99 protein-coding genes, 11 tRNA genes, 1 other RNA gene and 1 riboswitch (1 of these 112 running past the window's edge) are annotated in these 112,334 nt (G+C 73.3%); of the genes, 53 read left to right on the forward strand and 58 right to left on the reverse strand.

The window, feature by feature from the left end:
- Positions 1-338 precede the first annotated feature (338 nt).
- Positions 339-887, reverse strand: a complete 549-nt coding sequence (locus Q5694_RS07280) for a MarR family winged helix-turn-helix transcriptional regulator (RefSeq protein ID WP_333931312.1) — start codon at positions 885-887, stop codon at positions 339-341.
- A gap of 123 nt (positions 888-1,010) precedes the next feature.
- Here Q5694_RS07280 and Q5694_RS07285 point away from each other — a divergent pair, with 123 nt between their 5' ends.
- The gene (locus Q5694_RS07285; protein ID WP_333932294.1) at positions 1,011-2,273 is read left to right on the forward strand and encodes an MFS transporter; all 1,263 of its coding nucleotides are present in this window, start codon (positions 1,011-1,013) and stop codon (positions 2,271-2,273) included.
- Positions 2,274-2,314: 41 nt separating this feature from the next.
- Here the strand turns inward: Q5694_RS07285 and Q5694_RS07290 are convergent, their stop codons facing one another.
- Both Q5694_RS07290 and Q5694_RS07295 read right to left on the reverse strand, forming a co-directional pair.
- Positions 2,315-3,979 (reverse strand): ATP-binding SpoIIE family protein phosphatase, encoded by a 1,665-nt coding sequence (locus tag Q5694_RS07290; RefSeq protein ID WP_333931314.1) that lies wholly within the window; start codon positions 3,977-3,979, stop codon positions 2,315-2,317.
- 172 nt (positions 3,980-4,151) lie between these two features.
- On the reverse strand, positions 4,152-5,531 hold the full coding sequence (locus Q5694_RS07295) for an NAD(P)/FAD-dependent oxidoreductase (protein ID WP_333931316.1): 1,380 nt from the start codon (positions 5,529-5,531) through the stop codon (positions 4,152-4,154).
- Positions 5,532-5,905: 374 nt separating this feature from the next.
- Here Q5694_RS07295 and Q5694_RS07300 point away from each other — a divergent pair, with 374 nt between their 5' ends.
- Positions 5,906-6,673: a TetR/AcrR family transcriptional regulator gene (locus Q5694_RS07300; protein WP_333931318.1), complete on the forward strand. Its 768-nt coding sequence runs from the start codon at positions 5,906-5,908 to the stop codon at positions 6,671-6,673.
- 441 nt (positions 6,674-7,114) lie between these two features.
- Positions 7,115-9,076 (forward strand): sigma-70 family RNA polymerase sigma factor, encoded by a 1,962-nt coding sequence (locus tag Q5694_RS07305; protein WP_333931319.1) that lies wholly within the window; start codon positions 7,115-7,117, stop codon positions 9,074-9,076.
- On the opposite strand, the gene Q5694_RS07310 is transcribed toward Q5694_RS07305, so the two are convergent.
- Together Q5694_RS07310 and Q5694_RS07315 are read right to left on the reverse strand one after the other, a co-directional pair.
- Positions 9,073-12,363 (reverse strand): BTAD domain-containing putative transcriptional regulator, encoded by a 3,291-nt coding sequence (locus tag Q5694_RS07310; protein WP_333931320.1) that lies wholly within the window; start codon positions 12,361-12,363, stop codon positions 9,073-9,075. The two genes, Q5694_RS07305 and Q5694_RS07310, sit on opposite strands and share 4 nt — an antisense overlap.
- A gap of 304 nt (positions 12,364-12,667) precedes the next feature.
- A complete protein-coding gene (locus tag Q5694_RS07315) occupies positions 12,668-14,782 on the reverse strand; it encodes an asparagine synthase-related protein (protein ID WP_333931322.1) in 2,115 nt (704 codons plus the stop codon).
- An 891-nt stretch (positions 14,783-15,673) separates the two neighbouring features.
- Between Q5694_RS07315 and Q5694_RS07320 the strand changes: the two genes are divergently transcribed.
- The 4 genes from Q5694_RS07320 (at position 15,674) to Q5694_RS07335 (ending at position 20,715) form a co-directional block, all read left to right on the forward strand.
- A complete protein-coding gene (locus tag Q5694_RS07320) occupies positions 15,674-17,098 on the forward strand; it encodes an MFS transporter (RefSeq protein WP_333931323.1) in 1,425 nt (474 codons plus the stop codon).
- A 62-nt stretch (positions 17,099-17,160) separates the two neighbouring features.
- A complete protein-coding gene (gene lhgO, locus Q5694_RS07325; RefSeq protein WP_333931324.1) occupies positions 17,161-18,366 on the forward strand; it encodes an L-2-hydroxyglutarate oxidase in 1,206 nt (401 codons plus the stop codon).
- 99 nt (positions 18,367-18,465) lie between these two features.
- A complete protein-coding gene (gene trmB, locus Q5694_RS07330) occupies positions 18,466-19,320 on the forward strand; it encodes a tRNA (guanosine(46)-N7)-methyltransferase TrmB (RefSeq protein ID WP_333931325.1) in 855 nt (284 codons plus the stop codon).
- 57 nt (positions 19,321-19,377) lie between these two features.
- A complete protein-coding gene (locus tag Q5694_RS07335) occupies positions 19,378-20,715 on the forward strand; it encodes a PrsW family intramembrane metalloprotease (RefSeq protein WP_333931326.1) in 1,338 nt (445 codons plus the stop codon).
- Between the two features lie 22 nt (positions 20,716-20,737).
- Here Q5694_RS07335 and Q5694_RS07340 read toward each other — a convergent pair whose 3' ends face one another.
- From Q5694_RS07340 to Q5694_RS07355, 4 genes are all read right to left on the reverse strand, one after another.
- Positions 20,738-21,691, reverse strand: a complete 954-nt coding sequence (locus tag Q5694_RS07340) for an aldo/keto reductase (RefSeq protein WP_333931328.1) — start codon at positions 21,689-21,691, stop codon at positions 20,738-20,740.
- Positions 21,692-21,830: 139 nt separating this feature from the next.
- Positions 21,831-22,862, reverse strand: coding sequence for a M23 family metallopeptidase (locus tag Q5694_RS07345; RefSeq protein WP_333931329.1), 1,032 nt, complete (start codon positions 22,860-22,862; stop codon positions 21,831-21,833).
- Between the two features lie 12 nt (positions 22,863-22,874).
- A riboswitch (cyclic di-AMP (ydaO/yuaA leader) is annotated at positions 22,875-23,030 on the reverse strand.
- 301 nt (positions 23,031-23,331) lie between these two features.
- Positions 23,332-23,405: transfer RNA gene (locus tag Q5694_RS07350), tRNA-Met, on the reverse strand.
- 105 nt (positions 23,406-23,510) lie between these two features.
- Entirely contained in the window at positions 23,511-24,641 is a 1,131-nt protein-coding gene (locus Q5694_RS07355) for a dihydrofolate reductase family protein (protein WP_333931330.1), read from the reverse strand.
- Between the two features lie 183 nt (positions 24,642-24,824).
- Here Q5694_RS07355 and Q5694_RS07360 point away from each other — a divergent pair, with 183 nt between their 5' ends.
- From Q5694_RS07360 to Q5694_RS07370, 3 genes are all read left to right on the forward strand, one after another.
- The gene (locus tag Q5694_RS07360; protein ID WP_333931331.1) at positions 24,825-25,340 is read left to right on the forward strand and encodes a MarR family winged helix-turn-helix transcriptional regulator; all 516 of its coding nucleotides are present in this window, start codon (positions 24,825-24,827) and stop codon (positions 25,338-25,340) included.
- A 132-nt stretch (positions 25,341-25,472) separates the two neighbouring features.
- On the forward strand, positions 25,473-26,114 hold the full coding sequence (locus Q5694_RS07365) for a GTP cyclohydrolase II (RefSeq protein ID WP_333931332.1): 642 nt from the start codon (positions 25,473-25,475) through the stop codon (positions 26,112-26,114).
- Positions 26,115-26,233: 119 nt separating this feature from the next.
- A complete protein-coding gene (locus Q5694_RS07370) occupies positions 26,234-26,776 on the forward strand; it encodes a MarR family winged helix-turn-helix transcriptional regulator (protein WP_443040827.1) in 543 nt (180 codons plus the stop codon).
- An 8-nt stretch (positions 26,777-26,784) separates the two neighbouring features.
- On the opposite strand, the gene Q5694_RS07375 is transcribed toward Q5694_RS07370, so the two are convergent.
- The 5 genes from Q5694_RS07375 to Q5694_RS07395 all read right to left on the reverse strand — a co-directional run bounded on the left by Q5694_RS07375 (position 26,785) and on the right by Q5694_RS07395 (position 30,935).
- Positions 26,785-27,840 (reverse strand): ATP-binding SpoIIE family protein phosphatase, encoded by a 1,056-nt coding sequence (locus Q5694_RS07375; protein ID WP_333931335.1) that lies wholly within the window; start codon positions 27,838-27,840, stop codon positions 26,785-26,787.
- Positions 27,840-28,283: an anti-sigma regulatory factor gene (locus Q5694_RS07380; RefSeq protein ID WP_333931336.1), complete on the reverse strand. Its 444-nt coding sequence runs from the start codon at positions 28,281-28,283 to the stop codon at positions 27,840-27,842. The genes Q5694_RS07375 and Q5694_RS07380 overlap by 1 nt, the downstream gene beginning before the upstream one ends.
- The gene (locus Q5694_RS07385) at positions 28,283-28,705 is read right to left on the reverse strand and encodes an STAS domain-containing protein (protein WP_333932295.1); all 423 of its coding nucleotides are present in this window, start codon (positions 28,703-28,705) and stop codon (positions 28,283-28,285) included. The genes Q5694_RS07380 and Q5694_RS07385 overlap by 1 nt, the downstream gene beginning before the upstream one ends.
- A 2-nt stretch (positions 28,706-28,707) precedes the next feature.
- A complete protein-coding gene (locus Q5694_RS07390; protein WP_333931338.1) occupies positions 28,708-29,622 on the reverse strand; it encodes an STAS domain-containing protein in 915 nt (304 codons plus the stop codon).
- Between the two features lie 140 nt (positions 29,623-29,762).
- Entirely contained in the window at positions 29,763-30,935 is a 1,173-nt protein-coding gene (locus Q5694_RS07395; RefSeq protein ID WP_333931339.1) for a PP2C family protein-serine/threonine phosphatase, read from the reverse strand.
- A gap of 313 nt (positions 30,936-31,248) precedes the next feature.
- On the opposite strand from Q5694_RS07395, the gene Q5694_RS07400 reads away from it, so the two are divergent.
- Positions 31,249-31,743, forward strand: a complete 495-nt coding sequence (locus Q5694_RS07400) for a MarR family transcriptional regulator (RefSeq protein WP_333931340.1) — start codon at positions 31,249-31,251, stop codon at positions 31,741-31,743.
- A 356-nt stretch (positions 31,744-32,099) separates the two neighbouring features.
- Positions 32,100-32,948, forward strand: coding sequence for an RNA polymerase sigma factor SigF (locus Q5694_RS07405; RefSeq protein ID WP_333932296.1), 849 nt, complete (start codon positions 32,100-32,102; stop codon positions 32,946-32,948).
- Positions 32,949-33,192: 244 nt separating this feature from the next.
- Here Q5694_RS07405 and Q5694_RS07410 read toward each other — a convergent pair whose 3' ends face one another.
- From Q5694_RS07410 to Q5694_RS07420, 3 genes are all read right to left on the reverse strand, one after another.
- Complete coding sequence (locus Q5694_RS07410; protein WP_333931341.1) at positions 33,193-33,327, reverse strand: hypothetical protein; 135 nt, start codon at positions 33,325-33,327, stop codon at positions 33,193-33,195.
- Between the two features lie 22 nt (positions 33,328-33,349).
- Positions 33,350-33,799, reverse strand: a complete 450-nt coding sequence (locus Q5694_RS07415; protein ID WP_333932298.1) for a glycine-rich domain-containing protein — start codon at positions 33,797-33,799, stop codon at positions 33,350-33,352.
- A 155-nt stretch (positions 33,800-33,954) separates the two neighbouring features.
- The gene (locus Q5694_RS07420; RefSeq protein ID WP_333931342.1) at positions 33,955-34,326 is read right to left on the reverse strand and encodes a hypothetical protein; all 372 of its coding nucleotides are present in this window, start codon (positions 34,324-34,326) and stop codon (positions 33,955-33,957) included.
- A 178-nt stretch (positions 34,327-34,504) separates the two neighbouring features.
- Here Q5694_RS07420 and Q5694_RS07425 point away from each other — a divergent pair, with 178 nt between their 5' ends.
- The gene (locus Q5694_RS07425; protein ID WP_333931343.1) at positions 34,505-35,269 is read left to right on the forward strand and encodes a helix-turn-helix domain-containing protein; all 765 of its coding nucleotides are present in this window, start codon (positions 34,505-34,507) and stop codon (positions 35,267-35,269) included.
- 396 nt (positions 35,270-35,665) lie between these two features.
- Here Q5694_RS07425 and Q5694_RS07430 read toward each other — a convergent pair.
- The 4 genes from Q5694_RS07430 to Q5694_RS07445 all read right to left on the reverse strand — a co-directional run bounded on the left by Q5694_RS07430 (position 35,666) and on the right by Q5694_RS07445 (position 39,529).
- Positions 35,666-35,741: transfer RNA gene (locus Q5694_RS07430), tRNA-Lys, on the reverse strand.
- 238 nt (positions 35,742-35,979) lie between these two features.
- Positions 35,980-38,109, reverse strand: coding sequence for a DEAD/DEAH box helicase (locus tag Q5694_RS07435; protein ID WP_333931344.1), 2,130 nt, complete (start codon positions 38,107-38,109; stop codon positions 35,980-35,982).
- A 442-nt stretch (positions 38,110-38,551) separates the two neighbouring features.
- The gene (locus tag Q5694_RS07440) at positions 38,552-39,091 is read right to left on the reverse strand and encodes a hypothetical protein (protein ID WP_333931345.1); all 540 of its coding nucleotides are present in this window, start codon (positions 39,089-39,091) and stop codon (positions 38,552-38,554) included.
- 87 nt (positions 39,092-39,178) lie between these two features.
- Positions 39,179-39,529, reverse strand: coding sequence for a metallopeptidase family protein (locus Q5694_RS07445; RefSeq protein WP_190199398.1), 351 nt, complete (start codon positions 39,527-39,529; stop codon positions 39,179-39,181).
- 83 nt (positions 39,530-39,612) lie between these two features.
- On the opposite strand from Q5694_RS07445, the gene Q5694_RS07450 reads away from it, so the two are divergent.
- The 8 genes from Q5694_RS07450 to Q5694_RS07485 all read left to right on the forward strand — a co-directional run bounded on the left by Q5694_RS07450 (position 39,613) and on the right by Q5694_RS07485 (position 46,862).
- The gene (locus tag Q5694_RS07450) at positions 39,613-41,232 is read left to right on the forward strand and encodes a metallophosphoesterase family protein (RefSeq protein WP_333931346.1); all 1,620 of its coding nucleotides are present in this window, start codon (positions 39,613-39,615) and stop codon (positions 41,230-41,232) included.
- An 80-nt stretch (positions 41,233-41,312) separates the two neighbouring features.
- Positions 41,313-41,385 (forward strand) — tRNA-Glu (locus tag Q5694_RS07455).
- A gap of 36 nt (positions 41,386-41,421) precedes the next feature.
- Positions 41,422-41,496, forward strand: a tRNA-Asp gene (locus tag Q5694_RS07460).
- A gap of 24 nt (positions 41,497-41,520) precedes the next feature.
- Positions 41,521-41,594: transfer RNA gene (locus tag Q5694_RS07465), tRNA-Phe, on the forward strand.
- A gap of 112 nt (positions 41,595-41,706) precedes the next feature.
- The gene (locus Q5694_RS07470) at positions 41,707-42,054 is read left to right on the forward strand and encodes a DUF6233 domain-containing protein (protein ID WP_333931347.1); all 348 of its coding nucleotides are present in this window, start codon (positions 41,707-41,709) and stop codon (positions 42,052-42,054) included.
- Positions 42,055-42,123: 69 nt separating this feature from the next.
- Positions 42,124-46,068, forward strand: coding sequence for an ATP-dependent RNA helicase HrpA (gene hrpA / locus Q5694_RS07475; RefSeq protein ID WP_333931348.1), 3,945 nt, complete (start codon positions 42,124-42,126; stop codon positions 46,066-46,068).
- A gap of 126 nt (positions 46,069-46,194) precedes the next feature.
- Positions 46,195-46,269, forward strand: a tRNA-Asp gene (locus Q5694_RS07480).
- 398 nt (positions 46,270-46,667) lie between these two features.
- Positions 46,668-46,862: a DUF6274 family protein gene (locus tag Q5694_RS07485; RefSeq protein ID WP_333931349.1), complete on the forward strand. Its 195-nt coding sequence runs from the start codon at positions 46,668-46,670 to the stop codon at positions 46,860-46,862.
- 471 nt (positions 46,863-47,333) lie between these two features.
- Here Q5694_RS07485 and bldC read toward each other — a convergent pair whose 3' ends face one another.
- A complete protein-coding gene (gene bldC / locus Q5694_RS07490; protein ID WP_003949541.1) occupies positions 47,334-47,540 on the reverse strand; it encodes a developmental transcriptional regulator BldC in 207 nt (68 codons plus the stop codon).
- Between the two features lie 599 nt (positions 47,541-48,139).
- Positions 48,140-48,985 (reverse strand): hypothetical protein, encoded by an 846-nt coding sequence (locus Q5694_RS07495; protein WP_333931571.1) that lies wholly within the window; start codon positions 48,983-48,985, stop codon positions 48,140-48,142.
- Positions 48,986-49,206: 221 nt separating this feature from the next.
- On the opposite strand from Q5694_RS07495, the gene Q5694_RS07500 reads away from it, so the two are divergent.
- Positions 49,207-50,313, forward strand: coding sequence for a Leu/Phe/Val dehydrogenase (locus tag Q5694_RS07500; RefSeq protein WP_333931572.1), 1,107 nt, complete (start codon positions 49,207-49,209; stop codon positions 50,311-50,313).
- A 307-nt stretch (positions 50,314-50,620) separates the two neighbouring features.
- The gene (locus Q5694_RS07505) at positions 50,621-50,869 is read left to right on the forward strand and encodes a DUF3073 domain-containing protein (RefSeq protein WP_333931574.1); all 249 of its coding nucleotides are present in this window, start codon (positions 50,621-50,623) and stop codon (positions 50,867-50,869) included.
- Between the two features lie 82 nt (positions 50,870-50,951).
- Here Q5694_RS07505 and purM read toward each other — a convergent pair whose 3' ends face one another.
- The 9 genes from purM to purS form a co-directional block, all read right to left on the reverse strand.
- Positions 50,952-52,031: a phosphoribosylformylglycinamidine cyclo-ligase gene (gene purM, locus Q5694_RS07510; RefSeq protein WP_333931576.1), complete on the reverse strand. Its 1,080-nt coding sequence runs from the start codon at positions 52,029-52,031 to the stop codon at positions 50,952-50,954.
- 45 nt (positions 52,032-52,076) lie between these two features.
- Entirely contained in the window at positions 52,077-53,606 is a 1,530-nt protein-coding gene (gene purF, locus Q5694_RS07515) for an amidophosphoribosyltransferase (protein WP_333931577.1), read from the reverse strand.
- 63 nt (positions 53,607-53,669) lie between these two features.
- Positions 53,670-54,443 carry an META domain-containing protein gene (locus Q5694_RS07520; protein WP_333931579.1) on the reverse strand — a complete coding sequence of 258 codons (774 nt, stop codon included), beginning with the start codon at positions 54,441-54,443 and terminating at the stop codon, positions 53,670-53,672.
- A gap of 69 nt (positions 54,444-54,512) precedes the next feature.
- Positions 54,513-55,310, reverse strand: coding sequence for a maleylpyruvate isomerase family mycothiol-dependent enzyme (locus tag Q5694_RS07525; RefSeq protein WP_333931580.1), 798 nt, complete (start codon positions 55,308-55,310; stop codon positions 54,513-54,515).
- A 5-nt stretch (positions 55,311-55,315) separates the two neighbouring features.
- Positions 55,316-56,152, reverse strand: coding sequence for a M23 family metallopeptidase (locus tag Q5694_RS07530; protein WP_333931582.1), 837 nt, complete (start codon positions 56,150-56,152; stop codon positions 55,316-55,318).
- Positions 56,153-56,170: 18 nt separating this feature from the next.
- On the reverse strand, positions 56,171-56,671 hold the full coding sequence (locus Q5694_RS07535) for an ArsR/SmtB family transcription factor (RefSeq protein ID WP_333931584.1): 501 nt from the start codon (positions 56,669-56,671) through the stop codon (positions 56,171-56,173).
- A gap of 101 nt (positions 56,672-56,772) precedes the next feature.
- Positions 56,773-59,031: a phosphoribosylformylglycinamidine synthase subunit PurL gene (purL, locus tag Q5694_RS07540; RefSeq protein ID WP_333931585.1), complete on the reverse strand. Its 2,259-nt coding sequence runs from the start codon at positions 59,029-59,031 to the stop codon at positions 56,773-56,775.
- Positions 59,028-59,708, reverse strand: a complete 681-nt coding sequence (purQ, locus tag Q5694_RS07545; protein WP_333931586.1) for a phosphoribosylformylglycinamidine synthase subunit PurQ — start codon at positions 59,706-59,708, stop codon at positions 59,028-59,030. Before purQ ends, purL begins: the two co-directional genes overlap by 4 nt.
- On the reverse strand, positions 59,705-59,968 hold the full coding sequence (gene purS / locus Q5694_RS07550; RefSeq protein WP_010045045.1) for a phosphoribosylformylglycinamidine synthase subunit PurS: 264 nt from the start codon (positions 59,966-59,968) through the stop codon (positions 59,705-59,707). Before purS ends, purQ begins: the two co-directional genes overlap by 4 nt.
- Before the next feature lie 267 nt (positions 59,969-60,235).
- Here purS and Q5694_RS07555 point away from each other — a divergent pair, with 267 nt between their 5' ends.
- From Q5694_RS07555 to Q5694_RS07590, 8 genes are all read left to right on the forward strand, one after another.
- The gene (locus Q5694_RS07555; protein WP_333931588.1) at positions 60,236-60,553 is read left to right on the forward strand and encodes a histone-like nucleoid-structuring protein Lsr2; all 318 of its coding nucleotides are present in this window, start codon (positions 60,236-60,238) and stop codon (positions 60,551-60,553) included.
- Positions 60,554-60,687: 134 nt separating this feature from the next.
- Positions 60,688-60,759, forward strand: a tRNA-Gly gene (locus tag Q5694_RS07560).
- Between the two features lie 81 nt (positions 60,760-60,840).
- Positions 60,841-60,913, forward strand: a tRNA-Gly gene (locus Q5694_RS07565).
- Between the two features lie 127 nt (positions 60,914-61,040).
- On the forward strand, positions 61,041-62,012 hold the full coding sequence (locus tag Q5694_RS07570; RefSeq protein ID WP_333931589.1) for an ABC transporter ATP-binding protein: 972 nt from the start codon (positions 61,041-61,043) through the stop codon (positions 62,010-62,012).
- On the forward strand, positions 62,009-62,806 hold the full coding sequence (locus tag Q5694_RS07575; protein WP_333931590.1) for an ABC transporter permease: 798 nt from the start codon (positions 62,009-62,011) through the stop codon (positions 62,804-62,806). The genes Q5694_RS07570 and Q5694_RS07575 overlap by 4 nt, the downstream gene beginning before the upstream one ends.
- Positions 62,807-62,828: 22 nt before the next feature.
- On the forward strand, positions 62,829-64,088 hold the full coding sequence (locus Q5694_RS07580; RefSeq protein WP_333931591.1) for a sensor histidine kinase: 1,260 nt from the start codon (positions 62,829-62,831) through the stop codon (positions 64,086-64,088).
- The gene (locus tag Q5694_RS07585; RefSeq protein ID WP_333931593.1) at positions 64,085-64,708 is read left to right on the forward strand and encodes a response regulator transcription factor; all 624 of its coding nucleotides are present in this window, start codon (positions 64,085-64,087) and stop codon (positions 64,706-64,708) included. Before Q5694_RS07580 ends, Q5694_RS07585 begins: the two co-directional genes overlap by 4 nt.
- Before the next feature lie 22 nt (positions 64,709-64,730).
- Positions 64,731-64,806: transfer RNA gene (locus Q5694_RS07590), tRNA-Gly, on the forward strand.
- 42 nt (positions 64,807-64,848) lie between these two features.
- Here the strand turns inward: Q5694_RS07590 and Q5694_RS07595 are convergent.
- The 6 genes from Q5694_RS07595 to ffs all read right to left on the reverse strand — a co-directional run bounded on the left by Q5694_RS07595 (position 64,849) and on the right by ffs (position 73,921).
- Positions 64,849-65,748, reverse strand: coding sequence for a phosphoribosylaminoimidazolesuccinocarboxamide synthase (locus tag Q5694_RS07595; protein WP_333931594.1), 900 nt, complete (start codon positions 65,746-65,748; stop codon positions 64,849-64,851).
- A 69-nt stretch (positions 65,749-65,817) separates the two neighbouring features.
- The gene (locus Q5694_RS07600; RefSeq protein WP_333931596.1) at positions 65,818-67,296 is read right to left on the reverse strand and encodes a N,N-dimethylformamidase beta subunit family domain-containing protein; all 1,479 of its coding nucleotides are present in this window, start codon (positions 67,294-67,296) and stop codon (positions 65,818-65,820) included.
- Positions 67,297-67,691: 395 nt separating this feature from the next.
- On the reverse strand, positions 67,692-69,650 hold the full coding sequence (locus Q5694_RS07605; RefSeq protein WP_333932299.1) for a hypothetical protein: 1,959 nt from the start codon (positions 69,648-69,650) through the stop codon (positions 67,692-67,694).
- Between the two features lie 337 nt (positions 69,651-69,987).
- Positions 69,988-71,238 carry a phosphoribosylamine--glycine ligase gene (purD, locus tag Q5694_RS07610; RefSeq protein ID WP_333931597.1) on the reverse strand — a complete coding sequence of 417 codons (1,251 nt, stop codon included), beginning with the start codon at positions 71,236-71,238 and terminating at the stop codon, positions 69,988-69,990.
- A 122-nt stretch (positions 71,239-71,360) separates the two neighbouring features.
- Positions 71,361-73,739, reverse strand: coding sequence for a DNA polymerase III subunit gamma and tau (locus Q5694_RS07615; protein ID WP_333931598.1), 2,379 nt, complete (start codon positions 73,737-73,739; stop codon positions 71,361-71,363).
- Between the two features lie 87 nt (positions 73,740-73,826).
- Positions 73,827-73,921: signal recognition particle sRNA small type (ffs, locus tag Q5694_RS07620), an RNA gene on the reverse strand.
- A gap of 73 nt (positions 73,922-73,994) precedes the next feature.
- Here ffs and Q5694_RS07625 point away from each other — a divergent pair.
- Positions 73,995-74,079, forward strand: a tRNA-Ser gene (locus tag Q5694_RS07625).
- Between the two features lie 149 nt (positions 74,080-74,228).
- Positions 74,229-74,450, forward strand: coding sequence for a hypothetical protein (locus tag Q5694_RS07630; protein WP_333931599.1), 222 nt, complete (start codon positions 74,229-74,231; stop codon positions 74,448-74,450).
- A 378-nt stretch (positions 74,451-74,828) separates the two neighbouring features.
- Here Q5694_RS07630 and Q5694_RS07635 read toward each other — a convergent pair whose 3' ends face one another.
- Positions 74,829-75,296: an MSMEG_6728 family protein gene (locus Q5694_RS07635; protein WP_333931601.1), complete on the reverse strand. Its 468-nt coding sequence runs from the start codon at positions 75,294-75,296 to the stop codon at positions 74,829-74,831.
- A 64-nt stretch (positions 75,297-75,360) separates the two neighbouring features.
- On the reverse strand, positions 75,361-77,874 hold the full coding sequence (locus Q5694_RS07640) for an ATP-binding SpoIIE family protein phosphatase (RefSeq protein ID WP_333931603.1): 2,514 nt from the start codon (positions 77,872-77,874) through the stop codon (positions 75,361-75,363).
- Between the two features lie 147 nt (positions 77,875-78,021).
- On the opposite strand from Q5694_RS07640, the gene Q5694_RS07645 reads away from it, so the two are divergent.
- Positions 78,022-78,990, forward strand: coding sequence for a DUF72 domain-containing protein (locus Q5694_RS07645; RefSeq protein WP_333931605.1), 969 nt, complete (start codon positions 78,022-78,024; stop codon positions 78,988-78,990).
- On the opposite strand, the gene Q5694_RS07650 is transcribed toward Q5694_RS07645, so the two are convergent.
- The 4 genes from Q5694_RS07650 to Q5694_RS07665 all read right to left on the reverse strand — a co-directional run bounded on the left by Q5694_RS07650 (position 78,890) and on the right by Q5694_RS07665 (position 84,270).
- Positions 78,890-80,857 (reverse strand): copper resistance CopC/CopD family protein, encoded by a 1,968-nt coding sequence (locus Q5694_RS07650; protein ID WP_333932300.1) that lies wholly within the window; start codon positions 80,855-80,857, stop codon positions 78,890-78,892. The genes Q5694_RS07645 and Q5694_RS07650 overlap by 101 nt on opposite strands.
- Before the next feature lie 248 nt (positions 80,858-81,105).
- A complete protein-coding gene (locus Q5694_RS07655) occupies positions 81,106-81,582 on the reverse strand; it encodes a cupin domain-containing protein (protein WP_333931606.1) in 477 nt (158 codons plus the stop codon).
- Positions 81,579-82,187: a GNAT family N-acetyltransferase gene (locus Q5694_RS07660; protein WP_333931607.1), complete on the reverse strand. Its 609-nt coding sequence runs from the start codon at positions 82,185-82,187 to the stop codon at positions 81,579-81,581. Before Q5694_RS07660 ends, Q5694_RS07655 begins: the two co-directional genes overlap by 4 nt.
- On the reverse strand, positions 82,180-84,270 hold the full coding sequence (locus Q5694_RS07665; RefSeq protein ID WP_333931608.1) for a penicillin acylase family protein: 2,091 nt from the start codon (positions 84,268-84,270) through the stop codon (positions 82,180-82,182). Before Q5694_RS07665 ends, Q5694_RS07660 begins: the two co-directional genes overlap by 8 nt.
- 77 nt (positions 84,271-84,347) lie before the next feature.
- Between Q5694_RS07665 and Q5694_RS07670 the strand changes: the two genes are divergently transcribed.
- From Q5694_RS07670 to Q5694_RS07685, 4 genes are all read left to right on the forward strand, one after another.
- Positions 84,348-85,067: a siderophore-interacting protein gene (locus Q5694_RS07670; RefSeq protein ID WP_333931609.1), complete on the forward strand. Its 720-nt coding sequence runs from the start codon at positions 84,348-84,350 to the stop codon at positions 85,065-85,067.
- 47 nt (positions 85,068-85,114) lie between these two features.
- Positions 85,115-85,708: an HhH-GPD-type base excision DNA repair protein gene (locus tag Q5694_RS07675; protein ID WP_333931610.1), complete on the forward strand. Its 594-nt coding sequence runs from the start codon at positions 85,115-85,117 to the stop codon at positions 85,706-85,708.
- Between the two features lie 699 nt (positions 85,709-86,407).
- Positions 86,408-86,749, forward strand: coding sequence for a hypothetical protein (locus tag Q5694_RS07680; RefSeq protein WP_333931611.1), 342 nt, complete (start codon positions 86,408-86,410; stop codon positions 86,747-86,749).
- 55 nt (positions 86,750-86,804) lie between these two features.
- Complete coding sequence (locus Q5694_RS07685) at positions 86,805-86,948, forward strand: hypothetical protein (RefSeq protein WP_333931612.1); 144 nt, start codon at positions 86,805-86,807, stop codon at positions 86,946-86,948.
- Positions 86,949-87,090: 142 nt separating this feature from the next.
- Here Q5694_RS07685 and Q5694_RS07690 read toward each other — a convergent pair whose 3' ends face one another.
- Positions 87,091-88,749 carry a helicase HerA-like domain-containing protein gene (locus tag Q5694_RS07690; protein ID WP_333931613.1) on the reverse strand — a complete coding sequence of 553 codons (1,659 nt, stop codon included), beginning with the start codon at positions 88,747-88,749 and terminating at the stop codon, positions 87,091-87,093.
- Positions 88,750-88,855: 106 nt separating this feature from the next.
- Between Q5694_RS07690 and Q5694_RS07695 the strand changes: the two genes are divergently transcribed.
- Positions 88,856-89,152 carry a type II toxin-antitoxin system VapB family antitoxin gene (locus Q5694_RS07695; RefSeq protein WP_004943146.1) on the forward strand — a complete coding sequence of 99 codons (297 nt, stop codon included), beginning with the start codon at positions 88,856-88,858 and terminating at the stop codon, positions 89,150-89,152.
- A 146-nt stretch (positions 89,153-89,298) separates the two neighbouring features.
- Complete coding sequence (locus tag Q5694_RS07700; RefSeq protein ID WP_333932301.1) at positions 89,299-89,916, forward strand: LytR C-terminal domain-containing protein; 618 nt, start codon at positions 89,299-89,301, stop codon at positions 89,914-89,916.
- Positions 89,917-89,968: 52 nt separating this feature from the next.
- Here Q5694_RS07700 and upp read toward each other — a convergent pair whose 3' ends face one another.
- Positions 89,969-90,604, reverse strand: a complete 636-nt coding sequence (upp, locus tag Q5694_RS07705; RefSeq protein WP_333931627.1) for a uracil phosphoribosyltransferase — start codon at positions 90,602-90,604, stop codon at positions 89,969-89,971.
- A 222-nt stretch (positions 90,605-90,826) separates the two neighbouring features.
- Here upp and Q5694_RS07710 point away from each other — a divergent pair, with 222 nt between their 5' ends.
- The 8 genes from Q5694_RS07710 to Q5694_RS07745 all read left to right on the forward strand — a co-directional run bounded on the left by Q5694_RS07710 (position 90,827) and on the right by Q5694_RS07745 (position 95,387).
- On the forward strand, positions 90,827-91,006 hold the full coding sequence (locus Q5694_RS07710) for a hypothetical protein (RefSeq protein WP_333931628.1): 180 nt from the start codon (positions 90,827-90,829) through the stop codon (positions 91,004-91,006).
- Positions 91,007-91,283: 277 nt separating this feature from the next.
- On the forward strand, positions 91,284-91,820 hold the full coding sequence (locus Q5694_RS07715) for a tRNA adenosine deaminase-associated protein (protein ID WP_333931629.1): 537 nt from the start codon (positions 91,284-91,286) through the stop codon (positions 91,818-91,820).
- A gap of 68 nt (positions 91,821-91,888) precedes the next feature.
- Positions 91,889-92,320 (forward strand): tRNA adenosine(34) deaminase TadA, encoded by a 432-nt coding sequence (gene tadA, locus Q5694_RS07720; RefSeq protein WP_333931631.1) that lies wholly within the window; start codon positions 91,889-91,891, stop codon positions 92,318-92,320.
- A 56-nt stretch (positions 92,321-92,376) separates the two neighbouring features.
- Positions 92,377-92,461: transfer RNA gene (locus Q5694_RS07725), tRNA-Ser, on the forward strand.
- Between the two features lie 116 nt (positions 92,462-92,577).
- Positions 92,578-92,754 carry a hypothetical protein gene (locus Q5694_RS07730; RefSeq protein ID WP_333931632.1) on the forward strand — a complete coding sequence of 59 codons (177 nt, stop codon included), beginning with the start codon at positions 92,578-92,580 and terminating at the stop codon, positions 92,752-92,754.
- Positions 92,754-93,047 (forward strand): Dabb family protein, encoded by a 294-nt coding sequence (locus Q5694_RS07735; RefSeq protein WP_333931633.1) that lies wholly within the window; start codon positions 92,754-92,756, stop codon positions 93,045-93,047. The genes Q5694_RS07730 and Q5694_RS07735 overlap by 1 nt, the downstream gene beginning before the upstream one ends.
- 188 nt (positions 93,048-93,235) lie before the next feature.
- The gene (locus tag Q5694_RS07740) at positions 93,236-94,216 is read left to right on the forward strand and encodes an RNA polymerase sigma factor SigF (protein ID WP_443040828.1); all 981 of its coding nucleotides are present in this window, start codon (positions 93,236-93,238) and stop codon (positions 94,214-94,216) included.
- 268 nt (positions 94,217-94,484) lie between these two features.
- Positions 94,485-95,387, forward strand: a complete 903-nt coding sequence (locus Q5694_RS07745; protein ID WP_333931634.1) for an RNA polymerase sigma factor SigF — start codon at positions 94,485-94,487, stop codon at positions 95,385-95,387.
- 169 nt (positions 95,388-95,556) lie between these two features.
- On the opposite strand, the gene Q5694_RS07750 is transcribed toward Q5694_RS07745, so the two are convergent.
- Positions 95,557-95,751 (reverse strand): hypothetical protein, encoded by a 195-nt coding sequence (locus tag Q5694_RS07750; protein WP_333931635.1) that lies wholly within the window; start codon positions 95,749-95,751, stop codon positions 95,557-95,559.
- A gap of 217 nt (positions 95,752-95,968) precedes the next feature.
- Here Q5694_RS07750 and Q5694_RS07755 point away from each other — a divergent pair, with 217 nt between their 5' ends.
- The 3 genes from Q5694_RS07755 to Q5694_RS07765 all read left to right on the forward strand — a co-directional run bounded on the left by Q5694_RS07755 (position 95,969) and on the right by Q5694_RS07765 (position 99,924).
- Entirely contained in the window at positions 95,969-96,457 is a 489-nt protein-coding gene (locus Q5694_RS07755) for a MarR family winged helix-turn-helix transcriptional regulator (RefSeq protein ID WP_333931636.1), read from the forward strand.
- A gap of 13 nt (positions 96,458-96,470) precedes the next feature.
- Positions 96,471-99,014, forward strand: a complete 2,544-nt coding sequence (locus Q5694_RS07760; protein ID WP_333931638.1) for an MFS transporter — start codon at positions 96,471-96,473, stop codon at positions 99,012-99,014.
- A gap of 88 nt (positions 99,015-99,102) precedes the next feature.
- The gene (locus tag Q5694_RS07765; RefSeq protein WP_333931640.1) at positions 99,103-99,924 is read left to right on the forward strand and encodes a YceI family protein; all 822 of its coding nucleotides are present in this window, start codon (positions 99,103-99,105) and stop codon (positions 99,922-99,924) included.
- Here the strand turns inward: Q5694_RS07765 and Q5694_RS07770 are convergent.
- Positions 99,907-100,608, reverse strand: coding sequence for a GAF and ANTAR domain-containing protein (locus tag Q5694_RS07770; RefSeq protein WP_333931641.1), 702 nt, complete (start codon positions 100,606-100,608; stop codon positions 99,907-99,909). The genes Q5694_RS07765 and Q5694_RS07770 overlap by 18 nt on opposite strands.
- Before the next feature lie 57 nt (positions 100,609-100,665).
- Entirely contained in the window at positions 100,666-101,388 is a 723-nt protein-coding gene (locus tag Q5694_RS07775; RefSeq protein ID WP_333931642.1) for an ANTAR domain-containing protein, read from the reverse strand.
- 219 nt (positions 101,389-101,607) lie between these two features.
- Here Q5694_RS07775 and Q5694_RS07780 point away from each other — a divergent pair, with 219 nt between their 5' ends.
- Positions 101,608-101,961 carry an STAS domain-containing protein gene (locus tag Q5694_RS07780; protein WP_443040829.1) on the forward strand — a complete coding sequence of 118 codons (354 nt, stop codon included), beginning with the start codon at positions 101,608-101,610 and terminating at the stop codon, positions 101,959-101,961.
- 10 nt (positions 101,962-101,971) lie between these two features.
- Positions 101,972-102,442: a PPOX class F420-dependent oxidoreductase gene (locus Q5694_RS07785; RefSeq protein WP_333931644.1), complete on the forward strand. Its 471-nt coding sequence runs from the start codon at positions 101,972-101,974 to the stop codon at positions 102,440-102,442.
- A gap of 12 nt (positions 102,443-102,454) precedes the next feature.
- On the opposite strand, the gene Q5694_RS07790 is transcribed toward Q5694_RS07785, so the two are convergent.
- From Q5694_RS07790 to Q5694_RS07830, 9 genes are all read right to left on the reverse strand, one after another.
- Positions 102,455-103,213: a TetR/AcrR family transcriptional regulator gene (locus tag Q5694_RS07790; RefSeq protein ID WP_333931645.1), complete on the reverse strand. Its 759-nt coding sequence runs from the start codon at positions 103,211-103,213 to the stop codon at positions 102,455-102,457.
- Between the two features lie 100 nt (positions 103,214-103,313).
- Complete coding sequence (locus tag Q5694_RS07795; RefSeq protein WP_333931646.1) at positions 103,314-103,499, reverse strand: hypothetical protein; 186 nt, start codon at positions 103,497-103,499, stop codon at positions 103,314-103,316.
- Between the two features lie 59 nt (positions 103,500-103,558).
- A complete protein-coding gene (locus Q5694_RS07800) occupies positions 103,559-105,055 on the reverse strand; it encodes an MFS transporter (RefSeq protein ID WP_333931647.1) in 1,497 nt (498 codons plus the stop codon).
- 107 nt (positions 105,056-105,162) lie between these two features.
- The gene (locus Q5694_RS07805) at positions 105,163-107,286 is read right to left on the reverse strand and encodes an ArnT family glycosyltransferase (protein WP_333931648.1); all 2,124 of its coding nucleotides are present in this window, start codon (positions 107,284-107,286) and stop codon (positions 105,163-105,165) included.
- Positions 107,283-108,683, reverse strand: coding sequence for a bifunctional glycosyltransferase family 2/GtrA family protein (locus Q5694_RS07810; protein ID WP_333931649.1), 1,401 nt, complete (start codon positions 108,681-108,683; stop codon positions 107,283-107,285). The genes Q5694_RS07805 and Q5694_RS07810 overlap by 4 nt, the downstream gene beginning before the upstream one ends.
- A 14-nt stretch (positions 108,684-108,697) precedes the next feature.
- Positions 108,698-110,281 (reverse strand): sensor histidine kinase, encoded by a 1,584-nt coding sequence (locus tag Q5694_RS07815; protein WP_333931650.1) that lies wholly within the window; start codon positions 110,279-110,281, stop codon positions 108,698-108,700.
- 58 nt (positions 110,282-110,339) lie between these two features.
- Positions 110,340-111,080: a response regulator transcription factor gene (locus Q5694_RS07820; protein WP_333931651.1), complete on the reverse strand. Its 741-nt coding sequence runs from the start codon at positions 111,078-111,080 to the stop codon at positions 110,340-110,342.
- 107 nt (positions 111,081-111,187) lie between these two features.
- Positions 111,188-112,060, reverse strand: coding sequence for a DUF2797 domain-containing protein (locus Q5694_RS07825; RefSeq protein WP_333931652.1), 873 nt, complete (start codon positions 112,058-112,060; stop codon positions 111,188-111,190).
- 91 nt (positions 112,061-112,151) lie between these two features.
- Positions 112,152-112,334, reverse strand: the end of a protein-coding gene (locus tag Q5694_RS07830; RefSeq protein ID WP_333931653.1) for an HGxxPAAW family protein. Its footprint extends 228 nt past the window's final position; the window shows 183 of its 411 coding nt (coding positions 229-411); its start codon lies off the right edge, out of view — the gene reads right to left on this strand; its stop codon occupies positions 112,152-112,154.

A 112,334-nucleotide genomic window follows, 5' to 3' on the forward strand; every position in this document is an offset into this window, starting at 1 on the left:
CCGACTCTATCAGATCCTTTCGGGCCTGATTCCCAGTCAGAGTGGGCTGTCGTCACGGCTGTTGGGCCGTTCCGACGTCTCCAACCTTAGCGCGGTCCCTCGGCGATCCCAAAATCGAAGCCGCTGTGGATTCGATCAAGGCGTCGAGTCCCATTCGAATTGAATTCGGGCACACCGAATACAACCCGGCTGGGATCGATCTTGCTGGTGGTTGGTTGCCGCTGCTGCGGCGGAAGCGCTGCCGAAGAACCGTTACGGCTCCGTGGCAACCCGAAGAACCTTACGGACCCGACCAGGGGCTGTCAAGCACCCTCTGTCAAGATCTTTTCTGCGGCCCGTCAGTCCAGGTCAGTGAGGCGTCCGCCGGCGTCTGGCTGGGCGTGCTCGACCCGGCGCAGCAGGCGGGTGAGCACCTCGCCCAGTGCCGTCCGCTCCTGCGGGGACAGGTCCTGGAGCAGGTCCTCCTCGAAGACCGACGCCAGGCGCATCGCCTCCAGCCACTTCTCTCGCCCCTCCGGTGTCAGCTCCACGATGACGCGGACGCGGTTGGTCTCGTCCCGTTCCCGGGTCACCAATGCTTCGGCGACCATGCGGTCGATCCGGTGGGTCATCGCGGCCGGCGTGAGACCGAGGCGCTTGGCGAGGTCGCTGGGGCCCAGGCGGTAGGGGGCGCCGGACAGGACGAGGGCCTTGAGTACCTCCCACTCGGCGTTGCTGATGCCGAGGGCCGCGGTCTGGCGGCCGTAGGCGACGTTCATGCGGCGGTTCAGGCGGGACAGGGCGGAGACGATCTGCTCCACCTGGGGGTCGAGGTCCTGGAACTCGCGCTGGTACGCGGCGATCTGCTCTTCGAGGGTCGGCTCGCTGGGGCCGGGGGTGTCGCCCATGGGCCGCAGTATGGCACGCCCCTCCTTTGCCTTGAAGTCCTTGAGTATGTACTCTTTAGCCTCGAACTTTAGCTTCGAAGTCTTCACTCCTAACTTGTGAGAGAGGTGAACGTGACCAGGGCGATGGGCGCTGCGATGCGCCGGATCCACGTGGGCAACGCACTCAGCGCTTTCGGGCTCGGCTTCACGGTCCCGTACCTGTACGTCTATGTGGCGCAGGTGCGGGGGCTGGGGGCCATGACGGCGGGTCTGGTACTCGCCGTCTTCGCCGTGGCCGCGCTGATCGTGCTGCCGTTCGCCGGGCGGGCCATCGTCCGGCGTGGTCCCCTGCCGGTGCTGCTCACCGCCCTCGTCACCGCCGCTCTGGGGGCGCTGAGCCTGGGGATCTCGAGCAGCGCGGTGGCCGTGCTGGTCTCGGCGTCCCTGCTGGGCGCGGGCCAGGCCGTGATGCAGCCGGCGCTGGCGACCATGATCGTGGACTGTTCCAGCGCCGACACGCGCTCCCGGGCGTTCGCCATGCAGTTCTTCCTGCAGAACCTCGGGCTCGGCGTCGGCGGGCTCATCGGCGGTCATCTGGTCGACACCACCAGCGCCGCGTCCTTCACGCTGCTCTTCGCGATCGAGGCGGCCATGTTCCTGCTGCTGGTCGTGGTGATGGCGACCGTGCGGATGCCGCACGCGCCGCGGATGGACGCGCCCGTGCACTCGGGCCGGGGCAGCTGGCGGCAGCTGCTGGGCAACCGCGCCATGGTGCAGCTGTGCGTGCTGGGCTTCGTGCTGTTCTTCGCCTGCTACGGGCAGTTCGAGTCGGGGCTGAGCGCGTACGGGGTCGAGGCCGCCGGTATCTCGACGTCGGCCCTGGGAACCGCCCTGGCGGCCAACACGCTGGTGATCGTCGTGGCGCAGTTCGCCGTGCTGCGGTTCGTGGAGCGGCGCCGGCGGTCGCGGGTGATCGCCGCCGTGGGGCTGATCTGGGCCGTGGCCTGGGCCGTCGCGGGGTACGCGGGGCTCGGGAACGGGAGCCAGGAGATGGCGACGGCCGCGTTCGTGTCGACGTACGCGCTCTTCGGGCTGGGGGAGGCGATGCTCTCGCCGACCGTGGCGCCGCTGGTGGCCGACCTCGCGCCGGAGGGCATGGCCGGTCAGTACAACTCGGCGTTCGCCCTGGTCAAGCAGCTGGCGCTGGCCGTCGGGCCGGCCGTGGGCGGGCCGCTCGGGGCGTCGCTGCACGCGCCCTACATCGTGGCGTTCCTGGTGTTCTCGCTCGGGATCACCTTCCTCGCCGTGCGATTGGGGCGGCAGCTGACGGACGCGCAGGACCAGCCGTGGCGCGCGAAGAGCCGGGTCGTGGCACGGGGCGGGGCGCCCGTTTCGGCGGACGTCTGATCCGTCCCGTCCTTCTGGATCCGCCTTCCGGACCGTCAGCGTCAGGGGAGCGCGGCGCGGGGCAGGACGAACTCGCACCACACCGCCTTGCCGCCGCCCGGGGTGCGGCGGCAGCCCCAGTTCGAGGCGATCGTGGCGACGATGGCGATGCCGCGGCCCGACTCGTCGCCCGGTTCCGCGCGGCGGCGTCTGGGGAGGTGGTCGTCGCCGTCGGTGACCTCGATGATCAGGCGGCGGTCGGTGCGGCGCAGCCGCAGCCGCATCGGCGGGGTGCCGTGCTGCAGGGAGTTGGCGACCAGTTCGCTGGCCGCCAGCACGCCCAGGTCGTGCAGGTCCACGGGGAAGCGCCAGCTGGTCAGGACGCCGGAGGCGAAGGCACGTGCGCGGGGGGCCGCTTCGACACCACCCAGCAGTTCCAGGGCGGCGTTGCGGAACAGCTCGCCGTCCGGGCCCGTGCGGGCGGGGTGCTGCAGGACCAGGACGGCCACGTCGTCGTCGTGGTCGGGGGTGACGCCGGCCGAGCGGATCAGGCGGTCGCAGACCACCTGGGGCGTGCCGGTCGCGCCGGACAGGGCGCGTTCCAGGGCGGCGATGCCCTCGTCGAGGTCGGCGTCGCGGCGCTCCACCAGGCCGTCCGTGTAGAGGACGGCCGTGGAGCCGGGGCCGAGCGGGATCGAGCCCGAGGTGTGCATCCAGCCGCCGGTGCCGAGCGGCGGGCCGGTGGGTTCGTCGGCGCGCAGGACCGTGCCGTTCTCGTCGCGGACGAGGATCGGGAGGTGCCCCGCCGAGGAGTAGACGAGCTTGCCCTCGTTCGGGTCGTGGATGGCGTACGCGCACGTGGCGATCTGGTGGGCGTCGATCTCCGCCGCGAGGCCGTCCAGGAGCTGGAGGATTTCGTGCGGGGGCAGGTCGAGGCGGGCGTAGGCGCGCACGGCCGTGCGGAGCTGGCCCATGACCGCCGCCGCTCGGACGCCGCGCCCCATGACGTCGCCGATGACCAGGGCCGTGCGGCCGCCGCCGAGGGTGATCACGTCGTACCAGTCGCCGCCGACCGCCGCCTCGGTGCCGCCGGGGTGGTAGGTGGCGGCGATGCGCAGGTCGTCGGGCTGTTCCAGCTCCTGGGGGAGCAGGGAGCGCTGGAGGGTGACGGCCGTCTCGCGCTGGCGGCGCTCGCTGGCGCGCAGGCGTTCGGCCGCTTCGGCGTGGTCGGTGACGTCCGTGGCGAAGACGAGGACCCCGCGGCCGTCGCCGCCTTTGCCGTCGCCCCGGGCGACGGGGGTGCAGGTGAAGGTGTAGCAGCGGCCGTCGGGAGCCTTGCGGGACTTGACGGTGCGGGACTTGCCGCTGCGCTGGACCTGGTCCAGCAGGGGGAAGAGGCCGAGCCCGTCCAGCTCCGGGAGGGCCTCGCGGGCGCGTTCACCCAGGGGGCGCACGCCGAAGGCGGTCGTGTAGGCGTCGTTGACGTAGGCGATGCGGTGGTCGGGGCCGTGGACCAGGGCGACGAGGGAGGGGACGCGGTCGAGGACCTCGCGCACGCGCAGTTCGTCCACGGCGGGGACGGGCGGTGCCTCGTCGGTCAGTTGTTCGGCGCGGGCGGCGGGGACGGAGCCGTCCCCCCGCCGGTCCGGGGAGGCCGTCTGCTCGGTCCGCGCTGCGGCGCGGCGCTGCGTTCCGGGGAGCCGGGCGCTCCAGCGCGTGAAGTTCACGAATCCTTGCCTCGTGTAGTGGTCGGCGGCCGGCACCGGAACCGGCCGGGGCCCGGGGGCCCGCACCGGGACGTGGGGTGGCACGCCCGCGGTGGTGGACCAGTCTGGCAGGGCGCGGACCGGACCGACATCCGTCAGACGCCGGGCCGGCCGCTGGAGTTCCTGGGTCCGGTCAGGACGACCCCTTCGGGTTGTGCGGGGGGTCGTGGGAAGGCTTTCCACCGGCCGCGAGTTCGAACTCGGCCCTCGGGTGTTCGAGGGAACCCAGGGAGACGATCTCCCGTTTGAACAGCCCGGCGAGGGTCCATTCGGCGAGCACGCGCGCCTTGCGGTTGAAGGTGGGCACCCGGCTGAGGTGGTAGGCGCGGTGCATGAACCACGCCGGGTAGCCCTTGACCTTGCGCCCGTAGACGTGCGCGACGCCCTTGTGCAGACCGAGGGAGGCGACGGATCCGGCGTAGGTGTGCTCGTAGGTCGTCAGGGGTTCGCCGCGCAGGGTGTGCACGATGTTGTCGGCGAGGACGGCGGCCTGGCGGACGGCGTGCTGCGCGTTGGGCGCGCACTCGCGGCCGGGCTCCTTCGCGGTGACGTCGGGGACGGCGGCGGCGTCTCCCGCGGCCCACGCGTGCGTGGTGCCCTCGACCGACAGGTGCGGGGTGCACCTGAGGCGGCCGCGCTCGTTGCGGGGCAGGTCGGTGGCGGCGAGCACCGGGTGCGGTTTCACGCCGGCCGTCCAGACGACCGTACGGGTGGGGAAGCGGGCGCCGTCGCTGAGGACGGCGACCCGGTCGGCGCACGACTCCAGCCGGGTCTCCAGGCGCACGTCGATGTTGCGCCGGCGCAGCTCGGTGACGGTGTAGCGGCCCATCTCCTCGCCGACCTCGGGCAGGATGCGGTCCGAGGCCTCGACGAGGATCCACTTCATGTCCTCGGGCCGGACGTTGTGGTAGTGGCGTGCGGCGTAGCGCGCCATGTCCTCCAGTTCCCCCAGCGCCTCCACACCGGCGTAGCCGCCGCCGACGAAGACGAACGTGAGGGCCGCGTCGCGGATCGCGGGGTCGCGGGTGGAGGAGGCGATGTCCATCTGCTCGACGACGTGGTTGCGCAGCCCGATGGCTTCCTCGACGGTCTTGAAGCCGATGCCGTGGTCGGCGAGGCCGGGGATTGGCAGGGTGCGCGAGACGGACCCCGGGGCGAGGACGAGGTGGTCGTAGGGGAGGTGCCGCCCGCCCGTGCCCTCCTCCTCGGTGGCGAGGGTGGTGATGGTGGCGGTGCGCTTGCCGTGGTCGACGGCGGTGGCCTCGCCGATGATGACGCGGCACCGGCCGAGGACCCGGCGCAGCGGTACGACGACGTGCCGGGGGGAGATGGCCCCGGCGGCGGCCTCGGGGAGGAACGGCTGATAGGTCATGTACGGGTCGGGGGTGACGACGGTGATCTCCACCTCGCCGCGGTCCAGCTCCCGGCCGAGTCTGCGTTGCAGGCGCAGGGCCGTGTACATCCCGACGTAGCCGCCACCGACAACGAGAATGCGCGCACGTTCCTTCACCATCCCATGACGCACCCGCCGCTTGCGTTTGTCCACAGCCTCGACGAATTGTGTGACCGGGGCGGGAGCCGGCGCGGAGTTGGCCGAAAGGGCGGGATGCCGGAGGTCGTCGCAGGTCAGGACGGGTGGTGCGGGGGGCGCGCGGGGGCACATTCCGGACGTATGCGGCCCGTACTCCGATCGGTGGGCGCTCCGTGCGGAACCTGCCCCTTCTGAATTGACTCCCTCTCAACTATGTTCGTGTCGACGGGGTGTAGGGGGATGTGCTCACCGGGTCCGCGACGGGCGGACCCGTGGACCCGGGCTTGTTCCCCCGTCCCGCGACTGTATGGCGGGGAGTGTCTCCGGGGGGAGACGTCATTACCGGGGGAATGCATATGCATGTTCAGGATTCTCGATGGTCGTCCGTGTCCGCTCTCGCGGGCGGCGCGACGATGAGCCCGGCGCCGGGCGGCGCCCGCGCGGACGGGGCGCGGACCACACCGCTGCGGGTGGACGCGCAGCGCAATCTGGAGCACGTGCTGCGTGCGGCGCGCGAGGTCTTCGGCGAGCTGGGTTACGGCGCGCCCATGGAGGACGTGGCGCGGCGCGCGCGGGTCGGCGTGGGCACGGTCTACCGGCGGTTCCCGAGCAAGGACGTCCTGGTGCGCCGGATAGCCGAGGAGGAGATCTCCCGGCTGACCGACCAGGCGCGTGCGGCGCTCGGGCAGGAGGACGAGCCGTGGTCGGCGCTGTCGCGCTTCCTGCGGACGTCGGTGGCCTCCGGCGCCGGGCGGCTGCTGCCGCCGCAGGTGCTGCGGGTCTCCGTGGAGGACGGCGCCACAGGGGCCCGTGTGCCGCATCAGCGCACGCAGCCGGGTCCTGCGGAGCTGCGGCTGGTTCCCGACGAGCCGGCGGCCGTGGCCGCGGTGCCGGCGGCCGGGGCGGAGGACGACGCCGGGGCGGCGGCGCTGCTCGAGGTCGTGGGCCGGCTCGTGGAGCGGGCCCGTGCGGCGGGTGAGCTGCGGGCGGACGTGTCCGTGTCGGACGTCCTGCTGGTGATCGCCACGGCCGCGCCCTCGCTGCCGGACGCGGCCCAGCAGGCGGCGGCCTCGGGCCGGCTGCTCGACATCCTGCTGGAGGGCCTGCGCTCGCGACCGGCGTGAGCCGGGCTCTTCGCGGGGGCCTCGGGACGCATCGAGGCCCTTGAGGTCCATGACGTGAGGGGGCCCGGGGCTGGTGCTCCGGGCCCCTGCGCGTGGTGGGGATGCTGGCGGGGCGGTCATCCTTTCGCCGCCGGGGACAGCGACCGGCCCTCCGGCGCGACGCCGCGGCCGGCGTGTGCGTCGTCGGTCCGCGGTCCGCGGCCCGAGGCAGTCCAGTACCGGCCCGAAGTCGGCCCGAAGTGTTCCGGTGGCGGCTCGACGGCAGTGCGGTGGCGGCCCGAAAGCGCGATCCTTCCCCCGGCGGGCGCCGTTCAGTACTGGCGTGCGGCCGATTCCCACGGACGGGTGATGGCCCTGACACTGGGGTTCACGCGGGAGACCGCTGTGGCACTCTGACCCGGTGGTCTGGACGGGTTCGGCGGCGGGCGGGGGCGTTCCGCGATGAGCGGTGACGGGCGGGACGAGTCGAGCGGGAGCGGCGGCGACGTCACGGCCGGCGGCGACGTACCGCCTCAGGTGCCGAGCCAGGGCGGACGCGCGGGTGTGCCGCCCCGCGCTCCCTCCGACGGCGCGGTCCCGGCCCAGCGCGAAGGACGTGAGGACGGTGTGCCGCCGCCCCCGCGTGAACTGCCCCCGTCCGACGCCGATCTGATCGACCGGATGCGCGCGGGCGACGACACGGCGTACGAGGAGCTGTACCGGCGCCATGCGCAGGCCGTGCGCCGGTACGCGCGCACCTGCTGCCGCGACGCCCACACCGCCGACGACCTGACCGCCGAGGTCTTCGCCCGGATGCTCCAGGCGGTGCGCGGCGGGGCGGGACCGGCCCACGCCGTCCGGGCCTATCTGCTCACCTCCGTCCGGCGCGTCGCCGCCTCCTGGACGCGGTCCGCCCGCCGGGAGCAACTCGTGGACGACTTCGCGGTGTTCGCCGCCCAGTCGGCCCGCGGCTCCGACGTCTCCGACGACGACACACTCGAACTCGGCGCGGATGTACGGGCGATGCACGAGGCCGAGCAGTCGATGGCGATGCGGGCCTTCAAGTCGCTGCCGGAGCGGTGGCAGGCCGTGCTGTGGCACACCGAGGTGGAGGACGAGTCCCCGAGCGAGGTCGCCACGCTCTTCGGACTGGACGCCAACGGCACCCGCGTGCTCGCCAGCCGGGCCCGGGAGGGACTGAAGCAGGCCTACCTCCAGGCCCACGTCAGTGCCACGCTCACCGCCGACGAGGAGTGCGCCCGCTGGGCCGACCAGCTCGGCACCTACGCCCGCGGCAGGCTGCGCACCCGGGCCGAGCGGGGACTGCGCAAGCACCTGGGCGAGTGCGCGAAGTGCCGGCTGGCCGCGAGCCAGATCGCCGAGGTGGCCGGGGGCATCCCGGCCGTCGTGCCGGTCGCCGTCATCGGCTGGTTCGGTGCCGCCGGGTACGCGAAGGCGGCCGGACTCATCGCCGGGGGCACGGGAGCGGCCGGTGCGGCGGGGGCCGCCGCGGCGGCGGGCGGCTCGCCGGGCGGGGCCTCCGGAGGCGCCGGTGGTGCGGCGTCCGAGGGGCTCGGCGCACCGCTGAAGGCCGGTGTCGCGGCCGGAGTGGTGGCCGTGGGCGTCGCCGTCGCCGTGGTGCTCGCGCTGGCCGGCAGCGAGAAGCCGACGGAGGAGGCCCGGTCGGCGCCGTCGGCCGCTCCGCCCTCGTCGGTCGTCCGCCCCGGCGAGCCCACGCCGCCGCCCCGGAAGCCGGGCCCCGGACCCAAGCCGCCCGCGCTGCTGCCCGTCGGTGCCGGTACGCCCGCGCCCGCCCCGGCCCCACGGACCGGTCCGAGCCCGTCCCCCTCGGCCTCCCGCACCCCGGCGCCCACCCCTCCCCCCGAGGCCCCGAAGCCCGCACCGCCCGGCACCCCGGCCCCCGAACCCACTCCGCCACCACCCACTTCGGCACCCCCCTCGCCGACACCGCCCCCGCCGCTCCCGGCCCCGACCGTCTACCGGTGGAGCGACCTGTCGTACGACGTCGCCGGTGACGGCACCGGGCCCGAGATGCGGACCGGCGCGAGCAGCTGGGTCTGGAAGCGGTCCGGGCTGTCCGTCGACGGCCGGCGGTACGCCCACGGCGTCACCGTGCACGGCCGGTCCTCCGTCACCGTCGACCTCAACCGGTCCTGCACCTCCTACGACGCGAAGGCGGGGGTCGACGACCTGGCGCTGAAGCTCGGCCGGGTGTACTTCTCCGTCTACGCCGACGGGGTCAGGCTGTGGCGGTCCGGCCTGGTCGAGGGCGGCGACCCGGCCGTGCCGGTCCACGTGGACCTCACCGGCCGGAGCACGGTGCGCCTCGTGGTGGAGCCGCGCGGCGTGCTCGACGACGTGACGCTCGCGGACTGGGCGGAGTCGGCGTTCACCTGCCGCTAGCGGCGCGTAGCGGCAGGTGCGCCGCGCGCCTCGTCCAGCTCGCGCAGGACGTCCTCCGGGGTGAGGGCGGCGCCCGAGGCGTGCTCCGCGGCGTACCGGCCGGGACCGAGAGCGGCGGTGGCGACCGCCGCCGCGCGCACCGACCGGGCCCGTTCGGGCACGGGGCGGGCGCGGCAGGCCCGCCACCGGTCACCGGCGCCGAGCAGCCGGGCGGCCCGGTGGCAGTCGCCGAGGTCGGCCAGCACGGCCGCCGCGGCGTCCGTCACCGCGGCCCGGACCGTGCCGGAGCACCGCTTCTCCACGGCCTCGCGCAGCACCCCCGCCAGTTTCGCCAGAGCGGAGGCCGGGCCGGTCTCGGCCGCCGTGACGACGGCGTCGATCAGGTGCAGCGTCACCGCGAACTGGGGCGGTGGCGTGCCCCGCGCGGCGTCGGCCCGGGCCGTCTCGCACAGGGTGCGTGCCAGCCGCACGTCTCCCTCGTCGGCGGCGATCTGGGCGCGCAGGAGAGACACGAACGCCCGGGAGTCCGTCACCGCGTACCGGTCGGCGGCGGCGCTCGCCTCGTCCAGTGCCGCCAGCGCGCCGACACGGTCGCCCGCGCGGTAGGCGATCTCGGCGAGCCGGGCGATGAGGAGCGGCGACTCCGCGTACGCGCCGACCTCGTAGGCCAGCCGCAGGGCCTCCTCGTACTCCCCCCGGGCCTCCTCGTAGGCACCGCGGGCCAGGGCGGCCTCGCCCGCCGCGCCGCACGCCTGGGCGCGCAGCCAGCGGTCGCCGCAGCGGCGGCTGAGGGCGCGCAGTTCGGTGAGGTCGTCGTCGACGCACAGCAGATCGCCGGCGGCGTCGACGACCGTGTGCGTGCGGAACAGCAGGGCCACGGCCGTCTCCCAGTCACCGCCGTACGCGCGGCAGTTGGCGACGGCCGCGTTCATGACGGACCGGACGTCGTCGTGGTCGTCCGAGAAGGCGACGATGATCGGCCAGACCAGACCCGGGATGCGGGCCGCGCGCGGGCCGCCGGACTCGTAGTGGGCACGCATGCGTGCCATGTGGCGGCGCCAGCCGTCCGAGGAGGCGTCCATGGGCGCCGCGTCGCTCAGGAAGAACAGGTGGAGCATCCGCAGGTCCATCCGCAGTTCGTGCAGCGGATGACCCGCCGGCTCGTCGTCCGGTACGGCGAGGAGACCGTGCGGGGCGTCCTCGGACGGCCGGGGGGCGTCGGCGGCGCCGGGTTTCTGCGCGAGTCGGAGAGTTCGTTCCAGCCACTCCATGGCCTCGTGCCGGTAGTTGCGCAGCCACCAGAACCAGCCCATGGTCAGCGCGAGGGTCCCGGCCTCCTCCTCGGCGCCGGCCGTCAGGGCCCGCTCCAGCGCCGCGCGGATGTTGTCCAGCTCGGTCTCCAGGCGGGCGATCCACGGCAGTTGGTCACCGGAGCGCAGCAGCGGAGCGGCCCGCCCGGTCAGTGCGCCCACCCACGCCCGGTGCCGCGTCTCGGCGGCGGCGGCGCGCAGGCCCGGGCTCCCGGCCGCGCGCTCGGCGGCGTACTCGTGGATGGTCTCCAGCAGCCGGTAGCGCATCCCGCCGGGGCCGTCCTGCGGGCCCGGGGCGGCCACCACCAGGGACTTGTCGACCAGGGCCCCGAGAAGTTCGGCGGCGGGCCCGGTGCACACCGCCTCCGCCGCTTCCAGGTCCCAGCCGCCGGCGAACACCGACACCTCGCACAGCACGGTCCGCTCGGCCTCGTCCAGCAGGTCCCACGACCAGTCGACGACGGCCCGCAGGGTCTGCTGGCGGGGCAGTGCCGTGCGGCTGCCCGAGGTGAGGAGGCGGAAGCGGTCGTCGAGGCGGTCGGCGATCTGCCGGGGGGTGAGCAACCGCAGGCGTGCGGCGGCCAGTTCGATGGCGAGCGGCAGTCCGTCCAGCCGCCGGCAGATCTCCGCCACCGCCTGCTCGTCGCGGAGCACGGCACCCGCGTCGGGCCGCACGGCCGCGGCGCGCTCCGCGAACAGCCGCCGCGCGTGGTCCTGCCGCAAGGGCTCGACCGGTCGTACCGACTCGCCGGGCACGCACAGGGGTTCCCGGCTGGTGGCCAGGATCGTCAGCCGCGGGCAGCGGGTGAGCAGGGTCTCGGCGAGGTGGGCGGCGGCCCCGACGACGTGCTCGCAGTTGTCCAGGATCAGCAGCAGGTCGCGCGGGGCGCAGTACTCCACGAGCAGGGCGACGGGGTCGTCCTGCACGGCCGTCGCGCGTTCGCCGGCCATCAGGACGGTCTCACGCAGGCCGAGCGCGCTGACCACCGCGTCCGGCACCGCCTCGGGCCGGTCGAGCCGGGCCAGCTCGGCCAGCCAGGCCTGGGGGAGCCCGGCGGCGGCCTGTTCGGCGAGGCGGGTCTTGCCGGAGCCGCCCGGTCCGGTGAGGGTGACGAGCCGGAACCGTCGCAGCTCGGAACGGATCGCGTCGATCTCGGGCTCCCGGCCGACGAAGGAGGTCAGCCGGGGGCGGAGGTTGCCGGTGCGGGCGCGTGCCGGGCCCTGGCCGGGCCGGGAGGCCCCGGGGTGTTCGTTCCTCGCGCCGGTGCCGAGCAGCTCGGCGTGCAGGGCGCGCAGTTCGGGTCCGGGGTCGGTGCCGAGCCCCTCGGCGAGCGTCAGGCGGACGGACTCGTACGCCTCCAGCGCGTCGGCGTCCCGGCCGGTGTCCCGCAGGGCGCGGACGAGGAGGGCGTGCAGCGGTTCGTCGTAGGGGTGTACGACGGTCAGCTCACGCAGTTCCGGTACGACGTCGCGGGCGCGGCCGAGCCGCAGGCGGGCCTCGGCGCGGGCGCGGATCGCCTCCAGCCTGGTCGCCTCCGCCCGGGTGGCGGCGGAGCGGTCGGGCAGATCGGCCAGGGCCGGGCCGTGCCACAGGGCCAGGGCCTCGCCGAGAAGCCGCTCGGCCCGGCCGGGGTCACCGCCGGTCAGGGCGCCGGTGCCGTGGCGGACCAGCCGCTCGAAGACGAACAGGTCGATGTCGTCCGGGCGCGCCGCGAGCCGGTAGCCGCCGGTCCCGGAGACGACGGCGTCCTTGCCGAGCGCCCTGCGCAGACGGCCGACCAGGGCCTGGAGGGCGGCGAGGGCGTCCCGGGGCGGGTCGTCGGCCCAGATCTCGTCGATCAGCGTGTCCGGGGTGACGACGCGGGAGGGGCGCAGGGCGAGGGCGGTCAGCAGCGCGCGCAGCCGGGGCCCGCCGACGGGCACGACGGCACCGCGCTCGTCCTCCACCGTGGTGACACCCAGGATTCCGTACCGCACCGGGCCATTGTCGCCGGGGCGACGGAACGGGCCGAAGCTTTCACGGCACGGCGAGGTGCCGGGCGGCGCGAAGGGCGACGGAGGGCGGTGCCGCCCGGCGTGGAGCGGTCCCGCACCAGCGTGGAGGGCGGCGCCGGGCAGCGCCGCGGCCGTCGAAGGGCGGCGCCGGGCGGCGTGGCGATGAAGGGACGGGCGAGCGGCGCCGGGCGGCGTGGCGATGAAGGGACGGGCGAGCGGTGCCGGGCAGCGCGGCGGTCGGTGGAGAGGCCGGGGCTCGGGGGTTCGCCGGCTGCCCGTCGGCCCGTCACCCGCGCCGCCCGCCGGCCCCCGCTCCCAGCGCTCCCCGCTGCGGGGCGATTCCCGCCGGTACGGCCCGGGCCCTGGCCGGGGTGCCGGTCCAGCACGTCCCGCGGCGGGACAGCAGGCGGCGGAGCCACAGTTCCAGGGAGACGAGGTCGGCGAGGCCGTCGAGGGGGAGGGGTTCACCGGCTGCCGCTCCGCGCAGCGCCTTGCGGACCACCCGGGCCTCCACCAGTCCCGCCTCCGCCAGCAGCGGCGTCTCGAACAGGGAGATCAGGGAGTCCGCCGCCACCCGCAGCCCCGTGCGCGCGGCGGCCGCCGCCGTCGCCTGGGTCGGGACGCCCCAGCCGGGCGGCAGCTCCCGTACGCCGGCCCCCTCCAGCACCGTGCGCAGGATCGCCGCCCGCGCCCCGGGCCGTACCCGCAGCGCCTCGGGCAGTGCGCGGGCCGCGCGGACGACCTGGTTGTCGAGGAAGGGCGCGTGCAGCCGCTGGAAGCGGATCTCCGCGGCCTGCTCCAGGACCCGCAGGTCCGCGGCGTAACGGGCCAGGGCCGCCCGCGCGCGGAAGTCGCCCGGCCGCTGCCCCGGCCCCACCGGCTCCGACCGGTGCGTGGCCGCCTGGAGACGAACCGATACTTCGGCGAGCGCCTCACCGGTCAGCCAGCGCGCCGCCGGCCCGGGTCCGCCCCAGGTCAGCGCGGCGAGGGACGCCTCCACCGCGCCGCCGGGCGCGTCGGATCCGTCGTCCTGCCGCGGGTCGAGGAGCCGCTCGGCGAGGGACTCCAGGCCCGTGCGGTACGGCGTACGGGACAGCCGGCGTGCCGCCGCGTACACGCGCGCGGGGACGAACACCGACCCGTCCGCCTTGGTCAGGGCCGCGACCGGGCGCACCAGGTGGCGCCGCTTGCGGTCCATCAGCAGGTCGGCCAGGCGCGCGGGGTGCGCGTCCAGCACCTGCCGCGCCCCGTAGCCGGTGAAGTGGTCCGCGCTGCCGGCCGCGAGCCGGGCGCGGTGCCGCGCCGCCGTCACCAGACACGGCCCGGGCTCGTCGGTCAGCGGGCCGTCCAGGTCGGCGTAGGGGAGGGTCTCCTCGCCGCCCGCGACGACCACGTGGTGCAGCCGGGGGTTCGCCGCCAGCGCCCCGGCCCGCTCCAGCTCGGCCTCGGGCGCCTTGACGGCCAGGTCGTTGAAGGTCACGGCGAGCAGCCGCTCCCCCGCGCCCGTACCGTGCCCGAGGACGGTGCCGGGCATCCCGGGCAGGCCTGCGGCGAGCAGGGCCAGCGCGCCCGAGGCCGGGCCGCCGGAGAGGTCCGCGCCGATACCCGGCACGGGCATCCCGCGGGCGGCGCGCCGCTCGGCCGGGCCCATGCCGGGCACGGGCCCGGGGTCGATGTCCGCGCCCGGGACGTGCCGGGGTGCGGACAGGCGCGTGCGGACGGCCTCCACGAGCGCGTCGCGCACGGCGTCGACGGCGCTGTCGGGGTCGGCCGGAGGGGCGGCCACCGCCAGCGAGGCCCGCGGCTCGTACCCGGCGATCTCCCGGGCCCCGGCGCGCAGGATCAGGGCGTGCCCCGGCGGAATGCGCTTCACGCCGTCGTACGGCGTCGAGTCGTGCAGCGCGGCGGGCACGTCTGGGGCGGCCAGCAGTGCCGCGAGATGCCCGAAGTCGAGGTTGGCCTCGATGAGGTCGGCCAGCGGCAGGGCGGCGGTCGCGTACGCGGTGCCGCCGGCCCAGGGCGTGTAGAACACCGGCCGCGCGCCCGCGAGATCACCGCAGACGGTGACCCTCCTGCCGACCTGGACGATCGCGGTGTAGCTGCCCGGCCACGCGGTCAGGTGGCGCAGGGCCCCGCCGCGCGCGGCGAACAGGGCGACGCGCAGCTGCTCGTCGGTGGCTCCGCAGATGCCGAGCACGGCGATCCGGGTCTGTTCGTCGGCCTTCAAGACGCGGACCTCGTCGGGACGCCAGTCGCCTACCGCCCACAGCGGATCGGGGTCGCCCCACAGGAGTTGGGACCCCACCGGGTGCAGGGTCTCGCCGTCGTTCCCGGTCGCCCCCGCCGTGCCGGCAGCGACGGCTGCCGCGGCGGTGCTGCTCCATCCCACCAACCACCGCATCGCCGCCTCCACAGGCTGTGGACAACCAGTGCACCGTACGAACCGGTTCACCATGCTGCCATGAAGGAAGCGCTCCGGAGGGTGCCCGCGCCGCGCGCGCTCCGCCGAATGCGCCCCGGCGGAGCCGACCCACGACGGGGGACGACTCCGAACTCCCGCCCACGGTAACGGGATACGGCGGCGGTGGCGGTCCGCGCGGAAGCGACGGCGGCGCGAGGAGGATGCGAAGAGACGAGCGGAGGACGAGAGGAGGACGAGAGGAGGACGCGCAGGGATCGCGAAACGGGCGAGGCGGCGGAAGAGGCGAGGGGAGGAGCCGGAAGAGAAGTCCGGCCACCGCGCAAGGCGGCACGGGGACATGTCTCCGGTACGGCCGCGACCTGAATGCGCCCCCAGAATGCGCCCCAATCACGCCCGAAGCGCCCTCAAGTGCCATGGTCGGAGCCCCGGCACAGCCCGGAAGCCGGGGTCGACTTTCGGCCAAATAGCCACCACGCGCCCGGAGTCGAACACGCTCCGTACAGAGCCCGGACACCGTCGCACGGTCGCGCAGTCCGGGAGACGGAACGCGCCTCCCGGACCGTTCCGCCGCCCGCGGGGATGAAGGCGGCGGTGTCCCCCAGCCCACTGGATCCAGTACAGCGGGCCGACCCACGCGACAACCATGGAATCGGTCCCGGGATGGCCGGAGAAGAGCGCACGGGCGGGCGCACGGCCACACAATGGGAGCACGGTGCAACTGGCTGTATCTGAACCGCACTTCAGTACGGACCACAATCCCGCCAACCGGAACAATGCCCCTTAACGCTTGGGATGCGGCGAACTACGCTGGGTTTACGAATGCCGCACGGTTATGCCAGCGCGGCAGCCGTCTGTGTCGAGGGGTGGCGCATGTCCAGGGAGCAACGCGGGCCGAACGAAAAGCTCGGCGCCGTTCTCGCCCTCGCGGGAATCTCCAACGCCGGCCTCGCGCGGCGCGTCAACGACCTTGGCGCCCAGCGGGGACTGACGCTTCGCTACGACAAGACCTCGGTGGCGCGCTGGGTGTCGAAGGGCATGGTGCCGCAGGGTGCGGCGCCGCACCTCATCGCCGCCGCCATCGGCCAGAAGCTCGGCCGCCCCGTGCCGCTGCACGAGATCGGCCTGGCGGACGCCGACCCCGCACCCGAGGTCGGGCTCGCCTTTCCCCGGGACGTCGGCCAGGCCGTGCGGTCCGCGACCGAGCTCTACCGCCTCGACCTCGCCGGCCGCCGCGCGGGCTCGGGCGGCATCTGGCAGTCATTGGCCGGATCCTTCGCAGTAAGCGCGTACGCCACGCCCGCCTCGCGCTGGCTGATAACCCCGGCCGACAGTTCGGTGGCGCGTGACGTGGGTTCCGGCGAGGACTCCGGCGCACCGCTGAAAGTCGGCCACAGCGACGTGCAGAAGCTGCGGGAGGCCGCCGAGGACGCGCGGCGCTGGGACTCCAAGTACGGCGGCGGCGACTGGCGTTCGTCGATGGTCCCGGAGTGCTTACGGGTCGAGGCCGCTCCCCTGCTGCTCGGCTCCTACTCCGACGAGGTCGGCCGGGCCCTGTTCGGCGCCTCCGCGGAACTCACCCGCCTCGCCGGCTGGATGGCCTTCGACACCGGCCAGCAGGAAGCCGCCCAGCGCTACTACATCCAGGCCCTGCGCCTGGCCCGGGCGGCCGCGGACGTCCCCCTCGGGGGATACGTCCTGGCCTCGATGTCCCTCCAGGCCACCTACCGCGGCTTCGGTGACGAGGGCGTGGACCTCGCCCAGGCAGCACTGGAGCGCAACCGCGGCCTCGCCACGGCCCGCACCATGAGCTTCTTCCGCCTGGTCGAGGCCCGCGCGCACGCGCGCGCCAACGACGCCCACGCGGCCGGCGGCGCCCTGAAGGCGGCCGAGAGCTGGCTGGAGCGCGCCCGCCCCGGCGACAACGACCCGAGCTGGCTCGGCTTCTACTCCTACGACCGCTTCTGTGCCGACGCCGCCGAGTGCTACCGCGACCTCAAGGCGCCCCGCCAGGTCCGCCGTTTCACCGAGCAGGCGCTGTCCCGGCCGACGGAGGAGTTCGTCCGCTCGCACGGTCTGCGCCTGGTCGTCTCCGCCGTCGCCGAACTGGAGTCGGGGAACCTGGACGCCGCGTGCGAGCAGGGCGTACGGGCGGTCGAGGTGGCCGGCCGCATCTCGTCCGCGCGCACCACGGAGTACGTCAAGGACCTCCTGCACCGGCTGGAGCCCTACGGCGACGAGCCGCGGGTGGTCGAGCTGCGCGAGCGGGCCCGGCCCCTGCTGGTGACTCCCGCGTGACCGCGCGCCGTCCCCGCGTTTGAAGCCGCTGTCAGTGGCGCAGTGCACTATCGAGGCGGGAGGTGGTGCTCGTGGGGGCCGCATACGACGGTGACGTGCTGGTGATCGGCGGGGGGATCGTCGGCCTGTCCACGGCGTACGCGATCACGCGTGCCGCGCCGGGCACACGGGTCACCGTCCTGGAGAAGGAGCCGGGCCCGGCCCGTCACCAGACGGGCCGCAACAGCGGCGTGATCCACAGCGGCATCTACTACCGCCCCGGCTCGCTCAAGGCGCGCTACGCGGTGCGCGGAGCGGCCGAGATGGTCAAGTTCTGCGCCGAGTACGGCATCCCGCACGCGGTCACCGGAAAACTGATCGTCGCGACGGAGCGCGCCGAGCTGCCGCGCCTGCACGCACTGGTGCAGCGCGGCCGGGAGAACGGCATCCCGGTCCGCGAACTGGGCGCGTCCCAGATCGCCGAGTACGAGCCGGAGGTCCGGGGCCTGGCCGCGATACACGTCGGCACGACCGGCGTCTGCGACTACGTCGAGGTCGCCCGCCGGCTGGCCCGCGCCTCGGGCGCGGAGATCCGCTACGGCACCCGGGTCGTCCGCGTCGACCGGCGCCCCGAGCGGGGGGTCGCCGTGCTCACCGCGGCGGGGGAGATCGTCCGCGGCCGCGTCCTGGTGAACTGCGCGGGACTGCACTGCGACGAGATCGCTCGCCTGACCGGGGACGACCCCGAGGTGCGGATCGTGCCGTTCCGGGGCGAGTACTACGAGCTGGCGCGGCCGGAGCTGGTGCGCGGCCTGGTCTACCCCGTCCCCGACCCGGCGTTCCCCTTCCTCGGCGTGCACCTCACGCGCGGCATCGACGGAGAGGTCCACGTCGGCCCCAACGCCGTCCCGGCCCTGGCCCGCGAGGGGTACGGCTGGACCACCCTCCGCCCGCGCGAGCTGGCCTCGACCCTGGCCTGGCCCGGCTCCTGGCACATCGCCCGCAGGCACTGGCGGTACGGGGCGGGGGAGCTGCGGCGTTCCCTGTCCAAGGGCGCGTTCACCCAGGCGGTGCGCAGGATGCTGCCCGCCGTGTCCGAGGACGACCTGGTCCCGGCGGCGGCGGGCGTGCGCGCACAGGCGGTCCTGCGCGACGGCACCCTCGTCGACGACTTCCTGATCCGCCAGGGCCCACGCACGGTCCACGTACTGAACGCCCCCTCCCCGGCGGCGACGGCGTCCCTGCCGATCGGCAGAGAAGTGGCCCGCCGCGCCCTGCAGGCACTCTGACCGGGCCGGGAACCCGGCACCCACGCGGGGCCGGTGCCCCCCCCCACCGGAGGCGGCGCGGGCCGCCACCGCCTCCCACCCCGTAAAATCGGCCCCACTGTGTCTGACTCCGTGAACACCCCCGAAAGCCCGCGGCCCGGCCCGTCCGGTGCCGCCGAGACGCCCGGTGGCTCCGCCCGGCACACCCGGGCCAAGGGCGAGCCGCGTTTCCCCGACGGGCCGAAGCCGGACCCGGCCGGGTCGCACTTCGAGCGGCGGATCCGGAGTTTCCAGCCCCGGCGCAGCCGGGTGACGGCCGGCCAGGCCGACGCCCTGCAGCGGCTGTGGCCCATGTGGGGCCTCGACATCGACGGCCGCCCCCTCGACCTGCGCGACCTCTTCGGCGACGACCACCCCGTCGTCCTGGAGATCGGCTTCGGCATGGGCGAGGCCACCGCCCAGATGGCCGCCGCGGACCCGGGGACCAACGTCCTCGCCGTCGACGTCCACACCCCCGGCCAGGGCAACCTGCTCAACCTCGCCGACCGGCACGGCCTGTCCAACGTGCGCGTCGGCAACGGCGACGCGATCATCCTGCTGCGCGAGATGCTCGCCCCGGACTCCCTCGACGGCCTGCGCGTCTACTTCCCCGACCCGTGGCCCAAGAAGCGGCACCACAAGCGCCGCCTCATCCAGCCCGACTTCCTGACCCTGGCCGCCACCCGGCTGCGGCCCGGCGCGCTGCTGCACTGCGCCACCGACTGGGAGCCGTACGCCGAACAGATGCTCGAAGTCCTGACGGCCCACCCCGACTTCGAGAACACGCAGGCGGACGGCGGTTTCGCCCCGCGCCCCGACTTCCGGCCGCTGACCCGTTTCGAGGGCCAGGGACTGGACAAGGGACATGTCGTGAACGACCTGTTGTTCCGGCGCGTACCACACGCGGACCAGCCCCAGCCCCCCGCCGGCGCCTGACCGCACCCGTACGTTCCCGCCTGCGGACAGCGCCCCTCCGTCGTTAGGGTCAAAGCCGTGGCCACCAGTCCCCCGCATCCCTGTCCCGGCGGTCCCGCCGACGGCGCCCCCGTCGGCGGTTCCCTGCGGCACGCGCACTGGTGGCAGCACCCCTGGGTGCGTTACGGCGCACCCGGCACGCTGCTCGCGATATCCGGCCTGGTCATCCTCGCCCTGGTGCGCGAGGAGACCGGCACGGAGGGCTTCCTGGTCGGGCTGGGCCTGGCCGTCCTCCCGGTGCCCCTGCTGCTCGCGTCGTTCCGCTGGCTGGACCGGGTCGAGCCGGGCCCCTGGCGGAACCTGCTGTTCTGCTTCGCCTGGGGCGCCTGCGCGGCCGCGCTGATAGCGATCGTCGCCAACAGCTTCGCGACGAGATGGATAGCGACGGCGACCGCGGACCCCTCCGGCGCGGACACGCTCGGCGCGACGGTGATAGCGCCGGTGGTCGAGGAGTCCGCCAAGGCGGCGGCCGTCCTGCTGGTCTTCCTGTTCCGGCGGCGCGAGTTCACCGGGATCATCGACGGTGTCGTCATCGCCGGCGTGACGGCGACCGGCTTCGCCTTCACCGAGAACATCCTCTATCTGGGCACCGCCTTCGGCACGGACCAGATGACCGGCGGCACGGGCATCGCGTCCGTCACGGCGGCCACGTTCTTCGTCCGCATCGTCATGTCGCCGTTCGCCCACCCGCTGTTCACCGTCCTCACGGGCATCGGCTTCGGCCTCGCCGCGCTCCGCGGGGACCGCGGCCGGGTCCGCCGGGTGGCGTTCCCGCTCGCCGGGCTGCTGCTGGCGATGGGCATGCACGCGATGTGGAACGGCTCCTCGTCGTTCGGCGAGTACGGCTTCTTCGCCGTGTACGCGGCGTTCATGGTGCCGAGCTTCGGTCTGCTGACGTGGCTGGTGATATGGACCCGGCAGCGGGAGCTGCGGACCGTGCGGGAGGAGCTGCCCGCGTACGCGGTGGCCGGCTGGCTCGACCCGGCGGAGCCGTACGCGCTGGGTTCGATGCGGGCCCGGCGCATCGCCCGCGCCCGCGCCCGGCGCCACGCGGGCGGGGGCGCGGCCCGGGAGGTGGCCCGGTACGAGGCGTACGCGACGTCCCTCGCGTTCCTCAGGCACCGGGCCCGCCGCGGCAGGGCCGGCGCCGGCTTCACGGTGCGCGAGCGGGAGCTGCTCGGCGAGCTGTGGCGGCGCCGGGAGGTGGCCCGCCCGGCCCTGGTCCACGCGGCCCGGGTCACGTCCCCGCCGCCCCCGGTGATGGTCCCGCCGTGGCCGGTGCACGGGGTGCACGGCGCGTACGGCCAGGTCCACCAGCCGGCTCCGTACCCGGCGTACAACCCCTACCGCTCCTGAACCGCCGCTCCGGCTGCTCCGGTCAGGCCGATGCCTCGTCGAGCCGGGCGGTCTCCGCCTCCGTCAGGGTCAGTTCCCCCACCGCCACCAGCGCCGGCAGCTGCTCCACCGTCCGTGCGGAGGCGATCGGCGCGACCACGGTCGGGCGGGAGGCGAGCCAGGCCAGGGCCACCGTCGCCACCGGCACCCCGCGCGCCGCGGCGATCTCGTCCAGCGCGCCGAGCACCCGGCGTCCGCGCCCGGTCTCCAGGTGCCTGGCCGCGCCCTGGGCCCGCGCGCTCTCGACGGTCGTGCCGGGCCGGTACTTGCCCGTGAGGAAGCCGGCCGCGAGCGCGTAGTACGGCACGGCCGCCAGGCCGCTGCGCTCGGCGAGGTCCTGCAGCTCGCCCTCGTAGGTGTCGCGGGAGACCAGGTTGTAGTGGGGCTGGAGGGCCACGTACCGGGCCAGTCCCTCGCGGTCGGAGAAGTCCAGGGACTCCCGCAGCCGCTCGGCGGAGATGTTGGAGGCGGCGATGTGCCGCACCTTGCCGGCCCTCACGAGCTCGTCGAGGGCGCCGATGATCTCCTCGACGGGCACCTCGGGCCGGTCGTAGTGGGTGTAGTACAGGTCGATGTGGTCGGTGCGCAGCCGCCGCAGGGACGCGTCGGCGGCGGCCTTGATGTTGGCGGCGGACAGCCCCCGGAAGTCGGGGTGCTGGCTCACCTTGGTGGCGACGACGACCTCGGAGCGGTTGCCGCGTGCCTGGAGCCACTTGCCGAGGATGGTCTCGGACTCGCCGCCCCGGTTGCCCTCCGCCCACGCCGAGTAGACGTCGGCGGTGTCGACGAAGTTGCCGCCGGCCGCGGTGTAGGCGTCGAGGACGGCGAAGGACCGGTCCTCGTCGGCGGTCCAGCCGAAGACGTTGCCGCCGAGGGCGAGCGGGAAGACCTCGAGGTCGGACGAGCCGAGCTTGCGCGAAGACGTCGTAGCAGTCATGCCCTGCGTCAACGACCGTGCGGAACAGCCCATTCCGGCGTAGGCGCAAAGTCCGGGCAAACCGGCGCCGGACGTACCGGCAGCCCTGACGTCGGGGGGTCGTCGTCAGGGCTGCCGGTGCTTCGCGGGCTCGGTGGGCCTACGGGTTCAGTCCCTTGCCCCGCAGCCACGCCATGGGGTCGATGCCGCCGGCGGAACCGGCGGAGTGGACCTCGAGGTGGAGGTGGGCGCCGGTGACGTTGCCGGTGGCGCCGACGCGGCCGATGACGTCGCCGGTGCTGACCTTCTGGCCGACGCTGACGCCGATGGACGACTGGTGCGCGTACCAGATCTCGGTGCCGTCATCGAGGGTGAGGACGGTCTTGTAGCCGTAGGAGCCGTTCCAGCCCGCCTCGGTGATGGTGCCGCTGTGGACCGCCTTGATCGGCGTACCGGTGGGAGCGGCGAAGTCGAGGCCGGTGTGGTAACCGGAGGACCAGTAGGCGCCGGCCTGGCCGAAGGAGGAGGTGATGGTGTACGAGGAGGTCGGCAGCGTGTACTGCTTGGCGAGGGCGGCGAGGCGCTCGGCCTCGGCCTTCTTCTCGGCCGCCTCCTCCGCCTTCCTCTTCTCCTCGGCGGCCTTGGCCTTGGCTTCCTTCTCGGCCTGGGCGACGGCCTCCTGGGCCGCCTTCTGGGCGGCGGCCGCGGCGTCCTCGGCGGCCTTGGTCTCGATCTGGTCCTGCTGGTGCTCGACCTGGGCCATGATCCGGGCGCGCAGGGCCTCACCGGCGCCGTCGGCGCCCTGCTCGGCCTCGGCGGTCGTGGCGCCCAGGCTGCTGAGCGGGGTGGCGGAACCTTCGGGGGTGTCGTCGTCCGAGAGGAGGGAACCCACCGAGGGAAGGTCCGGGACGGAGATCGACACCGGCGGCTTGCCGGTCTGGGCACTGGCCATGCCGCCCGCGCCGACGGCGGCTATGACACCGACGCCGAGGACGGTGGAACTGCGGGCGAGCCCTCCGCCGCGCTGCTTGGAGACGCGGTGCCGGCCACGGACGGGGCGGATGGTCTCCGCGGTGGGGTTCCACTCCTGGAACGGGCCCTCGTCGGTGCGCTGAGGGCCGAAGCCGAAGGTCTCGGGGTCGCGCTGGTCCGCCGCGAACGGGGCCGTGGGGGCAGGCCGGTTGGACGCCACGTGGGCGTGCTCCTTTCCTTCCTTCTCGCCTACCGGGTTAGCTGACGGGTTCGGAGCAGGAAGGTCTCCTACGCGCGTATACCTGCCGTGCTGCCACGGCGGCATCCGCCCGATTCACCCCAAGTGGTGGTTCCCCGGTTCCCTTTCGGGATTCGGCGCGTGCGCACGGAGCCGCCTTCTGTGACGGCTGGGACGACCGCGCTGCGTTATCGAACGTTAATGGATGGCGCGGTGCGTATTCCAGCGCTTCCGCTTGATCATTAACCTTTTTCGCGCGGACCAACCTGCCACGACCGGGGTGAATCGGGCGAGTTGACCGTCTCCTCGGCGGCGCAGGAGACTTGACGGTGTGTCAGTTGTTATGCACAGCGGGGCGGTTCAATCACCGTGCGTGACGGCCGGTCGGGGATCGTGGGGGGAATGCACCGAGGGCCGGAACCCTTGTCGGATTCCGGCCCTCGGCCTTCAGTAGCGGGGACAGGATTTGAACCTGCGACCTCTGGGTTATGAGCCCAGCGAGCTACCGAGCTGCTCCACCCCGCGTCGTTGTGTTCACCAGTGTACGCCATCCGCGGGACCCCCCGCGCACACCCCGGCCCGCGCCGCCGGAACCGCGCCCGGGCACCGCCCCGGGCGCGGGCACCGCGGTCAGCGCAGCAGGTGCCGGTTCGGGGCCTTGGCCCGCTCCTCGTACTCGGGCAGGACGACGACCTGTGCTCCCCCGGCGGCCAGGACACCGCCCCCGTCCGCCCCGGCCACGAAGGTGTCCGGCTCGCGCCAGGCCGTGACGACCCGCCGCACGCCCGCGTCCAGGATCAGCCGGGCACAGGGCGCCGGACGGGAGGCGCGGCGGGCGCAGGGTTCGAGGCTGCTGTAGACGGTCGCTCCGGCCAGCCTCGGGTCGGCCGGGTCGAGCTTGGCCAGGGCCGCCTCCTCGGCGTGCACGACCGGGTCGCCGCCCTCGCGGGAGTGGCCGCGGGCCAGTTCGGCGCCGTCGGCCGCGACCACGACCGCCCCGACGCTGAACGCCGTGTCCGCGGGTGGGCACCGCTGCGCCAGTTCGCAGGCGACGGCCAGCCAGTGGCGGTCGGCGGCGACCGGGAGCGGTCCGGTTCCGGGGGCGGTCGGTTCGTAGCGCATGAGGACGACGTCCTCGATCCGGCGGGTCTCCAGCAGCCGCAGGCGGCCGGACGGGTAACCGCCGGGCCCGAAGAGGCGGGGTGCGGCGGGGTCGCCCACGAAGAGCGGGGCGAGGACCAGCTGGATCTCGTCGGCGAGCCCCTGGGTGAGCAGCTGGGTGTGGATCAGGCCGCCGCCCTCGACCATCAGCCGCCGCACACCCCGTACGTCGTGCAGGTGGGTGAGGAGCCGGCGCCAGTCGAGCTCGGCGCCCAGCGGGACGACGTCGGCGGCCAGGCCGAGGGCCCGGGCCCGCTCGGCGCCCTCGCCGGTGGTGTACAGGATCTTCTCGCCGCCGGTGTGCCAGAAGGCGGCGTCCGGGTCCAGGTCACCGGTGCCGCTGACGGTGACCTTGAGGGGGTACGCCGGCCGGCCGGCGGCGGTGCGGGCGGCACGGCGCTCCGGGGAGTTCACCAGCAGGCGCGGGTTGTCGGCCCGGATCGTGCCCGCGCCGACCAGGATCGCGTCGGCCGACGCACGCACCTCGTCGACCCGGTCGAAGTCGGCCGGGCTCGACAGGAGCAGGCGTTCGGGTCCGGTGTCGTCCAGGTAGCCGTCGAGGGAGACGGCGGCGGACAGCAGGACGTACGGGTGAGGCATCGACGCTCCGCGACTGGTCGGGGGGGTGGGGAGGGGGACGGGACGTGCGGACGGTGGGCGGGGCGGACCCGGCGGACCCGCCGGGCGGGATCCGGCGGGCGGGATCCGGCGGGCGGGATCCGACGGGCCGGCGGCGAGTTCGGCGGGCTTGGTTCAAGTTTGAAACAAACCTACACTGGCGGCATGACGACCCGCTGGCTCACCCCCGAGGAGCAGCGCGCCTGGCGCGCCTACATCGCCGCCTCGCTGCTCCTGGAGGACGCGATCGACCGGCAGCTCCAGCAGGACGCCGGCATGCCGCACCTGTACTACTCCATCCTCTCGGTGCTGTCCGAGTCCGCGGAACGCCGGCTGCGCATGACCGATCTCGCCGAACGGCTGAAGATCACCCGCAGCCGGCTCACGTACGCGGTCGCGCGCCTGGAGAAGGACGGCATGCTGCGGCGCGAGGCCTGCGCGGACGACAAGCGGGGCAGCATCGCGGCGCTGACCGACGAGGGCCACGCCGTGCTGGAGCGGTCGGCGCCCGGACACGTCGAGACGGTGCGCAGCCTCTTGTTCGACCGGCTGAGCGAGGAGCAGGTCGGGCAGCTGGAGGAGATCTCGACAGCGATCGCCCGCGGCCTGCAGGAGGACGGCGCGCGGCCGGCGTCGGACGACGTGCCGTGGCGGCGGAGGTCGTCGTCGGCCTGCTCGTGAGGCACGTCACACACGCTCGGGGCCCGATTGCTTCAAATTTCAAGTACGAGTAGGGTTCCGTTCGCGCGATCTGCTTCAAATCTGAAGCAACACGGCTGTGCAGCCGAACAGGAACCGAACCGGAGGCCCCGCATGCCCGACACCGCCGCAGTCCTCGCCGCCCCGCGCTCGCGCGTCCGGGTCCCGCTGCGCTTCCACGACGGCTACGAGGCCGACGCGGAGGTCGTCACCTTCCACGGCCTGGCCGACGGACGGGAGCACGTGGCGCTCGTCCTCGGCGAGCCGGGCGCCGTCCCGCTGGTGCGGCTGCACTCCGAGTGCCTGACCGGGGACGTGTTCGGTTCGGCCCGCTGCGACTGCGGTCCGCAGTTGCGCGAGGCCGTCGAGCGCATCGCCGGGCGCGGCGGCGTGCTCCTCTACCTCCGCCAGGAGGGCCGCGGCATCGGCCTGTACAACAAGCTGGACGCCTACGCCCTGCAGGACGAGGGCCTGGACACCTACGAGGCGAACGCGGCCCTGGGCCTGCCGGAGGACGCCCGCGACTACACGGCGGCGGCCCAGATGCTCCGGGCGCTGGGCATCGGCGAACTCGACCTGCTCTCCAACAACCCCGACAAGGCCGAGCAGTTGCGGGCCCTGGGCGTCGGCGTCCGCGAGCGCGTCCCCACGGGCGTGTTCACCACCGCGCACAACGTCCGTTACCTTCGCGCCAAGGTGCTCCGGACCCGGCACACCCTGCCGCTGGCGGCGCCGGCGGAACTCAGCGCCGGCTGAGGCGCCTCACCGGTCGGGACGGCCGTGGAACGGGCTGCTTGCCGTTCGGGTCTTCGGGTACAGCCTTTGCAAGGAGGCGACCTCCGCAGCACCCGGAGCTTATGGGAAGTGACCGTTTTGTGAACGGATTCGGCGGCCCCGGTGACCACCGGGCGAGGGGACCGGGCGACGGCCCGGAGGCCGTCGCATCGCAGATCGCCGATGCGGTGGACAGCCTGGCGGCCCTGTGGACGGTCGCGGCCCAGGAGGCGTCCCTTCGTCTGTCCCCGCACCAGCTGCGGGCGTTGCGCGCGGTGCAGACGGCGCCCGGCCTCAACCTCACGAGCCTGGCGGACCGGCTGGACATCGGCCTGCCCACCGCCAGCCGCCTCTGCGACCGGCTCGCGGCGGCCGGCCTGCTGGAACGGGCCCCCCACCCGGACACCCGCCGCGAGGTCCAGCTCCGGCTCACCCCGCACGGCCGCAACGTCCTGACCGATGTCGCCGGCCGCCGCACCCACGCCCTCTCCGTCGCCCTGGCCGCGATGCGACCGGCCGAACGGGAGGCGCTGAGGGAGGGGTTGCGCGGCTTCCTGGCGGCCCAGGACCTCGCCCCGCCCCGCGCCGACGAGCCACCCGGCTTCCGGAAGAACGGCAGGGAACGGCCCGGCTCCCTGCCCTGACCCGCCCCTCAAACCCGCGACGAACCGCCGCCGTTCAGCACGGCCACGCACGTGTCGTCGCGCACCGGACGGGCCGCGCTGCCGGAGTCACGCAGCACCACCGCGGCCACCACCGCCGGGTCGCAGCTCAGGAGCACGTCCTCGGGCGGACTCCAGCGGCCGGGCAGGCCGTCGCTGTGCAGCACCAGCAGACTGTCCTCGTACCACGGCCCGCTCTGCACGGGGACGTCGGCGGGGGCCTGGGCACCCACGATGCCGGGACGGGACAGCAGCGGTTTCCACGCGCCGCCGGTGCGCAGCCGGGCGCCGATGTTGCCGATCCCGGCGAAGTCCAGCCGCCCCGCCGACAGGTCGGCCCGGGCCACGGCGACGGCCGCTCCCCGGGTGGGGCGCAGGGCCGGGCCCAGCCGCCGCAGGATCTCGGGCGGCGGCAGCTCGGCCAGGTCGCGCAGTGCGGTCACCGCCGCGGTGGAGGCTTCGGCGGCCTTCTCCCCGTGCCCGAGCCCGTCGGCGAGCAGCAGGGTCAGCCGGTCCCCGGACCGGACCCGGGTCCAGGCGTCACCGGAGTGGGCCGCCCGGCCCAGGGGGACGTTGACGCCTCCGGCGAGCGGGGGCGGCGAGGGTGTCTCCGGGTGCCGGACGGCGGCCTCGTGGTCGATGCGCGCCAGCACGACCGTGCCCCGGCCGACGGCGCTGTGCAGGTCGAAGTCGTTGGCTATGCGGCGGCACGTGCCCAGCCCGGCGCCCAGGGAGGCCGCGACGGTCGTGGAGTAGCCGTCGCGCATCGCCGCGGCCACGTCCGGGATGCCGGGCCCGTGGTCCAGCGAGAGGAGCTGCACGCAGGTGCGCGGACCGCCGTCGTCCGTCCGTTCCACGAGGCCGATGAGCACATGCCCGCCCTCGGCGTGCCGCAGCAGGTTGGTCGCCAGCTCCGTCGCCACCAGCGCGGCGGACGCCGTGCGGTGCGCGGGCAGCCCCGCGCACGCGCTGGCCTCCTCGGCGGCGACCCGGACGTCGCGCACCCGGGTCGAGTCGTCCACGGGCACGTCCCAGACCCTGCTCATCAGGGCTCCGGCCGGGACGGCGGCACGGCGGTGGCCCAGGCCGTGACGGTGACGGTGGTCCCCTCGCCCGGCCGGCTGTCCACCCGGAACTCGTGCACGAGCCGCTTGGCCCCGCTCATGCCGAGGCCCAGGCCGCCGCCGCTGGTGTAGCCGTCGGTCATCGCCTGGTCCAGGTCGCGGATGCCGGGCCCGGTGTCCACGAAGGCCAGTCGCAGCCCCTGCGCCGGACCGGTGACCAACGGGGTGATCTCCACGTGGCCGCCACCGCCGTGGACGAGCGTGTTGCGGGCCAGTTCACTGGCCGCGGTGACGAGTTTGGTCTGCTGCACCAGACCGAAGCCCAGCTCGGCGGCCACCTGCCGGACCTGCTGCCGCACCCACGCCAGATCGGCGTCCGAGCCGATCGGCAGGGTGGCCGGGGCGGTGTGGCGGGAAGCCTGCATCAAGGGCTCCCCCCTCCGTCGCGCGGATCGGCGGCGAGCAGCTCCATGGCGCGCTCGACGTCCAGGGCGGTCCTCAACCCCGGCAGGGTGAGGCCGAGTTCGACGAGGGTGATCGCCACGGCCGGACGCATCCCCGCCAGCACCGTACGGGCCGCGAGCAGTTTCGCCCCGGCGGCGATCTCGGCGAGCACCCGGCCCAGGAAGGAGTCGACGATCTCCACACCGGAGATGTCGATGACGACCCCGGTCACCCGGGACTGCGCGATCCGGGTCGCGACGTCGTGCTGCAACTGCTCGGCCATGGCGTCGTGCAACTCGCCCTGGAGCGTGACCAGCAGGACATCGCCCAGCCGGAGCACCGGCACGGTGAAGGCGTGTCCGTTCACCGGTGCGGACAGCGGGGACCCCTCCCCCGCGGGCAGCGTCACCGCGCGCCCGCGTCCGCCGGGTCGGCCGCCCGCAGGGGCGCGATCTCCACACCCTGCCGGCTGAGCGCGTAGGCCAGCGCGTCCGCCAGGCTCGCTCGGGTGATCACCGTGCCGAGATCGATGCCCAGGTGGACGATCGTCTGCGCGATCGCGGGCCGGATGCCCGAGACGATGCACTCGGCGCCCATCAACCGGGCCGCCGCGACCGTCTTCATCAGGTGCTGGGCGACCAGCGAGTCGACGGTGGGCACACCGGTGATGTCGAGGATCGCGTACCGGGCGCGCTCGGCGACGATGGCGTTCAGCAGGCTCTCCATCACCACCTGGCTGCGCGCGCTGTCGAGCGTGCCGATCAGCGGAACGGCGACCGTGCTGTCCCACAGTTTGATCACCGGCGTGGCCACCTCGTGGAGCTGCTCGCGCTGCCGGGCGATCAGCGCCTCGCCCGCGCTGAGCGTGGTCTCCATCACGACCAGGCGCAGGGTGCCCATGAGGACCGTGAGCGCCACCAGGCACTCGTGCGCCTCCGGGGAGTCCGGGTCCTCGAACTCGGCGCGCAGCAGCTCGACCGCCGGGGTACGCAGGGCGGCCACCTCACCCGCGACGCCCTCCGGGTCGATGCCCGTCCGGGCGCGGGAGGCGGCCATGCGGCCCAACTGGTCGCGCACGGCCTCGAATCCGGGAGCCCGGATGTCGTCCAGCCGCTCGGAGGCCGCGACGGCCGCGAGGGCGGCGAGCACGGCCCGGCCCGCCTCCACCGCCTCGTCGCGGGAGACCGTGAAGACGGTGCGGAACAGCGCGGCGTCCGCCCACCGTTGGGCGATCTGCTCCCGGCGCCGCTCGAGGAAGGCGCTCACCTGGTGCGCGGCCGGCCCCTGTCCGGCGTTTGCTTCCGACACCGACACTTGCATCGCTCCCTTGCACGGACTGGACCGGGGTCCATCACGGCGCCCTCAGCCGTTACTTGCCGTATGACAAACATTAGTGCCGACGGTCGGCACCACCAAACAGTCGTACACCGACGCCTCTGACCGGCGCCTTCCCCCATCCTTTACCGGCCACGCCAGTCCAGACACACCACGAGGGCGTCGTCGTCCGGGACGGGCCGGCCGCGGTGGCCGGTCAGCTCGCGCAGGATGGCCCGGGGCACGTCGGCGGCCGGCAGCAGCCGGGTCGACTGGATCGCCCGGGCCAGGGCGGCGTCGCCGTAGGCCTCGCCACCGGGTGATGCGACGTCGTAGACGCCGTCGCTGACGAAGACCAGCCGGTCGCCGGGTTCGACGCCGAACTCCTGCACGACGTAGTCCGTCTCCTCGAACATGCCGAGCGGCAGCTGGGCGTCGAAGGCGACCCGTTCCACCGTGCCCCGGCGCAGCCGCAGCAACTGCGGGGACCCCGCGTCCACCGCCCGGGCCCGCCCGGTGTCCAGCTCGATGTCGAGCATCAGCACCGACAGGTAGCAGCGGCCCCGGTAGTGCGCGTACACCGCCTGGTCCGCGAGCGCCGCCTGGTCGTCGATGGACAGCCCGGCCCGGCGCGCGTTGCGCAGGGCGCTGATCGCCAGGTTGGTCAGCAGGGAGGCCTCGATGCCCTCGCCCATGCCGTTGGTCACGTACAGGCTCAGCCGGTCGGCCGAGGCGGACCAGTCGAAGTTGTCGCCGAAGATGGCGTACGCCGGTTCCAGCTGTGCGCCCAGTTCGTACTCGGGGCGGGCGCAGGAGCGGGCGGGCAGCAGCTGCCACTGCATCTCGGCGGCCAGCGTGAGCCGGTCCCGGCGGCGGGCCTGGAGGTAGAGGTCGGTGTCCCGCTCGGCCACGACCACCTCGTGCGCCAGCACCTCGGCGATCTCGGCCAGTTCGTCCACGCAGTCCTCGGCGTGCTCACCGTCCGGCAGGGTCACCGTCAGCACCCCGAGCCGGTCACCGCGCACACTGACCGGCAGGTGCGCCCGGACGGGCCCGCCTGCGAGGTTCTCCAGGTACGGCTCCTGCGCGCCGAAGGCACGGCCCGCCGGGCTGTTGTGCGCGGAGACCGGCTCCAGGGTGTGCGGCAGCACGGACACGGGCTGGAGCACCGACATGCCGTAGTCGGCGAGGAACAGCTCGACGGAGTCCGCCGCGTACTGATCGGTCAGTACACGACGGACCGCGTCCAGCAGCCGATGGGGCGCCGCCGTGCGCAGGGCGCGCTCGGCGGCGACGAATCTGTTGTCGATCGCAGTCACGATGTCGGAACACCTGTCTCTGTTCGAAAGTCGACGATGAACGGGGGCACAGCGGCCGGACCCGCATCCCGGGTGCGCTCCGGGCCGCGGATGCGGACCGCTCGGGCGGGGCGGCGCGACCCGGCCGGAAAGCCGCTGGAGGGAAGGGCGCGGCCGCGGCGATCACGTGGGGCGGGCCGGGGACCCCGCCCGCCGGGCCCCCGGCCGGACGGGCGGTGGCACACGCGGCGGGCCGGGGGGCCGCTGCGCCGCCGTCGCCCCCGCCTCCCGGCGCGCCTAGTACGCTGACGGCCATCCCGGTGCCTGCGAGAGTGTGACTGTGACTTCCCTCCGACCCCGCCCTGAGCCAGCCGAGGTCGCCCGTGTGACCTCGACGGCCGCGGAGTTGCTGGAGGTCCTGTGGGGCCGGGCCTCGACCGCGCCGGCCTCGGCCTCCCAGCTGCGCGTGCTGCTCATCCTCGAACACCACGACGGCATCAACCTGCGCACCCTCGCCGACTCCCTCGCCTCCACACCGCCCTCGACCAGCCGGCTCTGCGACCGGCTGCAGGCGGCCGGCTTCGTCGAACGCGAGGTCAGCGCACCGGACCGCCGCGAGGTGCGGCTGCACCTCAGCGGGCGCGGCCGGGCGTTCCTGGCCGATCTCCGCGTGCGCAGGGAGCAGGCGCTGCGCACGGTGCTGGACCAGATGCCCGCCGCCGAGCGGATCGCGCTGCTGCAGGGGCTGGAGGCGTTCTGCGAAGCGGCCGCGGCCCAGATACACGACGACTCCGACGATTCCCGCTCGTCCGGAACCCGGACTGCCTGACCTGCCCGCCGCGGCCCGGGATCGAATCTTCCGGTTCCCTCCCCCGGCACGTTCGGCACGGCTAGGTTGTTGCCTGCGAACTATAGTTGTCAAACGACAACTGTCCGCTCCACGAGTCCCTCGGTCCTCTTCCGCGCCCCACACCGTCCCACCTTCCTGCCCGTCCGGTCGGCCCGTCCGGTCGCAGCACGTGTCCGGGTACCCCGGCACCGCCGCGGCCTGCGTCGGCTGTGGTCAACGTCTCGACGTGGCGGTCGGGGAGCATGGGAGGGGAGACTGTGGGTAGCGGCGCTGAAGGTGGCCTGTCGGGGGACGGGAGCGGGCCGGACTACGAGGGAGGGCCCGTGACGGCGACCATGCGCATCGGCACGACGACGGATTCCGCCACCGAGACCGGTGAGGAGCTGCCCCGGATCGCCGAGCCGCAGAAGCTCGCCCCGCAGGACGCGCGCGAACTGACGGGCCAGTTCCTCGACCGCCTCGCGGTACTGGAGGAGGGCACGCCGGAGTACCAGTACGCGCGCAACACGCTCATCGAGATGAACATGTCGCTGGTGCGGTTCGCGGCCCGCCGCTTCCGCGCGAACGGCCAGGCGATGGAGGACGTCGTCCAGGTCGGCGTCATCGGGCTGATCAAGGCCATCGACCGCTTCGAGGTCTCCCGCGAGGTGCAGTTCACCAGCTTCGCGGTGCCGTACATCATCGGTGAGATCAAGCGGTTCTTCCGCGACACGTCCTGGGCCGTGCACGTGCCGCGCCGGCTGCAGGAGGCCCGTACCGAACTCGCCAAGGCCACCGAGGAGCTGGCCTCGCGCCTCGGCCGCGCCCCGAAGGTGTCCGAGCTGGCCGTGCTGATGAACCTGTCGGAGGAAGAGGTCGTCGAGGCACAGATCGCGGCCAACGGCTACGCGTCCTCCTCCCTCGACGCGGCGATCACCGGCGACTCCGACGAGGGCGACGCGACGCTGGCGGCGTTCATCGGCGGGGACGACCCGGCTCTCGAACTCGTCGAGGACTTCCACACGCTGGCCCCGCTCGTGGCCGAACTGGACGAACGCCAGCGGCTGATCCTGCACCTGCGCTTCGTGGAGGAGCTGACCCAGGCCGAGATCGGCGACCGCCTCGGCATCTCCCAGATGCACGTCTCGCGGCTGATCTCCCGCACGGTGGCCCGGCTCCGCTCGGGCATGCTCGCCACGGGCTGACCCGGCCACGCCGCCCGACGAGAAAAGCGCCCCGACCGGTTCCGCCCGGTCGGGGCGCTTCTTCGAGCGGCCGGGGCCGACTGCTCCGGCTGCCTGCGGTAGGCCCTGTGGGACTCGAACCCACAAGTACGGGTGTGAACGTGCCGCCCGGTGACGCCGGATGACGACACAGACCATCTGCACAGGTCAGCGGGCTAGAGGGGTACCGGGGGCCGTTCCTTGTGCTGCACCCGTCCTGCGGGACCTACTGCTGGTCGGGCGTCGGCGGGACGATGAACCCCCGCACGGGCCTGGGCTGCGGGTCACGGGATTCCGGCTGCTGCGCGCGCTTCCACGCTGCGACCATCTCCGAGTACCGCGGGTCGATCCATTCGGACACGATGCCTCCCTTCACGGGCAGGCTATGACACGGTGGGCTTCGGCTCGGGCGTGACGACGATGGTGCACTCGGGCACGTGCTGGCACTTCGCCGCCACCGACGCCAGGGTCTCGTCAGACGGCGGCCCCCATAGCTCCGCGTCCGCCTCCCAACCGAGTTCCGCGATCCTCTCGCGGGTCCGGTTCAGGATCGACGGGTCGTAATGGGTGGGGTCGTAGCCCGGGAAGTGGTGCACGAAGCCGCCGAGGGCCTGGCACAGCTCGGCGTACATCGCCGTGTGCAGGATGAGCGCGTGCCACCCCTCGTCCACGACGCGTGACGGGGCGAGCCCGGTGTCCGGGTTCTTCGCGCAGGCCGTGACGAACTTGAGGGCCTCGTCGACGATGCGGCCGGCCATCTTCTCGGACATGTCCGGGTTGGTGTCCATGACCGCGCTGCGGACGCTGGTGAACCGCTCGTCGGTGATGAGCATGCGGGCCAGCTCCGGTAACGCGTCGGGGGGCGTCGGGCCGGGGCCGGGGTTCGGGGGTACGGTCACAGTGATCTCCTTCGCTCGTGCGGATGGGGATGGCCCCGCCCGGGCCGGTGTTCTTCGCGGACTGGCCGGCCGGGCGGGGAGCTTGAGGGTTACGGGTGGCGGCCCTGGCGGATCAGCCGGTACAGGATCAGCCCGACTTCGCAGCGGCTCGCGTCGTCCGTGCACTGCTCGCACATGGGAGCGTGCTCGAAGAGGCCGCGGTGTGCCCATGCGGCTGCGCAGCGCTGGCAGGCGCGAGGGAACCAGCTGCCTGCCGGCGACTTCTGCTCGCCGAGGTCGACGGCCGTCTCGGCGCCCAGGGGCCCGTCCTCGCACCAGAGGCAGCGGGCGCCGCGCAGTTGGTCCTCGGTCGCGTCCGCGGCGGCCGGCAGCAGCAGTGCGTCTACCACGCTGGCGGGCACTTCGAGGGAAGCTCTGGGCGATCCTGACGGCTGGGGCGCGGCGGCTGTACGGTGCGTCACGTCGACTCCTCGCAGTCGGCCAGCCCCGGGCCCGTTCGCGCGGTCGCCGGGGCGCTGTGTCATGGATCACGTTCGCGTGGTTACTCAGAGCGCGCGACGACGCAGGGGGCGTCATACCGGCGACATGCGGGGCGTCATTTCGGTGTCCCCCCGAGCGTGATCGGGCTACCGTCGAGTCATGGCCACTCCGAACGGAACCCTCCGAGCGGTCCGAATGGGCCTGCTCATGTCCCAAGACGAATTCGCCCGCGCGATCCGGCAGGCCGGCGACCGAGCGGGCGCCCCCAACGACGCCTCCAAGCGGCTCGTGCAGCGCTGGGAGTCCGGCACCACCACCGCGCCACGCCCCGTGTACGCGCGAGCCCTGGAAGCGGTCACGGGCCTGCCCATTGAGGCCCTCGGCTTCCCCCCGGTCACCCTCGCCCGCATCGCCGATGACGGGCACGGCGGCCACGACCTCCAGGGCTCGCCCCTGGGCGTGCCCGTCGCCAACGGCTCACCGGCTCCGCAGACGGCGCCCAGGGGGAACTACTCGGGCATCTGGCTCAGCACCTACGAGTACGTCTCCAGTGGACGCGGGAACCAGGTTTTCACCGGCAAGCACCATGTCGTGCTGCTCCAGCACGGCAACCGGCTCACCGGGCGCAGTCTGCCCGGCGCCTCCCTGAACCCGGACAGTCCGCTGACGCTTGACCTCCAGGTCGACGGGGGCACAGTCACGGGCACGTGGACGGAGCAGACGGCCGGCGAGGGGTACTACCGGGGCGCTCGGTACTTCGGCGCGCTCCAGATGCTCGCCGAGCCGACCGGCCGGCGCATGGCCGGCAAGTGGGTCGGCTTCGGTAAGGAGTTCGACGTGAACACCGGGCCGTGGGAACTGCGGCTACTGGACCCGTCCACGGACAAGGGCACGCTCGCCTCGTACAACCGGCCGCCCGAGTAGGCCTGCACACTCGACGACGCAGCAGCGCCCGGCCCTCGAAGGTGAGGAGCCGGGCGGGGGTGCGTCGGGGCAGGGTCAGAAGGTGTCGCCGTCCGGGCCGAGGATCGGACCCCGGGACATCTGCGCCTCCTGCCGTGCCATCTGCGCGGCGACTGCGACACTGAGGCCGGGGAGAGGGCGAGGCCGGCCACGGCCGCGCGTTCCTCGTACTTGGCCGTCGAACCGTGCTTCGGCTCTCGTCCCTCGTGCCAGGAAGACGGCGCCGGTCGGGCCAGCAGCGGGCCAGCGTGACCACTTGGTGACCACTTCGCCTACGGATTCCAGCGGCGAGCGAACCCCGGAAACGACGGAACCCCCGTCTGACCAGGTCAGCGGGGGTCCTGACCCCGAGGAGTCTGGTAGGCCCTGTGGGACTCGAACCCACAACCAATGGATTAAAAGTCCACTGCTCTGCCAATTGAGCTAAGGGCCCAGGCGATGTCGCCCCCACGAGCATAGCCGGACGACGCCGGGTCTCCGATCGGGTATCCGGCTCGCGGCCCTGCCGGAGGGACGAACAGGGCCGATGAGGGCCACGATTCGCCCGGCCCGGGCGTGTTGGGCCACCGGACGGCGAAGCGCCGCGGCCCGCCCTTTGAGGGCGGAACCACGGCGCTCGTCACGCGTGCGCGTCAGCCGTCGGGCCGGAGGCCGGCCGTCGGAACGCTGTGTCAGCCGTTGCGCTTCCAGCGCGGCTTGTCCTCACGGCGGCCGAAGGAACCACCGCCGCGGTGGTCGTCACGCCGGCCGTACGGACGGTCGTGGCCGGGACGGTCGTGGCCGCCGGGGCGGAAGCCGGGACGGTCGTCGCGGCGGTCGCGGTTGAAGGGACGGTCGCTGCCCCGGTGTCCACCACGCTCGTCACGGCGGAAGCCGCCGCGCTCGCCACGGTCACGGTCGCGGTTGAAGCCGCCGCGGTCGTCGCGACGCTCGAAGGAGCGGCCGCCACGGTCGTCACGGCGCTCGAACGGACGGCCACCGCGGTCGTCACGGCGGAAGCCGCCGCGCTCGCCCCGGTCACCGCCGCGGTCGTCACGGCGCTCGAAGGAGCGGCCGCCGCGGTCGTCGCGACGGTCGAAGGAACGGCCACCGCGGTCACGGTCGAAGGGCCGGTCCCGGTCGCGGTCCCGGTTGAAGCCGCCGCGGTCGTCACGGCGCTCGAACGAACGGCCACCGCGGTCGTCACGACGGTCGAAGGAACGGCCACCGCGGTCACGGTCGAAGGACCGGTCCCGGTCTGCGTACCGGTCGCGTCCTGCCCCGCCGCGCTCCTCGCGCCGCTCCCGGCGCTCGTAGGGCGCGGAGGTCTCGGCGCGGTCCTCGCGCTCGACGTCCTTGGCGGTGGGCTGCTCGGGCACGGACACCTCGACGGCGACGGGGGCGTCCCCGGCCTCGGCGTCCGCGGTCACGGGCTCCTCGCCACGCTCACGGCCGACCCGCGCGAGCAGCCGGTCGGCCTCCTCGCGCAGCTCGTTCGCGCGCCGCTGGGCCCGCTCCAGCTCCTTGGTGAGCTGGGCGACCTCACGCTCGGCCTGCTGCGCCGCGTTGCCCACGGACTCGGCCTGGACCTCGGTCATCGACCGGGCCCCGGTGATCTCGGCGACCTCCGGGTCGAAGGCGCCGGCGCTCTGGATGATGTGGCGCGAGGCGTCGACGCCCGCGTCCTCCATCAGCCGGAAGATCTGGCGCCGCTGGTGCGGCAGCGAGAGGGAGACGACGGTGCCGGTCCGGCCGGCACGCGCGGTACGGCCCGCCCGGTGCAGGTAGTCCTTGTGGTCGCCGGCCGGGTCGACGTTCAGCACCAGGTCGATGCCGTCGACGTGGATGCCGCGGGCGGCGACGTCGGTCGCGACGAGGACGTGGACGTACCCGTCCTTGAAGTCGGCGAGGGTACGGGTCCGCGCGCCCTGGGTCATGCCGCCGTGCAGCGCGTCGGCCTTCACGCCGGCGTCGCGCAGCTGCTCGGCCACGCGGTCCGCGCCGAGCTGGGTGCGGACGAAGATGATCGTGCGGCCCTTGCGGGAGGCGATCGCGGCGGTGACCGGCGCCTTGTCCTTGGGCTTCACGATGAGGATGTGGTGCGACATGGTCGTCACGGCGCCCTGGGCGGCGTCGACCTCGTGGCTGACCGGGTTGTTCAGGTACCGGTCGACGAGGGTCTTGATCTCGTTCTCCATGGTGGCGGAGAAGAGCATCCGCTGACCGCCCGCGGGGATCTGGTCGAGCAGTTCCGTCACCTCGGGCATGAAGCCCAGGTCGGACATCTGGTCGGCCTCGTCGAGGACGGCGATCTGCACGTTCTCCAGAGAGCAGGCGCCGCGGTTGATGATGTCGCGCAGCCGGCCCGGGGTGGCGACCAGGATGTCGACGCCCTTCTCCAGGGCGTAGATCTGGTTGCCCATGGACGTACCGCCGCAGACGACCTTCATCTTCAGGCCGAGGACGTCGCCGTAGGGCTGCAGCGCGTCGGCGACCTGCATGGCGAGCTCACGCGTGGGGGTCAGGATGACGGCGCGCGGCTTGTGCTTCTCGGTCCGGCCGCCGGCCAGCGTGGCCAGGGTGGGCAGACCGAACGACAGGGTCTTGCCGGAGCCGGTGCGGCCGCGGCCCAGGATGTCCTTGCCGGCCAGGGCGTCCGGGATGGTCGCGGCCTGGATCGGGAAGGGGGTGGTCACGCCGTTCTGCGCGAGCTTGCGCACGACGCCCTCGGGCAGACCGAGGTCGGCGAAGGTGGTCTCGGGGGTGGCGTCGGCTGCCTCGTTCTCGGGCACGACGACGTGATCAGTACTGGCGATGGACATGCGAATGCGAAACCTTCCGGAGTCTCAAGTCGGCACGCGCCCGTCAACTCCGTGATTCGCGATTCGCAATACGACCGCCTCAATGCGGTCCACCACGGCAAGGGAGAGTACGCGCCACACGGCGCGCTCTGCGGTGGCGCCGGGCAAGATGGGATCAAACGATCTGCCACCATACGCAGTCCGGGGCCCCTGACGCAAACCGGACCGAGCGGGAGACAGCGGGAACGCACCCTCGTCCGCAGACCGCCGGACGCGCTACCGAACACCCTCAACCAGCGGCCCCCGTGGTTTGTTCCCCGCGGCGGCCCGGCATCCGCTTCCCCGTCGCCCCGCTCCCCGGGAGGCGTCCCGCACCACGCACGGATTTCCGGTGAGCGGCATCCGCCCCCGCGCTCGGAGCCGCCCGTGAGACCGTCTCCCCTGCCCGGGCACGGCCCCGCCCTCAAGCCGGTACGCCCGCCTGAGGGGCCGGTTCCCGCTGGGCCAGCTGCGGTCCGGGCGGTTCGTGCGCCGAGGACGAGGGCTCGGGCGTCGGCTCCGGGCTCGTCGTCGGCTCGGGCGGCGTGGGCGTGGGCTCCGGCTCGGCGGTGCGCGTGGGCTCGGGCGGGGCCGGCGGCTGCGCGGTGGGCCGGGACGGCTTGCCCGGCTCGGCGCGCCCAGGGGCGGACGCGCTCGCCCGGGAGGACGGGGAGACGGCGGGCGTCGCCGACTCCTCCGGCTCGCCGCCCTTGCCCTTGCCCTTGCCCTTGCCGCCCTTCTTGCCCTTGCCGTGCCCCCGCTCGCCGTCGGCCGACACCGCCCCGTGCCCGGAGCCCGAGAGTCCCGAGCCGCCGCCGGGCCCCTCACCGGCCCGGCGCCCGGCGGAGTGCGACGGCTTGACGCTCCCGCCCGCGCCGTCGTCGCCGACGCTCATGCAGCCCGCGGCGGCGGCGACGGCCACGACCGTGGCGGCCAGGCGGACGGGTACGTACAAGGGGCGCACGGGGCCACCTCCGGGAAGGGTGAGGGAGTCAACACCTCCAACTCCCGCCGCCCACAAGAGGACACGCGCCCCGTATTCACAACCCGCTCAGCCGTAGCCCAGGGCGTGAAGGCGCTCGTCGTCGATGCCGAAGTGGTGCGCGATCTCGTGCACCACGGTGATCTCCGTCTCGGCGACCACGTCCTCGCGCGACTCGCACATCCGCAGGGTGGGGTTGCGGTAGATCGTGATCCGGTCGGGCAGCACACCGGCGTACCACTCACCGCGGTCGGTCAGCGGAGTCCCCTCGTACAGCCCGAGCAGCTCCGGATCGTCCGCCGGCGGTTCGTCCTCCACGAACACCGCGACGTTGTCCATCAGTCGGGTCAGCTCCGGCGGGATCCGGTCGAGCGCCTCGGCGACCAGCTCCTCGAACTCCTCGCGCGTCATCTCCAGCACAGGCACATTGTCGGCCACGACCCCGGTCCGCGAGAGCCTCCCGGCGCCGCATATCCGGCTGCGGGCTTGGGCATACGGGATCAATGGCCCGCGTCCCCGCCGCAGTCCTGCGTGTCCTCGAGCCCGTCCGCGGCGCCCCGCGCGCCCTGGCCCGCCGCTACCGCTCCCGCCAGGCACCCGCCACGGTCGCCCTCGTACCGCAACCTCACCCCTGGACCCGGGCGCTGGGGCTGGTGACCGTGGTGCTCGTCGGCGCCTGGCTCGGCCTGCTGGTCGTGGGCAATGTCCGGGTCCCGGTCGGCCCCATGGACACGACCATGACCCTGCGGCCCTCCCTCACGGGCGGCACGAAGATCAACATCTCACCGCTGGGCGCCCTGCAGCTGGACAGCCACCTCGCCCCGTTCCGCCTGGACGTGAACGTCGACCAGCTGGACCCGGACCGCTCCCGGGCCCTGGTCGACCATCCCGAGCGGCTTTCCGGCCTGCAGGACGAGGTCACCGAGGACGTCGGCCGCGGCACCCTCGACCTGGCCGCGCGCTCCGGTGTCGCCGTCGTCACCGGCGCCACCGCGCTCGGGCTCGCCGTCTACCGGCGACCGCGCCGCGCCCTGGCGGCCGGTGGTCTCGCCCTCGCCCTGCTCGCCGCCTCGGGCGGCACGGCGTACGCCACCTGGCGCCCCGACTCCGTCCTGGAGCCCAGGTTCTCCGGGCTGCTCACCTCGGCCCCGTCCCTGGTCGGCAACGCGCGCAGCATCGTCACGGAGTTCGACGTCTACCAGAAGGAGCTGGCCCGCCTGGTCACCAACGTCACCCGGCTCTACGACGCCACCTCCACCCTCCCCGCCTACGCGCCCGACCCCTCCACGATCCGGGTCCTGCACGTCTCCGACATCCATCTGAACCCGGCCAGCTGGAAGATCATCGCCTCGCTGGTGGAGCAGTACAAGGTGGACGTGATCGTCGACTCGGGCGACACCATGGACCACGGCACGGCCGCCGAGAACGGCTTCCTGGACCCGGTCGAGGACCTCGGAGCGCCCTACGTCTGGGTGCGCGGCAACCACGACTCGATGATCACCCAGGACTACCTGGAGGGCCTGAAGAACGTGCACGTCCTGGACGGGGGCCGGGCGAAGACCGTCAAGGGCCTGCGCTTCGCCGGCATGGGCGACCCGCAGTTCACCCCGGACCGCTCGCGCCGGGCCGGCGCCGAGCAGTCCCAGGAACTGGCCGGCGCCCGCCTGGCCACGGCCCTGCGCGACCAGCGCGCGGCGGGCACCCCGGTCGACGTCGCCGTCGCCCACGAGCCCTCCGCCGCCCGCGAGGTCGACGGCGAGGTCCCCCTGGTGCTGGCCGGGCATCTGCACCACGACGAGATGGAGGTCCTGAAGTACGGCACGCGGCTGCGCATCGAGGGCTCCACGGGCGGCAGCGGCCTGCGCGCCATCGAGGGCAGGCACCCCGACCCGATCGAGGCGTCGATCCTCTACTTCGACCGGGACACCCGCCGCCTCCAGGCCTGGGACGAGATCGAACTGGGCGGTCTGGGCCTCACCACGGCGGAGGTCAGCCGCCACCTGGCGGAGGAGAACCAGCCGGGCGCGAGCCCGTCCCCGAGCCCTTCCTCGTCCGAGGGAACGGCCACGGGGACGGGCAGGGGAACCGGCACCCCTTCCCCGTCCGCCACCCCACGCCCGTAAACCGTTTTGGCGATAGCTCCCGCCATCCCATATGCTTCTCACGTCCCCGACGCGCTGAGAAGCGCCCAGGCGGGCCGATAGCCCTCATCGTCTAGCGGCCTAGGACGCCGCCCTTTCAAGGCGGTAGCACGGGTTCGAATCCCGTTGGGGGCACGCACCACCCTGTGCGACACTGTCGTACGAAAGCTTGGTCCTGTGGAGCAGTTTGGAGTGCTCGCCACCCTGTCAAGGTGGAGGCCGCGGGTTCAAATCCCGTCAGGACCGCTGAGGTTTCACGTGAAACCTCGTGGCTGGGTAGCTCAGTTGGTACGAGCGTCCGCCTGAAAAGCGGAAGGTCGCCGGTTCGACCCCGGCCCCAGCCACAACCGCCCTATCAGGGCATGAGCCCCTCTCCGGGATTCCGGAGAGGGGCTCTTTCGTATGTCCTGGGGGGGCGGGGTGACGGGTGGGACGCTCGACTCTAGAATCGAACACGTGAACGAGGAACCGCCGTCCCGGCTCGAGCTGCTGCGCTTCGCGCGTCGTGTGGTGGTCCGGCAGGCCAAGGCGGCCCTGGCCCAGATCGACCGGTGGATCGCGGTGGAGCAGACCCGCGAGGCCGAGCGGCGCCAGGGACTCGCAGCCCGCCCACCCGCCCCGCAGTGGCTGCTCGAACGGGGACTGTCCGGCCACGACCCGGTGTACGTGCACGTCGGCGGCTGCTGGAACGCCGGGAAGCGGTCCAAGGGGCTGGAACGGGACGAGGCACGCCGGGCCCTGGCCGACGGCGTCAAGCCCTGCCCCCAGTGCCGCCCGGACAGCGCGCTCGGAATCCTGGACTAGCCGCCCCCGCGGGACCCGGGGCAAAAGCGTTCGCCACGAATTTCCCGGGGATGAGATCCTGGATCGCGTATGTCTACGCACCCCGCCCCCGCCCTCGGCGCCCTCGCCCCCCGTCTGACCGAGCTGTCCCTGCGCGACGCGCATCGGCTCGGGCGGCGGCTCGAAGGCGCGCGCAAGATCCGTAAGCCGGAGGCACGGGCCGCCGTGCTCGCCGAGATCGAGGCGGAGATCGCCAGGGGCGAGGAGCGGATGGCGCGCCGCCGGGCCCGCGTGCCCGAGGTCACCTACCCCGAGCAGCTGCCCGTCAGCCAGAAGAAGGACGACATCGCGGCCGCGATCCGCGACCACCAGGTCGTGATCGTCGCCGGCGAGACCGGTTCCGGCAAGACCACGCAGATCCCCAAGATCTGCATGGAGCTCGGCCGGGGCGTGCGCGGCATGATCGGCCACACCCAGCCGCGCCGGATCGCCGCCCGGACCGTCGCCGAGCGCGTCGCCGAAGAGCTGAACACCCCCCTCGGCGAGACCGTCGGCTGGAAAGTCCGCTTCACCGACCAGGTCGACCCGGACGCCACCTTCGTCAAGCTCATGACGGACGGCATCCTGCTCGCCGAGATCCAGACCGACCGCGAGCTGCGCGCCTACGACACGATCATCATCGACGAGGCCCACGAGCGGTCCCTCAACATCGACTTCCTGCTCGGCTACCTCGCCCAGCTGCTGCCCAAGCGCCCCGACCTCAAGGTCGTCATCACCTCGGCGACGATCGACCCGGAGCGCTTCTCCCGGCATTTCGGCGACGCCCCGATCATCGAGGTGAGCGGCCGTACGTACCCGGTGGAGGTGCGCTACCGGCCGCTCCTCGAAGAGGACGGCGACGACGCCGACCGCGACCAGATCACCGCGATCATCGACGCCGTCGAGGAACTCCAGAAGGAGGGCCAGGGCGACATCCTGGTCTTCCTCTCCGGCGAGCGGGAGATCCGCGACACCGCCGACGCCCTGACCAAGAAGAACTACCGCTCCACGGAGATCCTGCCGCTCTACGCCCGGCTCTCCCACGCGGAGCAGCACCGGGTCTTCCAGCCGCACACCGGCCGCAGGATCGTTCTGGCGACGAACGTCGCCGAGACGTCCCTGACCGTCCCGGGCATCAAGTACGTCATCGACCCCGGCTTCGCCCGCATCTCGCGCTACAGCCACCGCACCAAGGTGCAGCGCCTGCCGATCGAGCCGGTCTCGCAGGCCAGCGCCAACCAGCGCAAGGGCCGCTGCGGCCGTACCTCCGACGGCATCTGCATCCGCCTGTACAGCGAGGACGACTTCGACGCCCGCCCGGAGTTCACGGACGCGGAGATCCTCCGGACGAACCTGGCCTCCGTCATCCTGCAGATGACCGCGGCCGGCCTCGGCGACATCGAGAAGTTCCCCTTCATCGACCCGCCGGACCACCGCAACATCCGCGACGGCGTGCAGCTCCTGCAGGAGCTGGGCGCCCTCGATCCGGCGCAGAAGGACCCCCGCAAGCGGCTCACCGACACCGGCCGCAAGCTCGCCCAGCTGCCCGTCGACCCGCGCCTGGCCCGCATGGTCCTGGAGGCCGACAAGAACGGCTGTGCCCGCGAGGTCATGGTCATAGCCGCCGCGCTGTCCATCCAGGACCCGCGCGAACGTCCCGCCGACAAGCAGACCCAGGCCGACCAGCAGCACGCCCGCTTCAAGGACGAGACCAGCGACTTCCTGGCCTACCTCAACCTCTGGCGCTACCTGCGCGAGCAGCAGAAGGAACGCGGCTCGTCCTCCTTCCGCCGGATGTGCAAGCAGGAGTACCTCAACTTCCTTCGCATCCGTGAATGGCAGGACATCTACACGCAGTTGCGCACGGTCGCCAAGCAGATGGGCATCCACCTCGACGAGGCCGACGCCCCGGCCGACCGCATCCACCTCTCCCTCCTCGCCGGCCTGCTGTCCCACATCGGCATGAAGGACGTGAAGGAGGGCGCGAAGAACGAGTACCTGGGCGCCCGCAACGCCAAGTTCGCGATCTTCCCCGGCTCGGCCCTGTTCAAGAAGCCCCCGCGCTTCGTGATGTCGGCCGAACTCGTGGAGACCTCCCGCCTGTGGGCCCGGGTCAACGCCAAGATCGAGCCGGAGTGGGTCGAGCCCCTCGCCCAGCACCTGATCAAGCGCACCTACAGCGAGCCGCACTGGGAGAAGGACCAGGCGGCCGTGATGGCGTACGAGAAGGTCACGCTGTACGGCGTGCCGATCGTGGCGCAGCGGAAGGTCAACTACGGCCGGATCGACCCGGAGACCAGCCGCGAGCTGTTCATCCGCAACGCGCTCGTCGAGGGCGACTGGCGCACGCACCACAAGTTCTTCTCGGACAACCGCCGTCTGCTCACCGAGGTCGAGGAGCTGGAGCACCGCGCGCGGCGCCGGGACATCCTGGTCGACGACGAGACGCTGTTCGACTTCTACGACCGGCGCATCCCCGAACACGTCGTCTCCGGCGCGCACTTCGACTCCTGGTGGAAGCGCAAGCGGCACGAGCAGCCCGACTTCCTCGACTTCGAGCGCGAGATGCTCATCAACGAGAAGGCGGGTGAGGTCACCAAGGCCGACTACCCCGACTCGTGGCGCCAGGGGAACCTCAAGTTCCGGGTGACGTACCAGTTCGAGCCGGGTGCGGACGCGGACGGCGTGACCGTCCACATCCCGCTCCAGGTCCTCAACCAGGTCACGGACGAGGGCTTCGACTGGCAGATCCCGGGTCTGCGCGAGGAACTGGTCACGGAGCTGATCCGCTCCCTGCCCAAGCCCATCCGCCGCAACTACGTGCCCGCGCCGAACTACGCCAAGGCGTTCCTGGACAAGGCGGTGCCCCTCCAGGAGCCGCTGACGGCGACCATGGCGCGCGAGCTGCGGCTCATGGTGGGCGTCCCCTTCGAACCGGCCGACTTCGACTGGTCCAAGGTCCCCGACCACCTCAAGATCACGTTCCGGATCGTCGACGAACGGCGCCGGAAGCTGGCCGAGGACAAGGACCTGGAGGCGCTGAAGCTCCGGCTGAAGCCCAGGGCCCGCAAGGCCCTCTCGCAGGCCGCGGCGGCCACGGCCGAGCGGCAGGGCGGCGAGTCCCTGGAACGCAAGGGCCTCACCGACTGGACGATCGGCGCGCTCACCCGCGTCTTCGAGACGCGCCGGGCCGGTCAGCCGGTGAAGGCCTACCCGGCACTGGTCGACGACGGCGACACGGTCTCCGTACGCCTCTTCGACACGGAGGCCGAGCAGGCCGAGGCCATGTGGAAGGGCACGCGACGGCTGATCCTGCGCAACATCCCGGTCAACCCGGCGAAGTTCGCCTCCGAGAAGCTGACGAACGCGCAGAAGCTCGCCCTGTCCGCCAACCCGCACGGCTCGATCCAGGCCCTGTTCGACGACTGCGCCACGGCGGCCGCCGACAAGCTGATCGGGGACTTCGGCGGACCGGCGTGGGACGAGGAGTCCTACCGCAAGCTGTACGACAAGGTCCGTGCCGAGATCGTCGACACGACGGTCCGCACGGTGGGTCAGGTGCAGCAGGTCCTCGCCGCCTGGCAGGCCTGTGAGCGCCGCCTGAAGGCCGTACGCAGCCCCGCGCTGCTGCCGAACCTCCAGGACGTGCGGGAACAACTCGACGCGCTCGTGAAGCCGGGCTTCGTGACGGAGGCGGGTCTGCGCCGGCTGCCGGACCTGATGCGCTATCTGGTGGCCGCCGACCGGCGTCTGCAGCAGATGCCGACGAACGTCCAGCGCGACACCACGCGCATGGAGAAGGTCCACGAGATGCGGGACGAGTACGCCTGGCTCCTGGAGCAGATGCCGCAGGGGCGGCCGGTCCCGCCGTCGGTGCTGGACATCCGCTGGATGATCGAGGAGCTCAGGGTCAGCTATTTCGCCCACGCGCTGGGCACGGCGTACCCCGTCTCCGACAAGCGGATCGTGAAGGCGATCGACGCGGCGGCACCGTGACGGCGTGCGCACGCAGGGTGAGTTCGACCCGGGGCCCACGCTCCTGTACAGTCTCTTCTCGCAGCGCAACGCACCGATCGCGCAGCGAAACTCCCCCAGTTCCTTGAGGCCTGGGAGGGGCTCCCAGGTCCTGTGGAGCAGTTTGGAGTGCTCGCCACCCTGTCAAGGTGGAGGCCGCGGGTTCAAATCCCGTCAGGACCGCAGTAGAGAGGCCCGGATCTTCGGATCCGGGCCTCTCGGCGTTCCGGGCCGGGTCCAGCCGGGCCGGGCCGCGCCCGGGGCTGAGCCGCGATCGGACACGGCGCGTCCCGCCAGGGCCGCAGAAGAGAGAAGCCCGGGTCCTCGTCCCCGGGCCCTGGTTGCCCGTTCACGTCGTTCACGCGCGGCCCTCCTCCTCCCGCGCGCGCGAACCGGCCTCCTGTGCCCGACACCCCGTCAACCACGCCCGCGTCCCCACCACGTGGCTCCTGGCCTCCCCTGAGGGCACGTCGCAGCCCTTGAGGGCGCCTCCCGGGCGTCTCGCGCCGTCTTGACGGTCCCTCAATCGATCGGTACCCCGGAACCAGGGCCGTTCCCCGTACGGCCCCTGGAGGTGGCGTATGGCGGCATCGGCTAGGCACGAGACGCGGGCGCTGCTCCGCGCGCACCTGGCGGCCGCGTCGTCGTACCGGCATCTCACCCGGCACTGCCCGATCTGCCATCGCCTGCTGCGGCTGGCGATGGAGTCCGCTCCGCGGGCCGCCGCCGAAGCCGAGCCGCCGGCCCGCGAGGACGAGAGCCCCGCACCCGCCTGACCGCCGCCGCCCCAACACCCGTGCGGGCGGCGGGTGGTGGAACCGGACGCTCCTCTACCGCACCGGGAGGCAAGCCGACAAGCCGCGCGGTATGTGACGGGAGTCACCGCATGTTCCGGGAGAAGTGCGGTACTTACGCCCCTCCTACAACAGGTCAATTTAATATGTGCAATTGCACCCCTCAGGCGGCCCCTGCCCGGAGGGATCCCGCACCCGGCGCGCACCCGCCCCCCAGACTCCGAGAGGGCCGCTCACCGGCGGGCCGGAGGACCGGCACGAGGGCACAAAAAAGATCGCGCTGGACCCGGCGGAGTCCAGCGCGATCGACGACGCACCCTGTCATATGCCTGGAACGCTCTGACTGGCTTGGGCGTGGGGGCTGTTGGGGCAGCACCCCGCGTCGCTTGGAGCTGTGGGCCCGGACGTCACGGTCGGTTGGGGGACGGACCGATTCGACCGGTATTCAGTTGTTCAGGCCTCGCTGCGCTGCTGCGGGATGCCCGCGAGCAGAGCGCGGACCTCGGCCTCGCGGTAGCGCCGATGCCCGCCGAGCGTGCGGATCGACGTGAGCTTGCCGGCCTTCGCCCACCGCGTGACCGTCTTGGGGTCGACGCGGAACATGGTGGCGACCTCAGCCGGGGTCAGCAGCGGCTCGGCATCAGGGGTGCGAGCGGTCATGAGCGGCCTCCTCGGGAGAACCGAACCTTCTCGGTTCTTTCCTCTAAATTCTGCACCTTGACCCGCGTTGCCCGAAATGGCGGACGCGAGTCGAGTCGGTTATAGGACGAACGGCTTGTCCTCGGCACTACAACTACACCATCTGTCCAGCCGCGTCGGCCAAACCGATGGAATTGCCCCTCCAGGTGTTCATCAGCGACGGAAGCCGATGGACCATGCCATAGCGGACAGTCACACCGCTGTGACGATCAGTCACGCGGTGATCAAGGAAGGCACCAGACCCCCCAAAGCGTGCAATGCTGAGATTCCGCCCATAGTGCAGCACTACAGGACGGAGGAGCCCTCCCCGGACTCCTTGTCCTATTTTGGCATGAGGAGGGGCAAGCGGCGCAAGGGCCTCGTACGTGCAGTCCGTCACGCTTGGCCTACTTGCGAGCTCTGCCCGGATCGGGCCCTACGTCCCTTGTTGACGACGCCTCAGGAAACGCTCGGCCCGCTTCAGGAACTCGGTGCGAGGACGAAACCCCAAATCGGGCGGTTCGTCAAACGTCAGTTCGTGACCGACCGCGAGCGGTGCGTGCCGAGGGCGAGGTCAGGGGTCAGTTGGCGGACCGCAGATCCCGTACGGAGCGCCACCGCTCGACGAGCCGGGCGTACGCCTCACCGGCGGCCGTTCCGTCGCCCCGACGCAGCGCGGCGATGCCCTCGGCCACGTCCGCGGCGGAGTGGTCCTCCTCCAGCGCCCCGGCCGGCAGCGCGTGCACCAGGCCGCCGTAGTCCAGTTCCACCAGCGAACGCGGGTGGAACTCCTCCAGCCATCGCCCGACGTCCACCAGGCCGTCGATCAGCGGCCCCTCGTCCATCGCCTCGCGCAGGGCGCGCAGCCCCCGGGCCACGCGCCGCCGGGCCTGGACCATGGGGGTGCGGTAGCGAAGGACGGGCGGGCTGCCCGCGGAGGCGCCCTGGTCGTACTCCCGCTCCTCGTCGGAGACCAGGACGAACCAGTTGATCGGCACCTGCCAGGTCGCCGTGCGGATCCACGGGCGGGCGTCCGGGTGGTCGGTCAGCCAGCGCTCGTAGTCCTGGGCCGCCTGGTCGCGCAGGAGGGGCGGCAGGACCGCGTCCAGCACGGGGGGCGGCAGCTCCCCCGAGAGATCGTCCAGGGCCTGCCAGCCGCGCAGCCGGGTGCGCCAGGGGCAGACGCAGACCACCCCGTCGACGTCGAGCACGAAGGCGTCCTCGCTCTCGTGCACCGGCACGGGCACGGGCGGGGTGGGCGCCAAGTCGGCCAGCGCCCGGCGCAGTTCGTCCTGGTAGGAGGGGCGGTCGCTGCGGCGTGCGTAACGCGCCCAGTGGCTGCGCTCGGGCTCGGGGAAGGCGGCCAGCGGCTCGTACACGCGCAGATAGGTCGCGTACGGGACGATCACCGAGGTCACCTTGGGCACGCCTGCTCCCTCCCCCGCGCACCGCCGCGAAAACCTGCCGTACCCGTCGCGGTCGCACGGGAAGTACCTGCAAATCGTCGCACGGGAGTACTCCGCTCGGAGGTGATCCTGAGCACGGTGCGGCCGACCGGGCCGCCAGGCTCTAATCTCGTGCTCAACAGTCCCCGCCACCCGCACGGGGGCCGCCTCCACCCGCCGCAACTTACTCAGGAGTCACCACAGTGACCGACGTAACCGGCGCACCTGCTGATGTCCTGCACACCCTGTTCCACTCGGACCAGGGAGGACATGAGCAAGTCGTGCTCTGCCAGGACCGCGCGAGCGGCCTCAAGGCCGTCATCGCCCTGCACTCCACCGCCCTGGGCCCCGCCCTCGGCGGCACGCGCTTCTACCCCTACGCCACCGAGGCCGAGGCCGTCGCCGACGCGCTGAACCTGGCCCGGGGGATGTCGTACAAGAACGCCATGGCCGGTCTCGACCACGGCGGCGGCAAGGCCGTGATCATCGGTGACCCGGAGAAGATCAAGTCCGAGGAGCTGCTCCTGGCCTACGGCCGGTTCGTCGCCTCGCTCGGCGGCCGGTACGTCACCGCCTGCGATGTCGGCACGTACGTGGCCGACATGGACGTCGTGGCGCGCGAGTGCCGCTGGACGACCGGCCGCTCGCCGGAGAACGGCGGCGCCGGCGACTCCTCCGTCCTCACCGCCTTCGGCGTCTACCAGGGCATGCGCGCCTCCGCGCAGCACCTGTGGGGCGACCCCTCGCTGCGCGGCCGCAAGGTCGGCATCGCCGGCGTCGGCAAGGTCGGCCACCACCTGGTGGAGCATCTGCGGGCCGAGGGCGCCGAGGTCGTCATCACGGACGTGCGCGAGGACGCCGTGGGCCGCATCCTCGCCGCCCACCCGACGGGCGTCACGGCCGTGGCCGACACCGCCACCCTGATCCGCGTCGAGGGCCTGGACGTCTACGCCCCCTGCGCGCTCGGCGGGGCCCTGAACGACGACACGGTGCCCGCGCTCACCGCCAAGGTGGTCTGCGGCGCGGCCAACAACCAGCTCGCCCACCCGGGTGTGGAGAAGGACCTCGCCGACCGCGGGATCCTCTACGCGCCGGACTACGTGGTGAACGCGGGCGGTGTCATCCAGGTCGCCGACGAGCTGCACGGCTTCGACTTCGACCGGTGCAAGGCGAAGGCGGCGAAGATCTTCGACACCACGCTGGCCATATTCGCACGTGCGAAGGAAGACGGCATTCCGCCGGCCGCCGCCGCCGACCGGATCGCCGAGCAGCGCATGCAGGACGCCGCCGCGGCGCGCCGGGCCGGCTGACCCGGCCCGGTACCCGGAGTCTCGTACGTTTGACCGGTACCCGCCGGTGGGCAGTTAGAGAGAACTCTCACTTCTCCCGGCGGGTCGACCGCCGATAAGTGGTTAAAATCGCGGTTGACCAGCGAGGACGGGGCGCCTCGAAGGTCCTGGGCGCGGGCACGTCATGCGGGCGACGTACCGTATGGGCGCGGGCTCAGGTACCGTGGAAGCCCTACGGACCGGTCTCTCTGCGGAGAGTCCGTGCCGGACCATGAACGCGTGTCAAGACTCTGGGGCCGTCGAGCCCCGTCGTTGAGGGGGTCGAGCCATGGGGCGCGGCCGGGCCAAGGCCAAGCAGACGAAGGTCGCCCGCCAGCTGAAGTACAACAGCGGTGGGACTGACCTCTCACGCCTGGCCGAGGAGCTGGGTGCATCGCCTTCGAATTCGCAGCCGCCTAACGGCGAGCCGTTCGAAGACGATGATGACGACGACCTGTACGCACGGTACGCCGACCTCTACGAGGACGACGACGAGGACGAGGACGGCCAGTCCTCGCAGCATCGTCGCGGCGCTTGACCTTGCACTGAGCACTCACCCGGTCGGTGACCGTCGGTCACCGACCGGGTTCTGTGCTGCGTGCGGGTGATGGGCCCGTGTCTCAGCTCGCGTAGTCACCGATCAGGGCGGCACCCGTGGGGTGCTCGCCCCGTTCCGTGATCTCGCCCGCGATCCAGGCGTCCACGCCGCGGTCGGCGAGGGTCGCCAGGGCCACCTCGGTGGACTCCTGGGGCACGATCGCGATCATGCCCACGCCCATGTTCAGCGTCTTCTCCAGCTCCAGGCGCTCGACCCGGCCGGTCCGGCCGACGAGGTCGAAGATCGGGGCGGGGGTCCAGGTGGAGCGGTCGACGATCGCGTGCAGCCCGTCGGGGACGACACGCGCCAGGTTGGCCGCGAGGCCGCCGCCGGTGACGTGGCTGAAGGCGTGCACGTCGGTGGTGCGCATGAGGGCCAGGCAGTCCAGCGAGTAGATCTTCGTGGGCTCCAGCAGCTCCTCGCCGAGGGTGCGGCCGAGCTCCTCGATGTGCGCGTCCAGCGCGAGGCCCGCCTGGTTCAGCAGGACGTGCCGGACGAGGGAGTACCCGTTGGAGTGAAGACCGGAGGACGCCATGGCGATCACCGCGTCACCCGTACGGATGCGATCCGCGCCGAGCAGCCGGTCGGCCTCCACGACGCCCGTGCCGGCACCGGCGACGTCGAAGTCGTCCTCGCCCAGCAGGCCCGGGTGCTCGGCCGTCTCGCCGCCGACCAGGGCGCACCCGGCCAGCACACAGCCCTCGGCGATGCCCTTGACGATCGCGGCGACCCGCTCGGGGTGCACCTTGCCGACGCAGATGTAGTCGGTCATGAACAGCGGCTCGGCGCCGCACACCACGATGTCGTCCATGACCATCGCGACCAGGTCGTGGCCGATGGTGTCGTAGACGCCCAGCTGCCGGGCGATGTCGACCTTGGTGCCGACGCCGTCCGTGGCGGAGGCGAGCAGCGGGCGCTCGTAGGCCTTCAGGGCGGAGGCGTCGAAGAGGCCGGCGAAACCGCCGAGTCCGCCGAGGACCTCGGGGCGCTGCGCCTTCTTCACCCACTCCTTCATCAGCTCGACGGCGTGGTCGCCGGCTTCGATGTCGACGCCCGCGGCTGCGTAGCTGGCGCCGCCTTCGGCAAGGGGTTTCTCGGACATGGCTAAGGAGAACCTTCGTGTCGTACGGCGGGTGTTACGGGCCGTCTACGGGCGGCGGATCGCGTCGGCTGCGGCCGTGGCGGCCGGGCCGGCGGCCAGCTCCGTCTCCAGCAACTGCTTGCCGAGCAGCTCCGGGTCGGGGAGCTCCATCGGGTACTCGCCGTCGAAGCAGGCGCGGCACAGGTTCGGCTTGGCGATGGTGGTCGCCTCGATCATGCCGTCGATGGAGATGTACGCCAGCGAGTCGGCGCCCAGGGAGGTGCCGATCTCGTCGATCGTCATGCCGTTGGCGATGAGCTCGGCGCGGGTGGCGAAGTCGATGCCGAAGAAGCAGGGCCACTTCACGGGCGGTGAGGAGATCCGGATGTGGACCTCGGCGGCGCCCGCCTCGCGGAGCATGCGGACCAGGGCCCGCTGGGTGTTGCCGCGCACGATCGAGTCGTCGACGACGACCAGGCGCTTGCCCTTGATGACTTCCTTCAGCGGGTTCAGCTTCAGGCGGATGCCCAGCTGGCGGATGGTCTGCGAGGGCTGGATGAAGGTCCGGCCGACGTAGGCGTTCTTCACCAGGCCGGCGCCGAACGGGATGCCGGAGGCCTCCGCGTAGCCGATGGCGGCGGGGGTGCCGGACTCCGGGGTCGCTATGACCAGGTCGGCCTCGACCGGGGCCTCCTTCGCCAGCTTGCGGCCCATCTCCACGCGGGAGAGGTACACGTTCCGGCCGGCGATGTCGGTGTCCGGGCGGGCGAGGTAGACGTACTCGAAGACGCAGCCCTTGGGCTTCGCTTCCGCGAATCGGGAGGTGCGCAGGCCGTTCTCGTCGATGGCGACGAACTCGCCGGGCTCGATCTCGCGGACGTAGGAGGCGCCGCAGATGTCCAGGGCGGCGGACTCGGAGGCGACGACCCAGCCGCGCTCCAGCCGGCCGAGGACCAGCGGGCGGATGCCCTGCGGGTCGCGGGCCGCGTACAGGGTGTGCTCGTCCATGAAGACGAGGGAGAAGGCGCCCCGGACCTGCGGGAGGATGCTGTGCGCGGCCTCCTCGATGGTCAGCGGCTTGCCGTCCTCGTCCGTCTGGGCCGCGAGGAGCGCGGTGAGCAGGTCGGTGTCGTTGGTCGCCGCGACGCGCGGGGCCCGCCCGCCCTCCTGCTTGGGCAGGTCGGCGACCATCTCGGCGAGCTGGGCGGTGTTGACGAGGTTGCCGTTGTGGCCGAGCGCGATGGAGCCGTGCCCGGTGGCACGGAACGTCGGCTGGGCGTTCTCCCAGACGGAGGCACCGGTGGTCGAGTAGCGGGCGTGTCCGACCGCGATGTGACCCTGGAGCGAACCGAGGGAGGTCTCGTCGAAGACCTGGGAGACCAGGCCCATGTCCTTGAAGACGAGGATCTGTGAGCCGTTGCTGACCGCGATACCCGCGGATTCCTGGCCTCGATGCTGGAGGGCGTAGAGCCCGAAGTACGTGAGCTTGGCGACCTCTTCGCCCGGAGCCCAGACACCGAAGACGCCACAAGCGTCCTGGGGGCCCTTCTCGCCGGGGAGCAGGTCGTGGTTGAGTCGTCCGTCACCACGTGGCACGCCACCGAGTGTAGGCGAGGTCGACCGTTGGTCCGAATTGGGGATACCGGACTTTTCCGTGGATCACCGCGCGGCGACCGCACGCACCTCGGTGCCGTTCTCGCTGGTCAGCGTGAGGGTTTGATGATCGACCGCGTACTTCGGCCTCGCCTCGAAAAGTCGCAGCAGCGTCTTCTCGCCGGTCATGAGTGAGTCTTCGCACATCATTCGGGTGGTGGCGGGGCGGCCCAGGGTGATATGGCCGTCGCTGACGGTGGCCTTGGCGTCGACCTTGTTGCAGCCGAGGCTGCCGGAGACGGTGCCCTTGTCCTCGTCGAAGGTGAGGTGGGCGCGCCCCTGGAGGTCGGGGCTGGTGACGGTCCACCGGGTGCCGGCCAGCGGGTAGTCCTTCGCCTTGCTGAGCCGGACGGTGGCGCCCTCGTCGGAGGTGAGGGTGAGCCGGTCGCCGCCGGTCTCGGCCTTCAGTTCCCGGCCGGACAGGGCGCGGGCCAGCGTCGCCTCGAAGGCCATGGGCCGTTCCGCGCAGGCCATCTCGGTGGCCATGGTCCTGCCGAGGCGGACGCGGTCGCCGTCGACCTCGGCCTCGGCGCTGAACGTGTTGCAGCCGAAGCTGCCTTCGGCGCGGCCCTTGTCGATGGTCACGTGGGCGCCGGCGGGCGCCTGCCGGGTCCTCCCGGCCGCGGTGACGCTGTCCACGCTCCACCGCACGCCGGTGACCTGCTGTCCGGTCCCGGCCGAGGCGCTGCCGCCGTCCGCCTTCTCGCTGCCGCACGCCGCCAGGAGCGGGACGAGCATGGCGGCGGCCGTCAGGGTCATGCGCTGCTTCTGCTTGTCCATGTCACTTCGACGGAACACCCGGGGGGATCGGTTCCCCTTGTGCGGGCGGCGTCCCGCGAGGCCGGGCCGTCACCCCATGAGCGGCAGGTGGGGCGACAGGTCGGCCCGCTCGCCGCTCGCGCCGACCTGCGCGTCCCGCAGCGCCCGGGCCCACTCCAGCCGTCCGGTCGCGAGCCGGATCCAGGTCAGCGGGTCCGTCTCGACGACGTTGGGCGGGGTGCCCCGGGTGTGCCTCGGTCCCTCGACGCACTGCACCACCGCGTACGGCGGCACCCGCACCTCCGTCGAGCCGCCCGGGGCCTTGACGGCGAGCGCGTCGGCCAGCAGGCGGGTGCAGGCGGCCAGGGCCTGACGGTCGACGGGGATGCCGAGGCCGGGAACGGCATCGTTCAGGTCGTCGGTGTGGACGACGAGTTCGACCGTGCGCGTGACCAGGTAGTCGGCGAGGGTCATGGCACCGGTCCGCGCGGCCAGGACGCGGCTGCCGGGGGCGTCCGCGAGCTTCTTCGTCAGGCGCTCGGCGGTCTCGGCGTACAGCGCGTCGAGGTCCGGGTGGGCCGCGGCCAGTCGCCGGGTGCCGTCGTCGATGTCGGCGGCCCGGGCGGCGGTGGCGGCGGGCCAGTCGAGCAGGCCGAGCTCCGGGCGGGCGGGCTCTTCCCGGTCGAGGTTGCGGCTGACGGCCTCCACGGCCATGGTCACGTGGGCCGCCAGCTCCCGTACGGTCCAGTCGCCCAGCCTCGTGGGCAGCGCGAGTTGCTCCGGGGTCAGGCTCCCGACGGCCTGCCGCACGTGCCCGAACTGGCCGAGCACGGCTGCGCGGATCTTGACGGAGTCGTAGCTGCGGGTGCGCTTCTTGGCCGGGGGCATGGGGCTCAGCCTAGGACGGCCGCGCCCTCGGGTGCCTCGAAGACCTCCCGGTTGCGCGGGACACCGATGCCCCGCCAGCTGAAGGGGACGCCCCGGGCGGCGTCGGGGTCGGGGGCGTCCATCAGCTGGAAGTGCAGGTGCGGCTCGGAGGAGTTGCCGGAGTTGCCGCAGCGGGCGACGGGCTGCCCGGCGCGCACACGGTCGCCCTCGCGGACGGTGAGCGAGCCGCGCCTGAGATGGGCGTAGGCGGCGAAGGTGCCGTTGCCCAGGTCGAGGACGACGTGGTTGCCGAGGATGTGTCCCGTACCGGCCAGTTCGCGCACCGGGCCCTCCACGAGCATCAGGTACAGCAGCCCGGGCAGGGACGTGCGGCTGAGGTGGTCGCGCCGGTGGCCGACGGCCCGTACCACGGTGGCGTCGGCGACCGCGAGGACGGGCGCGTCGTGGGCCGGGAAGAAGTCCCGGGGGCGGCGGGCGAGCGGCCGGAACCACCGGAATCCGGGACGGGCGCCCGGCGCGGGTTCGGCCACGATGTCGATGGCGTAGGTCTGGCCGTGGGCGTGGATGCCGTGGCTGGGCGTCCGGTCGGCCGGGCTGTTCAGCGCGGACCAGCGGCCGGTGACGGGCGGTGCCACCTCGACGGGCTCTCGGGCGAGCCGGGGGCTGTCCGGGGCCCCGCCCCACCGGTTGGCGACGGTGAGCACCGCGTATGCGAACGCCAGGGGCAGGAAGTCCCACCAGGCCGGGTGGTCCCAGCCGAGGCGGACGTGGGCGATCACCAGCCCGATGAAGGCCAGTTGCAGGCCCCGGAAGGCCGCCATGCCGAGCTTGCGTACGGACATCCGCTCCCCCTGTTCGCGCTACGGCCGGACCGTCGCCAGGGCGACCAGCAGCGGGACGACCCGCCCCGGCGGCACTTCGTTCCGGCCCCGCCCCGTCGTGTGCAGCCAGCCCGTCGCGGTGAGCTGGCGCAGGTGGTGGTAGATCTGGCCGGTGGTGCCGACGCCGTCCAGTTCGGCGAGTTCGGCCGCGGTGCGCCGGCCGCCGAGGATCTCGCGCAGCAGCCGCAGCCGCACCGGATGACCGAGCGCCGCGAACGACTCGGCCGCCGCCGTCCCGTCGGCGTCCAGCAGGTCCTCGGTGAGGGCCGTCATCTGCCAGGCGTACTCCTCACCCGTGGGCAGCCGCACGGACCCGGTGTAGAGGACGCCTCCGTCGGCGATGCCCGCCTCGGACAACTGCTCCTTCAGCCCGTCGAGCGCCCAGAAGTCGCCCCCGTCGATGCGGGGGCCGGTACGCCCGGCGCCTTCCAGGGCCGCGAGCCGGCGTTCGAGGTCGGCCACGCGTCCTTCGAGATCCATGTCCAGAGATTACGGAAGTACGTAATCCCGTGCAAGGGGACGGGCACGCCGAAGCCCCCGTCCGGGAACGGAACGTCCGGGCGGGGGCTTCGGGAGGTGCGTCAGGCCAGGAGGGACGGGATCGTCGCCTCGTGGGCCTCGCGGAGCTCGGACAGGGAGAGGGCGAACTCGCCCTGGACGTCCACCGTGTCGCCGTCGATGACGCCGATGCGGGTGGCCGGCAGGCCCCGTGCACGGCACATGTCGTTGAAGCGGACCTCCTCCGAGCGCGGCACGGCCACGATCGCGCGGCCCGCCGACTCGGAGAACAGGAAGGTGAACGCGTCCAGGCCGTCCGGGACGATCAGGCGCGCGCCCTTGTCCCCGAGCAGCGCCGACTCGACCACGGCCTGGATCAGACCGCCGTCGGACAGGTCGTGCGCGGAGTCGATCATGCCGTCGCGGGAGGCGGAGATCAGGATCTCGGCCAGCAGGCGCTCGCGCTCCAGGTCGACCTTCGGGGGCAGGCCGCCGAGGTGGTCGTGGATCACCTGCGACCAGGCCGAGCCGCCGAACTCCTCATGCGTGTCGCCGAGGAGGTAGAGCAGCTGGCCCTCCTCCCGGAAGGCGACCGGGGTGCGGCGGGCGACGTCGTCGATGACGCCCAGGACCGCGACCACCGGCGTCGGGTGGATGGCGGCCTCGCCCGTCTGGTTGTAGAGCGAGACGTTGCCGCCCGTGACCGGCGTGCCGAGCTGCCGGCAGGCGTCCGCCAGCCCGCGCACGGCCTCCGCGAACTGCCACATGACCGCCGGGTCCTCGGGCGAGCCGAAGTTCAGGCAGTCGGAGACCGCGAGCGGCTTGGCGCCGGTGGTGGCCACGTTGCGGTACGCCTCCGCCAGGGCCAGCTGGGCACCGTGGTACGGGTCGAGCTTGGCGTACCGGCCGTTGCCGTCGGTGGCGATGGCCACGCCGAGGCCGGTCTCCTCGTCGATCCGGATCATGCCGGAGTCCTCGGGCTGGGCGAGGACGGTGTTGCCCTGCACGAAGTGGTCGTACTGGCTGGTGATCCAGGACTTGGAGGCCTGGTTCGGGGAGGAGACCAGCTTCAGGACCTGGTCCTTCAGCTCCTCGGAGGTCTCCGGGCGGGGCAGCTTGTTCGCGTCGTCCGCCTGGAGGGCGTCCTGCCAGGAGGGGCGGGCGTAGGGGCGCTCGTAGACCGGGCCCTCGTGGGCGACCGTGCGCGGGTCGACGTCGACGATCTTGCCGCCGTGCCAGTAGATCTCCAGGCGGTCGCCGTCGGTCACCTCACCGATGACGGTGGCGATGACGTCCCACTTCGCGCAGATCTCCAGGAAGCGGTCGACCTTCTCCGGCTCGACGACCGCGCACATGCGCTCCTGCGACTCGCTCATGAGGATCTCCTCGGGCGAGAGCGTGGAGTCGCGCAGCGGGACGTCGTCCAGGGTGACGCGCATGCCGCCGGAGCCGTTGGACGCCAACTCGCTGGTGGCGCAGGACAGTCCGGCCGCGCCGAGGTCCTGGATGCCGACGACGAGCTTCTCCCGGAACGCCTCCAGGGTGCACTCGATGAGGAGCTTCTCCTGGAAGGGGTCGCCGACCTGCACGGCGGGGCGCTTGGAGGGCTTGGCGTCGTCGAAGGTCTCCGAGGCCAGGATGGAGGCGCCGCCGATGCCGTCGCCGCCGGTCCGGGCCCCGTACAGGATGACCTTGTTGCCCGCGCCGGACGCCTTCGCGAGGTGGATGTCCTCGTGCCGCATGACGCCGATGGCACCGGCGTTGACCAGCGGGTTGCCCTGGTAGCAGGCGTCGAAGACGACCTCGCCGCCGATGTTGGGCAGGCCCAGGCAGTTGCCGTAGCCGCCGATGCCCGCGACCACGCCCGGCAGGACGCGCTTGGTGTCGGGGTGGTCGGCGGCGCCGAAGCGCAGCGGGTCCACGACCGCGACCGGGCGTGCGCCCATGGCGATGATGTCGCGGACGATGCCGCCGACACCGGTGGCCGCGCCCTGGTAGGGCTCGACGTACGACGGGTGGTTGTGCGACTCGACCTTGAAGGTGACCGCGTAGCCCTGGCCGACGTCCACCACGCCGGCGTTCTCGCCGATGCCGACGAGCATGGCGTCGCTCTCGGGCGCCTTCTCGCCGAACTGGCGCAGGTGCACCTTGGAGGACTTGTACGAGCAGTGCTCGGACCACATGACCGAGTACATGGCGAGCTCGGCCCCGGTGGGCCGGCGGCCGAGGATCTCGACCACGCGCTCGTACTCGTCCTTCTTCAGGCCGAGTTCGGCCCAGGGCAGCTCGACGTCGGGGGTCGCGGCCGCGTGCTCGACCGTGTCCAGAGGCGTCCGGCTCATGCGTTGACCAGCTTCTTGAGGATCGAGGTGAAGAACGGGAGGCCGTCGGTGCGGCCGGTGCCGATCAGCGGCTCGACGGCGTGCTCGGGGTGCGGCATGAGGCCGACCACGTTCCCGGCCTCGTTGGTGACGCCGGCGATGTCCCGCTGCGAGCCGTTGGGGTTGAGGTCGAGGTACCGGAAGGCGACCCGGCCCTCGGCCTCGAGCTTGTCGAGCGTGTACGCGTCGGCGACGTACTGCCCGTCGTTGTTCTTCAGCGGGATGTGGATCTCCTGGCCGGCCGTGTAGTCCGTCGTCCAGGCGGTCTCGGCGTTCTCCACCCGCAGCTTCTGGTCGCGGCAGATGAAGTGCAGGTGGTCGTTGCGCAGCATCGTGCCGGGCAGCAGGTGCGCCTCGGTGAGGATCTGGAAGCCGTTGCAGATGCCGAGGACCGGCAGACCGGCCTTCGCCTGCTCCAGCAGCGGGTCCATCACCGGCGAGAAGCGGGCGATGGCGCCGGCCCGCAGATAGTCGCCGTAGGAGAAACCGCCGCACAGCACCACGGCGTCGACCTGCTTGAGGTCCTTGTCCTTGTGCCACAGGGCGACCGGCTCGGCCCCCGCCAGACGGATCGCGCGCTGCGTGTCCCGGTCGTCCAGACTTCCCGGAAAAGTGACGACGCCGATACGAGCGGTCACTTCACGGCCTCCGCGACTTCCTCGACCCGGACGGTGAAGTCCTCGATCACGGTGTTCGCGAGGAAGGACTCCGCAAGATCGTGAATGCGGGCGAGGGCGGCCTCGTCGACCGGCCCGTCAACTTCCAGTTCGAAACGCTTTCCCTGGCGGACGTCCGAGATCCCTTCGAAACCCAGCCGCGGCAGTGCGCGCTGCACCGCCTGGCCCTGGGGGTCGAGGATCTCCGGCTTGAGCATGACGTCGACTACGACGCGTGCCACTGGCACTCCCGGTGTGTGGTGCTGAGCAGGTTCCTTCAGACTACCCGCACAAAATTTCTACGCGCGTCGACTTGGAGGAAACTACGTGACCGCCATCACGATCCGGCATCAGGGGTCGCACACGCGAAATTTTCGGGAAAGATTCCGGATCGACACCCGAAACCCATTGCGTACGGACACGCAAAGGGATTTAGTCGGGCTTCATCAAGTATTGCCGGGCACTGTACAAATGAATTGGCATAGTGCCGCAAGAAGGGACCGATATCCGTGGCGCAGAAGGTCGTGGTCACCCTCTTCGACGACATCGACGGCTCGGAAGCGGCGGAGACGATCGCTTTCGGACTGGACGGCACGTCGTACGAGATCGACCTGAGCGAGGTCCACGCCGGCGAGCTGCGGAAGGCCCTCGCGCCCTACGTGGAGGCCGGCCGCAAGCGTTCCCGCTCGGGCCGGGCGTACCGGCAGACGGAGGTCGCCCCGGACCCCGCGGCCGTGCGCGCGTGGGCACAGGCCCACAAGATGGAGGTCCCCGCGCGCGGACGCATCCCCAAGAAGGTCTACGAGGCGTTCGCCGCCGCCCGGTGACGCTCCGTCCGGGCCGGGCCGGCGGCCGCCCACCGGCCCCTCGCGGCAACCGACTTGCGCAGCACCCCCGCTGATCAGCTAGAGTCTGGAGCACGCCGAGGGGCGAGGCCGAAAGGCCCGGCCCACGGAGACATGCGGGTGTAGTTCAGTAGTAGAACATCCCCCTTCCAGGGGGAAGGCGCAGTGTGCGATTCCTGTCACCCGCTCTGCACCGCCGTACCGGCCACTGTTGTGGATCAGGTAGGCTGGTGCCCGCACCGATCGGTGAAAGCCGGTCGGGAGCACATGCGGACGTAGCTCAGTTGGTAGAGCGCAACCTTGCCAAGGTTGAGGTCGCGAGTTCGAGCCTCGTCGTCCGCTCGGGAATGAGGCCCCGGTCCTTCTGGACCGGGGCTTTTTCGTTCCCCGGCCCCGTTCTGACATTTGTCATGCCGAGTGATGACAGCGCGCACTGCTCGCGGCCCCGTGCGGGCGGAACGCTGAAGGCATGGAAACCAACGGACACGAGCACGTGATCGAGGTCACCGACCTGAGGCGTGTGTACGGGGGCGGGTTCGAGGCGGTCCGCGGGATCAGCTTCTCCGTCCGGCGCGGCGAGGTCTTCGCGCTGCTCGGCACCAACGGCGCGGGCAAGACGTCGACCGTGGAACTGCTGGAGGGACTCGCGGCACCGGCCGCCGGCCGCATCCGGGTCCTCGGGCACGACCCGTACACCGAGCGGGCCGCCGTACGGCCGCGCACCGGCGTGATGCTGCAGGAGGGCGGCTTCCCCTCCGAGCTGACCGTCGCGGAGACCGCGCGGATGTGGGCGGGGTGCGTCAGCGGGGCCCGGCCGCCGGCCGAGGTGCTGGCACTGGTCGGGCTGGAGTCCAGGGCCGGCACCCGGGTCAAGCAGCTCTCCGGCGGCCAGCGGCGCCGGCTGGACCTCGCGCTCGCACTGCTCGGCGACCCCGAGGTGCTGTTCCTGGACGAGCCGACCACCGGGCTGGACGCCGAAGGCCGCCGCGACACCTGGGAGTTGGTCGGTGCCCTGCGCGACGGAGGCACCACCGTGCTGCTCACCACGCACTACCTCGAGGAGGCCGAGAACCTCGCCGACCGGCTGGCGATCATGCACGAGGGACGCATCGCCACCACCGGCACCCCGGCCGAGGTGACCGCCACCGAGCCCTCGCGGATCTCCTTCGAACTGCCCGACGGCTACTTCGTCGGCGACCTCCCGCCGCTCGCCGAACTGGGCGTCAGCGGCCACGAGACCGACGGCCGGACCGTCCGGTTGCGCACCCACCAACTGCAGCGCACGGCCACCGAGCTGCTCACGTGGGCCGCGCGGGCCCGCGTCGAGCTGCGCCGCCTGGACGTGCGGTCGGCGTCCCTGGAGGAGGCGTTCCTCGGGATCGCCCGGCAGGCCTCCGCGGATCACGCCGCGGGCACGACGACGAAGGAGTACGCGGCATGAGCGCCACCGGCACCACCCCCCGCCCCGCGGCGACGACCCCGCTCAGCCGGATGACGGCTCTCGCCCGCGCCGAGCTGACCCTGCTCGGCCGGACCCGGGGCGCCCTCGTCGCCGCGCTGTTCGTGCCGCTCGTGCTGCCGGCCAGCGCCTCGCAGGCGGCCAAGGAGATGGACCTCGCCAAGGCCGGGCTCGACACGGGCACCTTCGTGCTGCCCGCCGCGATCGGCTTCTCCCTGCTGTTCGCGGTCTACTCCGTGCTCGTCGGCACCTTCGTCGTCCGGCGCGAGGAACTCGTCCTCAAGCGGCTGCGCACCGGTGAGCTGCGGGACGGCGAGATCCTGGCCGGAGCGGCCCTGCCGGCCGTGCTCACCGGGCTCGCGCAGAGCCTGCTGCTGGCGGCGGCGTGCACCGTACTGCTGGACGTGGCCGCGCCCGCCGCGCCCCATCTGGCCGTCCTGGGGCTGCTGGCGGGGCTGGTGCTGTGCGCCGCCCTGGCCGCGGCCACCGCGAGCTTCACCCGGACCGGCGAGAGCGCCCAGGTCACACCGATGCCGCTGATGATGGTCTCGATGGTCGGCTCCGGGATGTTCGTCCCGCTCCAGCTGCTGCCGGACAAGGTGGCCTCCGTCTGCGAGCTGCTGCCGCTGACGCCGGTCGTCACCCTGGTGCGCGGCGGCTGGACCGGCGACCTGTCCGGCCCCGAGGTCCTCGGCGCCCTCGCCGTCGCGGTGGCCTGGACCGCCGTCGCCGTGTTTGCTGTACGGCGGAGGTTCCGCTGGGAACCGCGGCGCTGAGCGAACCGGGAAGGGCGGACCGATGCGCGGGCCTGGCAGGTGGTGGCGGCGGAAGACCACGCCGGAGAAGGTCGAGACGTACACGCGGTGGTCGTTCCACTTCTTCGCCGTGATGGAGTTCTTCTCCGTCGGGCTGACCTCGGCCGCCCCGCTGGGACCGCGGCTGGGCACCGCCGCCATGCTGGTGGTGGCCGTGCACGCCACCCTCTGTTTCGTGACGGTCTCGGCGGCGGTGGACTGGACGCGCGGCCGCAGGCCGCAGCCCACGGGACTGCTGTGGGCGCTGGCCGCCGTCACCGCCGTGATCGCCGCCGCCGCGATCGCCCTGGCCGAGCACGGACCCGAGGGCGAGGGCTTCGACACCGCCGCCGGAGGCGTCTTCGGAGTCATCCTGATCTTCGGCCCGGGCATCATCGCGCTCGGCGTGCGCGACCGGCGGCGCGCCTTCGGGATCGCGGGCGCCTTCGCGGCGGGCACCTGGATCGTCACCTTCGCCATCGGCGCCTCCCCGCTCACCGCCCTCTTCACGGCACTGATCGTGCTGGCCGGCGGCATGTTCATCGCCTTCACGGCCGTCTTCTCCGTCTGGCTGCTCGACGCCGTCTACGAACTCGACGAGGCCCGCGAGACCCGGGCCCGGCTCGCCGTCGCCGAGGAGCGGCTGAGGTTCGGGCGGGACCTGCACGACGTCATGGGGCGCAACCTCGCCGTGATCGCGCTCAAGAGCGAGCTGGCCGTGCAACTCGCCCAGCGGGGGCGGCCCGAGGCCGTGGCGCAGATGGTCGAGGTGCAGCGGCTCGCGCACGAGTCGCAGCGGGAGGTGCGGGAGGTCGTGCGCGGCTACCGCGAGGCCGACCTCGGGTCGGAACTGGCCGGGGCGCAGGGCGTGCTCACGGCGGCCGGCATCGACTGCACGGTCACCGGCGCCGTCCCCGCGGGCCTGCCGGCCGGGGTGCAGTCCGCCCTCGGCTGGGTCGTCCGGGAGGCCGCGACCAACGTCCTGCGGCACGGGGACGCCCGGTGGTGCGAGGTACGGCTGTCGACGACGGAGGGGCGCGTGGTGCTGTCGGTGGAGAACGACGGGGTCGCGGGCGGGCAGGAGCCGTCCGGCCCGCCCGGTTCCGGGATCGCCGGGCTGCGGGAACGGCTGGCCGGCATCGACGGGACGCTGGAGGCGGGGCCGGTGGACCAGGGGCGGTTCCGGCTGACCGCGCGGATCCCCCTGCCGGTGCCCACCACCCCGGCCGACGCTCCGACGAGCGTGAGCGAGATCACACGATGAAGAACGGGGGGACGACCGTGCGGCTGCTGCTCGCCGACGACGAGCACCTGATCCGTGGCGCGCTCGCCACGCTGCTGTCGCTGGAGGAGGACCTCATGGTCGTCGCCGAGGCGGCCACCGGACCGGAGGCCCTGGCGATGGCCCGGGCGCACAAGCCCGACGTGGCCGTGCTGGACCTGCAGATGCCCGGCGCCGACGGTGTGAAGGTCGCCACATCCCTGCGCACCGAACTGCCCGCCTGCAAGGTCCTCATCGTCACCAGCCACGGGCGGCCCGGGCACCTGAAGCGCGCGCTGGAGGCAGGGGTGCGCGGCTTCGTGCCGAAGACGGTGAGCGCGCAGCGGCTCGCCGAGATCATTCGCACCGTGCACGCCGGGAACCGCTACGTCGACCCGGAGTTGGCCGCCGACGCGATCGCCGCCGGCGACTCGCCGCTGACCGCGCGGGAGGCCGAGGTACTGGAACTCGCCGCCGACGGGGCCCCCGTCGCGGAGATCGCCGAGCGGGCCGCGCTGTCCCAGGGGACCGTGCGGAACTACCTGTCGTCGGCCGTGTCGAAGCTCGGGGCGGAGAACCGGCACGCGGCGGTGCGGCTCGCGCGGGAGCGAGGTTGGGTATAGTGGTTCCCGCGCCACGGCGCATGCGAACGTAGCTCAGTTGGTAGAGCGCAACCTTGCCAAGGTTGAGGTCGCGAGTTCGAACCTCGTCGTTCGCTCCAGTGACAAGCCCCCCGGTTCCGGCCGGGGGGCTTGTCCGTTTCCTACGACCAGCTCGTGCCGGTGAGGCGCTCGTACGCCTCCACGTACTTGGCGCGCGTGGCGTCGACGACCTGCTGCGGCAGGGCCGGGGGCGGCTGCTCGCTCCCGCGGTCCCAGCCGGACTCCGCCGAGGTCAGCCAGTCGCGCACGAACTGCTTGTCGTACGACGGCTGCGCCCGGCCCGGCTCCCACTGGTCGGCCGGCCAGAAGCGGGAGGAGTCCGCGGTCAGGACCTCGTCGGCGAGGACCAGGGTGTCGCCGTCGAAGCCGAACTCGAACTTGGTGTCCGCCAGGATGATGCCGCGCTCCCGGGCGATGTCCCGGCCGCGGGAGTAGACCGCGAGGGTCGCCTGGCGCAGCCGGGCCGCGGTGTCGGCGCCGACCTGACGGGCGACCTCCTCGTAGGAGACGTTCTCGTCGTGCTCGCCGACCTCGGCCTTGGTGGCCGGGGTGAAGATCGGGGCGGGCAGTTCGCTGCCGTCGGTCAGGCCCTCCGGCAGGGCGAGGCCGCAGACCGTGCGGGTCTCGTCGTACTCGGCGAGGCCGGAGCCGGTGAGGTAGCCGCGGGCCACGCACTCCACGGGGATCATCCGGAGGTTCTTGCAGACGAGCGTGCGGCCCTCCCAGTCGGCGGGGGCGCCCGCGGGCAGGTCCGTGCTCAGGACGTGGTTCGGGACCAGGTCGGAGAGCCGGTCGAACCACCACAGGGACAGCTGGGTGAGGATCCGCCCCTTGTCGGGGATCTCGGTCGGCAGCACCCAGTCGTAGGCGGAGATGCGGTCGCTGGCGACCATCACGAGGTCGCCCGCCTCGTTCCGGTACAGCTCGCGCACCTTGCCGGTGTGCAGGTGCACCAGACCCGGAACCTCGATCGGCTCGGGTTTTTCGACGAATCCGGACACGGTTCCTCCCCGTGGTTCTGTCCAAGTGGCTCGATTCTCCCGTATGGGAGACCGGTCGCGGACAGCGGGTCAGTCGCGTTTGCAGATGCGGTCCAGGAGATTCGCGGTCGCCCGCTGGACCCGCTCGTCGACGTGGCCGGGGCGGTCGAGGGCCGGGGACCAGGCGAACGTTCCTGCTGCGAAGACCCAGGCCCCGGAGGGCGCGCGGTACAGGGAGGTCTCCTGGTGGCGGAGCGTGCCCTGCTGGTCCGTGTACGGGGAGTGGGCGAGCAGGATCCGCTCCTCGTGCTCGGGCAGCGCGGTGCGCGGGAAGTAGCGGTCTGCCTCGCCCGCCACCAGGTTCTCGATCTCGTCGCCCTCGTGGGCGCCGGACGCCTCCCACAGCCAGTGCCCGGCGTTGCGCACGACCAGCGGGTGGGGCTCGGGGACCGGCCCGGCGTACTGGATGCCCAGGAGCTGCTGCTCCGCCCGGTCGATCTCCCGCCACAGCACCGGTTTGCCCGGGCCCCTGCGCTTGCGGCAGGTCAGCAACCGGTCCGGGACGCCGGAGGGGGAGGGGCCCAGCTCCACCTGCCAGTACATCGAGTTGGCGGACAGGAACACCAGCGAGGTGCCGGCGTCGCGGGCGACCTCGACGGTGCGGCGCATGTCGGCCGACCAGTACTCGTCGTGCCCGGGGAAGATCAGTCCGCGGTACCGGGCCGGGTCGACGCGCCCCGCGTGCAGGTCGGAGGCGTGGGCGTAGGCGAGGTCGTAGCCGTAGCGCTCGGCCCAGCGGATGACGTCGTAGGCGTGGCCGACGTGCAGGGGCAGCCCGGCGCCCGCGTAGGGGCGGTCGAAGGAGACCGTGGTGGCGGCCTGCGACTCGCCCAGCAGGCGGCCCTCCTCGTCCCAGGCGTGGTACAGGCTCGCGCCCGTGCGGCCGTCCTCCGGGTAGAGGTTGTACGCCTGCCAGGTCACGTCGGGCAGCACGAGCAGCAGGTCGGCCGGCTGGTCGTGCCGGACGGTGAAGGGCACGTGGGAGCGGTGGCCATCGGCCGTGGTGAGGACCGCGACGTACGCCCCGACGTTCCAGTACGAGGGGACCTGCAGGCGCCACGACAGCCACCAGTGGTGGCAGGAGACCGTGCGGTCCGCGGCGAGGGGCGGGGGCTGCACGATGCCGGACAGGCGGGGACTGGTGGTGATCTTCGCGGCGCCGTCACCGCCGTAGTGGCCGATGCGGTAGACGTCGACGCCGAACTCCTGCGGCGGGTCGACGGTGACGTGGAAGTCGATGGCCTCGCCGGGCGCCACCGCGCCGGTGGAGGTGAAGCCCTTGATCTGCAGGTGCACGTCGTCGGCCGCGCGGGGGCCGCCGCCGGAGCGGGTCCCCTTTCCCGGCCCGGGGGCCGCGTCCTGGTCGACGTACCAGGGGACGACCTGACCGGTGTCGTCGAAGTACGTCACGTTGCCGCGCAGCCAGGGCACGGGGCCCTGCCCGAAGGGATCCGTCACGGCGTGCGCCAGTGCTCCCGACTCCCAGCGCCGAGTCTGCTCCGAACCCATGGTGGCTTCCCCTCCCCTTGGCCCCCGTGATCGTGCGTACCGGTGTGTGCGCTCTCTTCTGCTGTGTGCGTGCGCGCGGGCGCGTGTGGTGCAGGACGTGCCGCGGGCGCGGTGGTCGCCCGCCCGTGCGTGCGGTCACGTGCCCGGGCGCGGTTCCCGTGCCGTGCGCGTGGTCGCGGGCCGTCGGTACCGTCGCGGGCCGTGCGTGCGGTCGCCCGGTGCCCGTGGCCGGGTGAGGCGCGTGCGGCCCGCGTGCTTATGTGTTTGTCGTATTCCGCCAGCCCTTGCCATGCGCGCGACGTTCCAAGCACATCACATGACGCGTGCGCTCCGTCACTGTTCGTTGTGAATCGGTCAGAAGCGGAAGGTGACACTCCGCAGCGGGTCCGGCCCGGTCAGGCGAGCCGGACCGGCTTCTCGGGGCGTATCCCCAGCTCGGCGAGCCAGGCGCGCAGCGGGACCGCGTTGCCGTCCTCGATCAGCGTGAGCACCTTGGGGGCGAGATCGGCCGTGCGCTCGCCGTCCACCAGCAGGGTCGGGCCGTCCAGCCAGTCCAGGCCCGGGGTGGCACCGGCGCTGTCCATCGCCGCGCAGCAGACCATCGCCGTGAGGTGGTCGGCCAGCAGCTCGCGGGCCGTGCGCGGGGGCTGGAGGGGGAAGAGCGGCAGGGCACGGTCGTCCCAGAGGGCCGCGGGGTCGGGGCCGGCGGCCGCGTGAGGGGTCACCGGGCCGGGGCCGGCGGTCGCGGCGTGCGGGGGCGGGGCCTCCTCGCGGGCCAGCTCGGCGCTGAGCCGGGCGGCGAGGGCGGCGCTGCGGGGGGTCGTGTCGGCGAGGTCCTCGTCGTCGGCGAAGGACGCTGCGCCCACGTCCCCGGGCGGGGGCGTACCGGCGGGGGTGCCGGTACCGGTGCCGGTGGACTTCTGCAGCGGTCCGGCGGCGCCGGTCCCCGGGGCGGCGCGGCGGTCCGGCCCGGGGACGGCGGGGCCGGCCGCCGGAGCCGTGAGGCCGACCGCCGGAGCGGCCGGGCTGTATCCCGGGGCGGTGATCGTGCAGGGCGGGCCGGGGGGCCAGGCGGGGTCCGGCTCCGTGAGGTGGTCGAGGACCCGGGACAGGGTCGGGGCGGCGGAGGCCGGGGGTGTGTCCCCCGTGGCCGGGCGGACCCCCATGGCGTCGAGGACCCGGTGCAGCCGGGCGGCGTCGAGACGCCACTTGCGGTCCACGACCTCCTCCGGATACTCGCTCCAGTCCACGGGCGACCAGTCGGGCCCGGTCCCGGCCGGGCCGCCGTGGAAGAGGCGCGCGGCGAGCAGGGAGGCGGCCTCGTCGACCGCGCCCGGCTCCTCGAGCAGATCGCAGGCGGGCCGCTCGCCGAGCCGGGACGCGAATCCCTCGGCCAGGCGGTCCCGCCGGGACAGCTCGGTGAGCGCCGCGACGACACCGGCGTCCAGCCGGGAGGGCCAGCGGCCCATCCGCCAGGCCGGCAGCGCCACCCGGGTCAGCAGCCGGTCCCAGCCCGCGTACGCCAGGCCGACCTGCTCCTGGGCGACGATCCGCAGCCCGTAGTCCACAGCCTGTGCACGCTCAGCGGCCGCGGACGCCACGCCCCGTTCCATCTCGGCGGCGTGCCCGCGGCAGCTGCGCAGGAGCAGCCGGGCCACCCAGCCGACCCCCGCGAGCACGGCCCGGCTCAGCGGCTCGCGGCGGGGCGCCGAGGATACGGCGACCGCGGCGTCCAGGCCCCGGACGAAGCGCCGGGCGGCGGCTATGTCGGGGTGGGCCGAGGGGCCCGTACCGGCGACGACCGGGGCGAGGACCGCGCGCAGCTCGCCGACGCGCATCCACCACAGGAACGGGGAACCGATGACCAGGACCGGGGCGACCGGCTGCCTGCGGTGGGCGTGCCGTCCCGAGCCCGCTATGTCCTCGTGCTCCTCGACGGGGGGCGGTCCGTGGGCCGGGTGCGTCCGGTCCTCGAGCCAGCTGTCGCAGTCCGGGGTGAGCGCTATGGCGGAGGGCGCCGGGACGTCGAGACGGTCGGCGAGGTCGCGCACCATCCGGTACAGGTCGGGGGCCGCCTCCTCGGCGATCGCGACGGTCGGGCTCATGGCGGGCCGGGCCCGGGCCACGACCAGGGCGATCCCGCCCGCGGCGAGCAGCACGAGCGCCGCGACCGGCGTCAGGACCCAGCGGGTCGCGTCCCACACGGGACCCTCGAGGCGGCCGCCCGCGGCGCCCGCCAGCAGGATCACGGCGACGGCGGCGGGCAGCAGGGCGACGGCCAGCGCACGGCTGCGCATGCGCAGCACGACCAGTGCCCGCGCCCGCGCGGCCTGCGCTCCCGCCTCCACACCCATTCCGGTCACGACCGACCTCACCCCCTCCCCGTAGACCTGACGCTTCCCTTGCTCACTCCCCCACTGTGGCACCCGTCACTGACATCGCAATGCCGGTGGGCCAAGTGCCGGAACGCTTGCGCGGCACCATAGTTGGGGGTTCTCCCCCCGTCAGCCGGATACGGCATCGGTCACTCGATGGAATGGCTTTGGGGAGAGCTGATGACGGACGGCACGACGATCAGGTCGCTCCCGCCGACGGCTCCCCGTACGCGTCAGGCCCCGGATCCTGAGACGGATCCGGGGCCTGCGGGGTTCATCGGCGGCCGGGGCCGGTGCCCGCCCGGCCGCGGGACGGTTACGCCCCGGCCGCCTTCGCGGCGATGTCGGTGCGGTGCTGGGAGCCGTCGAGGCGGATGCGGGCGACGGCCGTGTAGGCGCGGTCGCGGGCCTCGGTGAGGTCCTTGCCCGTGGCCGTGACGGACAGGACCCGGCCGCCCGCGCTGACGACGGCGTCGCCCTCCCGCCTGGTGCCGGCGTGCAGCACGTACGCGTGCGGGGCGTCCTGGGCGGCGACCTCGTCCAGGCCGGTGATCGGGTCGCCGGTGCGCGGGGTGCCCGGGTAGTTGTGCGAGGCGACGACCACGGTCACGGCCGCGTCGTCGCTCCAGCGCAGCGGTTCCAGGTCGGCGAGGGTCCCGGTGGCGGCGGCCAGCAGCAGACCGGCGAGCGGCGTCTTCAGCCGGGCCAGCACGACCTGGGTCTCCGGGTCGCCGAAACGGGCGTTGAACTCGATCACGCGCACACCGCGCGAGGTGATCGCGAGACCGGCGTAGAGCAGCCCGGAGAACGGGGTGCCGCGCCGCCTCATCTCGTCCACGGTCGGCTGCAGCACGGTCTGCAGCACCTCGTCGACCAGCTTCGGATCGGCCCAGGGCAGCGGCGAGTACGCGCCCATGCCGCCGGTGTTGGGCCCTTCGTCGCCGTTCAGGGCGCGCTTGAAGTCCTGGGCGGGCTGGAGCGGTACGACCGTCTCGCCGTCGGTGACGGCGAACAGGGACACCTCGGGGCCGTCGAGGTACTCCTCGATGACCACGCGCTCGCAGGCGGCGGCATGGTCCCGGGCCGCGCGCAGGTCGTCGGTGACGACGACGCCCTTGCCGGCGGCCAGGCCGTCGTCCTTGACGACGTAGGGGGCGCCGAAGGCGTCGAGGGCGGTGTCGACCTCCTCCGCCGTCGTGCACACGTACGACCGGGCCGTGGGCACCCCGGCCGCCGCCATGACGTCCTTCGCGAAGGCCTTGGAGCCCTCGAGCTGCGCGGCCTCGCCGGACGGGCCGAACACCGGGATGCCCGCCTCGCGTACGGCGTCGGCGACACCGGCGACGAGCGGCGCCTCCGGGCCGACGACCACCAGCCCCGCGCCGAGCCGGGTGGCCAGCGCGGTGACGGCGGCGCCGTCCAGGGCGTCGACCTGGTGCAGCTCGGCGACCTCGGCGATGCCGGCGTTGCCGGGGGCGCAGTGCAGCGCCGTGACGTCGGGGTCGTGGGACAGGGAGTGGCACAGGGCGTGTTCGCGGGCGCCGCTGCCGATGACGAGGACCTTCACGGGGGTCAGCCTAACGGCAGCCGCCGGTGCTCCCTTGTGCGGGCTTCCGAATCCCAGGGCCGCGGCCGGCTGGAGGATCCTACGAGCGAGGCGCATCCGCGGCCCTTGCGGGACGCCGCCCGCTACTCGTTGGTGAACTCCTCCACCACCGTCGCCCCCAGCTCCCTGACGATCAGCTCCTGGCCGGAGAGGGCCGATTCGTCCAGGTCGGGGTCGTCGTCCTCGGGGATGTCCTCCTCGACGGAGACGTGGCGCGGCTCGGGCGCGGAGCGCGGGGGGACCGGTGCGGAGGTCGCGGGTGCCGACTGCCGGGCCGGGGCCGCCGACGCCGCCGGGGCCGGACGCTGGGCCGTCGCCGTCCCCCCTCCACCGCCGGAGCCGAAGCCACCGCCGTGGGCGCCGGAGCCGGTGGCCGCGGCGGAACCGCCGTAGCCGCCCGGGGCCGGGGCCGCGCCCGAACCGCCGCCGAAGCCCGCGGGGCCGCCGGCGGCCGGGGGCGCGGAGCCGCCCGAGGGGTCGACGATCGCCTCGATCTTCCACTGCACGTGGAACTGCTCGCCCAGTGCCTGGCGCAGAACATCCTCGCTGCCGCTGCTCAGGAAGTTGTCCCGGGCGCCCGCGTTGACGAAGCCGAGCTGGAGGGTCGTGCCGTCGAAGCCGGCCACCTGGGCGTTCTGGCTGAGCAGGATCCAGGTGAAGCGGCGGCGGTTCTTGACCGCTTCCAGGATGTTCGGCCACAGCATGCGCGGGTCGAGTCCCCCGGCGGGGGGCGCGGCGGGAGCCGCCTGGGGCGGGGCCGAGGGGGAGGACTGCGCGGCCTGCGGCGCGGGCGCGGGGGTGGTCGGCGCGGAGGGGCCCGCGGCCGGGGCGCCGGGGGCGGGTGAGCCCGCGGCGGCGGTGGGCCAGCCGCCGGGGCGGCGGCCACCGCCGGCGGAGGCGGCCGTGGGCCACGCGCCGGGAGCGGGGGCGGGGGGTGCCGGGGCCTGCGGCGGCTGTGCGGGCTGTGCAGGCTGTGCGGACGGCGCCGGTTGCGGGGGTGCGCCGTGGCCGGGCGCGGGTGGGGCGGGTGCGGCGCCGTGGCCGGGCGCGGGCGGGGCGGGGGTGTCGGCGGGCGCGGCCGGGGCAGGGCCCTGTGATGCGCCGGGGCCGGCCGGGGCGGGTGCCGTGGGGCCGCCGCTGCCCTGGTCGGCGGGGGCGCCGGGACCGCCGGACGTCCGGACCGCCGCGCGGGCCGCGGCAGGGCCGCCCCCGGGCTGGACCGGCGGTGCGGGCTGGGCGTGGGCCTCCGGCCCGGGCACGTACCCCGTCGGAGGCATACCGGCCGCGGGGGCCGCGGAGAAGCTCACGCCGCGCTCGACGCGGTCCAGGCGGGCCATGACGGACCGCTCGTCGCCGTAGGCGGCGGGGAGCAGCACGCGGGCGCAGATCAGTTCGAGCTGGAGACGGGGCGAGTGGGCGCCGCGCATCTCCGTGAGGCCCTCGTTGACCAGGTCGGCGGCGCGGCTCAGCTCGGCGGGCCCGAAGGTGCCGGCCTGGGCCTGCATCCGCTCGACGACGTCGGCGGGGGCGTCGATCAGCCCCTTCTCGGCGGCGTCCGGGACGGCGGCCAGGATGACGAGGTCGCGCAGCCGCTCCAGCAGGTCGGCGACGAACCGGCGCGGGTCGTTGCCGCCCTCGATCACCCGGTCGACCACCTCGAAGGCGGCGGCCCCGTCACCCGTGGCGAACGCCTCGACGACGGAGTCGAGCAGCGAGCCCTCGGTGTACCCGAGCAGGGACGTGGCCATGGCGTATGTCACACCGTCCGAGGCGGCACCGGCGAGCAGCTGGTCCATGACGGACATCGAGTCACGCACGGATCCGGCGCCGGCGCGCACGACCAGCGGGAGCACCCCGTCCTCGACCGGGATGCCCTCCTTCTGGCACACCTCGCCCAGGTACTCCCGGAGGGTGCCGGGCGGGACGAGCCGGAAGGGGTAGTGGTGGGTCCGGGAGCGGATCGTCCCGATGACCTTCTCGGGCTCGGTGGTGGCGAAGATGAACTTGAGGTGCTCCGGGGGCTCCTCGACGACCTTCAGCAGCGCGTTGAAGCCGGCCGACGTGACCATGTGGGCCTCGTCGATGATGTAGATCTTGTACCGGCTGCGGGCCGGTCCGAAGAAGGCCTTCTCGCGCAGGTCACGGGCGTCGTCCACGCCTCCGTGGGAAGCGGCGTCGATCTCGATGACGTCGATGGAGCCGGGGCCGTTGCGTGCGAGGTCCTGGCAGGAGTGGCACTCGCCGCACGGGGTGGGCGTGGGGCCCTGCTCGCAGTTCAGGCAGCGGGCCAGGATGCGCGCGCTGGTCGTCTTGCCACAGCCGCGCGGCCCGCTGAACAGGTACGCGTGGTTGACCCGGTTGTTGCGCAGCGCCTGCTGCAACGGGTCGGTGACATGCTCCTGCCCGATGACCTCGGCGAAGGTCTCCGGGCGGTAGCGGCGGTACAGAGCGAGAGACGACACGCCTACGAGGTTATAGGCGGCCGGTGACATCGGGCCCCGGCCGGGAGACGGAGGCGGGGGCGGAGAATCCCGGAGCCGTCGCGGAACGCAGACGCCCCCCACGCACCCGCCAGAGCCGACCTACCCTTGCTGCCTTCCGGCCCTGGGGGAGTTCAGTCAGATAGCGCCGCGTGAGGGGCTGCGCCAAGGCTACCTGATGTCGGGGGCGGGGAACGAGTTCGCGAGCACTCCTCTCGGTCATGTAATGTTTCCGGCGGAGGATTCGCCTAGAGGCCTAGGGCGCACGCTTGGAAAGCGTGTTGGGGGCAACCCCTCACGAGTTCGAATCTCGTATCCTCCGCCTCCGCCCGACAGGGCAGATGCAAGGCCCCGACCGGTTGCCGGTCGGGGCCTTCGTCGTGCGGGGTGTCACCTCTGTGCCGCCGTTTCGGAAGATCCGCAGGGGGCAGGCGCGGTGCGTCGGGCGCCGGTGGCCGCATACTGGGGGCAATGACTAAGCCTTCAGCTCCGAAGCGCCATCTGCCGACCAGCCCCTTCAAGGCCCCGGTCGCACCGGCCCCCAAGCACTTCGCCGTGGGAGACCAGGTCACCCACGACATGTACGGCCTCGGCCGGGTCATCGGCATCGAGGACGGAATCGCGGCGCTCGTGGACTTCGGTTCAGCGCCCGTACGGATCCCGAGCCCCTACGCCAAGATGACCAAGCTGTAATCCTCCGTGCCGGGACACGGCACGCACGGGTCCTTCGCGGGCCCGCTCACAGGGAAAAGAGACCTCTCATCGAATCGACTTCGCTGTTCTCCGCCGTGGAAGGGCACCCGAGCCGTTCCGCCGCAGCGTCCCCGCCGCCGGTGACGGACCCCTTCCAGGCCCCCGACTTCGGGGAGGACGACACGTTCCTGCCCGAGGAGGCGCCGCAGCCCGCCCCGGACAGGCGCCCGTCGCGCCGCCGGGCCGCCTAGCGCCTCCTCCGCGAGCCGGCCGACGGGGCTGACTGCCGCCGGCGCCTCACCCGTGGCCCGCCGATCCGGCCGCACGGGGAAAGGCCGCGGCGCGCGTGCCCGCCCGCTCCCTCGCACGCGGGAGCGTCTACGGCCGGCGGTCGGAGTCGGGCCAGACGTACGGCAGGTCGTCCGGGACGCCCGGGAAGAGTCGCGCGTAGGTCTCGGGGTCCTTGCGGACCAGGGCCGAGCGGTGGCTGCGGTGGAACGGGCCGTCGCCCAGCCAGGGCGGGAGTTCGCCCTCGGCGGCCAGAGCCGACTGGTCACGGATCGGGGCGTGCGGACGGGCCGCGGCGAGGTCGGCCACCATCGTGGCGGCGCAGGTGTCCTGGTGGCCCCGGTCGCGCCAGACCCGGCAGATCTCCAGGCCGTAGCGGACCAGGGCCTCCTCGTAGCCGACCCACATCCGCACCGCCGGGTGGTTGCGCCAGCCGTAGTCCGGGACGACCAGGCCGCGCAGCACCTGGAGCGCCTCGACCCGCTGTTTGCCGAGCCTGCGGCGGTCCAGGGCGAGGGCCGTCTCGTGGAAGTCCGCGTAGGGGAGGAAGGTCTGCATCCGTCGTCGGTGATCCTTGCCGTGTGGGTGGGACGGGGCCGTGGCGGGTGGTCTCCAGGGTTTCTCAGGGACGGGTCAGGGGCTGTTCCGCCCAGATGGTCTTGCCGGTCGCGGTCTGCCGGGTACCCCAGCGCTCCGTCAGCTGCGCCACCAGCAGCAGGCCGCGGCCGCCCTCGTCGTAGCTGCGGGCGCGGCGCAGGTGGGGGGCGGTGCTGCCGCCGTCGGAGACCTCGCAGATCAGGCTCGTGTCGCGGATCAGCCGGAGCCGCACCGGCGGCTCGGCGTGCCGGATGGCGTTGGTGACGAGTTCACTGACGACCAGTTCGGTGACGAACACGGCGTCCGGCAGCCCCCACCGCTCCAGCTGCGCCACCACGTCCTTGCGGGCCTGCGCGACGGCGGACGGCTCGGGCGGCACCGACCAGGTGGCCACCCGGTCGTCGTGCAGCACCCGGGTGCGGGCGAGGAGCAGGGCCACGTCGTCCACCGGGCGCGGCGGCAGCAGGTCGGCGAGCACCGCGTCGCACAGGGCGTCCAGCGAGGCCGCGGGCCGGGCCAGGGCGCGGCGCAGCCGGCCGACCCCGGTGTCGAGGTCGTGGTCCTCGGTCTCGATCAGGCCGTTGGTGTACAGCGCGAGCAGGCTGCCCTCGGGGAGTTCCACCTCGGTCGCCTCGTACGGCAGTCCGCCCACGCCGAGCGGGGGCCCGGCCGGGAGGGCGAGCAGGTCGACGGTGCCGTCGGGGCCCACCACGGCCGGCCGGGGGTGCCCGGCGGCGGAGAAGCAGCAGCGCCGGGAGACCGGGTCGTAGACGGCGTACAGGCAGGTGGTGCCGACGTCCGCGGCGGTCCTGGAGGCGGGGTCGGAGGCTCCGGCGAAGGCCGGGGCGGGTGCGGGCCCGCCGGCCTCGCCTCCCTCGTCCTCGGTGTTCAGCCGGGCCACCAGGTCGTCCAGATGGGTCAGCAGTTCGTCGCAGGGCAGGTCGATGTCGGCCAGGGTGCGCACCGCCGTGCGCAGCCGGCCCATGGTCGCGCTGGCGTGCAGCCCGTGGCCCACGACGTCCCCGACGACCAGGGCCACCCGGGCCCCGGACAGCGGGATGACGTCGAACCAGTCGCCGCCGACCCCGGCGTGCCCGCCGGCCGGCAGATAGCGGGAGGCGACCTCGACCGCCGCCTGCCTGGGCAGCCGCTGCGGCAGCAGGCTGCGCTGGAGCGTGACGGCGGTGTCCCGCTCGCGCGTGTAGCGGCGGGCGTTGTCGATGCTGACGGCCGCCCGGGCCGTGAGTTCCCCCGCCAGCACCAGGTCGTCGTGCCGGAAGACCTCGGTGTTGCGGTGGCGCACGAAGTACGCCACGCCCAGGGTCGTGCCGCGGGCGACGAGCGGCACGCTCATCACGGAGTGGATGCCGAACGCCCGGTAGCGCGCGGAGCGGGCGGCGTCGCGGGCGAGCCACCCGGTGAACGCCGGGTCGTCCGGCGCGTGCAGCACCGGCTGCCCCGTGCGCAGGCTCTCGTAGGGCGCCGAACCCGCGGGGTAGGCGTCCACGGCGCCGGGGGCCACGACCGCCTCGGGTGCCCCGGGGATCCGCGAGCGCAGCGCGGTCCGCCGCAGCAGCAGCGGGCCTTCCGCCGGGACGGTCCGCCCGGACGGTTCGGGCAGGTCCTCCAGTGCGGCCAGCAGGTCGACGCTGACGAAGTCGGCGAGCTCGGGGACGGTCACGTCCGCCAGCTCCTGGGCGGTGCGGGTCACGTCGAGGGTGGTGCCGATGCGCCGCCCCGCCTCGGCGACCAGCTGCAGGCGCTTGCGGGCCCAGAACTGCTCCGTCATGTCGTGCGCGGCGAGACAGACGCCCCGGATGACGTCCTGCCGGTCGCGCAGGGCCGACATGAAGACCGACCAGGCGTGCTCGTGCTGCTCGCCGGGGGCGCGCAGGTAGTTCTCCTCGTACTGGGGCTCACCGGTCGTGAGCACCCGGGCCATGCCGCGTTCCGCACGCCCGCCGGAGTCGTCGTCGATGATCTCGGACACCCGCAGGCCCCGCATCTCCTCCTCGGTGAGGGCCGTGGCGCGTTCCATGTCGGCGTTGGCCCGCCGCAGTCTCAGCCGGGTGTCGTAGAGCGCCATGGCGCAGCACGGGGACTGGGCGAAGCTCCAGCCGACCAGCTCGTCGTCCGGGCCGGTGCCGGGACCGGGGCCCGCGAGGGCGGAGACGAGCAGCCAGGCGGGCGCGCCGGAGCCCGGCGGCCGGTGGTGGGCGAGGATCCTGGCGGTCAGCGTGCGGCCGTCGCGATGGCGCAGGGGGACGTCACCGTTCCAGCGCGGCAGTGCCGCCAGGTCCGGCAGGCCGCCGCGCAGCGGGATCGGCTCGGCCAGCAGGTCCGCGGCACGGCGGCCGGTCATCTGTCCGGCCGCATACCCGAGCAGCTCCTCCGCGCCGGCGTTCCAGCCGGTCACCACGCCGTGTTCGTCGAGGGTGACGCGGGCCGTGAGGGCCTCGCCGACGAGGGCGTCGACGGCTTCGGGTGCCGGTCCGGACGACGACCGGGTGGCCCGGCCGATGGTGACGGGCTGCTCCATGATCGGTCATCTCGCTCTCGCGGGGGCTCGGCCTATCCCCGGAATACACGGTTATGACCTGTTTACCCCGATCGGGAGGGCCCTCACCGTGCCGCGGCCGGAAGTGGGGCGAGCCTGCCGCCGCCCGGTCCGGGTAACCGCTCCCCCATGGGTGAGATCCTCGTGGGCACGTGCTCCTGGACCGACAAGGCCCTGGTCGCCGGCGGCTGGTATCCGCCGGGCCGGCGGGACGCCGAGGGCCGGTTACGGCACTACGCCGAGCGGTTCGGGGTCGTCGAGGTCGACTCCTCGTACTACGCGCTGCCCGGTGAGCGGAACAGCCTGCTGTGGGCCGAGCGCACCCCGGACGGGTTCGTGTTCGACGTGAAGGCGTTCTCGCTGCTGACCGGGCATCCCACCCGGCCGGCCGTGATGCCGGACGGCTTGCCGGCCGACCCCCGGGACCCCCGGGTGCTCGACGAGGTGTGGGCCCGTTTCGCCGCCGGTGTCGAGCCGTTGCGGCGGGCCGGGCGGCTCGGGAGTGTGCTGTTCCAGTTCCCGCCGTGGTTCCGGCCGGGGCGGAGGGCGGAGGCGTTCCTGGCGGAGTGCGCCGCGCGGACCGAGGGCTGGCCGCTCGCCGTGGAGTTCCGGCACCCGTCCTGGTGGGAACCGGACCGGGCCGAGGGCACCGTGGCGCTGCTCGCCCGGTACGGCATGGCCGCCGTCGCCGTCGACATGACGCAGTCGCTGCCCTCCTCCGTCCCGCCCGTGACGCCGGTGACCTCGCCCCGGCTGGCCGTGGTCCGCTTCCACGGCCGCAGCACCGCCTGGGGCACCGGCAGCAAGGAGGACCGGTTCCGGTACGCGTACGGCGAGGACGAACTCGCCGAGTGGCTGCCCCGGGTGCGCGCGATGGCCGGGAAGGCCGACCGGGTCCACGTGCTGTTCAACAACTGCTGCGGCGACGCCGCCGTGCGCGCCGCACAGACCATGATCCACCTGCTCGACGGCACCCGGCCGAGTGCCGCAGGGGTGCCTAGGGCGCGATCCGCACCTTCTTCTCCACCGTCACCTGATCCACGTCCGACACCCGCACGGTCGTCCTCATCGTCCAGTTCCCGGCGAGCGGCAGGTTGACGGCGTTGGTGCCCCAGTAGCCGCCCCGGTCCCCGACCCCGGCGTCGATGGGGCCGACCTCGCGTGAGGGCAGGGTGAAGGTGATGCGGACCTCGGGGACGACGACCAGGCCGGTGTCGGAGCCGTGGACCACGGCCGTCACGCCGTTGTCCCCGACCCGGGCCGGGTCGAGCGTGACGTAGACGTTGCCGCGGCCGGTCACGCCGTCCCCGCCCGTGTCGAAGGGGACGACCACCTCCGCGGTGGGCGGCAGCGCGCCGGCCGGGGCCTGCCGCGCCGCCTCGGCCTGGGCGCGCCCGGGCAGCGTCCCGGTGAGCACGGTGGTGATCAGCAGCACGACGGCGGCGACGGCGACCTCGGCGAGCACCGATCGCCGCAGACCACGCCGCCGGGTGCCGGGATCGTCGAGTCCGACGGGGCCCCGGGGCGGCTCGCCGGGACTGCCGGGGCCCTCGGGGCCGCTGGTCCCGTCCGGGATCTCGGGGCGGCGGTCGGGGCGGCCAGGTGCGGTGGGCCTGTCGTGGCCGCCGGGGCCCCCGGTGCCCTCGGTGTCATCCGGGTCCGGCCCCCCGGTGTCCGGCCCTGCCGGCCCTCCCGGCTCCGGGCCGTCGTCACCCCCCGGCTTCCCCGGCGCCGCGCCGACCGGCTGCGGGACCCGCGCCGGGACGGCGGCGGCCCGGGCGGGCGCCGGGGCCGCGATCCGGGCGGTCCAGCGGCGCGAGTAGCGGGCCACCAGCAGCAGCGCTCCCACCCCGGCCAGCTTCGCGAGCAGCAGGCGGCCGTACGGGGTGCCGCTCAGCGCGGACAGGGAGCCGAGGCCGCGCCAGGACTGGTAGAGGCCCGTGACCGCCAGGACGGTGACCGAGGCGAAGGCGATCCGGGAGAAGAGGGGCACGATCCGCGTCAGGTCCTCGCCCGTGCCGCGGCGCGACACCAGCAGCAGTGCGGCCAGGCCGCCGAGCCACACGCCCGTCGCCAGCAGGTGCGCCACGGACGACGTCATCGCCAGCGGCACCTGGATGCCGGCGGAGGCGTGCTCGGCCGCCGCCCAGGTCAGGGCCAGTGCGACGGCCAGGACCGTGCCCCCGGCGAGCGGGAGGGAACCCCGGTGCAGCGGCCCCCGGCCGTCCGCGCGGTGCCGGGACAGCCACAGGGCGAAGGCCGCCGTGACCAGGAGGACGGCCAGTCTCGCGAGCAGGGCCTGGCCCGGACGGCCGGTCAGGGTGTTGCCGAGGGCCTCAGTGTCGAAGGCCGAGGCCGGGCCCGTCCCCGCTTCGTACGGGGCGCGCAGCAGGAGCAGGGCGACCGTGGCGCCGAGCAGCGCCCACCAGGCGCCGAACGCGGGCCGGCGCAGGGCGGACGGGTGCGCCGGCCGGCACAGCAGGACGAACGCGGCGGTGCCGACCAGCAGGGCGGCGGCGAGGTAGGCGACGTAGCGGGCGGCGTCGTGCAGGCCGCCCGTGAGGGGGTCCTCGGCGGGGCCGGTGCCGACCTGGGCCGTGGTCGCGGAACGTTTGCCGACCGAGAAGCTGAACGCGCCCGAGACGGGGTGGCTGTCGGCGGACACCACCCGCCAGGCCACCGTGTAGGTGCCCTGGGCGAGTCCGGCGGGCAGGGTGACCCGGGCCGTCTCGGAACGGCCCTCGGCGTGCGTGGCCTCGCCGGTGCGGACGCGGCGCTGGTCGGGCCCGAACACCCGGAAGGAGTCGTCGAGCAGGCCGACCGACTCGGTGAAGGTCAGGGTGACGTGGCGGGGCGCCCGCTGGACGACGGACCCGTCGCCGGGGTCGGTGCCGCTGAGGGCCGCGTGGGCCGAGGCGGGGCCGGCGCCGAGGAGGAGCAGGGCCAGCACGGTGCCGAGCAGCACCAGGGCCCGGGCCCGCCGGGGGCGTGCGACATCGCGCTCCTCGTTCCGGCGGTGCTCCACGTGCTTCTCCGGGGTCGGGTCGGGTCCTACGGCTTCCGGTCATGTACGGGCGGAACGGGTGCCGTGCTCACGCGGTCCGCGGAATCGGTCCCGTGCCCGCGCGGTGCGCGGGTCCGGCCCGTGCCCACGCGAGCCGGGAATCGGTGCCCCGCTCACGCGGTGCCCGGCCGGGGCCCGGCCCCGGCCGGCTACAAGGGCCGGGCCAGACCCGCGATCCCGGCGGCGGCCGCCGGATAACGCGCCGCCAGTTCCGCCGCGTCGCCGTGCTCGTAGCCCTGGAAGGTGAAGCCGGGGGCCATCGTGCAGCCGAACAGCGTCCACGAGCCGCCCGCGCGGACCCTGCCGCCCATCCAGGTGCCCGCCGGGACCGTGAACTGGACGTGCTGGCCCCGCAGGACGTCCGGCCCCAGGACCTCCGTGCGGGTGCCGCCGTCGGGGGCGAGCAGCAGCAGCTCCAGGGGGTCGCCCAGGTAGTGGTGCCAGATCTCGTCCGAGGGCAGGCGGTGGAGGGCGGAGAAGTCGTCCGCGGTGAGCAGGGCGACGATCGCCGTGCCCTCCGGCCTGCCGTCGGGACGCTGCGGCCCGGCCCAGGTCCGGCGGAACAGGCCGCCTTCGGCGGGGATCGGTTCGAGGCCGTAGTGCGCGATGAGCTCGTCGGGCGTCACGCGGGGAAGAGTATCTCCCGGTCCAGGAAGGCGAGCTGGGCCTTCTTCTCCGGCAGGTACACGTCCGGCAGGTCGACCTCGGGCAGGACGACGACCGGCCCCGGTGTGAAGCCCTGCTTGAGGAAGCGGGCCACCGCCTTCTCGTTGGCCACGTCGGGGTCGACCACGATCCGCCGGCGGTCCAGGACCAGCAGGACGTAGGCGGCGATGACGGCCACCAGGCGGGAGGTCCAGCCCGGCTGTCCGCCGCCGGGTCCGGCGGGAGCGAGCAGCAGGTGGACGCCGATGTCGCCGGGGCGCACCTCGTAGCACTCGCCGACACGGTCGGCCTCCGGTTCGTAGGTCTGCAGGACCGCGACCGGCTCGGCGTCCCGGACGACCAGGAACGCGTGGTGGCTGGGGAGCGTCTCCATGTGGGCGTAGGTGTCCGCGACCTGTCGCTCGGTCAGGCCGGTCATGCCCCAGAAGGCGGCGCGGTCCTCGCTCACCCAGCGGTGGATCACCCCGGCGTCGGCCTCCGGGTCCAGCGGCAGCACCCGGACGGTGCCGAGCCCGTCCGCGACCTGCTCGTGGACGGGCGTGCGGGAGGCGTACGGGTCAGACATCGGTCTCCTTCTTCAGCCGGTCCCAGTCGGTGACGACCGGGACGAGGTCTCCCCCGAGCCACAGGGGGAGCTGGTCGCGGTGGTGGGGGGAGCCGGGCACGCCGGAGGCGCCGAGCGGGACCACCCAGCGGCTGTCCTCGCGCCGGGCCAGGTCCCAGACGTAGCGGGCGGCCGGGCCGCGGGCGGCCAGGTCGGTCAGGCCCGGCACGCCGGAGGTGCACAGCACGCAGTCGTGGTCCCCGGACAGGCCCGGCTCGTCGACGGGGCGCTCGGGCTCCAGGGCCCGCCAGGGGGCGAGCCGGTGGGTGTCGCCCCAGACCCCGGCCGGTGGCCGCAGGGCCACCTCCTCGACGGCCTCCCGGACGGCCGCCGGGCGGTCGACGCCGTACAAGGCGTCGGCGGTCAGCAGGTGTTCGAGGGCGAAGCCGATGCGCGGGAGCAGGGCGAGCCACGGGCGGAAGAGTTCCGGGTACGCCGGTGGCACGGTGAGGGCGGCGAACGCCGGGTGCGCCGCGAGCCGCCGTACGAGCGCCGAGCGCACGGCCGCGTACAGGGCCGCGTCGGCGCTTCCGGCGTCCATGCGGCGGTCCCAGGCGAGGAGCCGGTCGCGCAGCGCGGCGGCCCCGGGCGTCAGGGCGTCCAGGGAGCGGAGCAGGTCCAGCAGCGCGGTGGCGGAGGCCAGGTGGGTGTCCATGTGCACGGCGGGCATGTCCGCTGCCGACCAGCGGTCCTTCGCGGCCAGCAGCGCGGCGATGCGGTCGTGGCGGTGGGGCGGGGCGAACTCGACGCCGAGGGGTCGCGCGGGGCCCCGCTGGTTGGCCATGACGGCGACGCCGTCGGTGAGTCCGGCCCGTGGTGACTCGTGCCAGCCGTGCCAGTCGTGCCCGGGCTCCCAGGCGGGCACCAGACGCACGCGGTTGGCGTCGGCGCGCAGCGGCACCCGCCCGGCCACGCGGTGCAGCACACCGCCCTCGGTGTCGGCGGCCTGGACGACGTTGACCGGTTCGGCCCACAGGTCCAGGGCCCGGTCCACGTCGGCGACGCGGCGGGCCCGCAGCAGCGGCAGCAGGGCGCCGAAGCCGAGGTCGCCGGTGACGCGCGGCGGGTGGCGCAGGCTGACCGCCACGGGCACGCCGGACGGGTCCGCCGGGTCGCCGTCGAGCCCTTCGGGGCCGCCGATGATCACGGGCCCGCGACCGGTCTCGATCACCTCGACCTCGACCGGCTCCTCACCGGCGACCTCCACGACCTCCGTGTGCCGGGACGCCCGGTGCCAGGTGCCGTCCGGCCCGAGCGCCTCCACCCCGGCGCCGGTGCGCCGCAGCCGTTCCCGGTACAGGTCCTGGTAGTCGGCCATGGCGTTGGTGATGGCCCAGGCGACCGTCCCGGTGTGCCCGAAGTGGGCGATGCCGGGGACCCCGGGCACGGCGAGGCCGACGACGTCGAACTCCGGGCAGGACAGGTGGATCTGCTGGTAGACGCCGGGTTCCTCGATGAAGCGGTGCGGGTCGCCGGCGATGACGGCCTGCCCGGTGACGGTCCGCTCCCCGCCGACCAGCCAGCCGTTGCTGCCGGAGGTGCCCGGGCCGTCGGTGGCGAACAGCCCCACCGCGTCGGCGCCCAGATGCGCCACGACCTGCTCGCGCCAGAGCTTGGCCGGGAAACCGGCGAAGAGGATGTGCGTGGCGAGCCAGACGCCGAGTGGCGTCCAGGGCTCCCAGCGGCCGGGGACGAGGCCGGCGCGGGCGAACTCGGGGGCGCCGGTGGGCTCCGCCAGGCCCGCGTTGACCCCGTCGACGTACGCCCGCACCCACTGCGCCGTCTCCGGGTCGCGTCTCTCCAGGTCCGCGAAGCACCGTCTGGCCGTGTCGTCGAGTCTGGCGCGTCTGGCGAACCGGTCCCAGGCCAGGGCGCTCCCGCCCAGGAAGGACGCCGAGGTTCCCCGGGCCCGGTGGCGCTCGACCTCCAGCTGCCAGGCCCGGTCCCGGGCGGTGACGCGGCCCTGCGCGTGGGCGAGTTCGGCCGCACCGCCCGCGCGCAGATGCGGAATGCCCCAGGCGTCACGGTAGATCTCGGTGACCACGCTGTGCCCTCACTTACCTTTAGGTTAGGCTTGCCTAAGTCAATGTGGCGAAATCGTACGTGAAGGGTGACCACGCGATGGGGCAGGGGCGGGGTTGGGAGGGCGCGGTCCTCAAACTGCTGCGCGCGAAGGATTTCCGGTTCACCGTGACGGACGGCGAGGACGTCACACCGGACTACCGGCGGCTGCGCTTCACCGACGGCGGTCTGCTCGCCGCGACCGGGGTGCACCCGACCATGTGGGTCCGCCTGTGGTTCGACAACGCGGGCAAGCCCCACCAGCGGGCCTACACCCTGGTCGACCCCGACCCGGAGACCGGCACCTTCGCCCTGGAGTTCGCCCTGCACGAGGGGTGCGCCAGCGACTGGGCCCGGGCGGCCCAGCCCGGCGACACCATCGAGGCCACCGTCCAGGGCACCGGGTTCGAGCACCCTTCCCCGGCCCCCTCCCACGTCTTCGCCGTGGGCGACCCGGCCTCCCTGCCCGCCATCAACTCCCTGCTGGGCGCCCTCGGTTCCGCCCCGGCCACCGTCTGGTTCGAGGGCGGCGACGACGACCTGCCGTTCCGCACCGATCCGGCCCGGCACGAGCTGCGCACGGTGCCGCGCCAGGACTCCGGCGCCCACCTGGTCGACCGGGTGAGGTCGGAGCTGCCGGAGCTGCTGCGAGGCACGTCCGACCCGTACGTGTGGATCGCCTGCGACACGGCGACGACCCGCGCGCTCGCGGCGTACGTCCGCAAGGAACTGGGGTTGCCCAAGCAGCGGGTGCACGCGCTCGGGTATTGGCGCCCCTGAACGGGCCTCCGGACGCGGCCGGGCCCGCACGGGGGGATGATCGGGGCATGGACGTCACCCTGCACCTCGCCCAGGACCCCGAGGCCGACGCGCTGCTGGGCCGCAGCCCGCTCGCCGCGCTGATCGGGATGCTGCTGGACCAGCAGGTCCCGATGGAGTGGGCGTTCAAGGGCCCGGCGACGATCGCGCAGCGGCTCGGCGCCGACGACCTCGACGCGCACGAGATCGCCGCCCAGGAGCCGGAGGCCTTCGCCGCGCTGCTCTCGCAGAAACCGGCCGTGCACCGCTACCCCGGCTCCATGGCCAAGCGCATCCAGCAGCTGTGCCAGTACCTCGTCGAGCACTACGACGGTGACGCCGAGGCCGTCTGGAAGGACGCCGGCACCGGCAGGGAGCTGCTGAGGCGGCTGGCCGAACTGCCCGGCTTCGGCAAGCAGAAGGCCCAGATCTTCCTCGCCCTGCTCGGCAAGCAGCTCGGGGTGCGCCCCACGGGCTGGCGCGAGGCGGCGGGCTCCTACGGCGAGGCGGACTCCTTCCGCTCGGTCGCCGACATCACGGGTCCCGAGTCCCTGACGAAGGTACGGGCGTACAAGCAGGAGATGAAGGCGACGGCCAAGGCGGCGAAGCAGACGGGGTCGTAGCGCACCGACCACGGTCTCCCGCCGGATGGCCGGGGCCTGAGCCAGGGCCGGCCACCGGGTGGGCCCCGGCCGGGGGCTGTCGGGGCCGGCCCCGGCGGGGCCGGCTCCTCCCGCGCGACCAGGAGTGTCCGGCCCGAACCCCTCGCGGACCGCCCGCCGCCCCCGCCACGGACGCGCAGCGGTGGGCACGCCGCATCTCCGCCCGGCCGTCCGCATCCCGGGCTCTCCGGCGCGGTCGGCCCGACGAGGCCCTGCGGACGAGACGGTGATCCGGGCCTCCCACGGCCTCCACGCCCACCCGCACGCCGGCGTCAGTCTCCCGGACCACCCCGGATGGCGGACAACGGCGGGGCGGTCCCAGCATGGAGCATGACCGAGCCACCGAGCGGCTCCCCCGACGCCCCGGAGCCCGACGCCGACCGCGCCCCCGTCCCCGGCCACGTCGGGCGGTGGCCGTCCGGCCCCGAGGCGCCCGCGGCAACCGGTCGGCGTGCGCCGGGCGACCGGGCCGCTCGGGTCGGCTCCGGGGACGCCTGGCCGCCCGACCCGCAGTGCCCGCCTTCCTCCGGGTCCCGGAGGCGGGGAGGCCGTCCGCGGGGTGAGACGGGGTCCCCTGGCCGGGAGGGCGCCATGGGCCGAGCGGGTTCATCCCGCGGCGGGCGGGATGAACGGCACGCGCCCGGCGGGGAGTGACCTCCCGTGACCCCCGCACCGCAGCCGGTCCCCCGCGGCCCGCGCCGGCACGCCTGGCCGCGGGTGCTCGTCCTGCTGCTCGCCCTGCTCCTGCCGGGCCCACACGCGGCGATCCCCGGTGGGCCGGTCCTCACCGCCGCCGGGGAGAGCACGGCCGCCGAGGCCGACGTCCTCGACACCGTCCTGCGCCCCTCGGCACGGACCGCCCGGCGCACGGGGGCCGCCCCGCGCCCCACGCCGCTCCCCGCCACCCCCCGGCCCGCGCGCACGGCCCGGGCCGCCGCGCCCGTACCGCCGGGCCCGCCGCACGAGCCGCGCCCCCCGCGTTCCTGGGTTCTGCGCTGCTGAGCGGACCGGCCACCGGTCCACCCGCCCGTACGGAACCAGAAGGAACGGCACCACCATGCTTCAAGACCCCTACGCGGTCCTGCGCGCCCTGCTGCGCGCCGAGGCCGCCCGCAGCGCCCCCAAGTCCGCCCCCGAGTCCGCGCCCCGGACCGAGCCGCCCGAACCGCCGCGGCCCCCGGCCGAACGCCACCGCGGCTGACCCACCCGGGGGCGGAGGCACGCCCGCCGGGCCGGCGCCTCCGCCACCCCGGGACACGACCCGCAGGGCCACGATCCGCCGGCGAAGGGGCGCCCGCGCCCTGCCACGCCCGTCACGCGGGCGCGGATCGTCATGAACGGCGTCAGCGTCTGCGGCGGCTCGGGCGCCGTGCCGTGCCGAACAGCGATCGGGTGATCTCCCTGCCGACCTGCGTCCCCACCGAGCGGGCCAGCGACCTGAAGATCCCGCTGGAGACCACCTGCTCGACCACGGACGGCTCCTCCCCACCCCGCCGCCCGGACGCGGTGTCCCGCATCTCGTCGGGTCCCTTGGCTCCCCGGCCCTCGTCGGGTCCCTCGGTTCCCCGGCCACCCACCGGCCCGGGCGGCTGCTGCGCCGGACGACTCCGCTCCAGCCGCTCGCACGCCGACTCCCGGTCCACTGCTTGCGCGTACCGCCCGTACAGCGGCGACTGACGGACCGCCCGGTCCAGTGCCTCCCGGCCGACCGGGCCCATCAGCGACTCCGGCGCCCGCAGCCGGGTCGCGGCGACCGGGGTGGGCGCGCCCTTCTCGCTGAGCACGGTCACCACGGCCTCGCCCGTGCCCAGGCCGGTCAGCACCTCCTCCAGGTCGTAGGGCGACCTGGGGAAGGTCTTCACCGTGGCGTTCAGGGCCTTCTGGTCGTCGGGGGTGAAGGCGCGCAGCGCGTGCTGCACCCGGTTGCCGAGCTGGGCGAGGACGTCGGCGGGTACGTCCTTCGGGGTCTGCGTCACGAAGAAGACCCCGACCCCTTTCGAGCGAATCAGGCGCACGGTCCGCGTGATCGACTCCAGGAACGCCTCGGAGGCGTCGTCGAACAGCAGGTGCGCCTCGTCGAGGAAGAAGACCAGCCGGGGCTTGTCCACGTCGCCCAGTTCGGGCAGGTCGTGGAAGAGGTCGGCCAGCAGCCACATCAGGAACGTCGAGAACAGCTGCGGCCTGTCCTGCACGGCGCTCAGCTCCAGGACGGAGACCACCCCCCGCCCGTCCCCGTCCGTGCGCAGCAGCTCCCCCGTGTCGAACTCCGGTTCGCCGAAGAACCCGGACGCACCCTGCGCCTCGAACGCGGTCAGGGAGCGCAGGATCACCCCGGCCGTGGCCGCGGACAGGCCGCCGATCGTCCTCAGCTCCTGCCGGCCCTCGTCCGAGGTCAGGTAGGCGACCACCGCCCGCAGGTCCTTGAGGTCGATCAGTTCCAGGCCCTTGCCGTCGGCGTAGTGGAAGATCAGCGCGAGCGACTGCTCCTGGGTCCGGTTCAGCCGCAGCACCTTGGACAGCAGCACCGGGCCGAAGCCGGTGACCGTGGCCCGGACGGGGATGCCGTGCCCGATGCCGCCGAGGGCGTAGTACTCGGCGGGGAACCCGGCCGGCGTCCACCGCTGGCCCACCTCGCCCGCGCGGCCCTCGACCCGGGCGTCGGCGCGGCCCGGGGCGGCGATGCCGGACAGGTCGCCCTTGATGTCGGCGAGGAAGACGGGCACCCCCTGGGCGGACAGCTGCTCGGCGATCAGCTGGAGCGTCTTGGTCTTGCCGGTGCCGGTGGCGCCCGCGACCAGTCCGTGCCGGTTGAGCATCGACAACGGCAGGCGGACCTGTGCGTCCGGCAGGCACCGGCCGTCCCAGAGCAGGGCGCCCAGATGCAGGGCGGGGCCGGAGAAGGCGTAGCCGGAGGCGATCTTCAGGGCCTCCGGCGGAAGGGCCGCGGCACGGGGGGACACCTCGGGTGCGGGAGCGGACGGCATGGTCTCGTGATCCGACATGTTCACGCCCCTGTTCCCGGTTCGTACCGCCTTGTGGGCTTTTTTTCAGCGTCGCACTGCCCCGCCATGGCTGCGCCCGGAAGGTCTTGACCGGTAGGCTTTCCGTGTGATCTTCAAGCGCATCGGAAACGGCCGGCCGTACCCCGACCACGGCCGGGAAAGCACCCGGCAGTGGGCGGACGTCGCGCCGCGCCCGGTCCGCCTCGATCAGCTCGTCACGACGAAACAGCAACTCGACCTCGAGACGCTCCTCGCCGAGGACTCGACCTTCTACGGCGACCTCTTCGCCCACGTCGTGAAGTGGCAGGGCGACCTCTACCTGGAGGACGGCCTGCACCGCGCGGTGCGCGCGGCGCTCCAGCAGCGCCAGGTGCTGCACGCGCGCGTGCTCGAACTGGACTGACCCCCCGCGGCCCCGGCCGCCGGAACCCCCGCCGGGGGCCGGTTGGCCCTTTCGGGTTCCACTGGGCGATGTCGAATGATCATCTAGTAGGCATCGTCGCCCGGGCGCACTACGCTGCGCTCATGAGCATGCTGACTCCCCCCGGCATGGGCGGCAAGTACCGCATCACGGGCAACAAGTACCCCCGGATGCGCCGGCCCCGGCGGCACGGCAGGCTCGTCGCCATCGGCGTGACCTCCGCCGTCGTGCTCGGTGTGGGCGGCTGGGGCACCCTGCAGCTCATCGACGTCTTCACCGGCGGCGGCCGGAAGGCCTCGGCGGCCGGCGGCGGCACCGAGTGCGAGCCGACGACCAGGACGAGCGCCGCGCCCGTCGCCAGGGCCGTGCCCGAACCGCGCACGATCACCGTCAACGTCCTCAACGCCACCACCCGCAGCGGCCTGGCGAAGAAGACCGCCGACGAGCTGAAGAAGCGCGGCTTCAAGATCGGCGACGTGGGCAACGCGACCAAGCAGTACGACAAGAAGGTCAAGGGCACCGGCGTCCTGCTCGGCCCCTCGGCCGCCCTCGACACCACGCTGCCGGTGCTCGGCACCCAGTTGCCCGGCGCCGAACGGCGTACCGACGCCACCCGCAAGGGCACCACCCTCGACCTCGTCATCGGTGACGCCTTCAAGGGACTGGCGAAAAAGCCGGACGCCGACCGGGCCCTGACCGAGATGGCCAGACCCGAGCCGGCGCCCAGGTCGAAGAAGAACTGCTGAGTGAGACCCGCCGCCGGAGCCCCGGCGGCAGGAGCGGGGCAACCCGTCCGGGCTACTCGGCCGCCCCGTACATCCGGTCCCCCGCGTCTCCGAGGCCGGGGACGATGTAGCCCTGGTCGTTCAGGTGCTCGTCGACGGAGGCGGTCACGACCGTCACCGGCGTGCCCGCCAGCTCGCGCTCCATGATCTCCACGCCCTCGGGCGCCGCCAGCAGCACCACGGCGGTCACGTCGTCGGCGCCGCGCCGGATCAGCTCCTGGATCGCCGCGACCAGCGTGCCGCCGGTGGCGAGCATCGGGTCCAGCACGTACACCTGGCGCCCCGACAGGTCCTCCGGCATGCGCGTGGCGTACGTGGAGGCCTGCAGCGTCTCCTCGTTGCGGATCATGCCCAGGAAGCCCACCTCGGCGGTCGGCAGCAGCCGCACCATGCCGTCGAGCATGCCGAGGCCGGCCCGCAGGATCGGCACCACCAGCGGGCGCGGGTGCGACAGCTTGACGCCCGTGGTCTGCGCGACCGGCGTCTGGATGTCGACCTGCTCGGTGCGCACGTCCCGCGTGGCCTCGTAGGCGAGCAGGGTGACCAGCTCGTCGGCGAGACGGCGGAAGGTCGCGGAGTCCGTGCGCCGGTCGCGCAGGGTGGTGAGTTTGTGGGCGACCAGAGGGTGGTCGACGACGTGGAGACGCATGGCCCCAACATTAACCGGGCAGGGTCACCCCGGCCGCACGGCAAGGTCCCCGCAGGCCCGTCACCCGCTCGCTGGCGTCAAACCGCCCGTCCGGGGGAAGGTGGGAGGGACGGACTGGGGGTGGTGAACCAGATGCCCGACCGGGTTACCCGAAACGATCCGTCGCCGCGCGTGCGGCCGGTGGCGGACCCGGAGAACGGCAGGATGCCGGGGAACGGCAGGATGCCGGAGAGCGACCGGATGAACGAGACGGACGAGTCGGACGCCGAGCGGCGCAGGCGCCGCGCCCGGTTCCTGCGCGACCTGGCGGAGGCGCGCGCACTGCGCGACCGCGTGCAGCCGCGCCGCGCCAAGACGGCGCGGCTGCGGCACGCGATGCGCATGCGCACCTTCCGCTGGTAGGGAACGGACGAGCAAACCGCCGGAGAAGATCGCGAACCGCGCGGACGTTCTTCGCGGGTGACCGTGCTCGAGGCGGGGCAAAGCCGCGTACGATCCGCAGGTGGCGGCAACGAGCGTGCCATCAGAACTGCCGGACACAGGGAGCCGAAGACGTCCCCTGGACGCCTTGTTTCTGCCACGATTCCGAGTGGGCGGGGCTCGGACGAGCACTCCCCGCCCGCAACCTCCGCCGGGGGGACCCCCAACCGGCACGCCTAAGACCAGTGGGAGAGTCACGGTGTACTTCGCCGCACTGCTCGCGCGCACCGAAGACGGGTGGGAAGCGAGCGACACAGAGCTCGACGATGTGGAAACCCTGTCGGATCTGGCCGACCTGGCCCGTGAAGCCTCCCCCGACGAGGACACGGTGCTCGTGCTCATCGAGCAGGAGGACGCCTGGTTCGGCGTCGTCCGCGTGGACGGCGAGGAAGACCCTCGTATCTACGTCTCGGACGCCGCCGCCGCTGCCCGCAGCAGCTACGGCGAGATCCTGCTCACCGACGAGCTGCTCGGCCGGGATCCGGACGACGGGGACGACCTCGACGCCCTCGACCTCGACGGCACCGAGGACGGTGAGTCCGACGACGAGGAGGCCGACGACGGGGACGGGGCGGCCGGCTCCGCCGACGCGGTGCCGCACGGCCCGGTCGGCGACGCCGCGGTCCTCGACGACCTCGGCGTGAGTGAGAAGGAGCTGCGCTCCATGACCACCGACGCCGTCACCGAGATCGCCGAGTCGCTGGGCGCCTCGGAGACCCTGGAGACGGTCCGCTGACCGCTCGCACCGACACCGGGCCGCCCGACCCGGTACCGGACCCCCTCCGGGACCCCTGGCGGCCCGCGATGCGACTCGCCCTGGACCAGGCCGCCGAGGCGGTCCGGGGCGGGGACGTCCCCGTCGGCGCCCTCGTCCTGGCGCCGGACGGCACGACCGTCGTCGCGGCCGGGCACAACGAACGCGAGGCGGGCGGCGACCCGACCGCGCACGCGGAGGTCCTCGCCGTCCGGCGGGCCGCGGCCGCCCTCGGGCAGTGGCGGCTGGCCGGCTGCACCCTCGTGGTCACGCTGGAGCCCTGCACGATGTGCGCGGGCGCCATCCAGCAGTCCCGTCTCGACCGGCTCGTCTACGGCGCCCGCGACGACAAGGCCGGTGCCGCCGGCTCGCTGTGGGACCTCCTGCGCGACCGCCGGCTCAACCACCGCCCCGAGGTGATCGAGGGCGTGCTCGCGGACGAGTGCGCCTCGCAGCTCACGGAGTTCTTCCGCGGCCGCTGAGAGGCCGCCGCAAACCGATTTCGAAGCACGCGGCACCTTGCTGTAAGGTCTCCCTCGGTAGCGTGTCCGAGCGGCCGAAGGAGCTCGCCTCGAAAGCGAGTGTGGCGCAAGTCACCGAGGGTTCAAATCCCTCCGCTACCGCTGAAGAAGGGCCCCGTCGCGAGACGGGGCCCTTCGTGCGTTCCGCCCTTCGGGGCGCCCGGTCCTTCGTGCGATCATGTGCGCTGCATGGGACACCAGTGACAGGGGAGGCCGCGATGGCGGTGAACGCGAAGAAGGTCGCCGTCTACGTCCTCGTGGTCTTCGCGCTGTACGTGATCATCACGGACCCGGAGACGGCGGCCGATTACGTCCAGATAGGGTTCCAGGGCATTTCGGACGCCGCCGGCGCCCTCGGCGACTTCGCCACCTGGGTTGCCAAAGGAGGAAAGTGATGATCCGCCACCTGGTCCTGTTCAAACTCGACGAGGGCGTCGAACGCGACGACCCCCGGGTCGTCGAGGGAGTCGAGGCCTTCCGCGCCCTCGACGGCACGATCCCCGAGATCCGCCACTGGGAGCTCGGCTGGAACGTCAGCGACCGCCCCATCGCGTACGACTTCGCCATCAACTCCGCCTTCGAGGACGCCGAGTCGCTGCGGCGGTACGTCGAGCACCCCGACCACCAGGCCGGTGTCGCGCTGTGGCGGGAGTTCGCCACCTGGGTGATCGCCGACTACGCGTTCTGACCCGGCCGCACCGGACCGCTCCGAGCCCCCCGTCGACATGACGGGGGGCTTTCGCATGACGCTGTTCAGTTATGCGGGCTTTCATCCCTCAACACGGAGTGATTGGGTGCTTGCACACAGTGCACATGTCTTGTGATGCTATGACCGCTTTTGATGGAAGAGTTGACCGATGAGTTGACGATGACGAGGTGGAGTTGACCGTGCTGGCCAGTACCGCACCTCAGGCACCGTCCCCTCAGGCGCCCGCGCCTCAGACACCGGCACAGGCACCGGCACCGGCAGCGGCACCGGCACCGACAACGGCACCCGCACCCGCACCGGCACCCGCACAGACGCCGGGAGGAACGTCGGCGCCCCAGGCTCCCGTCCCTCCCGCTCCGGCCTCCGAGGCCGCCCCCCAGCGGAGCCGGGGCGCCGACACCCGGGCGCTGACCCAGGTCCTCTTCGCCCAGCTCAAGGAGCTCCAGCCGGGCACGCCGGAGCACGACCGCGTGCGCGGGGCGCTCATCGAGGCGAACCTCCCGCTCGTGCGCTACGCGGCCGCCCGTTTCCGCTCCCGCAACGAGCCGATGGAGGACGTCGTCCAGGTCGGCACGATCGGGCTCATCAACGCCATCGACCGCTTCGACCCGGACCGGGGGGTGCAGTTCCCGACGTTCGCGATGCCGACGGTCGTGGGCGAGATCAAGCGGTACTTCCGCGACAACGTCCGCACGGTCCACGTGCCGCGCCGGCTGCACGAGCTGTGGGTGCAGGTCAACAGCGCGACGGAGGACCTGACGACGTCCTTCGGCCGGTCCCCGACGACCGCGGAGATCGCCGAGCGGCTGCGCATCGGCGAGGACGAGGTGCTGTCCTGCATCGAGGCCGGGCGCTCGTACCACGCCACCTCCCTGGAGGCCGCGCAGGAGGGCGACGGGATGCCGGGACTGCTGGACCGGCTCGGCTACGAGGACCCGGCGCTGGACGGCGTGGAGCACCGCGACCTCGTGCGGCACCTGCTGGTGCAGCTGCCGGAGCGGGAGCAGCGGATCCTGCTGCTGCGGTACTACAGCAACCTCACGCAGTCCCAGATCAGCGCGGAGCTCGGAGTTTCGCAGATGCACGTCTCGCGCCTGCTCGCCCGCAGCTTCCAGCGGTTGCGGTCTGCGAACCGCATCGACGCGTAACCGCAAACGCGAGCGACGGGTCACCGGCGGGAGGGAATCGCTCATCAGGGCGGTTGCCGACGGTTCAGGGCCGAAAACCCGTCAGACCCCTTGTTTGCAGGGCTGATTCGCGTCTCACATGTCGACAAGTCACTACAGCGCGTTGCCGACATGTGACATTCTGCGGGAAGCGCGTTTGCCGGAGCTTCGGCTCCGGTATTCAGGTGAAGGCTGCGTTCCCCGGACGGGAGCGTCCGCCGCGACCGTCCCGCGACCCAAAGGGGGTGGCATGTCCGCAGAACAGGGCAGCTCGAAGGTGCTCACGCTCGCGGAGAGCGACACAGCTCCCCATGCTCTCGACTCACTCGGCCCCATCGACGAGGCTCCGGCCCTCGTGGCCGAGCCCGTCCCGGTCCTTCCGGCCGCGGGCGCCATCGACACCCGCACCCTGTCCCGCTCCCTGTTCCTGCGGCTGGCGGCGCTCGACGAGGACAGCCCCGAGCGTGCGTACGTCCGTGACACGCTGATCGAGCTGAACCTGCCGCTCGTGCGGTACGCGGCCGCGCGTTTCCGGTCGCGGAACGAGCCGATGGAGGACATCGTCCAGGTCGGCACGATCGGGCTGATCAAGGCGATCGACCGGTTCGACTGCGAACGGGGCGTGGAGTTCCCGACGTTCGCGATGCCGACGGTGGTCGGGGAGATCAAGCGGTTCTTCCGGGACACCTCGTGGTCGGTGCGGGTGCCGCGGCGGCTGCAGGAGCTGCGGCTGGCGCTGACCAAGGCCAGCGACGAGCTCTCGCAGAAACTGGACCGGTCGCCGACGGTCACCGAACTCGCCTCCGTGCTCGGGGTGTCCGAGGAGGACGTGGTCGACGGCCTGGCGGTGGGGAACGCCTACACGGCGTCCTCGCTGGACTCGCCGGCCCCGGAGGACGACGGCGGCGAGGGATCGCTGGCGGACCGCCTGGGGTACGAGGACACGGCGCTGGAGGGCGTGGAGTACCGCGAGTCCCTCAAGCCGCTGCTGGCCAAACTCCCGCCCCGGGAGCGGCGGATCATCATGCTGCGGTTCTTCGCGAACATGACGCAGTCGCAGATCGGCGAGGAGGTCGGCATCTCGCAGATGCACGTCTCCCGGCTGCTGACGCGGACGCTGGCGCAGCTGCGGGAAGGCCTGATCTCGGACTGACCGCACCGCGGGCCGCCGCGGGCCGAGTTCCCGCGGCGGCCCGCGCCGCGTCCCCAAGCGTGCGCGTCCCGCGTACCGCGGGCGCATTCCGTCCCCGGTCGGGGGCGGCCGTGCCGGGGCCGGGCGCCCGGTGGCGCTCAGCGCCCGGCGGCGGAACTGCCCGTACGGGTTACGACAGCGCCAGCCAGGCGACGCCCGCGATGATCGCCACGGCGACGATGACGCCGACGACGACGCCGATGCGCGGTCCGCCGGACGTGGCCGCGGTCTGGCGGCCCTGCGGCGCCTCGTCGACGAAGGCGCGGAACATCTGGGTGTTGCCGGCGGGGTCGTGATTGCCCTGCGGGGCCTGGTTGTTAGCCATGGCCCGAGACCCTAGCGAAAACGCCGGGGCTCCCCCAAGTGGGGGTTGACGTTCCGGTCGCCCCCGCGTGCGCTCGGCCTCCGGGCTCTCCACCTGCACGTTTACTGTCGCAATACGCGCCTTTGCCAAGTCTTGGCCCCCGCACCGCCCCTTTTTATTTGCCTGCAGCAACCAACCGCTCCTATCGTTGCCCTAAGCAACGAAAGCGGGAGGTGTCATGGCCGGGAAGGCGCAGTACGAGGAGCTGGTGCGCCAGTTCAGCGCCTTCGGCGCCGTGAAACGGGAGCTGGGCCGGATCATGCCGGCCGAGTGTCCCGGCGGCTCGGCGGCGGTACTGACGCTGCTGGGCCGGCACGGCGACATGCGCATGAGCAAGCTCGCCGAGCTGCTCGCGGTGGACATGTCGGTGACCAGCCGCCATGTCGCGCACGTCGTGGACCGGGGCTGGATCGAGCGCTCCCCCGACCCGGCGGACAAGCGCTCACGCATCCTGCGCCTCACTCCCGCGGGCCACGCACAGCTCGACGAACTGTCCCGGCGGACGACCGAGGTCCTCGCCGAGCGCCTGAGCGACTGGACCGACGAGGAGGTCGGCCGGCTCACGGACCTGATGGCGCGGCTGCGGGAGAGCTTCGACTGCCGTCCCGCGGCCCGGGCGGCATCGCCCGCTTTCGAACGGACCACCCGTACACCCGCAAGCACGTAAGTAAAGGAAGCCCATGGCAACGACCACACCAGCCGGTGTGCGGGCTCATGCCAAGCACGGGGGAGGCTCCCACGGCTCCTCCGGCGACGCTCCGATGACACACCGGCAGATCATGGAGGCCCTCACCGGCCTGCTGCTCGGCATGTTCGTCGCGATCCTGTCGTCGACGATCGTCTCCAACGCCCTGCCCCGCATCATCGGCGACCTCGGTGGCGGCCAGAGCGCCTACACCTGGGTCGTGACCGCGTCCCTGCTGACGATGACCGCCACCACCCCGCTGTGGGGCAAGCTCGCGGACCTGTTCTCCAAGAAGCTGCTGATCCAGATCGCGCTGGTCGTCTTCGTCCTGGGGTCGGCCGCGGCGGGCATGTCGCAGAACCCCGGCATGCTGATCACGTTCCGCGCCGTGCAGGGCATCGGCATGGGCGGTCTGTCCGCCCTGGCCCAGATCATCATGGCGGCGATGATCTCGCCGCGTGAGCGCGGCCGGTACAACGGCTACCTGGGCGCCGTCTTCGCCACCGCGATGGTCGGCGGCCCGCTGGTCGGCGGCGTCATCACCGACACCGACTGGCTCGGCTGGCGCTGGTGCTTCTACGTCGGCGTGCCCTTCGCCGTGATCGCCCTGGTCGTGCTGCAGAAGACCCTGCACCTGCCCGTGGTCAAGCGGAAGGTCAAGGTCGACTGGGCCGGCGCCTTCTTCATCACGGCGGCCGTCTGCCTGTTGCTCATCTGGGTGACCTTCGCCGGTGACAAGTACGACTGGGTCTCCTGGCAGACCTACGCCATGGTCGGCGGTTCCGTGGTGCTGCTGGCGCTGTTCGTCCTGGTCGAGGCCAAGGCGAGCGAGCCGATCATCCCGCTGCGGCTGTTCCGCAACCGCACCATCACGCTGGCCTCGCTGGCCTCGCTGTTCGTCGGTGTCGCGATGTTCGCCGGGACCGTCTTCTTCAGCCAGTACTTCCAGCTGGCCCGGGACAAGTCGCCGACGATGTCCGGTGTCATGACCATCCCGATGATCGCGGGCCTGTTCGTCTCCTCCACCGTCTCCGGCCAGATCATCACCCGCACCGGCCGCTGGAAGGGCTGGCTGCTCGCCGGCGGCGTGCTGGTGACGGCCGGACTCGGGCTGCTGGGCACCATCCGCTACGACACCGAGTACTGGCACATAGCGATCTACATGGCGCTGATGGGCCTCGGCATCGGCATGATGATGCAGAACCTGGTGCTGTGCACGCAGAACCAGGTGGAGGCGGGCGACCTGGGCGCCGCCAGCTCCACGGTGACCTTCTTCCGGTCCCTGGGCGGTGCCGTGGGCGTCTCGGCGCTGGGCGCCGTGCTCGGCAACAAGATCACCGACTACGTCAAGGACGGCCTGGCCGGCCTCGGCGCCAAGGGCGAGGCCCTCGGTCACGCCGGCACGGGCGGCGGCGGCATCCCCGACCTGGACACGATGCCCGCGCCGATCCGCACGGTCGTCGAGAGCGCCTACGGCCACGGCGTCGCGGACGTGTTCCTCTACTCGGCCCCGATGGCCCTGCTCGCCCTGCTGGTGTCGCTGTTCATCAAGGAGGTCCCGTTGAAGACCAGGGGCGCCCTCGCCCAGACGGCGGAACCGCAGACGCCCGCCGGAACCCCCGCCGAAGCGGCCGCCGAGCCCGCCACCGGGGAGAAGGCCGCGCCCTCCTGGGCCGTGCCGGAGACCGGGACCGCCGACGGCACCGGGCCGGAGGGGACGCAGCGGCTCGCCGCCGTGGCGACCGCGGCCCGTCCCGAGCAGCCCGCGCCGGGCGGAGGCGGGGTGCCGGTGCGCGGCTTCGTGCGAGGCAACGAGTCCGCGCCCGTGCCGCAGGCGGCCGTCACGCTCATCTCGCTGGCCGGGCGCCAGCTGGGCCGGTCGGTGGCCCAGGCCGACGGCTCGTACGCGGTGGACGCCCCGGGCGCCGGGTCGTACGTCCTGATCGCCTCCGCCGACGGCTACCAGCCGCAGGCCTCCACGATCGTGGTGAACGGCGAGCCGGTCGCCTACGACGTCCTGCTCAGCGGCACCAGCGGGCTGACCGGCCTGGTGCGCGCCGTGGAGAGCGGGCAGCCGGTCGAGGGCGCCATGGTCATCGTGACCGATGTGCGCGGCGACCTGCTGGCCACCCAGCCCACCGGTGCACAGGGCGAGTTCTCCTTCGCCGAGCTGGTGCCGGGGGCGGTGACCGTCGCGGTGAACGCCGCCGGGTACCGGCCGCGCGCCCTGCCCGTCGAGGTGGGCGGCGCCGGGGTCACCCGGGTCGAGGTCGACCTGGAGGCCGGCGCCCGGGTGCAGGGCGTCGTCCGCGCCCCGCACGGCCCGCTGGCCGACGCCCGGGTGACGCTGGTCGACCAGGCGGGCAACGTCGTCGGCTCGGCCACCACCGGGGCGGACGGGGCCTACGCCTTCACCGACCTGGACGGCGGCGAGTACACCGTCATCGCCACGGGTTACCCGCCGGTGGCCACCGCCCTGACGGTGACCGGCGCCGGCACCGACGCCCACGACATCGAACTCGCCCACCCCGGCGAGTAGCAGACCCCGGCCCGCGGCAGGCGGGCGCGCTTCGAGCGGAGGTGCGCCCCCTGCCGCGGGCCGGTCTCATTCCGAGGAGTTGTACGAGATGGGACTGACCGCGAGGATCCGCACCCGGGACGGATGGGCCGTGTCGCACGCGGTCGTCACGGTGGCGGACATGACCGGCGCGCAGGTGCTGCGGGCCGAGGCCGACGCGGAGGGCGCCGTCCGGGACGCGACACCGCTGCGGCCGGGGGCGTACACGGTGATCGTCACGGCCGTCGGGTACGCGCCCGCCGCGTCGAGCGTAATCGTCACGGCGAGCGGGCGGGCCGAGGCCGGCACCGTGACGCTGGCCCGCCAGGGCGGCACCGAGCTGCCGCCGCCCGGTCCGTGGACCGTCGACCCGGTGCACTCCAGCGTGGCCGCGGTGGCCCAGCACCTGGGCATCTCCAGCGTGCACGGCCGGTTCACGCAGTTCTCCGGCGCGATCGAGATCGCCCCGGACGACGTCACCAAGTCGCGCGTGGAGGCGGTCATCCGGGCCGCGTCCATCGACACCGGCAACGGCATGCGCGACGGGCACCTGAGGTCGCCGGACTTCCTGGACGTCGAGCGCTTCCCGGAGATCACCTTCCGGTCCACCGGTCTGACGGCCACCGGGTCCGACCGGTGGACCGTGCACGGCGAGCTGGGCATGCACGGCGTCGTCCGGCCGGTCGACCTCGACCTGGCCTACCTCGGCACGGGCCCGGACCCGTGGGGCGGCACCCGCGCGGCGTTCCGCGCCACGACCGAACTGCGGCGCGAGGACTTCGCGATGAACTACAACCAGGTCCTGCAGGCGGGCATCGCCGCCATCGGCACGACGCTCAGGGTGGAGCTGGACATCCAGGCCGTGCAGGGCGAGTCACTGCCGGCGGTCTGAGCCCGGGGCGGACACCTTCGCCACCAACTGGCCGCACAGGTCCCGCAGTTTGACGTTGCGGTCCTGTGAGGCCCGGCGCAGCCGCTCCAGCGCGGTGCGCGCGTCGAGGCGCTCGCGGGCCATGAGGATGCCGATGGCCTGGTCGATGACGCTGCGGGAGAGCAGCGCGGTGCGCACGTCGGCCGCGGACTGGCGGCGGCGCTCGATGGCCAGCGCCACGTTGATCGCCTCCCCGGCCCGGGCGGCGAAGGCCCGGGCCGCCTCCCGGCCCGGGCCCAGCTGCCCCGCCCCGGCGCCGTAGTAGTTGATCGCGGCGCCGCTCTCGCCCTCGACGGCGACCGGCACCGCCAGCACGCAGCGGACCCCCACGGACAGGGCGTACTCGGTGTACGCCGGCCAGCGGGTCTCCGCCGCCAGGTCGGGGGAGTACTGCTCGCTGCCGGTCTCGGCGGCGTCCACGCAGGGTCCGGCGCCGTTCTCGTACTGGCGCAGGTCCAGTCCGCTCGGCAGGCCGTCGCTGCCCGCCAGGGTGAGCAGCCGGCCCGCCCGGCGCACGGTGACGCTGCACGCGACGGCGCCCGGCACCTCCTGGACCGCGCGGTCGGTCAGATCACGCAGCAGGGTGTCGAGACCACTGCTGCGCACCATCGCCTGGTCCAGCGTGCCGGACGTCTCGGAACTCATGCCGGTACGTGTATCCCGTCGCTGCCCGAACACGCCCCGCGGGCGAACGGGCTCCGCTCAGGGAGTGTTGTGGGTGTCGACGATCCGGCGGGCGATGTCGCGCAGTTTCACGTTCTCCCGCTGGGAGGCGCGCACCAGGCTCTCGAAGGCCGCGGCCGCGTCGATGCCCTGGCGTTCCATCAGGATGCCGGTGGCCTGGCCGATGAGGTCCCGGGTGTGCATGGCCTCGGTCAGCTGCTCGCGCACGGTGGCGGAGTCCAGGGCGATGCTGACGTGCGCGGTGAACAGCCGGCCGATGCGCGTGGCGTCCTCGTCGAAGGCACCCGGCTTGCGCGCGTAGGCGGTGAGCACGGTCAGCCGGCGCCGGTCGGCGCGCAGCCGCAGCGACAGCGCCGAGCGCAGGCCCAGCGCCGCCAGCACGTCCCCGCCGTCGTCGGCCTCGCTGTCCGGCATCGACGCCACGGGGCTGTCCCACAGACGCTCCCAGTGCCCGTGCTGCTCGCCGCCGGTGTGGCCGGCCTCGGCCGAGCGGACCACGTCGTCGGTCCAGGCGAGCGTGCGCGGCGTGGTGCCGCGCTCGATCTCGGAGATGCCGGCGTGCTCGGCCCCCGGCAGGATGTCCACCGCGAGGCGGGCCGCCGTGCGGAGGGTGCTGTCCGGTGTGAGGGTCTCGTGCAGTTGCTGAGAAGCCACCGTGAGCGCGTCGGCCAGCTCGAAGCCAGCCGGAAAACGGGGCAAACCAGGAAACTCGGACGCAGCCACCACGAACCTCTTCGGCATGCACGGCCATGGCCGTGCGCAGGAGAGCTCCGCAGCACATTCCCGACTGCGAGCACAGGACGGACAGCACTCTAACTGTTCGGTTGCCTCGAGGTGACGCCCGGCCGACGGCGGCCGGGCCGGGGTCGCTTCCGTCTTCGCCGCCCGGCGTGATGAAATGGCTACGGGTCAGGAAGCGGCCTTACCGGTACCCGGACGAACGTCTGCCAGGTGAGCGCCGTGACCTTCTTGCCGAATCCCACAGAGCCGCACGACCTGCCCGGCCGCGTCCATCTCTCCATGCCCGCGGAGATCGACTTCTGCACCGCCGGCGAGCTGCTGCCGCAGATCATGACCGCGGCGCGGGACCGCGGTGACCGGCTGGAGGTCCTCGTCCTGGACCTGACCACGACCTCCTTCATGGACTCCCAGGGCATCCGCCTGATCAACGAGGTGCGGCACGGCCTGCGTCCCGGCGCCCGGGTGCGTCTGGTGGCCCGCCCGGAGGGCATCGCGAGCCGCGTGCTGGAGCTGACGGGGATGCGCCGGGACGTGCCCGTGTACGACAACCTCGCCGAGGCCCTGGCGACGTAGGCTGCCGGGCATGGCACCGAACATCGCGACGAACACCCGCGTCTCCCTGGACGAGTTGCTCGACTTCGTGCGCCCCCGCCACCACGCGATCCTGCTCACCCGCAGGGGTGACGGCAGCCCCCAGGGCTCACCGCTCACCTGCGGGGTGGACGACTCGGGCCGGATCGTGGTCTCGACGTACCCGGAGCGGGCCAAGACCCGCAACGCCAAGCGGGACCCGCGCGTGAGCCTGATCGTGCTCAGCGACGACTGGAACGGTGCCTGGGTGCAGATCGACGGCACGGCCGAGGTCGTCGACGCACCCGACTCCGTCGAGCCGCTCGTGGAGTACTACCGGAACATCGCCGGGGAGCACCCGGACTGGGACGAGTACCGCGCGGCCATGGTGAAGCAGGGCAAGTCGATCATCCGCATCACCCCGCAGCGGTGGGGGCCGGTGGCCACGGGCGGTTTCCCGGCGCGGCTCGTCGAGGGGGAGTAGGGCTCCGGGTCCTCACGCGCGGCGGGCCATCGCCTCGATGCCGGCGATCAGCAGCTCGAGCGCGAACTCGAAGTCGCGCTCCAGCATCTCGGCGACGGTGTCGCCGCCGCGCGCCGCCATGATCTCCTGGGACTCCCGGACGACGTCGGCGGCCTGCGGGGCGGACCGGACGGTGGTCAGGGCCTCCTGGAAGTACTCGTCGACCGTCAGGCCGCCGGCCGCGGCCCGCGCGGCGAGATGGCCCTCCAGGGTGCCGTAGCCGTAGACGAACTGGAAGACGGCGGAGATCGTGCTGGTCATGCGTTTCGCGGGCAGCCCCGTGCGGCGGACCACGCGCTGGACCACCCGGGAGAACGCCAGGTTGTTGGGGCCGATGTTGAGGTAGGCGCCGACCAGCGGGGACACCCAGGGGTGGCGCACCAGCAGAGACCGGTACTCGTGGGCCAGCGCCCGCACCTGGTCGCGCCAGTCCTCCCCGGCGTCCGGGTCGGGCAGCCGCATCTCGCCCATGACCTCGTCCAGGGCGAGTTCGAGCAGGTCGTCCTTGGTGTCGACGTACCAGTAGACGGACATCGCGGTGACGTTCAGTTCGCCGGCGAGGCGCCGCATCGAGAACCCGGCCAGGCCCTCCGCGTCCAGCAGACGCACGCTGGCCCCGACGATGCGCGTGCGGTCCAGCCCCGAGGGCTGTCCGCCGCCGCGCCGCCGGTCCGCCTTGCCCTCCAGCCAGACGCTGGTGCGCGGCCTGTCCTGCCGGGCCGTCCTCGCCATGGCGCACCTTCCTCGATCTTCGAGACGCGGCTCATGCTAGACGCGCCGTCACCTGCGGGGGCGGGACCGTGTCCGCACGACGACGGCCGGCTCCGAGCCCTCAGGCGGCTTCTGCCCGCTCGGCCCGCCGGAGCAACGCGGCCGCGACCAGTCCGCCCGCCAGCACGGCGACCGCCCCGACCAGCTGGCTGGTCTCCAGGCCGGAGGCGAACGCGTCGGAGATGCGGGCCTTCTCCTCGGCCGAGTCCGCCGCCGCCAGCGCCGCCGGCAGCGAGGCCGCGGACACCGCGCCGTCACCTGCGGGGGCGGGACCGTGTCCGCACGACGACGGCCGGCTCCGAGCCCTCAGGCGGCTTCTGCCCGCTCGGCCCGCCGGAGCAACGCGGCCGCGACCAGTCCGCCCGCCAGCACGGCGACCGCCCCGACCAGCTGGCTGGTCTCCAGGCCGGAGGCGAACGCGTCGGAGATGCGGGCCTTCTCCTCGGCCGAGTCCGCCGCCGCCAGCGCCGCCGGCAGCGAGGCCGCGGACACCGCGACGAGCGAGGCGAAGCGGGAGTTGAGCACGGCCCCGAGGACGGCGACTCCCAGCCCGTTGCCGAACTCCGCGAGCGTGCCGTTGATCCCCGCGCCCACGCCCGCCTTCTCGGGCGGGATCGCCCCCATGATCGCGTTGGCCATCGCGGGCATCGACAGGGCGACGCCGGCACCCATCACGACCAGCCCGACCAGCATCCCGCCGTACCCGTGCCCGCCGAGCAGCGCGATCGCCGCGAGGCCCGCCGACACCAGGGTCATGCCGATCGCGATCGCCGCGGGCGTGCCCGCCTTGAGCACCAGCTTCGCCCCGACGCCGGTGAAGTTGAGCGCCACGACCGTCAGCGCCAGCGGCGCGGTCCGCAGCCCCGCGTCCAGCGGCTCGTGACCGAGGACGAACTGCAGGTGCTGGGTGAGCAGGAACAGCGACCCCGTCATGCCGAACGCCACGAGGACCGCTCCCGCGACCGCGCCGACGAACCGCTGGTCGCGGAAGAAGTGCATGTCGAGCATCGGGTGCTCGGTGCGCAACTCCCACAGCACGAACAGGCCGAGCACCGCCAGGCCGATCAGCGCGGGGACGAGCACCCGGGCCGAGGTCCAGCCGTGTTCGGGCCCGGTGATGATGGCGTAGACGGCGGCCGTCATGCCGACGGTCGACAGCACCGCCCCGAGCAGGTCGGGCCGGTCGCCGGCCTTGTGCTTCGACTCCGGCACGAGCGCGGCGACCGCAACCAGGCCGAGCAGGGCGACGGGGATGTTGACGATGAAGATCGCGCCCCACCAGAAGTGGTCGAGCATCACCCCGCCGATCAGCGGCCCGGCCGCGAATCCCAGCGAACTGACCGTCGACCACAGCGCGATGGCCTTCACCCGTTCCTGGTCGTCGAAGATCTGCACGACGACGGCGAGGGTGGTGGTCATCAGCAGGGCGCCGCCGACGCCCATACCCGCACGTGCCGCGATGAGCTGGCCCGGGCTCTGGGACAGCCCGGCGGCGAGTGAGCCCAGGCCGAAGACGGCCAGGCCCGACATCAGCATCAGCTTGCGGCCGTAGCGGTCGGCGGAGTTGCCCGCGGTGAGCAGCAGCCCCGACTGCACCAGCGAGTAGGCGTTGATCATCCACTGGACGTCGGCGGTCGAGGCCCCCATCTCGCGGGTGAGCGAGGGGATCGCCACGTTCAGGATCGTGTTGTCGAGCAGCACGGTGAGCTGCGCCAGGCAGATGACACCGAGGATCAGCCAGCGTCGGGGATGGCCGGAGCGCGCCGCCTGGGGCGGGGCCGTCTCCTGGGGGGACGTCGTCATGCTGTACACCGTAGAACAGCTCTCTTACGGCGTACAACGGAGTTTCCGCGGGACCGCCGCGGGGCGGTGGCCGGTGGCCACCGCCCCGCGACCGCGACCGGGGCGGGTCAGCCGCCCGCCGCGCGCGTGAGGTCGTAGAAGGTGGACGAACCCACCGTGACCTCGGTGAAGTTGGCCTCCACCCAGGACGTGATCTGCGCCGACGTGCCGTCGCCGGCGCCCGTGCCGCCGCCCGTGCCGGAGGCGACGAAGTAGTGGATCCTGCCGTCGGCCACGTACCGCCGGAACTGGGCGAGGGTCGGCGACGGGTCGGTTCCGTTGAAGCCGCCGACGGCCATCACCGCCTCACCGGTGGACAGCTGGTAACTCGCCGCGTTCTGGGCGCCGACGGCCGCCGCGACCCAGGTGTACCGGTCGGCGTCGGTCGTGAGCAGTTGCTTCGCCCCCTTGCTCACGGACGCGCCGTCGAGCAGGCCGGATGCGCCCCCACCGCCTCCCGCCCGCCCGGGCTGTCCCGGCGCCCGCCCGCCCTGCCGGCTGCCGCCCTGCCCCGGCATGCCACCGCCGGGGAAGCCCTCGCCCGGCTGTGCCTGGGCCGTGCCGGTGCCGTCACGCCGGCTCGGACCACCACCCGGCAAGCCGTCACCGCCGGGGCCGCCGCCCGGCAAGCCCCGGCCGCCGGTGACCGCGGGACCCGCCGTGACGATGGATCCCGAGTGCCCCTGGTTCACCGTCGTCAGCGTGTACGCCGCCGGGCCGGCCAGCGCCGCCGCGAGGCCCAGCCCGGCCACGCCGAGCGCCGGCCACCGCCCCAGCCGGCCGGCGAAGACCAGCCCCAGGGCCGCCGTGAGACCTCCGGCCAGGACGCACCACTTGAGCCACGGCAGGTAGCCGGAGGACCGGTCGAGCAGGACGTACCCCCAGGCCGCCGTCGCCGTCGTCGCGCCGGCCAGGACCAGGGACGCCCACACCCTGTGCCGCTGCTCCCAGAGCAGGACCGCGCCCATGCCGGTCAGCGCGGCCACGCAAGGGGCCAGGGCCACCGTGTAGTACTCGTGGAAGATGCCGCGCATGTAGCTGAAGACCAGCATGGTCGTGATCAGGGCACCGCCCCAGAGCAGGAACGCGCCGCGCGTCGCGGAGGTGCGCCGGGCCCCGCGCGTGGCCACCAGCGCGGCGATCAGCAGGAGCAGTGCGGCCGGGATCAGCCAGGAGATCTGACCGCCGAGGGAGGAACCGAACAACCGGTCCCAGCCGGTCTCGCCCCAGCTGCCGCCGCGGCCACCGCCCCCCTGGCCGCCGACGCTGCCGGTCTCGTCGCCGTCGAGGCGGCCGAGACCGTTGTAGCCGAAGGTGAGTTCCAAAAAGCTGTCGTTCTGCGAGCCGCCGACGTACGGGCGGGAGGAGGCGGGCCACAGCTCGACGATCGCCACCCACCAGCCGCCCGAGACCAGGATCGCGGCCAGGCCCGCGGCGAGCTGCCCGATCCGCCGCTTCACCGGCACCGGCGCACAGACGCCGTACACCAGGGCGAGCGGTGGGAGGATCAGGAACGCCTGGAGGGTCTTGGCGAGGAACGCGAACCCGATCGCCGCACCGGCCCACACCAGCCACCGGGTCCGGCCGTCCTCCAGCGCCCGCAGGACGAAGTAGCAGGCCAGCGTCGTCAGCAGGGCCAGCATCGCGTCCGGGTTGTTGAAGCGGAACATCAGCGCGGCGACCGGAGTGAGGGCGAGCACCGCGCCCGCGATCAGTCCGGCCGCGGGAGCGAACCGGCGGCGGACGGCCGCGTACACGACCGCGACCGTGCCGACGCCCATCAGCACCTCGGGGACGAGGATCGCCCACGAACCGAGTCCGAAGAGCCGGACGGACAGGGCCATCGGCCACAGCGCGGCCGGGGGCTTGTCGACGGTGATGGCGTTCGCCGCGTCCAGCGAGCCGAAGAAGAAGGCCTTCCAGGACTGGCTGCCGGCCTGGACGGCGGCCGAGTAGAAGGAGTTGGCGTAACCGGAGGCGCTCAGGTTCCACAGGTAGAGCAGGGCGGTGGCGAGCAGCAGCGCGAGGAAGGCCGGCCGGGCCCAGCGGGGGTCCTCGGGCCGTCCGCGCCGGAGGCGGAGCGGCAGGGGCCGGCGGGGTACCTCGGGGGCGGGTTCGGGGGCCGCGTGGCGGGGCCCCGTGCCGGACGGTGACCCGGCGCCGCCGGCCGGCCCGCGGTGGTGGACGGTCATCGGAGGTCCCCCGGGTCACAGTCGTGCGGGTGAGCCGGCCGCGACGGCGGGCCGGAGTGGTGGTCGTCGTGGGGCTGCTGGATCACCCGTCGTGGGAGTGGGCCGTGCGACGGCGTCCGCGGCGCCTGGCTGCCGGCCGGCCGCGGCGGACCGCCCGTGCCTCGGTCGGGGAAGACCCACGCCCGGAGGAGCAGGAAGCGCAGCACGGTGGCCGCGAGGTTGGCGGCGACGAGGACGGCCAGTTCCGTGGAGTGGGCGGGCGCGGCGGTGGCCGCGTCGAGCGCGGCGAGCGAACCGCTGGTCAGCACGAGCCCGATGCCGAACACCACCAGCCCTTGCGCCTGGTGGCGCACGGCCCCGCCGCGCCCCCGCACCCCGAAGGTGAGCCGCCGGTTGGCCGCGGTGTTGGCGACCGCGGAGACGAGCAGGGCGAGGGCGTTGGCGGTCTGGGAGCCCGTGAGGATCCGGAAGCCGCTGTAGAGCAGCAGGTAGAACAGGGTGGAGAGGGCACCGACCACGCCGAACCCGACGAGCTGGCGGGCCAGTCCGTGCGGCACGCCCTCGATCTCGCGGTCGCGCGGGTCGTCGCCGAACGGCCGGGCCAGCCTCTCCAGCGGCAGCGAGCCGGTGGCCAGGGCCCTGCCGACCCGCCACACGCCCTTGAGGTCGTCGGTCGCGGTCCGCACGAGGTGCACGGTGGAGTCGGGGTCGTCCACCCAGTCGACCGGCACCTCGTGGATGCGCAGCCCGGCGCGTTCGGCGAGGACCAGCATCTCGGTGTCGAAGAACCAGCCGGTGTCCTCGATCAGGGGCAGCAGCACCTGCGCCACGTCACGGCGGACGGCCTTGAACCCGCACTGCGCGTCGGAGAAGCGGGCCTGCAGGGAACCGCGCAGGAGGAGGTTGTAGGCCCGGCTGATGAACTCCCGCTTGGGCCCGCGCACCACGCGGGAGCTGCGGGACAGCCGGGAGCCGATCGCGAGGTCCGAGTGGCCGGAGATCAGCGGCGCCACCAGCGGGAGCAGGGCGTTGAGGTCGGTGGACAGGTCCACGTCCATGTAGGCGAGGACGGGGGCGTCCGAGGCCGACCAGACGGCCCGCAGGGCCCGGCCCCGGCCCTTCTGTTCCAGCCGGACGCCGTCGACCTCGGGGAGCTCCGCCGCCAGCCGGGCCGCGACCCGGGGGGTGGTGTCCGTGGAGGCGTTGTCCGCGATCGTGATGCGGAACGGGTAGGGGAAGGTGCGGGCGAGGTGTGCGTGCAGCCGGCGGACGCACGGCTGGAGGTCCCTCTCCTCGTTGTGGACGGGGACCACTACGTCCAGGACCGGCGTACCGGCCGGCGCTGCCGGGAGGTGCTCCCGCGCCGGCAGGGTGCCGGGGAAAGAGTCGGTTCGCATGGGACCGACTGTGCTCAGGCGCCCTGTCGCGCCCGTGTGGTGACGCTGTGGCCCGTCTGTGAGTCCGGCCGCTCGTCCGGATCGTGGTGCGGCGGGTGCGCCGGGGCGGGCAGGCGCAGCGTGAACACGGTCCGCCCCGGCACGCTGTCGACGGTCACGGCACCGCCGTGCGCGGTCGCCACGGCCTGCACGATGGCGAGGCCGAGACCGGTCGAGCCGGTGGCCCGGGAGCGTGCGGAGTCCCCGCGGGCGAACCGCTCGAAGACGTGCGGCAGCAGCTTCGCCGGAACGCCCGGCCCGTCGTCCTGCACGTCGACGCACACCCAGGGGCCGTCGCGCCGGACGCGGGCGGTCACGGTCGTGCCGGGCGGGGTGTGGGTACGGGCGTTGCCCAGGAGGTTGACCAGGACCTGCTGCAGCCGGGCCGCGTCCGCCGCCACGGGCACGGGCCCGTCGGGCAGGTCGAGCCGCCAGCCGTGGTCCTGGCCGGCCGCGCGGGCGTCGCTGACGGTGTCCACGACGAGCGGCACGAGGTCGGTCGGCCCGAACCGCAGCGGCCGCCCGGCGTCCAGGCGGGCGAGCAGCAGCAGGTCCTCGACGAGCAGGGTCATGCGGCCGGCCTCGGACTCGATCCTCCGGAGGGCGTGCCGGGTGTCGGGCCCGACCTGTTCGCGTCCGCGCCGGGTGAGTTCCGCGTACCCGCGGATGGAGGCGAGGGGGGTGCGCAGTTCGTGACTGGCGTCGGCGACGAACTGCCGGACCCGCGTCTCGCTGCGCTGCCGGGCGTGCAGCGCGCCGTGCACGTGGTCGAGCATCCGGTTCAGCGCGGCCCCGACCTGCCCGACCTCGGTGTGCGGATCGGTCTCGGAGTCGGGCACCCGTTCACGGAGATTCACCTCGCCGCTGTGCAGGGGCAGTTCGGACACGCGGGTGGCGGTGGCGGCGACCCGGCGCAGGGGGCGGGTGGCCACGCCGATGAGCACGGACCCGGCGACGGCCGCGGCGACCAGCCCGGCACCGGTGAGGCTGACCTCGACGAGAACCAGGGTGCTCACGGTGGTGTCGACCGACTCGGTGGGCAGGGCGGCGTAGTAGCCGCCCCCGTCCGTACCGGGGGTGTACTGCACGCGGTACGCGCCCAGGCCGGGGATGTCGACCGTGTGGACGCCCCGGGCCGGCACCGCGGCGAGGGCGCTCCTCTGCTCGCCGGTCAGGCCGACGGCCGCGTTCCGCTGGAAGGGACCGTCGTCCGCGGTCTGTTCGGCGAGGGCCGCCCGGGTGACCGTGCCGCCGGCGGCGACCTCGGCGGCGATGGTCCCCGGCTGCGCCGGCCCCCGGACGAAGCCCGTGATCCGGTCCGCTTCCGTCGGTTCGGGGTCGTTGTCCTTCCGGCCGGGCTTCAAGGGCGCCGACAGACGCCTGCCGGCATCCTCGACCTGCCCGTCCAGCTGCTCGTACAGGTGGGACCTGAGCGCGAGGGTCGTCACCGTGCCGATCACCGCGCACACCACCGCGATCAGCACCACGGACGCGACGACGAGCCGCGTGCGCAGCGTGCGCGGCCGGAGCGCGGGAGTCCACCCCCTCCCCGACTTCACCTCCCGTGAGCCCACCGGCCGCCCGTCCCGCTCCGCCCGCCCGGCCGTCGCCGTCCGCTCACGACGCCGCGGGCTTGATCAGGTAGCCGGCGCCGCGCCGTGTGTGGATCATCGGCTCGCGCCCGGCGTCGATCTTCCGCCGCAGGTAGGAGATGTACAGCTCGACGACGTTGGCCTGCCCGCCGAAGTCGTACGACCAGACCCGGTCGAGGATCTGGGCCTTGCTGAGCACGCGCCGCGGATTGCGCATCAGGAACCGCAACAGCTCGAACTCGGTCGCGGTCAGATGGATGCCGTCCCCGCCCCGGGTCACCTCGTGGCTGTCCTCGTCCAGGGTCAGGTCCCCCACGACCAGCACCGAGTCGGACCGCCGGTCGGCCGCGCCGGAGCGCCGGATCAGCCCCCGCAGCCGTGCCACGACCTCCTCCAGGCTGAACGGCTTGGTGACGTAGTCGTCGCCGCCCGCGGTGAGCCCGGCGATCCGGTCCTCCACCGCGTCCCTGGCGGTGAGGAACAGCACCGGCACGTCCGGCAGCTCCCGCCGCAGCCGCCCGAGGACGGACAGCCCGTCCATGTCGGGCAGCATCATGTCGAGCACGACGGCGTCGGGCCGGAAGGCGCGGGCGGCCCGGACGGCGCCCATGCCGTCACCGGCGCTCCGGATCTGCCACCCCTCGTAGCGCAGGGCCATGGACAGCAGCTCGGTGATCGACATCTCGTCGTCCACCACCAGCACGCGGACGGGGCTCCCGTCCGGCCTCAGCAGTTCGGTGCGCCCCTGGGGCGAGGTCGTCGTCATGGCAACACGGTGTCGGCGCGCTCTGAGAGCGCCCTTTGCCGTGTCTGTGATTTCCCTGAGAAACACACAGGCGCCTCTCAGGCGCGTGCCGGAGGCCCGGCCCGCCCTCAGAACAGCCCGTCCTGCACCCCGGCGTCCTCCGTGAACCGCCGTACCGGCAGCTCCCGTTCACCCCCCTGGGCGGGACCAAGCTGCCACCCGGTCATCAGCCGCGTGTCGAGCACGAGGACACCGTGCCCGGTGTCCAGGTGAAGGTCGGGTCCCGCGGCGGCGACCAGTTCCCCGCCGACCGCCCCGCCCGCGACCAGCTCGCGCACCTCCCCCACGGCGGCGGGCAGCCCCGCCAGCCCGAACACGCCCACGTGATCGACGACCCGCAGCGGCTCCCGTGCCAGCGACTCCGGCCACGCCGGGAGCGCGACGGCCCGCGCGTGCAACTCCGTGATCTCCCCGGCCCGCTCCGCCTCGCTGCCGGGCAACGCCGAGCGCACGGCCCGCTTGCCGGCGTACGGAATCCGGTCGGGCACCCGCAGGGCGGCCCGCAGCAGCTCCTCGGTGCGCCGGGCGGCCATCAGCGGCCCCACGCCGAGCCAGCTGAAGCAGACGGCGCCCTGCTCCAGCAGCCGGGCCGGTCCCCGCTCCTCGGCGGTGATCCCGACCTTGACCATGCCGGGCCCGAACCACGCCAGGTAGACGCGGTACGGCCTCGGATCGCCGGCCAGGGTGTCCGCCGCCACGGAATGGGCCCGGTCCAGCCGCGCGCACTCCTCGCACCGGGCCCCCGTACTGCGCCCCGGCACGGGCGCGGCGGCCGGGCACGCGTGCCCCCGCGCGCCCAGGCAGGTCCGCCCGCCCCCTTCCGCGACCCCGAAGGCCACCCGTTTCCCGCGGGTCAGCGCGCTGCGCCGCCCGCCGGACCACACCAGCACGGGACCGTCCGCCGACCAGCGCAGCCCCGAGCACCTCCATGCCTGTGCCATCACTGCCGAGAGTAGGGGGAGCCACTGACAGTGGCTGCGGCCACCGGACAGTGGCTGTGACCACCGGGCCGGACAGGACCGGGCGCCCGGATCAGCGGGCGGTGTCCGTCCCGGCCGCGCCCACCAGGGCCGCTTCCGGCTCGGCCGCGCCGGACCGCACGGGCACCGCTGCGGTCTCCCGCCCGGCACGCTCCACGCGCCGCCGCCCTCGTCCGGCCAGCCGGCACCCGAGGCAGTCCGCGTGCCCGCCCGGTGCCGCCGAGTCCCGCACCCG

It is taken from the genome of Streptomyces sp. AHA2, assembly GCF_036857595.1.
In the GTDB taxonomy this organism is placed as follows: Bacteria; Actinomycetota; Actinomycetes; order Streptomycetales; family Streptomycetaceae; genus Streptomyces.

What these genes read in the sequence shown, in the direction of transcription:
- Q5694_RS07280 (WP_333931312.1), bottom strand. Translation starts at nt 887, where the DNA reads ATGGGCGACACCCCCGGCCCCAGCGAGCCGACCCTCGAAGAGCAGATC.
- Q5694_RS07285 (WP_333932294.1), top strand. Translation starts at nt 1,011, where the DNA reads ATGGGCGCTGCGATGCGCCGGATCCACGTGGGCAACGCACTCAGCGCT.
- Q5694_RS07295 (WP_333931316.1), bottom strand. Translation starts at nt 5,531, where the DNA reads ATGGTGAAGGAACGTGCGCGCATTCTCGTTGTCGGTGGCGGCTACGTC.
- Q5694_RS07300 (WP_333931318.1), top strand. Translation starts at nt 5,906, where the DNA reads ATGCATGTTCAGGATTCTCGATGGTCGTCCGTGTCCGCTCTCGCGGGC.
- Q5694_RS07305 (WP_333931319.1), top strand. Translation starts at nt 7,115, where the DNA reads ATGAGCGGTGACGGGCGGGACGAGTCGAGCGGGAGCGGCGGCGACGTC.
- Q5694_RS07315 (WP_333931322.1), bottom strand. Translation starts at nt 14,782, where the DNA reads ATGCGGTGGTTGGTGGGATGGAGCAGCACCGCCGCGGCAGCCGTCGCT.
- Q5694_RS07320 (WP_333931323.1), top strand. Translation starts at nt 15,674, where the DNA reads ATGTCCAGGGAGCAACGCGGGCCGAACGAAAAGCTCGGCGCCGTTCTC.
- Q5694_RS07340 (WP_333931328.1), bottom strand. Translation starts at nt 21,691, where the DNA reads ATGACTGCTACGACGTCTTCGCGCAAGCTCGGCTCGTCCGACCTCGAG.
- Q5694_RS07355 (WP_333931330.1), bottom strand. Translation starts at nt 24,641, where the DNA reads ATGCCTCACCCGTACGTCCTGCTGTCCGCCGCCGTCTCCCTCGACGGC.
- Q5694_RS07360 (WP_333931331.1), top strand. Translation starts at nt 24,825, where the DNA reads ATGACGACCCGCTGGCTCACCCCCGAGGAGCAGCGCGCCTGGCGCGCC.
- Q5694_RS07365 (WP_333931332.1), top strand. Translation starts at nt 25,473, where the DNA reads ATGCCCGACACCGCCGCAGTCCTCGCCGCCCCGCGCTCGCGCGTCCGG.
- Q5694_RS07375 (WP_333931335.1), bottom strand. Translation starts at nt 27,840, where the DNA reads ATGAGCAGGGTCTGGGACGTGCCCGTGGACGACTCGACCCGGGTGCGC.
- Q5694_RS07380 (WP_333931336.1), bottom strand. Translation starts at nt 28,283, where the DNA reads ATGCAGGCTTCCCGCCACACCGCCCCGGCCACCCTGCCGATCGGCTCG.
- Q5694_RS07390 (WP_333931338.1), bottom strand. Translation starts at nt 29,622, where the DNA reads ATGCAAGTGTCGGTGTCGGAAGCAAACGCCGGACAGGGGCCGGCCGCG.
- Q5694_RS07405 (WP_333932296.1), top strand. Translation starts at nt 32,100, where the DNA reads ATGCGCATCGGCACGACGACGGATTCCGCCACCGAGACCGGTGAGGAG.
- Q5694_RS07415 (WP_333932298.1), bottom strand. Translation starts at nt 33,799, where the DNA reads ATGCTCATCACCGACGAGCGGTTCACCAGCGTCCGCAGCGCGGTCATG.
- Q5694_RS07425 (WP_333931343.1), top strand. Translation starts at nt 34,505, where the DNA reads ATGGCCACTCCGAACGGAACCCTCCGAGCGGTCCGAATGGGCCTGCTC.
- Q5694_RS07435 (WP_333931344.1), bottom strand. Translation starts at nt 38,109, where the DNA reads ATGTCCATCGCCAGTACTGATCACGTCGTCGTGCCCGAGAACGAGGCA.
- Q5694_RS07450 (WP_333931346.1), top strand. Translation starts at nt 39,613, where the DNA reads ATGGCCCGCGTCCCCGCCGCAGTCCTGCGTGTCCTCGAGCCCGTCCGC.
- hrpA (WP_333931348.1), top strand. Translation starts at nt 42,124, where the DNA reads ATGTCTACGCACCCCGCCCCCGCCCTCGGCGCCCTCGCCCCCCGTCTG.
- Q5694_RS07485 (WP_333931349.1), top strand. Translation starts at nt 46,668, where the DNA reads ATGGCGGCATCGGCTAGGCACGAGACGCGGGCGCTGCTCCGCGCGCAC.
- bldC (WP_003949541.1), bottom strand. Translation starts at nt 47,540, where the DNA reads ATGACCGCTCGCACCCCTGATGCCGAGCCGCTGCTGACCCCGGCTGAG.
- Q5694_RS07505 (WP_333931574.1), top strand. Translation starts at nt 50,621, where the DNA reads ATGGGGCGCGGCCGGGCCAAGGCCAAGCAGACGAAGGTCGCCCGCCAG.
- purM (WP_333931576.1), bottom strand. Translation starts at nt 52,031, where the DNA reads ATGTCCGAGAAACCCCTTGCCGAAGGCGGCGCCAGCTACGCAGCCGCG.
- Q5694_RS07520 (WP_333931579.1), bottom strand. Translation starts at nt 54,443, where the DNA reads ATGGACAAGCAGAAGCAGCGCATGACCCTGACGGCCGCCGCCATGCTC.
- Q5694_RS07525 (WP_333931580.1), bottom strand. Translation starts at nt 55,310, where the DNA reads ATGCCCCCGGCCAAGAAGCGCACCCGCAGCTACGACTCCGTCAAGATC.
- Q5694_RS07530 (WP_333931582.1), bottom strand. Translation starts at nt 56,152, where the DNA reads ATGTCCGTACGCAAGCTCGGCATGGCGGCCTTCCGGGGCCTGCAACTG.
- Q5694_RS07535 (WP_333931584.1), bottom strand. Translation starts at nt 56,671, where the DNA reads ATGGATCTCGAAGGACGCGTGGCCGACCTCGAACGCCGGCTCGCGGCC.
- purL (WP_333931585.1), bottom strand. Translation starts at nt 59,031, where the DNA reads ATGAGCCGGACGCCTCTGGACACGGTCGAGCACGCGGCCGCGACCCCC.
- Q5694_RS07570 (WP_333931589.1), top strand. Translation starts at nt 61,041, where the DNA reads ATGGAAACCAACGGACACGAGCACGTGATCGAGGTCACCGACCTGAGG.
- Q5694_RS07575 (WP_333931590.1), top strand. Translation starts at nt 62,009, where the DNA reads ATGAGCGCCACCGGCACCACCCCCCGCCCCGCGGCGACGACCCCGCTC.
- Q5694_RS07580 (WP_333931591.1), top strand. Translation starts at nt 62,829, where the DNA reads ATGCGCGGGCCTGGCAGGTGGTGGCGGCGGAAGACCACGCCGGAGAAG.
- Q5694_RS07585 (WP_333931593.1), top strand. Translation starts at nt 64,085, where the DNA reads ATGAAGAACGGGGGGACGACCGTGCGGCTGCTGCTCGCCGACGACGAG.
- Q5694_RS07600 (WP_333931596.1), bottom strand. Translation starts at nt 67,296, where the DNA reads ATGGGTTCGGAGCAGACTCGGCGCTGGGAGTCGGGAGCACTGGCGCAC.
- Q5694_RS07605 (WP_333932299.1), bottom strand. Translation starts at nt 69,650, where the DNA reads ATGGGTGTGGAGGCGGGAGCGCAGGCCGCGCGGGCGCGGGCACTGGTC.
- Q5694_RS07630 (WP_333931599.1), top strand. Translation starts at nt 74,229, where the DNA reads ATGACTAAGCCTTCAGCTCCGAAGCGCCATCTGCCGACCAGCCCCTTC.
- Q5694_RS07635 (WP_333931601.1), bottom strand. Translation starts at nt 75,296, where the DNA reads ATGCAGACCTTCCTCCCCTACGCGGACTTCCACGAGACGGCCCTCGCC.
- Q5694_RS07640 (WP_333931603.1), bottom strand. Translation starts at nt 77,874, where the DNA reads ATGGAGCAGCCCGTCACCATCGGCCGGGCCACCCGGTCGTCGTCCGGA.
- Q5694_RS07645 (WP_333931605.1), top strand. Translation starts at nt 78,022, where the DNA reads ATGGGTGAGATCCTCGTGGGCACGTGCTCCTGGACCGACAAGGCCCTG.
- Q5694_RS07660 (WP_333931607.1), bottom strand. Translation starts at nt 82,187, where the DNA reads ATGTCTGACCCGTACGCCTCCCGCACGCCCGTCCACGAGCAGGTCGCG.
- Q5694_RS07670 (WP_333931609.1), top strand. Translation starts at nt 84,348, where the DNA reads ATGGGGCAGGGGCGGGGTTGGGAGGGCGCGGTCCTCAAACTGCTGCGC.
- Q5694_RS07675 (WP_333931610.1), top strand. Translation starts at nt 85,115, where the DNA reads ATGGACGTCACCCTGCACCTCGCCCAGGACCCCGAGGCCGACGCGCTG.
- Q5694_RS07685 (WP_333931612.1), top strand. Translation starts at nt 86,805, where the DNA reads ATGCTTCAAGACCCCTACGCGGTCCTGCGCGCCCTGCTGCGCGCCGAG.
- Q5694_RS07690 (WP_333931613.1), bottom strand. Translation starts at nt 88,749, where the DNA reads ATGTCGGATCACGAGACCATGCCGTCCGCTCCCGCACCCGAGGTGTCC.
- Q5694_RS07700 (WP_333932301.1), top strand. Translation starts at nt 89,299, where the DNA reads ATGGGCGGCAAGTACCGCATCACGGGCAACAAGTACCCCCGGATGCGC.
- upp (WP_333931627.1), bottom strand. Translation starts at nt 90,604, where the DNA reads ATGCGTCTCCACGTCGTCGACCACCCTCTGGTCGCCCACAAACTCACC.
- Q5694_RS07710 (WP_333931628.1), top strand. Translation starts at nt 90,827, where the DNA reads ATGCCGGAGAGCGACCGGATGAACGAGACGGACGAGTCGGACGCCGAG.
- tadA (WP_333931631.1), top strand. Translation starts at nt 91,889, where the DNA reads ATGCGACTCGCCCTGGACCAGGCCGCCGAGGCGGTCCGGGGCGGGGAC.
- Q5694_RS07730 (WP_333931632.1), top strand. Translation starts at nt 92,578, where the DNA reads ATGGCGGTGAACGCGAAGAAGGTCGCCGTCTACGTCCTCGTGGTCTTC.
- Q5694_RS07735 (WP_333931633.1), top strand. Translation starts at nt 92,754, where the DNA reads ATGATCCGCCACCTGGTCCTGTTCAAACTCGACGAGGGCGTCGAACGC.
- Q5694_RS07745 (WP_333931634.1), top strand. Translation starts at nt 94,485, where the DNA reads ATGTCCGCAGAACAGGGCAGCTCGAAGGTGCTCACGCTCGCGGAGAGC.
- Q5694_RS07750 (WP_333931635.1), bottom strand. Translation starts at nt 95,751, where the DNA reads ATGGCTAACAACCAGGCCCCGCAGGGCAATCACGACCCCGCCGGCAAC.
- Q5694_RS07755 (WP_333931636.1), top strand. Translation starts at nt 95,969, where the DNA reads ATGGCCGGGAAGGCGCAGTACGAGGAGCTGGTGCGCCAGTTCAGCGCC.
- Q5694_RS07760 (WP_333931638.1), top strand. Translation starts at nt 96,471, where the DNA reads ATGGCAACGACCACACCAGCCGGTGTGCGGGCTCATGCCAAGCACGGG.
- Q5694_RS07765 (WP_333931640.1), top strand. Translation starts at nt 99,103, where the DNA reads ATGGGACTGACCGCGAGGATCCGCACCCGGGACGGATGGGCCGTGTCG.
- Q5694_RS07770 (WP_333931641.1), bottom strand. Translation starts at nt 100,608, where the DNA reads ATGAGTTCCGAGACGTCCGGCACGCTGGACCAGGCGATGGTGCGCAGC.
- Q5694_RS07775 (WP_333931642.1), bottom strand. Translation starts at nt 101,388, where the DNA reads ATGCCGAAGAGGTTCGTGGTGGCTGCGTCCGAGTTTCCTGGTTTGCCC.
- Q5694_RS07785 (WP_333931644.1), top strand. Translation starts at nt 101,972, where the DNA reads ATGGCACCGAACATCGCGACGAACACCCGCGTCTCCCTGGACGAGTTG.
- Q5694_RS07790 (WP_333931645.1), bottom strand. Translation starts at nt 103,213, where the DNA reads ATGGCGAGGACGGCCCGGCAGGACAGGCCGCGCACCAGCGTCTGGCTG.
- Q5694_RS07800 (WP_333931647.1), bottom strand. Translation starts at nt 105,055, where the DNA reads ATGACGACGTCCCCCCAGGAGACGGCCCCGCCCCAGGCGGCGCGCTCC.
- Q5694_RS07805 (WP_333931648.1), bottom strand. Translation starts at nt 107,286, where the DNA reads ATGACCGTCCACCACCGCGGGCCGGCCGGCGGCGCCGGGTCACCGTCC.
- Q5694_RS07810 (WP_333931649.1), bottom strand. Translation starts at nt 108,683, where the DNA reads ATGCGAACCGACTCTTTCCCCGGCACCCTGCCGGCGCGGGAGCACCTC.
- Q5694_RS07820 (WP_333931651.1), bottom strand. Translation starts at nt 111,080, where the DNA reads ATGACGACGACCTCGCCCCAGGGGCGCACCGAACTGCTGAGGCCGGAC.
- Q5694_RS07825 (WP_333931652.1), bottom strand. Translation starts at nt 112,060, where the DNA reads ATGGCACAGGCATGGAGGTGCTCGGGGCTGCGCTGGTCGGCGGACGGT.